Here is a 112363-nt window from a genome sequence, read left to right as displayed (position 1 = left end):
GTCAGCGCAGCGATGACGAGCGTGAAGGCGAAGGCGGTATAGGCGTAGCCGGCTTCCCAGCGCCGCGCCTCCACGAGGGTCAGCTTGCGCGTGGTGTCGCGACGCTTGAAGCCAATGATGTTGGCGATCCGCGCCATCGTCGTAACGACGCCGGCTCCCGTTAGCCACCAGAAGACCGCGTCGCCGGTCTGCACGGCCATGATCGCGGAGCCGACGATCAGCCCGGCCGCGATGCAGAGGATCTGTGGCAGGGCCGCGAAGAGACGCGAGATGATCTCGATCTCGATATCCGCGGGCAGCTGCGCGGCGCGTTTGCGGGGCCTCATCAGCAGATGCATGGGCATGGCTCTACGCGTGAGGCTCTAAGAACCTGTCAGCCCGATCCCCGGCATTTTAAGGATCAGGCGCCGATGGCCGTGGCGCCATAAAAAGAGGGGCCGGCAAAGCCAGCCCCGTTCCAGGTTGCAGATCGGGAGGTCGGGCGCGGGTCGATCAGTTGCAGCCGCAGCCGTGGCCGAGACCGCCGAGCAGTCCACCGACGATACCGTTCTTGCTGACGATCGCCTTCACCGGGGCGGCGATGCCGACCTTGTTGCCGCTGAGGACGCTGACATTGTTGAGCGCATTGATCTTGACGCCCGACACCGCCGTCGTCACCGGAACGACGATACCGCCGAGAAGAGACCCGCCCCGCCCGCCGGCCATGGCCGGGGAAACGGCGAAAACTGCAACCGTAGCGAGAACAATCGCGTATTTCATCTTGCTTCTCCCTGTCTTCGCCTCCGGTGCGGAAGCGGTAAAACACGTATAAGTTGTAACAACCGGTGCAAACAACCTTATCCCAACATTAACCATACCAGGTAAACTTAATCGACACTTCGAAGTATATTTCCGCCTTATATACAAATTCAATATTAATTTATTGAAGATAAACCCTAATCTACTTTCAACAAACCTTATAAAATTCGTAAATCATTAACCAATATATTCCATGATCCCGGAAGAATTGGTGAGATCATGGCGATATCGGCGCGCATCATCATCCTGTCGACCCTGACCCTTCACGCCTCACTCGCCTTCGCGACAGAGAAAGCCGCCGAAGAGAACGAAAATTCGATCGCCGTCATCGGGCTTCGCGGCGGCTTCGACAGCAACCCGGCGGGCATCCAGGGGGCGAATGGCACGCCCGTCGTCACAACCTATGCAACCTGGGATTATCTTCACGGCACGCTGCAGGACGGCTACGGGCTCAACTTGTCATTGGTCGAGACGCATTACGATCCGCGCGCGCTCGCCTCGGCCCGCGCCCATTCGCTGGCGCTCAAGCACGCCGTCAGCCTCGGCGATTCAACCGTGCTGCAATCCTCGGTAACAGTGAGCGGTGAGCAGAGCTGGTCGCGCCGGAAGAGCAGCTTGGCCTGGCGCGAGCGCCTCGACCACGGCATCGGACCGTTCCGCCTCTTCACCAGCGGCGAAGCGCGCATCACCGCACTGAACGAGCGCAATGTCTTCAATCTCGGCGATTTCCTGCCGCGAGACGAGAATTTCGGCACGCTCGGGCTGACGACAGGCGCGGCCTGGCGCTCGGGCGAAACCGAGATCGGCCTCTCCTTCAGCGCCTCGCGCGTCCACTATATCGAGGGCGTCGACTATCTCGGCTTCCGGCGTGACCATAACCGGCTGCAGCCGAACCTGTTCGTCTCGACGGCGCTGGGCGGCGCCACAATCGAGGGCTCGCTCTCGCCGTTCCGCGCCTATTTCCCGGAGAAGGAGTTCGATGCGGTCGAGAGCCTGCTCTACACCGCGAAGCTGCGCCTGCCCTATCAGCGCTTCACGCTCGATCTCGGCTCGACCCGCACGGTGGAAGACACCACCCTGCCCTTCTCCGTCATCAACGTCACGACGGCGCATGAGGCGAAGCTGACCGCCCGGATCGACGACAACAACGCCGTCAGCCTCATCGCCCGGCGCAAGACCGACGACTATGTCGGCCTCGACGCCCGCTCGGACCAGAAGGGCATCGGCATCGACTACCAGCGCAGCTTAAGCAAGGGCTTCACGGCCACGGCCTCCGGTGCCTGGCGCAAGACCAAGGAGACCGGGCTCACGCCCGTGACCTCGTTCAGCGTCATGCTAGGCCTGCAGAAGCAGATCGATCTGAGCCGTATCGGCAAGCCGGACAAGAGCGGCGGGTAGGGTGAGGCCTCGCACCCCCCTTGTCATTCCGGGCTTCGCATAGCGAAGGACCCGGAACCCACGACCGGGTGAGGCCCTTGCAACCCAGTCTAAAAGCTTCACCCCGTCGTGGGTTCCGGGTTCGCGCCTACGGCGCGCCCCGGAATGACAGCCATTGCGGCTGCCGGACAGTGTGCTCGGTTCGCAATCAGGCTGACCAGCTTGCTCCGCCGTTCCTTTCCGAGCCTCTTCGCCGCCTCAGCCTCCGTTCATCATGAACCCGCTAGGACAGCGACACGCCTCGCCCGGCCCGCTCGTCGGCGAGGAAACGGAAAGGAAGAACCATGCTGCGTCGCCAGCTCACGGTTTCGGCCCTCGCCTGCGCCGTCCTGCTCAGCACAATCCCGGCCCAGGCACAGTACTATGGCGGCCCTTATCGCGGTGGGCCGTCCTATGACGACGACGATGACGACGATCGCCCGCCGCCGCGGCGCTATTACCGCCGCGACTACGGCTATGAGCGCCCCTCTTACCGGCCGCGCTACGGCAATATCTGCGTGACCGGCCGGGGCGATTGCCCGACGCCGCCTCTGCCGTATGGTTCGAGCTGCGGCTGCGACATCCCCGGCTTCGGCAGCAAGCGCGGCATCGTGCAGTAGCCGCCTTCAGTACCGGCGGGCGCTCTCCGTTCCCAGATAGCAGATGCCCTCGCCGGGCTTGGCCTTGGGATTGGGGAAGATGATGAAGCCGTCGCGCGGCATCGTCACCACCGCGCCGTCGGCGCGGCGGGCGATCGGCGTGCCCTTGGCGACGCGGTCGCCGGTCTTCCAACTCCCCTCGACGCGGTCGCCCTCGGCCTCGCAGATGACAAGGTCGTCCATGTGGACGACGACGCGCTTCTCCGGCGCCGGCGGGGCCTCGTCGGTGAGCCCGAGATGGGCGAGCACGTTGCGGATCGCCTTGTAGCCGACATCGACGGAAGCCGGGTCCTCGTGGCGCCCGCATTCGAGCGTCACGCCATAGCCGCCGGCGAAGCGCATGAACTCCGTCGTGCCGAAGCCTTCGGTTACGGCAAGGCGCGGCAGGTTCAGCCGCTCGCGCGCCGCGATCAGCCGGACATAGATGTCGAGCCAGCCATGGATCATCAGGTCGACGCCAAGGCAGGCGGCGAAGGCCGCTTCCGCTGTGCCATGGCGGAAGGGCTCGAGCGTGCCGCGATTGTCGTCCGGGCCGAAGAAGACGAAGGGCACGCCTTCCCCAGTGAAGGAATGGACGTCGAGCAGCATGTCGTGCTGGCGCAAGAGGGCGGAGAGGCGGTTGCCGAGCCGGTCCTCGTTGTCGACAGGCTGCGGCCGTTCGCGCAGGTCGCGGTTGAGGTTGCGGTCGCCCTCGCGCGTGTTCTGCCTGTAGGCCTTGGGATTGGCGACGGGCAGGAAGGTGACCTCGCCGCGCTGGATCGAGACACGGCCGGCCCGGCAATCCTCGATCACGCGGGCGATGGCGTTCGGCCCACAGGTCTCGTTGCCGTGGACGGCGCCGAAGACGAGGAGCTTCGGCCCCGCCTTCAGCCCGTGGAAGCGAATGGTCTCGAGCGGCGGATCGATCAGGTCTGGCGTGGTCATAGTCTCTGCTGTCAGGCTTTGCGTAGCTGCGAATGCGGGTCGAGGATGTCGCGCAGACCGTCACCCAGCAGGTTGAGGCCGAGCACGGTCATGAAGATGGCGAGACCCGGGAAGATCGAGATCCAGGGTGCCGTGGTGATCTGGTCGCGGGCATCGGAGAGCATGCTGCCCCAGCTCGGGAAGGGCGGACGGATGCCGAGCCCCAGGAAGGAGAGCGCCGCCTCCGCCAGCACAGCGCCGCCCATGCCGAGCGTGCCAATGACAATGATCGGGCCGGCGATGTTCGGCAGGATCTGCAGCAGCATGATGCGCAAGTTGCTAGAACCGAAGGAGCGCGCCGCCTCGACATAGCCCTGCTGCTTGATCGAAAGCGTCGCGGCCCGCGACAGCCGGCATGTATAGGACCAGTTGGTCAAGCCAAGCGCGATCAGCAGGCTGGTCAGGCCCGGCTGAAGGATCGCCATGATGGCGAGTGCGAAGACAAGCGAGGGGATCGACAGCATGAGATTGGTCAGGCCGTTGACGAAATCGTCCCACCAGCCGCCGAAATACCCCGCCGACATGCCCAATGCTACACCGATCACGGTATTGATCAATTGCGAGACGATACCGACCGTCAGCGAGATGCGCGCGCCGTAGAGCACGCGACTGTAGATATCGCGGCCCTGCGCATCCGTACCGAACCAGAACTCGGCGCCGGGCGGGACCTCGGCATTCATCAGGTTGGCGTCCATGACGGGGTCGGTATGCGCCAGCCAGGGCGCCAGCGTCCCGCCGACGACGACGGCGGCGAAGAGCACGCCGCCGATCCATAGGTTAGCTCGGAATTTCATGCCCCGCCCCTAGGTATATTTGATGCGCGGATCGATCAGAGCGCAGAGCACGTCCACGATGATGTTCACGACAAGAAAGAAGAGCACGAGCAGCAGGATGCAGGCCTGGACGACGGGGATGTCGCGCAGCGACACACTGTCGACCAGGAGCGAGCCGATGCCCGGCCAGGCGAAAAGCTTCTCGATCACGACGGCGCCGCCCATGATCGAGCCGAACTGCAGGCCCAGCGTCGTCAGCACGATCACCATGGCGTTGCGCGCCACATGCCAGCGCATCACCCGAACTTCGCTGTTGCCCTTGGCGCGGGCGGTGCGGACGAAGTCGGCATTCATGACCTCAAGCACGGCGGCGCGCGTCGTGCGTGCCAGCAGCGCGAGCGGCGCCACGCCAAGTGCGACCGCCGGCAGCACGATGTAGCGCGGATTGCCGTCGCCATAACCGAAACTCGGGAACCAGCCGAGTACCAGCGCGAAAGCGTACATCAGCATCAGCCCGAGCCAGAACTGCGGCAAGGACAGACCGGACACGGCGATAAACATCGACTGCATGTCGAGCCAGCCGCCTGGCTTCAACGCCGCCAGGAAGCCGAGCGGAATGCCGAAGGCGATGGCGAAAGCCATCGCGGCAATGGCCAGCTGGAGACTGGGCCAGATGCGCTCCAGCAGTGAATTGATCACCGGCTGGCGGGTGCGGAACGAGGTGCCGAGATCGAACGTCGCAAGCTTCATCGCATAGTTCGCGAAGCGCACATGCACGGGATCATCGAGGCCGAACTGCTTGTTCATGCGCGCGACCTGCTCGGCATCGATGACCGAACGACCATCGGACATCTGGGTCGAGGCGAAATCGCCGGGAATGACGCTGAACATCACGAAGATGAGCCCAGCTACCGCAAGCAGAATCGGAATGGACTGCAGCAGGCGGCGGACGACATAGGGCAGCATGATAAACTCCTGATCGCCGCAGCGGGGCGGACTCAGGTCAAGGCTCGAAAGTCCCCGTCACCCCGGACAGACGGCATGGCCGCACCGATCCAGGATGACGGAGGTCGTCGAGCTGGCGAAAACCTCAGCGGAGGCGCTTACTTCGCTGCGGGCGAAGACGCGTCGACCCAGAGATCCTCGTAGCGCTGGAGCGCGAGCTCCGTCGCGTTCGGCTGCAGGCCGTGCAGCCAGGGCTGATAGGCCAGAACCGCCTTGTTGTAGTTGAAGAACCAGACCGGAGCCTCGTCCTGCAGCATGGCATTGGCCTTCTTCAGCAGTTCAAGCTTCTTGCCGGCGTCCTTTTCGGCCGCAGCCTCGTCGAGCAGCTTGTCATAGGCCGCGTTCTTGAAGGTGGTGTAGTTGCAGGAGGAGCGCGGCGTCGAGGAGTGGAAGCACTTCAGCGCGGTCAGCGCGTCGGGGCCGGAGGTATTCGACCAGATATAGGCCTGGAAGTCGCCCTTCGCGACGACGCCACCGAGCGCCGAGGTCTCGACCGGCTTGACCTTCACCTTGATGCCGACCTTGGCGAGCATCGGGATCGTCGCCTCGACGATCGGGATGCCCCAGCTCTCATTCGGCGTCGCGGTCCATTCGAACTCGAAACCGTCGGGATAGCCGGCCTCTACGAGGAGCTTCTTGGCCTTCTCGGGATCGAAGGCGTAGGGCTTGGCGCCCTTATCGAAGGCCGGGACCGAGCTCGGCAGCCAGCTTACAGCGCGGTAGGCCTTGTCGCGAACGAGGCGCTTGATGATGAGTTCGCTGTCGATCGCATAGTTGATCGCCTGGCGCACCCGCTTGTCGGAGAAGGGCTTGAACTCCGGATTCATGCCCATGTTGCGGGTGAAAACCTCGGCGACCTCGAGGATGCCCTTGGAGAGGTTCGGGTCGGCCTTGTAGGCGACATACTGGGTCGAACCGAGGATCGAGACGTCGATCTCCTTGTTGCGGAAGGCGACGTCGCGCGCGGCCGCCTCGCCCATCGGCGAGATCACCAGCTTGTCGGCATAGGGCTTGCCGGCCTTGTAGTACTTTTCCCAGCGATCGAAGACCATGCGCGAGCCGGGAACGTGTTCGACGAACTTGAACGGCCCCAGCCCGATCGGCTTGTTGAAGAAGTCCGGCTCCTGAGCCTCCTTGGCCGGCAGGATCGCCGTGGGCGCACTGAAGAACAGGAAGCCGGGATCGACGGAGTCGGTCATCGTCATCTCGATGGTGAAATCATCGATCTTCTTGAGGCCGGAGATCTCCTTGGCCTCGCCCTTGCGGACCTCGGCTCCGCCCTTGATGCGCGAGACGTGGCGCGCGCCGGGATAGTTCTTGGAGCCGTCGACAAGGCGATGGAACGACCAGATCACATCGTCAGCCGTCATCTTGCGGCCATTGTGGAAGAAGGCGTCGTCGCGCAGTTTCAGCGTATGCGTCAGCCCATCTGCAGAGGTGGTGAAGCTCTTGACGAGCTCGGGTTCCGGCTTGCCGGCGTTCGAATCCCAGCGGAACAGCATGCCGTGCAGCGCGTAGCCGTAGATCTCGTCCTGGATCTGGTTCGAGACGTGGCTGTCATTGCTGACGAAGGACGCACCATAGGGCGCCGTGAAGCGGATCGTTCCGCCGCGGCGTGGCTCCTGCGCCTGTGCCGAGATGGTAAAGGCCGCCAGCGTCAGCGCGGTGGCAAAGGCAAATTTCTTCAACAACACGATCAATCCTCCCGTTTTTCCATCTGTTCCGGTTGATCCGGACTTGTTTGCTTTCAAGTCGAACCATAACGGCTTTGCCGAGCTTGTCTTCCCCTGCACGGTCAAATTCCCCGAACAGCACCGCGATTCACGGTGTCGCGGAGCTGTTCGGAATTCCTGTTCGCATTTTCTTCACGCGAACCGGCCTTTTTCGCCCGAAGATGCTCTGGCTCAAGCGCCACGCTCGAAGACAACCTCGCCGCCGAGAATGGTGAGATCGCAGCGCGTATCCTTGAGGATATCGGCCGGAGCGGCGCTCAAGAGGTCGCGCGAGAACACCGCGACATCCGCCAGCAAGCCCGGCGCGAGCCGCCCCTTCACCTTCTCCTGCTTCTGCGAGAAGGCGCCGAACTCGGTATAGGCCTGCAGGGCCTCCTCGATCGAGACGCGCTGAGCAGCATCCATCACCGTGCCCTTCCAGGTCTCACGCGTCAGCATGGTGTGGAAATTCGGGAAGGGGTTGGGGTCGCAGACCGGCGCGTCGCTACCCGTCGCCGGCTTCAGGCCGAGGTCGAACCAAGTCCGGAACGGATAGCTCGGCAGCGCCCTCTCGGGTCCGAGAACCTTCACATAGGCATCGCCGAAATCATGGATGAAGACCTGCTGCGGGCAGGGATAGATGCCGGCCTTGACCATGCGCTCGTGCTGGGCCGGGGTCGAGAAGCCGCAATGCTCGATGCGGTGGCGCCGGTCCGGATCGGGGAAGGCTGCGAGCGCCTTCTCATAGGCCGTGATCAGCTGCTCGATCGCGGCGTCGCCGATGGCGTGGCAGACGAGCTGGTAGCCCTTCTTGTGGGCATCGAGCACCATGCGCTCGAGCTCGGCATCCTCCCACATCCAGACGCCGGTGGTCTTGTCATCGCCGAGATAGGGCTCGGTCATCCAGGCGGTGCGGCCGCCGGCCGAACCGTCGAGGAAGAGCTTGACGCCGCCGATCATGAGCATGTCGTCGCCGGTGCCGGAGATCAGGCCGGCGTCGTAGCATTGCGGCACGATCGAGCGGCCGTCGTCGCCGAGCAACGTCAGCCAGGTGCGGACCGGCAGGCGCCCGTCGCGCTTGGCGCGATGATAGGCCGCGATCTCGCGGAAGCCGCCCTTCTGGCCGACGGCGGCGTCCATGCAGCTGGTGATGCCGAGCGAGAGCAGATACTGCCCGCCGCGCTCGATGCCGGCGATGATATCCTCCTCGGTCGCCGCCGGGATCGCGGCCTGCACCGGAGCGCGGGCGTTCTCGGCGAGCAGGCCGGTGAGGCGGCCGTTCTGCTGCTCGATCAGGCCGCCCTGCGGCGTCGGCGACTTTTCGTCGATGCCACCGAGGCGCAGCGCCTCCGAGTTGCAGATCGCGATATGGCCGCAGGCGCGCACCAGCATCACCGGGTTGTTCGGAGCAGCGCGATCGAGCTCCTCGCGATAGGGATGGCGGCCCGTGTCGAGCTTGGTCTGGTCATAGCCGCGCGACAGGATCCATTCGCCGGGCTTCGACTGGGCGGCGCGGGCGGAGATGGCGCCAAGCAGCGCCTCCAGCGTCGGCGCGCTCTCCGGCTTGGAATCGACCCAACCCATGGTCATGCCGAGCGAGACGAGATGCAGATGCGAGTCGTTCAGGCCCGGCGTCGCCAGCCGGCCCTTGAGATCGATGACGCGGGTCTTCGGCCCGATCAGCGGCTTGATCTCGGCATCGCTGCCGGCCGCCAGCACCTTGTCGCGGAAGATTGCCAGCGCCTCGACGACGCCCTCCTCGCGCCCGCACCAGATCGGCCCGTTGCGCAATACGATATCGGCCTGAATCGCCATGGTGTTCTCCTCAAGTGCAGTCATCGCCAGCTCTCGCGAGCAGCGGTCAGATATCGTCGAGCGGGAAGATCGGACGGCGGACCTTCCTGTAGGGCCGCTCCTTGAAATTGCGGGTCGAGAGCGCGCCGGTATCGACCTCCAGCACCTCGCGCGCGATCGACTCGAAGGCGGCGCGGAAATGCTGCATCGATTTGACGATCACCGTCGACTTGCGGGTCGGGTCGACGCCGAGCGAGGTGAACTGCGCGAGGTCGGTCGCCTGGCCGTTATGGGTGATGACGATGATCTCGACATCGTCGACGCGCAGCAGGGCCGAGAGCCCGTAATTGCGCCAGACGCCGCCGGCCATCGGGCCGTGGCAAAGGAAATAGCCGTCGGTGATGGCGACGACATGGGCGTCGAGATCGAGCGGCCCGCCGCCCATGGTCGGATCGACCTTGCCGCCGAGCCTGATCCGGCCGCGCTTGCCGACGCCGATCGCCTGCGCCGCGAGCACCGCCTCGGGGTCATTGATCGCGTGAAAGCCGACATTCTTCAGTCCGGCATCGAGCACGGCGCGCAGCAGGTTGGTGGCGTCGCCATAGGCGCCGGAGCCGGGATTGTCGGAATAGTCCGAGATCACCACCGGTTTGTAGCCGGCCTTGCCGGTATCAGCCTCGCCGGCCTTGGCACGCGCCATGGCCTCGGCCAATGGCGTGAAATGGATCGAGGAGAAGCGGCGCTGCTCCCAAGCATAGTCCATCAGCTCTTCGGCGATTGTCTGAGCCCTGCCGCGATCATCGGCCGTGACCGCGATCGAAGGGCCGATATCGTGGACGTCGGCCGAGGAGAAGCCGGCCTGGACGCTGACGACGAGCGCGTCGCCGGAGGCTTCCAGCGCATCGCCCCGGCGCAGCAATTCGAGGAAAGGCGGCGAAGTCGTGCGGCCACCGTCGAGGGCATAGAGGATCGGGCGGCGGGCGAGCGCGACTTTCGGCTTGATCTCGCCCTTGATCGCGCGCTGCAGCAGTTCGGCCGCCTGCCAGGTCCGCTCGTACTGATCGATATGCGGGTAGGTCCGGTAGGAGATCAGCGCGTTGGCATTGTCGGCCATGAGCTGCGTGACCGTTGCATGGAGGTCGAGCACGGCGACGACAGGCACGTCCGGGCCGATGCGCTTGCGCAGCCGGGCGAGCAATTCGCCTTCGCCGTCATCCGAACTTTCGGTCGCCATCGCTCCATGGAGATGCAGCAGCACACCGTCGACACCCGGAGCAGCATCGACGATCTGGCCGGCGAAGAGATCGAAGGCGGCATCGGTGACCCGGCCGGACGGGTTGGCGCCGGTCACCAGCGGGTGCACGAGGCTCCAGCCGAACTTGTCGGCCGCTTCGAAGGCCGCGCCCATCGAGGTGCGCGTGCCACGGAAGGCGCCTGGGATCTCGTTGTCGCGGAAGGCGCCATGCGCCCTGAAGGTGGCCTCGTCCGTGAGCTGAACACTGAAGGTGTTCGTTTCATGCATGAACTCGGCGATCAAAACGCGCGGCACCGTCATCTCCCCAAACATATCGTTCAATTTTTTTGACAGTCTTGGCGAGACACCTGCGTTCTGGCCACTGATTTTCGCGCATGCATCCCCAGAAACCTGCGCGCTTGTCGAATTGTGGTGAATATGCTCGACTGTACGGAACCAATTGGACGATGACGCCGTTTTCGCAGCGGAACTCTGCGAGCGCCGCCCATGCCGGTTTCCCCGCACGCTAAACGCCCTGCCGCCGCAACACGACTGCGTCGCGTTTCGTCCGACGAACTCACGATCCGCCGCATCCGCCACGGCCGCTCCTTCGGCTATCGCGATGCGGAAGGCGCCAAGGTCACGGATGCTGACACGCTCGACCGCATCCGGGCTCTGGCCATCCCGCCGGCCTATGCGGATGTGCGCATCGCCGCCGATCCGCGCGCCCATCTGCAGGCGATCGGCCATGACGATGCCGGCCGCGTGCAGCATCGCTACCATCCGGATTGGGAGAAGGTGCGCGAGCGCCGCAAGCTCAAGCGGCTCGCGCGCCTGATCGAGGCTCTGCCGAAACTGCGCGCCCGCATCGCCGCCGATTTGAAGGCGCGGACGCTCTCGCGCGACAAGGCGCTGGCCTGCGCCGCGACCATCATCGATCGCGGCCACCTGCGCGTCGGCAACGAAGCCTATGCCAAAGAGAATGGCAGCCACGGCACGTCGACATTGCTCAAGCGCCACGTCACGCTGACGAGCACGCGGGTCTCGCTGCATTTCCGCGGCAAGAGTGGCAAGGAGATTTCCTGCGTGATCGATGATGCGCCGCTGGCTCGCGCGATCGGACGGATCACCACCCTCCCCGGCCGGCGCCTGCTGCAACACAAGAACAAAGACAGCTTCGTCGCACCGATCCACGCGGCCGAGATCAACGCCTATCTCAAGCGCGCCTGCGGCTTAGCCATCAGCAGCAAGGACCTGCGCATGCTCGCGGCAAACGCCGCCGCCGCGGAACTCCTGCTCGCCGGCGAGGCGGTGGCAAGTGATGCCGGGCGCAAACGGCAGCTCGCCGACATCATGCGCTCGATCTCGGAGAAGCTCGTCAACACGCCGGCCGTCGTCCGCAAGAGCTATGTCCACGCGATCGTCATCGAATCCTACGCCAGCGGGCGCTTGCAGAAGACCTATGCCAAGGCGCGCGCGAAGCCTGGCTGCTCGCGCATCGAGCGCGCGCTCGGCCTGCTGGCAGCCTGACGAAAAAAGAGGGAGTTGCGAGCGGAACCGGGAGGCCCGATTCGACGTTCCGTCGCCGCTGGATCGTCACGGCGGAGGCGGATATGGACGAAGAGCGGATCACGCGGATCGCGCGGGCAATGTGTCGGGCGGCGCGGCTCGACCCCGACAAGCCGGCCGGCAATGCCGGCCCCTACACGATGTCGATGCGCGAGCCCGGTCCTGCAACGCCGCAGCCCGCTTGGATGCTCTTCCGCCGGGAGGCGGCGCTGTTCGCCTCGCGTCATCGCGAGGTCGCCGTCCGGCTCTGACCCCCTAGCAGAAGTAGCCGCTGGCCTGCAGGCGACATCGGGTATCGCGAGCCCGCGCCCGGCGGAGGCCGGGCCCTTTATCGCTATAGCGACTTGAAGCTTGGATAGTGGCTGCGATAGCTCTTTTCGAGGATCGCGACGCCGCCGCGCTCCTTCAAGACACGCGCGACGGACAAGCCGAGCTCGCGGGCCTGCTCCGGTGTCGCGCTTTCATCGGCGACGACGCGCTCCGTGCCCTCAATCGAGGTCACCTGCGCATGCAGCGTCAGGCGACCATCCTGCCAGGTCGCGCAGGCACCCACCGGCAAGCTGCAACCGGCCCCCAGCGCATGCATCATCTCGCGCTCGGCCTCAGTCTCGGCGCGGGCCTTCGGGCACTCGATCGCCTTCAGCACCTCGATCACCGCCGTATCCTCGGCACGAGCCTCGAGTCCCAACGCACCCTGCCCGACGGCATAGGGGAACAAGCTCGGCGCAAGCACTTCCGAAGAGGCGTCGTCCAAACCGAGCCGGCGCAGGCCGGCATGGGCGAGGATCACCGCGTCGAGCGCGTCCTCTCCGCCGATCTTGGCGAGGCGCGGGCCAACATTGCCGCGGATCGGAACGACGGTGACGTCCGGTCGCAGATTGAGGATCTGGGCACGGCGGCGCAGCGAGCCCGTGCCGACGCGCGCGCCCTGGCGCAGCGAGGCCATGGTCGCGCCGCAGAGCGCATCGCGCGGATCCTCGCGCGGCGGCACCGAGGCGAGGACGAGCCCTTCATGCAAGGTGGTCGGCAGGTCCTTCAGCGAATGGACGACGAAGTCGACCTCGCGCTTGACCAGCTGCTGCTCGTGCTCGATCGCGAAGACGCCGACCATGCCGAACTGATGGAACTCGGAGACGCGGTCGCGGTCGGCGATCGTGGCGATCTGGCAGAGGGTGAACTCCGCCTGCGGGAATTTCTCCCGGATCAGGCCCATGACGTGGTTGGTCTGGGCCATCGCCAGCGGGCTGCGGCGCGTGCCGATCCTCAGATGCATGATCTCGAAACTTCCAATCCTGTCCGGCCGGGCCGGTTGTTGCCGCGGTCTATATCAGGGGGGCGCCGGGCTGACGAGTGCGGTGCAAGCCCAAGCTGCGCTGGATCAATCGTGCGCGGATGCGCCGCCCTGCTGCCGCATCGTCGCCATCGCCTGCCTGAGCACCTCGAACACGCGCGGATCACGCGACTGGGCGACGTTGAAGCGCATGAAATGGCGGGCCGTCTGGGCGACGCTGAAGACATTGCCCGGCGCCAGAACCACGCCCTGCATCACGGCCAGACGGGCCAGCTCGGCGGAATCGATGTCATCCGGTAGGCGGCACCAGAGATAGAAGCCGCCGCGCGGCATCAGCCAGGGGCGAATCCCAAGCGTTTCCAGCCGCGCCGCGACCTCGCGCCGCGCCTGGGCCAGGCGACGGTGCAATTCCTCCATATGCTTGCGATAGCTGCCGCCGGCGAGGACCCCCGCGAGCAGTTCCGTCGAAACCGGGCTGGGGCCGCCGAAATTGGTCGCGACCTGCAGGTCGACCAACCCCTCGATCCAATCGGCCCGGGCCGCGATATAGCCGCAGCGCACGGCCGCCGAGAGCGTCTTGGAGAAGCTGCCGATCCGGATGACGCGCTCCAGCCCGTCGAGCGCCGCCAGCCGTGCCGAAGGCTCCGGCTCGAAATCGGCGAAGATGTCGTCCTCGACGATGATCATATCGTTGGCCGAGGCAGCACTCAGCACACGATAGGCGGCTTGCGGCGACAGGCCGGCGCCGGTCGGGTTGTGCAATCCGGAATTGGTCAGGTAGAGGCGCGGGCGCTCGGCCGCGACCACAGCCTCGAAGGCCGCGATATCCGGCCCTGTCGACGTATAGGGTGCGCTCAGCACACGCACCTGATGCGCCCGCAGCAAAGCCTGGAAGTTGAAATAGCAGGGATCGTCGACGAGGACGGCATCGCCCGGCCGCAACAGGAAGCGGCAGATCAGGTCGAGCGCCTGCGTGCCCGAACCGGTCAGCATGAGCTGTTCGGGCGTTACCGCAAGCCCGGCCTCGGTGAAGCGTCCAAGCAGGAGGCGGCGCAGGACGGAGGCGCCGCGCGTGCCGCCGTAATCGGTGAGGATCGCGCCATCGGCCCGTGCCAGTGCCCGAAAGCCGCGGCGCAAGGCCTCGTCCGGCATCCAATCGGCCGGGAGCCAACCGCAACCCGGCTTCAATGTGCCGGGCTCGGCATCGAGCGACTGGCGCGAGACCCAGAACGGATCGACGACCAGCTCCTGCGGTGAAGCGGCCTGCGTCAGTGCCAAAGGCGGCAGGCCGCCACCGGTGACATAGAAGCCCGAGCCTTGCCGCGCGCGGATCAGCCCCTCGGCTGCGAGGCGATCGTAGGCCTCGACGACGGTGGAGGGCGAAACCTTCATCGTCGCCGCAAAGCCGCGGATCGAGGGCAAGCGGTCGCCCGGGGCGAGCGTCCGCGCCGCCAGACGGCCGCGAATCGCAGCCATCACCGCCTCCGTTCGCGTCGCTGCGGGCCCGTCCACGGTGATTGTATGCTCATTCATAGCCATACAGTTTGCCATGAATGTATCGGTCTGTCGCTGGCTTCGTCGCGCCCACACGCCTAGAGCACGGCTTCCCGCGAAAGGGCAGGACAGGTCACATGATGAAGGAATGGGGCGGTAAGGGCTGGGGCAGCGGGCTCATCGGCGTGCTGATCTTCAGCGGCTCGCTGCCGGCGACGCGCGTCGCGGTGGCCGGCTTCTCGCCGCTGTTCCTGACCGGCGCCCGGGCTGCCATCGCGGCCCTGCTCGGCGCGGCCTGCCTCATGCTGCTGCGCCAGCAATGGCCGCAGAAGGCGGATATCCGCCCGCTCGCGATCGTCGCGCTCGGTGTCGTGCTCGGCTTTCCGCTACTGACGGCGCTCGCCCTCCAGCATATTCCCTCGGCACGCTCGATCGTCTTCATCGGGCTCCTGCCGTTAGCGACCGCGCTGTTCGGCGTGCTGCGCGGTGGCGAACGGCCGAAGCCGGTGTTCTGGCTGTTCTCGGGGCTCGGCAGCGCCACCGTCGTCGGCTTCGCGCTGGCGAACAGCGACAGCGGCTCGCTGACGGGTGACCTGCTGATGGTCGCAGCCGTGCTGCTTTGCGGGCTCGGCTATGCCGAGGGCGCGAGCCTGTCGCGCCGGCTTGGCGGCTGGCAGGTGATTTCCTGGGCGCTCCTACTGTCGCTGCCGGCGATGGCCGCCGTCGCCCTGCTGTTCTGGCCCGCGACCTGGCAGGGCATCGGCACGCCAGCCTGGATAGGGCTTGCTTACGTCTCGATCTTCAGCATGCTCGTCGGCTTCGTGTTCTGGTACCGGGGGCTGGCGATCGGCGGCACGGCGACGGTCGGCCAGCTTCAACTGCTCCAGCCCTTCTTCGGCCTGATGCTGGCGGGCTGGCTGCTCGGCGAGCCGATCGCCTGGACGATGATCGCGGCGACCGTCGTAGTCGTGCTCTGCGTCGCGGGAGCAAAGCGTTTCGCCTGAGCGGAAACTCTTGGATTCCGCGCGACCCAAGGCCATCTTATCGGCCAGGGAGGTCGCGTCATGGCGAGCGGATGGGCTCCGGACGGAGCGGTTCAGGACCAGATCGACGGCTCGATCACGGACGCGGTCCGGCTCGCGCGCTCGCGACTACCGAGCGGGCCGGGCGAGATCCATTGTCAGGAATGCGGCGAGGAAATCCCCGAAGCGCGGCGCCTCGCCATGCCCGGCGCCCGGCTCTGCGTCGCCTGCCAATCCGGCCATGACAGCTCGGCGGCACAATCCAGCTACAACCGGCGCGGCAGCAAGGACAGCCAGCTGAAATGAGCCTCGCGCGCGGAAACGCGGTCGCACTGTGCTGACGGGATTCGACAATCGACAGCCATCGGAAGCGATGGTCCTGACGCGCAGCGATGTCGGGGAAGGATCGTGGTGCCGCTTGAGGGATTCGAACCCCCGACCCCCTCATTACGAATGAGGTGCTCTACCAGCTGAGCTAAAGCGGCAACGGGTGGCGCTGTACCAGCAGGCGCCGGGCTTGGCAAGCCGCAACCGTGCTGGTTTCACAGGCTTCGCCGCTTTCAATCCTTGCGCAGCTTCTCCGTCTCCGGCTTCTCCTGGCCGAGCGCGACAATGCCGCGGCGGATGGCTCGGGTGCGGGTGAAGTGCTTGTGCAAGGTCTCACCGTCGCCATAGCGAATGGCGCGGGTCAGCAAGGCGAGATCCTCGTTGAAGCGGCCTAGCATCTCAAGCACCGCTTCCTTGTTGTGCAGGAAGACGTCGCGCCACATCGTCGGATCGGAGGCCGCGATGCGGGTGAAATCACGGAAGCCGCCGGCTGAGAACTTGATCACCTCGGACTGCGTCACCGCCTCCAGATCCTCGGCCGTGCCGACGATGTTGTAGGCGATCAGATGCGGCAGGTGGCTGGTGACGGCGAGCACGAGGTCATGGTGCTGCGCGCTCATCACCTCGACCAGCGCGCCCATACCCTCCCAGAACTGGCGGGTTTTCGCGATGGCCGCAGCGTCCGTGCCGTCCGGCGGCGTCAGGATGCACCAGCGGTTGAGGAAGAGGCTCGGGAAGCCGGCATCGGGGCCGGAATTCTCCGTGCCCGCGACCGGATGGGCCGGAACGAAGGCGACGCCCTCAGGCAGATGCGGCGAGACGGCATCGACGACCGAGCCCTTGACCGAGCCGACATCCGAGACGATCGCGCCGGGCTTCAGCGAAGACGCGATCTCGGCCGCGACCGGCCCGCAGGCGCCGACCGGCACGCAGAAGATGATGTGATCGGCATCGCGGGCCGCTTCCGCCGCCGTCTCGGCGACGGCGTGGCCGAGGCCGAGTTCGCGCGCCCGCTGGCGGACGGCCTCGTCGCGATCGGCCAGCACGATCGTGCCGGCGAGGTTCAGCTCCTTCGCCGCCCGCGCGATCGAGGAGCCGATCAGCCCGATGCCGATGATGGCGAGGCGGGCGAAGACCGGCTCGGAGCGCCGCGGCGCGAAGCTTTCCGCCATCTCGGTCACGCCTTGAGGAAATCGGCGAGTGCGGCGACGACGAGGCGGTTCGCCTCCTCGCTGCCGATGGTCATGCGCAGGGCGTCCGGCAGGCCATAGCCGCCGACAGCGCGCAGGATGAGGCCGCGCTGGGTCAGGAAGGCATCGGCCTCCTTGGCGGTCTTGCCGGGTGTTTTAGTGAAATGGATCAGCACGAAATTGCCGACCGACGGGGTGACGGTCAGGCCGAGCTTCTCCAGCTCGGCCGTCGTCCAGGCCAGCCACTTCTCATTGTGCTCAAGCGCTGCTGCGACATGAGCCTCGTCAGCGACGGCAGCAGCACCGGCCTCAATCGCGGCGCCGTTGACGTTGAACGGGCCGCGGATGCGCTCCAGCGCATCGATGATATGGGCCGGCGCATAGATCCAGCCGATGCGCAGATTGGCGAGGCCGTAGATCTTCGAGAAGGTGCGGGTCATCACGACATTCTCGCTCTCGGCGACGAGCTCGATGCCGGAGGCGTAGTCGTTGCGGCGGACATATTCCGCGTAAGCCGCATCGAGCACGAGCAGGACGTCAGGCGGCAGGCCGGCCTGCAGGCGCTTGACCTCGTCGAAGGGCAGATAGGTGCCGGTCGGGTTGTTGGGATTGGCAAGGAAGACGATCTTGGTCTTCGGCGTCACCGCCGCCAGAATGCCGTCGACATCGGCCGTGTAGTTCTTCTCGGGCACGATGACCGGCTTGCCGCCCATGGCGAGGATGGCGATGCGGTAAACCAGGAAGCCGTACTGGCTGTAGATGCCCTCGTCGCCCGCGCCGAGATAGGCTTTGGTGACGAGCTCCAGCAGTTCATCCGAGCCGTTGCCGCAGATGATCCGCTGGGGGTCGAGGCCATAGCGGCCGGCAATCGCCTGCTTGAGCTTGGTCGACGTGCCGTCGGGATAAAGCTCCAGCTTGGCGGCGAGACCCTCGAAGGCGGCGATCGCCTTCGGGCTCGGGCCGAGCGGGGTTTCGTTGGAGGAGAGCTTGTGCAGCTTCACGCCGGCGGGCGCGGCGGATTTTCCGGGGACATAAGCCTCGATATCGAGGACGCCGGGACGCGGGACGGGACGGGTCGCCATGACGATTGACCTTGCAGCAGGAAGCCAGCCCGTTCAGCGGGCGGATTTGACGGAGAAACGGGCGGCGTGGCTGCCGACCTCGGCGAAGTCGCTGAGGCCCGCCGGCACGAGAGCCTGCCGGATCGCGGCCTGATCGACCTCGCCGGAGGCAGCGACGAGTAGCGACAGATGCGAGCCATCGGCGGCCGAGGCCGAGACCTCGGCCAGATGCTCGGCGAGGCCGTGTCGCAAGCCTTCAGACCAGCGCTCGACGCGGGCGGCATAGAGCACGATCTCGCGCACGGCGGCATCGGCCAGCGGCTTGGCGATGCAATAGACCGGCGTTCCCGCGGGATGGTTCGGCCGCTCGACGAAGGGCAGCCGCGCGATGATCTTCGGCGCATCGGCCCCGATCAGGTCACGCCACCAGATGCCGGCGCTGGCGCCCTGGTCCATGCGGAAGATGCCGAGATCGCCAGCCGACTCTGCCACCGCGCGAATGACCGAGCGGGCATCCTCATGCGGGATGTAGGGGACGGTGAAGCCGAAATGGAAGCGTGCGGAATCGCGCATCGCCGCATCGCCACCGGAGATGTCGGCATGGACCGAATAGTTCGCCTGCACATAGGTGAAGGTCGCGATGATGATGCGCCAGACGCTCTCGACCGTGTCGAGCGGCAGCAGGCCCTTATGGCTGAGCGCCAGACGCTTCATGATGTCGGCCTCGCGGCCGGGGCGGAAGGCGGAGCCGGAGGCTTGCGTCTTCTTGATCGAGATCAGCGTCTCGATGATCTGCGAGCGCTCCATCAGCAGCGCGTGCATCGCGCTGTCGATGCGGTCGATTTCACCGCGCAGATCGGCAAGGGAGGTCGGGGCGGCTTCGGTCATGGGCAACGCGCTTTCCGGCAAGGCCACGCTCCTTAGCGCTCCCGCAACGCCTTGGCAAAGCCGGCGGCGCAGTCCCGCGTTGACAGCGACGCGCCGACACGGCATCGCTAGAGTTCGATTTTCCGAACGCCTGGACCGGCAAGACAAATCCTACTGCCGAAGCGGACGACATGAGCGATCTCTCCCCTAGCCTGGCCGATCCGCAGAAGGAGGCGAACGAGCCCTCCAGCCCGGTCGCACGCTTCGGGCCCGATACGCCCTTGCTGATGGATTGCGGCGTCGTGCTCGACCACTGGCAGATCGCCTACCAGACCTACGGCACGCTAAACGCCGAGAAATCGAACGCGATCCTCGTCTGCCATGCCTTGACCGGCGACCAATATGTCGCGAGCCGCAACCCGATCACCGGCAAGGGCGGCTGGTGGACGGCGATGATCGGGCCGGGCAAGCCGATCGATACCGACCGCTTCTTCGTAATCTGCGCCAACGTGATCGGCGGCTGCACCGGCACGACCGGTCCGGCCTCGACCAATCCGGCGACGGGCAAGCCCTGGGGCCTGTCCTTCCCGGTCGTCACCATCCGCGACATGGTGCGGGCGCAGGCGGCACTGGTCGACTCGCTGGGCATCGAGACGCTGTTCTGCGTCGCCGGCGGCTCGATGGGCGGCATGCAGGTGCTGCAATGGGCGGCGAGCTATCCGGCCCGCGTGTTCTCGGCGCTGCCGCTCGCGACCGGGGCCAAGCATTCGGCGCAGAACATCGCCTTCCATGAGGTCGGCCGGCAGGCGGTGATGGCCGATCCCGAATGGCGACAAGGGCGCTATCTCGAAGAAGGCACGCGTCCGGCCAAGGGGCTCTCGGTGGCGCGAATGGGCGCGCATATCACCTATCTCTCGGAGCAGGCGCTGCATCGCAAGTTCGGCCGCAAGCTACAGGATCGGGAGGCACCGACCTTCTCCTTCGACGCGGATTTTCAGGTCGAGAGCTACCTACGCCATCAAGGGCTGAGCTTTGTCGAGCGCTTCGACGCCAATTCCTATCTCTACGTGACGCGGGCGATGGATTATTTCGACCTCGCCGCCGACCATGACGGCGTGCTGGCGCGGGCCTTCGTAGGCACCAAGACGCGCTTCTGCGTGGCCTCCTTCACCTCGGACTGGCTGTTCCCGACGACGGATTCGCGCGCGATCGTGCATGCGCTCAACGCAGCCGGCGCCTCTGTCTCCTTCGTCGAGCTGGAGAGCGACAAGGGCCACGACGCCTTCCTGCTGGAAGAGCCCAATCTCTTCGCCACGACGCGCGGCTTCATCGGCGCGGCGGCCCGGGCACGCGGACTTTAAACGATGGCCTTCAGCGACAACCAGACAAATCGCATCGACCTGAGGCTCGTCGCCGAGATGGTGCAGCCGGGCACGCGCGTGCTCGATGTCGGCTGCGGCGACGGTGCTCTGCTCGCGCTGCTGGCGGAGAGCCGCCAGGTCGACGCGCGCGGCATCGAACTGTCGCGCGAGGGCGTGGCCGACTGCGTGGCGCGCGGGCTCTCGGTGATCCAGGGCGACGCCGATACCGATCTCGCCGACTATCCTGACGATAGCTTCGACTACGTCATCCTCTCCCAGACGATCCAGGCAACGCGCAATCCGCGGCTCGTGCTGGAGCAGATGCTGCGCATCGGCCGGCACGCGATCGTCTCCTTCCCGAATTTCGGGCATTGGCGGATGCGTTCGCAGGTGTTCTTCCAGGGGCGGATGCCGGTGACGGATTCCCTGCCCTATGCCTGGTGGGACACGCCCAATATCCATTTCTGTACGATCCGGGATTTCGTCACGCTTTGCGACCAGATCGGCGCCCGCAAGGAGCGCGCGGTCGCGCTCGACGCAGCCGGCGGCCGGGTCGGTGTCAATGCACCCTGGTGGTTCTGGAACCTGTTCGGCGCCCAGGCCGTGTTCCTGCTGAAGCGCGGCTAGGTCGCAAAAGACAAAAAAGGGCCGCTCACGCGGCCCTTTCCTCATCGATCTACCCGGCAGATTTTAGTTCAGCGCGACGCCGGCCGGCCGCTTCTCCTTCACCGCAGGAACGGCGCCCAGCATCAGCGAGCCCGGTCCAACCGTGATCGGCACGTCCTCGCCGTCGACGATGTCGCCCGCGAGGATCGCCTCCGCCAGCGGGTCCTGCACCGACTTCTGGATCACGCGCTTGAGCGGGCGCGCGCCATAGGCCGGGTCGTAACCCTTCTCCGCCAACCACTCGCGCGCCTCCTTCGAGAGCTCGAGCGTGATCTTGCGATCGGTCAATAGCTTCGCGAGGCGAGCCATCTGGATATCGACGATCGCGCCCATGTCCTGCCGCCGCAAGCGATGGAACAGGATGATGTCGTCGATCCGGTTCAGGAATTCGGGCCGGAAGGCATGGCGAACCACGCCCATGACCTCATCGCGAACCGCATCGCTGTCCTGCCCCTCGGGCTGGTTCACCAGGAACTCCGAACCGAGGTTCGAGGTCATGATGATCAGCACGTTGCGGAAATCGACGGTGCGGCCCTGGCCATCGGTCAGGCGGCCGTCGTCGAGCACCTGCAGCAAGACGTTGAACACGTCCGGATGCGCCTTCTCGACCTCGTCGAAGAGCACGACCTGATAAGGCCGGCGCCGCACGGCCTCCGTCAGCGCTCCGCCCTCCTCATAGCCGACATAGCCGGGAGGCGCGCCGATCAACCGGGCGACCGAGTGCTTCTCCATGTACTCGGACATGTCGATGCGCACGAGCGCCGTGTCGTCGTCGAACAGGAACGAAGCGAGGGCCTTGGTCAATTCGGTCTTGCCGACGCCGGTGGGGCCGAGGAACATGAAGGAGCCGATCGGTCGGTTCGGGTCCTGCAGGCCGGCGCGAGCGCGACGGACCGCGGTCGAGACCGCCTCCACCGCCTCCTTCTGCCCGACGACGCGAGCGCCGAGAACCTCCTCCATGCGGAGCAGCTTCTCCTTCTCGCCTTCGAGCATCCGGTCGACCGGCACGCCGGTCCAGCGCGAGACGACGGCGGCCACGTGATCGGGCGTCACCGCCTCCTCGACCATGCCGGCGCTCTCGCCCTTCTCCTCGATCTCGGCCAGCTTCTTCTCCAGCTGCGGGATCTCGCCATAGGCCAGCTCGCCAGCGCGCTGGTACTCGCCCTTGCGCTGCGCCTGGGCGAGCTCGTTGCGAGCGTTGTCGAGCTTGGTCTTGATCTCCGCGGCGTGGCCGAGCTTGTCCTTCTCGGCCTTCCACTTGGCCGTGATGGTGCCGGAGCGCGTCTCCAGATCGGCGAGTTCGGATTCGAGCCGCTTCAGCCGCTCCTTCGAGCCGGCATCGCTCTCCTTCTTGAGCGCCTCCTGCTCGATCTTGAGACGGACGATCTCGCGGTCGATCGAATCCAGCTCCTCGGGCTTGGAATCGACCTGCATGCGCAGCCGAGCTCCGGCCTCGTCGACGAGGTCGATCGCCTTGTCCGGCAGGAAGCGGTCGGTGATGTAGCGGTTCGACAGGGTCGCGGCCGAGACCAGCGCCGAATCCGTGATGCGGACGCGGTGGTGCTGCTCGTATTTCTCCTTCAGGCCGCGCAGGATCGAGATGGTATCCTCGACCGTCGGCTCCTCGACGAAGACGGGCTGGAAGCGCCGCGCCAGCGCCGCGTCCTTCTCGACGTACTTGCGGTACTCGTCGAGCGTGGTCGCACCGACGCAGTGCAACTCGCCGCGCGCCAGGGCGGGCTTCAGCAGGTTGGACGCGTCCATCGCGCCGTCGGTCTTGCCGGCGCCGACCAGGGTGTGCATCTCGTCGATGAACAGGATGACGCCGCCATCCGAGGACGAGACCTCGGTCAGCACGGCCTTCAGCCGCTCCTCGAACTCGCCGCGATATTTCGCGCCGGCGATGAGCGAGCCCATGTCGAGGGCGAGCAGCTCCTTGTCCTTCAGGCTCTCGGGCACGTCGCCATTGACGATGCGCAGCGCGAGGCCCTCGGCGATCGCGGTCTTGCCGACGCCGGGCTCGCCGATCAGGACGGGATTGTTCTTGGTCCGGCGCGACAAAACCTGGATGGTGCGACGGATTTCCTCGTCGCGACCGATCACCGGGTCGAGCTTGCCCTCGCGCGCCGCGGCGGTGAGGTCGCGGGCGTATTTCTTCAGCGCATCATAGGCCTGCTCGGCCGACGCGGAATCGGCAGTGCGGCCCTTGCGGATCGCCTCGATCGCGGCGTTCAGCGCCTGCGGCGTCACGCCGGCCTTCGACAGGGCCTTGCCGGCCTCGCTGTCCTTCTCGATCGCAAGCGCCAGCAGCAACCGCTCGACCGTTACGAACGAGTCGCCGGCCTTCTCCGCCGCCTTCTCGGCGGTGTCGAAGACACGCGCCAGGCCCGGCGTCAGGTTGAGCCCACCCGAACCGCCCGAGACCTTCGGCAGCTTGGCCAGCGCCTGGTCGACAGACTGCAACGCGACGCGCGACTGGCCGCCAGCCCGGTCGATCAGACCAGCCGCCATGCCTTCATTGTCGTCGAGCAAAGCCTTCAGAAGATGCTCGGGGGTGAACTGCTGGTTCCCCTCGCGCAAGGCGATCGTCTGTGCCGCCTGGAGGAAACCCTTCGCCCGATCCGTATATTTCTCGATGTTCATTCAGCTATCTCCGCCCGCAGGCCGCGCCCCGTAGCGACGTGAACCTGCTGCCCTTTCATCAGGATGGAGCGCCGCAATGGGCCGCCCCTCGCCCTCCAAGATAGTGTGACATTGGCGCAACGGAAGAGGCCCGGCCCAGAATTGACCTGGCGCAAGCGGCAGGCGCAGATCGGGCATGGCCGGGACCAAGCGACAGCAGGCGATTCGGAAAGCCTTGAGGGCGCTGGCACCCGGCATTCCGCTGTCGGACGCCGAGGCCGTGGTCACGCTGGCGGAACGGCGCCACATGAAGGACCTGCCGCCCTCGACCGCGCTCTGGCTGGCGCTCGGTAGCCATGTCCGCCACGTCCATACCGATTACGAGCGGCTGCTGGGCGAAGGCTATGACCGCGACGCCGCCCGCTTCTTCGTCGCGGATGACACCGACGTTGTGTTGGCAGGCTGGGGCTGCCAGCGTTCGGTGAGTGACGGCGAAGATGAATGATGGGGCATTGGCTTTTCCGAAAACCGGTTCTCACTTTTCGGGCCGATGCCGAGGACTGATCGAAACAGATACAAGATTTGATCTGTCAGAGTCGGCGGACGAGGTTATGGTCCGCCCCATCTTGCCCTAGCCGGACCCGACCATGCGCATCGAAACGCTCTACCGCTATCCTGTGAAGGGCCTCTCGCCGGAGAGGCTGAAGCGGGCGGCATTGCCGGCCGGCGGCTTCTTCCCCGGCGACAGGCTCTTCGCCATCGAGAACGGGCCCTCAGGCTTCGATGCGGCCGAGCCCGTGCACCAGCCCAAGATCAAGTACCTGATGCTGATGCGCAACGAGTCCCTGGCGCGCCTGAAGACCCGATATGACGATGCCAGCGGCGATCTCGTGATCCATGAGGGCGGGCAGGAGGTGCTGCGCGCAGCGACGACAAACGACGAGGGCCATGCCGCGATTTCGCGATTCTTCTCCGGCTTCATGCCCGAGGAATTGCGCGGCGAGCCGAAGCTGCTGACAGCGCCCCCGACCTATCGCTTCATGGATTCGCGCTCCGGCTTCCTCTCGATCATCAACCTCGCCAGCGTCGCCGATCTCGAAGCGCGTCTGGGCCAGCCTGTCGATCCCTTGCGCTTCCGCGGCAACATGATGGTCAGCGGGCTCGCCCCCTGGGCCGAGAACGATCTCGTAGAGCGCGAGCTGACCGGCCCCGGCGGCCTGCGTCTGCAGGTGATCAAGCGGATCGAACGCTGCGCCGCGACCAATGTCGACCCCGAGATCGGTGCGCGCGACATGCAGATTCCGAAGGCGCTGATGAAGAACTACGGCCATGTCGATTGCGGCATCTATTGCCGCATCCTCGCGGACGGCGCCCTGGCCGAAGGCGACAGCCTGACCGTCGCGGACGCGCCCGTCGAACTCGGCATCGCCTGATCCGCGCAGATAAAGAAAAAGGGCCCGAAAGGGCCCTTTTCCATATCCAGCGCTGATCCGGGAACGGCTTACTCGGCCGAGTTATCCGTCTCCGAGCCCAGCGCGTCCATGACCTCGCGGGGCGAGCGGCGACGACGCGTGCGCTTGGGAGCAGCTTCCTCAGCAGGCTCGGCCGCGACAGCCGGCTCGGCGGCAGGGGCCTCGACCGGCTCCGGCGCGGGGACGCGCACGGGGTTGGTCAGGAAGGACGGCAGCGCGGCGGCGACGTCATCGCCCGCATCGGCCTCGACTTCGCGCTCACGACGCGGACGGCGCTCGCGCTGCGGGCGCTCGCTCCGCTCGGGGCGTTCGGCACGCTCCGGACGCTCGAAACGGCGCTGTTCACCCTGAGCCTGCTCTGGAGCCGCCTCGACGGCGCCACCTTCGCTGACCGGGATGTCCGAACGCGGCGCATCGGGGCGCGGGGCGTAGCCGCCGGGCGCGCCCTGGCCACCTTCGGCATTGCGGTCGAAGCGACGCTCGCCGCGATCCTGACGATCGAAGCGGCGCTCGTTGTTATTGTTGTTGCGGTCGTTGTTGAAACGCTCGCGACGGTTGTTGCGATCGAAGCGCTGGCCGCCCTGCTGCTGGCCCTCGCCGCCTTCGCCCTCAATGCGCTGGCCGCCACCATGGCCGTTATAGCCATTGGGATTGCCATAGCCGTTGGCGCGCATGTCCGGCTGTGGGCCGGTGCCGGGCTGGAAGGCCTGGCCGTCCTCGTCGCCCTCTTCCTCGCCCTCGTCAGCATCCTCGACGAAGGCGCGATTCGGCGGGAAGGAATGGCCGAACTGCTGAGCCATCTGCTCCTGCGCCGCGAGCAGGATGCGATAGTAGTGCTCAGCGTACTGGAAATAGCTCTCGGCAGCGACGGTATCACCCGAAGACTGGGCGTCCCGCGCAAGCTGCAGATACTTCTCGGCGACATGCTGCGCCGTACCGCGAACCTTTACGTCCGGGCCGTTGGATTCGTAGCTACGCTGCAACGGATTGGGAGATTTGCGGTTGCCGTTATTGTTGCCGCCGCCGTTATTGTTGCGGCCGCGCATACGCCGGTTCTGACCTGGTCTCATTCGCGTCTGTCTCGCGCTTCTATGTTCAAAGCAACCGTGGCGCCGTCATGCGCGTTGCGAAGCACAGCGGGTTGCGACGCTGTGTCGGACGAAGGTGACCTGAAGGGGCGATACGCCGTTCCTGGTCTTCACGCGCTCTTTTCCAAAAAGGGGGTTTCAACCCCATGAGCCGATCGGCGCCACGCGCCTTCGGGGCTCCATCCGGCTTGTCAGCTGCATCGCCTCGGGAACACGCCCGCAAACGATGCCGAACTCGAGCAAATCCTGTACGATCGGGAACTGCCCAGAGGCTCGGCTCTGACGCCACCAGCTTCGGCTGGATGCTGCATAGCTGCTTTTGGCTGCTTCTCCAAGCGAAATCGACCAAAAGCCTGTGCATTCTCAAGCGAGCGTGAAGATCAACGCCCGCTCATGCCCTCCGAGATCGTTGCGGCTGCCGCGGAATTCAAGCCCGCCGCCCCGCATCAGCGCGACGACATCCGGCCCCTGCCCCGCACCGATCTCGAAAACAATGACGCCCCCCGGCGCCAGCAGCGGCGGCAGGGCGGACGCGAAAAGGCGATAGGGTTCAAGCCCGTCGGCACCACCATCCAGCGCGAGCAAAGGATCATGCTCCCGCACCTCGACGGAGAGCGTCGCGATCTCGGTCGAGGGGATATAGGGCGGGTTCGAGACGATGAGATCGAAGCGGCCGGTCAGCCCATCGGTCCAGCTGCCCTGCCGGAAAGTCACCCGATCATCGACGCTGTTGAGGGCAGCATTCGCCGCAGCAGTCCGGCAGGCCTCTTCCGACAGGTCGATGCCGACGCCCCGGGCCCGCGACAACTCGGTGAGGAGCGCGATCAGCAGGCAACCGGTACCGGTGCCGAGATCGAGCAATTGCAGCTCTTCTTCACGGCGCCCGGCGAACTGGGCCAGGGCCGTCTCGACGATGGTTTCGCTGTCGGGGCGTGGCTCAAGCGTCGCAGGCGACAGGCGGAAGGGCAGCCCCCAGAATTCACGCTCGCCGAGAATGCGCCAGACCGGCTCGCCCGCGATGCGGCGGGCCGCGAAATCGTCCAGCCGAGCACGCGCTTCCGCCGTCAGGATGAGATCGGGGTCGGCATTTTCGACGCCAAGACTGCCTTCGACCAGCAAGCGCGCGTCGAGGCCGGGGCTGGCCGAGCCCGCGCGCATCAAGCTCTGCGCAAGAAGACGCCGCGCCTCCCTTACGGTCGGCACGGCGCCCTCCCCTCGTGCGTTTCCCGGAACGAAGACTAGTTGCCGTTCATCTTGAGATCCATGCAGGTCTTCATCTTCTTGTTGAGCGAAGCCTTGCTTTCGCGGCTGCCGCTCATCTCCATCCGGCAGGCCTTGCGCGCCTGCGCCTGGGTCATCGAGCCCTGCAGAGCCGCCGGCTGACCGGCGGTGATCTTCTTGAAAGTGCGTTCCTGAGCCTGCGAGACGCCGCTCATCGCCAGCGCCATCAGACCGGTCACCGCTATCGTCGAGAACATCTTGATCATGAGAGGGTCCCCCCTTTGCTGGTTTCGATGTCTTATCAACGCGGGGCGGAGCTTTTTGTTTCATCGCGCCCGCCTCACGCCATACCCTCGGCCGCCAGCAGCTTCGCCTGATGCTCGGCGGTCAGCGCGTCGATGATCTCATCGAGGACGAGACCCTGCATCATCTCGTCGAGCTTGTAGAGCGTCAGGTTGATGCGGTGGTCGGTCACGCGCCCCTGCGGAAAGTTGTAGGTGCGGATGCGCTCCGAGCGATCGCCAGAACCGACCTGCGAACGCCGGTCCGCCGAGCGCTCGGCATCGATGCGCAGGCGCTCCATGTCGAAGAGCTTTGCGCGCAGCAATTCATAGGCGCGCGCCTTGTTCTTGTGCTGCGAGCGCTCGTCCTGGACCAAGACGACGGTGTTGGTCGGGATATGGGTGAGGCGCACCGCCGATTCCGTCTTGTTGACGTGCTGTCCTCCGGCACCGCCCGAGCGCAGCGTGTCGGTGCGGATGTCGGCCTCGTTGAGGACAACATCGACATCGGTCGCCAGCGGCAGCGTCGCCACCGTCGCGGCGGAGGTGTGGATGCGCCCGCTCGCCTCGGTATCCGGCACGCGCTGGACGCGGTGGACACCGGATTCGAACTTAAGTCGCGCATAGACGCCGCGGCCGTTGATCTCGGCGACAACCTCCTTGTAGCCCCCCATCGTCCCCTCGCTCTCGGAGAGGATATCGACGCTCCAACCTTTCTGGGCAGCGTGGCGCTGGTACATGCGCAACAGGTCACCGGCGAAGAGCGAGGCCTCGTCGCCGCCCGTGCCCGCCCTGATTTCCAGGATGACGCCGCGCTCGTCGGCAGCATCCTTCGGCAGCAGGGCGACGAGGATCTCGCGGGCACGCGCCTCGATCTCGGCGCGGGCGCTGTCGCGCTCCTCATAGGCGAGGTCGCGGAATTCGGCGTCGGTCGCGGGATCGGCGATCAGCGCCTCGGCTTCCTCCAGCGAAATCTGCGCCTGCCGCCAGGAGGCGATGGCCGCGACCACGGGATCGAGCTCCGCCAGCTCCTTGGCGAGCTCGACCGTGCGCGCCGCCTCGGTCGCATGGTTGATCTCGTCGGTCGCGGCGGCATGGCGCGCGACGATGACGTCGAGACGATCCTGAGGAAGCTGGAGGTACATGCACGAACTCGTGAAACGAAAGGGAAAAGCGGCAGCAGGGACGCAAGCAGCGTCGCTAGACTGGGACCTTGAACTCGGTCGCGAACGCCGCGAGCTGCGAGCGCAGATTGGTGGCGCCCTCCGGCGAGGCCAGCATCCAGTCCATGCGCTCGCGCAGCTTTGCGGTATCGAGCGCGCGCAGCATCGCCTTGACCGGCCCGATCGAGGCCGCCGACATCGAGAAGCCGCGATAGCCCAGCCCGATCAGGGCCATGGTCTCCAGCGGCTTGCCGCCCATCTCGCCGCAGACCGTGACGGGACAGCCGGTCTCAGCCGCTGCTTCGACGATGCGCCTGAGCGCCCTGAGGGCACCGACGCCAAGCGGATCGAAGCGGTCGGCGACGCGCTTGTTCTCGCGATCGGCCGCGAAGAGGAACTGCATGAGATCGTTGGTGCCGATCGAGAGGAAATCGGCCTCGCGCGCGATCTCCGGCAGTTCGAAGAGGAGCGAGGGCACCTCGACCATGACGCCGACCCTGAGGTCACGCGGCGGCGTCACGCCCTGCTTCTCAAGCATGGCCTGCTCGCGGCGGATGATCATGCGGGCGCGGCGGAACTCCTCGGTGGTCGCGACCATCGGCAGCATGATCTTGAGATCGCGGCCGGCGCCGGCCCGCAGCATCGCGCGCACCTGCGCCCGCAGCAGCCGCGGCTTGTCGAGGCCGATGCGGATCGCGCGCCAGCCGAGCGCCGGATTCTCCTCCTCGACGCGCTCCATATAGGGCAGCACCTTGTCGCCGCCGATATCGAGCGTGCGGAAGGTCACCGGCAGCTCCGCCGCGGCTTCCAGCACGGCGGCATAGAGCGCCTGCTGCTCGGCGGTGGTCGGCATGTGCTGTGCCACCATGAACTGCAATTCGGTGCGGAACAGGCCGATCCCCGAGGCAGCCGTCGCCTCGATATTCGGCATGTCGACGATCAGGCCGGCATTGATCTGCAAGGTGATACCGACCCCGTCGCGGGTGATCGCCGGCAATTCCTTGAGCTTCTGGTACTGCTTCTGCTTGCGGGCGCGCAAACGCGCCTTGTCCTTGTAGGCATTCTCGACATCGGGCTGCGGGCGGATCTGCACCTCGCCGGCCTGGCCGTCGACGATGATGGCATCGCCCGCCTCGACCAGCGCCGTCGCGTTGACGACCTCGCCGACGGCGGGGATGCCGAGCGCGCGGGCGACGATGGCGATGTGGCTGGTCGGGCCGCCCTCCTCCAGCACGAGCCCGCGCAGATGGGCGCGGTCATAGTCCAAGAGTGCCGCCGGCCCCATCGAGCGGGCGACGAGAATCGCGTTCTCCGGCAGGTTCTCGCGGGCGACGCCGTTGGCCTTGCCGACCAGTGTGCGCAGCAGGCGGTTGGCGAGATCGTCGAGATCATGCAGCCGCTCGCGCAGATAGGGGTCGGTCTGGCGCAGCATCTTGGCGCGGGTATCGGACTGGACGCGCTCGACCGCCGCCTCGGCAGTGAGGCCGGTCATCACGACCTCGCGCATGCGGCGCAGCCAGCCCTGGTCATGGGCGAACATGCGGAAGGTCTCGAGCACGTCGCGATGCTCGCCGGTATGGGCGACGTCGCCGCGCTCGACCAGTTCGTCGATCGAGGCACGCATCTCGCCGATCGCAGCTTCGAGACGCCCGACCTCGGCCGCCGGATTCTCGGCGATGAGATTGGTGATCGCGACGCGCGGCTCGTGCAGCACGGCATGGCCGAGGCCGACGCCATCCGCCAGCGCCACGCCGATGCCATGGATCGGCCGGTCGAGGCCGATGGAGGCGCCCGGCGCCGCCAGCGACTTGAGGCCGCCGGCCGCGATCATCTCCGCCATCAGCATGGCGGTGGTCTGGAGGGTCTCGATCTCGTCTTCGGAATAGAGCCGCGTCGCCCGGTTCTGGATGACGAGCACGCCCATGACGGCGCCGCCGCGCAGGATCGGCACGCCGAGGAAGGAGCGATAGACCTCTTCGCCCGTCTCCGGACGGTAGGAGAAGGAGGGATGCGCCTGCGCATCCGACAGCGCCAGCGGCTCGGCCTCGCTCGCGATCAGGCCGACGAGGCCCTCTCCTGCGCGCATGGTGGTGAGGTGGACCGCCTCGCGGTTGAGGCCTTCGGTAGCGTACAATTCAAGGGAGCCGTCCTCGCGGAGGACGTAGACGGAGCAGACCTCGGCGACGAGATTGCCGGCGATCAGCACGACGAGCCGGTCCAGCCGCTCCTGCGGGCTGATCGATGCCGCCATGACCTCGCGGAGACGGCGCAACAGAACGCCCGGTCCTCCGAGAGCGCCTCGCATCGATCTCAGCCCTCCGCCCGCCTCCTCAGCCATCGACGATACGATGCCTGTCCGGACCCTGAGTCGCCCACTCCGGCCCTGCTGCCTTCTAGCGACGAAAGACCTTATTCGGCAAGGGCCGCGAACGGGGCAGGCAGCATCACCCCAAGATTTCGGTCGTTTCCCTGACCTAACTGCCAAGTCTCAAGGTCGGACAAGCGCGAGATGAGAGGCTCTCGCAGCACCTCGCTTCCCGCGCGATCCTGCCGACATCTTGCGTACACCGGCTTCGGAAGGCGCCGACGACGCGGCCGATGCCTCGCTCCGGCCGGCCCGCCGCGCCGCGGAACGCGGCTCCTTGCGATCTCCGCCGACGGCCAGCGTCTCGGCAGCTCCAGCTTCCCCTGCCAGGGCCGACAGATATTGACGCGTCCACCAGTCGATATCGGTGGCTGCGATAATGGCGTAGAGCCGCTCGAAGCGGCGGATGCGCTCCGTCTTCGGCATGGCGAGCGCCGTGCGGATCGCTTCCGCCACCTCGTGGGAATCGAAGGGATTGACGATCAGCGCCTCGCCCATCTGCTGGGCCGCGCCGGCGAAGCGCGAGAGCACGAGCACACCGGGATCGGCCGGATCCTGCGCAGCAATGTATTCCTTGGCGACGAGATTCATGCCGTCGCGCATCGGCGTGACCAGACCGACCTGGGCGCGACGGTAGAAGCCGGCCAGTGCCTTGCGTGAATAGGCCTTCTTGACGACGCGGATCGGCGTCCAGTCGAATTCGCCGAGCTGAGCGTTGAGGCGGCCGGCGACCTCGTCTGACAGGCGGTCGAGCTCGGCATATTCCGGCACGTCGCTGCGCGAGGGCGGCGCGATCTGCAACAGGCTGACCCGGCCGCGGTCCTCGGGGTGATTGCGCAGGAACTCGCCGAAGGCTTCGAGGCGCTGCACGATGCCCTTGGAATAGTCGAGCCTGTCCACGCCGATCACGAGCTTGCGCTCGCCGAGCGATTCCTGCGTGGCCCGCAGCGGCGTCGCCGCCTTGCGCACGGAAGCGGCAGCCAGTTTCCGGAAGCCCTCGACATCGATGCCGATCGGGAAGGCCTGCACCGCGGTCTCGCGCGCGCCGAGTCTGACGCGCTTGCCGTCCGAACGGGCACCGCAGAGCGACACCAACCCGCCGATCAGGTTGCGGGCATCGACCTCCGTCTGCATGCCGACGAGATCATAGGCGGCCATGGTGCGGATCAAGGTCGCGCTGAAAGGCAAGGCGCCGATGACCTCGGCTGCCGGCCAGGGAATGTGATGGAAATAGCCGATCCGGTTGGTGACACCGCGCCGGCGCAGTTCCGCCGCCAGCGGGATCAGGTGGTAATCGTGGATCCAGATGAGATCGTCAGGCTTGATCAGACCGGCGAGCGCACGGGCGAAGCGGCGATTGACGCCGAGATAGCCCATGTAGTCGCTGCGCTGGAACTCGGTCAGGCCGAGCCGGTAATGCATCAGCGGCCAGAGCGCCCGGTTCGAGAAACCGAGATAATAGCTTTGGCGCTCGGCCTCGCTGAGATCGGTGACGGCATAGGTGACGTTGCCGTGCTCGACCTGCCGCAGCTGCGTCTGGGCGCTCTCGCTGACGCCGCCGCTCCAGCCGAACCAGAGGCCGCCGCGCTGCTCCAGCGCCTCGCGCAGGGCGACGGCCAGCCCTCCCGCCATCACCTTTTCATGGCGATCGGGAATCGTGACGCGGTTCGAAACGATGACAAGACGCATGGACGAGCATTCTCCGGCAGGGGCCGCCCGCATTTCGCCATCGGCGGCAGGAACAGAACGCTTCCGAAAGCGTAATGTTTCCGTGGTGCGGACGCGGTCACATGGCAGCGCTGCGGCAGCCGTGCGGTGAAATCGCGACCGCCATGGTAGGCTTTCGACAGATCGAGGCAACCCCTCGAACCCTATTTTCGACGTGGCGGCCGCCGCGCGATAAGACAGAAAAGGATGTCTTTGGCTGCTTGGCCGCTCTTCTGCCGCCTTCTCTGCCCAGATACGAGATGATGACGACCTTGATCGAACCCGACATCGCCGCGAACCCTCACGAGATCGCTTCCGCTGATCGCGAAATCGCTCTGTTCCTCGATTTCGACGGGACGCTGGTGGAGATCGCGCCCTCGCCAGACGATGTCCGCCTGGACCGGCGGGTCGCTCCCGCGCTGACGGCGCTGCGTACGCAGCTCGGCGGAGCGCTCGCGCTGGTCTCCGGCCGGCCGATAGGCTTCCTCGACACCGTGCTGGCGCCGCACCGCTTCGACATCGCCGGGCTGCATGGCGCCCAAATCCGCGTCGACGACGAGATCCGTTCGCAGGCCGATACGCATGAAGGCATGCGTGCGGCCCTGCGCGACCTCGTTCGCTTCGCCAATAGCCATGTCGGCATCATCGTCGAGGACAAGCGCATTTCCGTCGCGCTGCACTGGCGCCTGGCGCCCGCACTGGAGGACGAAGCTCTCGCCCTGATGCGCGGCATCGCCGCGCGAATGGGGCCGGGCATGCGCCTGCAGGAGGGCAAATCCGTCGCGGAACTGGTTCCGGCCGGCGCAAGCAAGGGCAGCGCCATCGCGTGGCTGATGGCGACGCCGACCTATGCCGGGCGTCAGCCGGTCTTCATCGGTGACGACATCACCGACGAGGACGGATTCGAGGCCGTCAACGCGATGGGCGGCGTCTCCGTCCGCATCGGCGCGGACCGCGAGAGCCACGCCACCTGCCGGCTCGCCTCGCCCACCGCACTTCGGCATATCCTTCTCGAAGCCGCCGAAAGCGGCCATCTTTCCGCTGCCAGCTTCAAGCAGGACTGACCGACCATGACCGTTACGACCTCGACCGTGGGGCAGCACTCCGCCTCGCTCGACCTCGGCGTGATCGGCAATTGCTCGATCGCCGCCCTCATCGACCGCCGCGCCCGGATCGTCTGGGGCTGCTTCCCGCGCTTCGACCGCGACCCCGTCTTCTGCTCGCTGATCGACAACCAGGCCGAGGACGGCGATGCCGAGCCCGAGAAGGGCTTCTTCGGCATCGAGCTCGTCGGCATGACGCGCTGCGAGCAGGGCTATCTCGACAACACCGCGATCCTGTCCTCGGTGCTTTCCGACGATCAGGGCAATGCGATCGAGATCCTCGATTTCGCGCCGCGCTTCGTGCGCTACGAGCGCTTCTTCCGGCCGCCGCAATTGGTGCGCCGGGTCCGGCGCGTCTCCGGGCGGCCGCGCATCCGTGTCCTGGTCAAGCCTAGCCTCGGCATCGGCGAGGAGCCCGACGAGATCACACGCGGCTCCAACCATGTCCGCTATGTCGGCGCCGACCAGACGATCCGGCTCACGACCAACGCGCCGCTCTCCTATGTCGTCGAAGGCACGCCGTTTGCCGTCGACCAGGCCTATTCCTTCTTCATCGGCTCGGACGAGGCCCTGCGCGCCGAGATCGAGACGACCTCGCGCGAATTCCTCGACAAGACCACCGACTACTGGCGCGACTGGGTGCGCTCGCTGTCGATCCCCTTCGAGTACCAGAAGGAGGTGATCCGGGCCGCGATCACGCTGAAGCTCTGTTCCTTCGAGGAGACCGGCGCCATCGTCGCGGCGCTCACGACCTCGATTCCGGAGGCGCCGGGCACGCAGCGTAATTGGGACTATCGCTATTGCTGGCTGCGCGACGCGTATTTCGTCGTGCATGCGCTGAACCGGCTCGGCACGACCCGGACGATGGAGGACTATCTCGGCTTCATCACCAATATCGTCGACACCTTCTCGGAGAGCGGTGCCGAGCACCTGCCGCCGCTCTATCCGATCACGCGCGGCGGCACGCTGGTCGAGTTCGAGGCGAGCAACCTGTCAGGCTATCGCGGGCATCAGCCGGTGCGCTTCGGCAACGGCGCGGCGACGCAGATCCAGAATGATGGCTATGGCGCGGTCGTGCTGGCGGCGACGCATTCCTTCTTCGACCGCCGCCTGATCCAGCCGGGCAAGGAGGCCTTGTTCGGACAGCTCGAACGCATGGGCGAGCTCGCCATCGCCTATTTCGACAAGCCCGATGCCGGCCCCTGGGAGCTGCGCGAGAAGGAGGCGGTCCATTCCTTCTCCAGCGTGATGTGCTGGGCGGCCTGCGACCGGCTCGCCCGCATCGCCGGCACGCTCGGGCGCGCCGACCGCAAGGAATACTGGAAGGGCGAAGCCAAGCGCCTGAAGAACACCATCGCCGAGCAGATCTGGAACGAGGGCAAGGGCCATTTCGTCTCGACCTTCGGCGGCGAGGACCTGGACGCAACGTTGCTGCTGCTGGCCGAACTTGGCTTCGTCAAGCCTGACGATGCCCGCTTCGTCGCCACCGTCGAGGCGATCGGCCGCGACCTCAAGCGCGGCGACCTGCTGCTGCGCTACGCCACGCAGGACGATTTCGGCTACATGCACACCGGCTTCCTGATCTGCGCCTTCTGGTATGTCGATGCGCTGAACGCGATCGGCCGCCGGGAGGAGGCGAAGGAGCTGTTCGAGCGCGTGCTGAAGCGGCGCAACAGCTTCGGCCTGCTCTCGGAGGATGCCGATCTCAAGACCGGCGAGCTCTGGGGCAATTTCCCGCAGACTTATTCGCATGTCGGCCTGATCAACTGCGCGATGCGGTTGAGCCGCGACTGGGAAGAGGCGTTCTGAGAAGCGGGCGCCTGCCCGCTTCCCTTCCCGCATCAGACGCTACGCGCGCCGCCGGCAGGCGGCTCAAGCGCCGCCCTGCATTTTCGGCCGGTTCTCGGCGAGCCAGGAATCGTGCAGCCATTTTTCGGTCTGGCGGCGCCCCTGCAGGTTGGCCCAGACGATGTCGCGCTCGAAGACCATGGCCTGCCGATCGGCGCCGACTATGACCCAGAACCAGCGCCCATCGCTCAGATTGCGCATCTTCACCTTCATGCCTGTCAGCGTCGCCGGCTCGCCTCCGAGCTGGACCGGCTCGTCATGCGGCGCGATGAAGCTGATCTGCAGGCGCGATAGCAGGTCCGGCGCATGGCTCGACAGGAAGGCCATCGCGATGGCCCGGCTCTCGTCCTGTGACGGCAATTCACCGGATCGCAGCGAGCCGTCCATCCGGGCAAAACCCTTGAGCCGTTCTTTGCCAAGGACGAGGCTGACATGCTCTCCGCCCAGCCCGCCATTTCGGCCATCGGCCCTTTCATAGCGCACCAGTTCGGCCGCCTTGCCGTCCACGCGCACGGCCCGGGCCGACAGGCGCGCGAAGCCATCTGGAAACGGCAAACTTCGTTCAAACCCCGCATGGGTGGCCGAGGAGATGGTCATGGCTGTCCCCTGCTGCGAAAGGGCTGGCTGCAGAGCCGCGGGCGAAACAAGGACGAGAGCGGCGGCAACAAGACGTGAGGTCTTCATGAGCATTCTCCCGATCACGATTTGAGGGCGGAATGAGCCGACAGCCGCCGCGCCAGCGGAATGACGACATGCACCATGGCAAGGACCATGGGCGGCACGGCGAGCGCCGTGACGGCATAGGTCGGCCAATGCGCGGTGAGAGGCGCCAGAAGCATGAGCAGCAGGTTGAGGACGGTGTAGGCGCCCAGCATCGCCAGGAGCAGGAAACGCAACCGCGCGAGCACTGAGACGAAAGGTGATGGCAACGGCATCACGAGGATCCTTATAAGAACGATACGTTTCGTATCGAGACTTGATCTAAACGGGCCGTTTCGTTATGTCAAGGCCAGCCTGTGACACTGGAGACCGGACGCCCATGGACCCGCGCCCCAAACGCCGCGCCTCGATCGGCGCGCGTCGTAGCCCCGAGACCGAGGCGGCCGTGAAGGAAGCCGCCAGAGCCGTGCTGGCCGAGAAGGGCTATGCCGGCTTCTCGATCGAGGAGGTCGCGCGCCGTGCCGGAGCCGGCAAGCCGACGATCTATCGCTGGTGGCCGAACAAGGCCGACCTGTTCATCGCGATCTACGGAGCGAACAAGGATGCGGCCATCCCCGTGCCGGACGAGGGTTCGCTGCGCGCCGACCTGCTGCGCTATACGCGGGATCTCTGGCGCTTCTGGCGCGAGGATACGGCCGGGCGCGTCTTCAAGGGGCTGATCGCCGAAGCGCAGACCAGCGACAGCGCGCTCGCCGCGCTGCGCTTCAAGTTCATGCCGGAGCGGCTGGCAGCTCCGCGGGAGATGTTCGTGCGCGCCGCCGGGCGCGGCGAATTCGCGCCTGAGGAGATCGACGACCGGCTGGAATTCTGGGTTGCCTTCAACTGGCTGCACGCGCTGACCGACCGGCTGAGCGAGGACGAAGCCTCGCTCAGCCGCAAGATCGAGCTGCTTTGCCGTTGAAGCCAAAGCACTGTCGTGTGCTTGGAAACATGCGTCATCCCGGACGGAGCGAAGCGGAGATCCGGGATCCATTCCGGAACCTCAAACGGAGGCGTTCCGGAATGGATCCCGGGTCAAGCCCGGGATGACCCCGTGTTTCCGGACGTAACCGGTAGGCTTCATTCCACCCTGGCGGCAGCCCGCATCACGGCGAGCGCCAGCGTCTGCGCAGCCGGGACGATACTCTCGACCTCGAGGAACTCGTCCGGCGTATGGGCCATGCCGCCGATCGGGCCGACGCTGCACAGCGTCGGCGTCCCCTGCGCGGCCGTGAAGCCTGAATCGGCGCAGCCGCCGGTGAATTCCGCGGTGACGCCGATGCCGAAGGCGGCCGCCGCCTCGCGATAGGTGTCGTAGAGCGCGGCCGAGTCCGAGGAGCGCTCCAGCGGCAGGAACTCGCCCTTGATCGAGAGCACCGCGCTCGTGCCGGCAACCTCGGGCGCCTCGACGATCGCCTTGATCTTGCCGACCATCTCGTCGCGCTGGGCGGCGGTGACATAGCGCAGGTCGATCTCGCACCAGGCGCTGGGCGCGATGGTGTTGACGGTCTGGCCGCCGCCGATCAGGCCGACATTGACGGTGATGCCCTTCTCCAGATCGGTGAGCCCCTGGAGCCTCGGGATCTTGTGACCGAGATCGACGATGGCCGAGGCGCCCTTCTCGTAATTCGCGCCGGAATGGGCCGGCTTGCCGGTGAATTCGGCGCGCATGAAGACGCCGCCCTTGCGGCCGCTGGTGACCGACTGCTTCTGGTCTGTCGCGAAATCGGTGCCGGCCGGCAGGCGGCTCGGCTCGGCATTGAAGACGCAGCGCGACTCGCGGGCTGCCGCCTCGATGACCGGGCGCGAGGACGGCGAGCCGATCTCCTCGTCGCTGGTCGTCAGCATCAGGAGCGGCGCAGCTAGGCCGCCGCATTCGGCGAAGGCGGCAGCCACGAACGCCGAGATCATCACGCCCGCCTTCATGTCGGCGACGCCCGGGCCATAGGCGCGCGTGCCCTTGATGGTGAAGGGTCGGCGCGTCGGCTCGCCCTGCGGGAACACGGTATCGCGATGGCCGAGCAGCATGACCGGGCGCTGGTCGTTGGCGGTCGGGTTGGGCAGGCGCGCCCGAACAGCGTCGCCGAAGCGGCTATCCGGCACGATCTCGACCTCGAGCCCGTTCGCCCGATGGAAGCGCGCGACGACATCGCCGGCCCGGTCGACGCCCGCCTTGTCATAGGAGCCTGAGTCGGTATCGACCAATTCGCGCAGCAGCGCGACCATCCCCTCCTTGCGGCTCGCCAGCCACTCGGTGACCTTCTTCTCCTCGGGGGTCAGGGCGCTCATCGCTTCACTCGCATTCGTTCCGGATGGGACAATGCGGGTGAGCTTAGCGCCATTGCGACAACCGGCAATGGCGAGAGGCGACGGCCATGCCATTCATGCCGCGCATGACCCCGGCCCGGCGTCTATTTCGGCGCCGCCATCCGCCGGATCAGCGCGTCGCGGGCTGCGCGGGCGGCCTCGCGGGCAGCTTCATCGAGTTGACCCCGTGCCGGCTGCTCCAGTGCCTTGGCATAGTAGCCGAGCGCGAGCTGGTCCGAGGCGATCCCGGCATAGAGATCGCCAAGCCGCCTGTTGGCCTGAAGCGCAGCCTCCGGCCTTGCCGCCGCGGCCTCGAAGGCGCCGATCGCCCCGGGTACGTCACCCAGCTTGGCCTTCAGCTCCGCACGCGCCAGCAGAAGACGCGGGTCGTTTGCCCTCGCCCCAAGCGCCGTCTCGACATCGGCGAGAGCGGCCGCCGCATCACCCTGCCCGAGCCGGGCATCGCTTCGCAGCAGCAAGGCCTCGGCATCGCCGGGCGCGGTCGCGAGCCGGGCCGTCGCATCCTCCGCCGCATCGGAGAAGCGGCCGAGGCCGAGCCTCGCCTTTGCGCGCAGCAGCAGCAGGTCGGCTTCCGGCGCGGGCGCGGCGAGCGCGGCGGTGGCGAAACGTTCGGCGGCGGCGGGATCACCGGTCGCGAGATTGATCCGGGCGGCCAGCGCCTGCCAGCGCGGCTGGTCCGGCTCGATCCGCAGCGCCATCGCGATATCGGTCAGGGCTGCCGGATTGTCGGAGCGCAGGTTCAGCGCGGCGCGCTCGGCATAGGGTCGTGCCCGGTCCGGCGCCCGCTTGATCACCTCGGCGAAATCAGCGCGCGCGGCGTTGACCCGGTTCAACTGCACGCGGGCGATCCCGCGCCAGAGGAAGAGATCGGCGACATGGCCCGGCGTCATGCCGGAGGTCCGGGCCCGGAAGGGAATGGGCACGATATCGTCGATGACCTTGCTCAAATCCGTTTCCGCGTCGAGCGCATCACCCAATCGGGCGGCGGCGAGTCCGCGCACGGCCTGCGCCCCGGCGTTGAAGCGGTTGTCAGTGAGCGCCGCAGCGGCCAGCTCCCGCGCGTTCGCCACATCGCCACGGGCCAGCGCAACGCGCGCCCGCAGGGCCTGCTCGGCATAGGCGCCGGGCAAGCGGTTAGTCCGCCAGTTGTCGAGAACCGTGACGGCCTCGTCGAGCGCGCCGGTTTCGATGAGCGCGACGACGAGATCATCCTCGCCCTGCAGCCCTGCAGGCACGTCCGTCGGCAGGCGCGCCTTCTCGCGCAGGTCCTCCAGCGCCTGAATGGGCTTGCCGGCCATCAGGAAGGCGCTTGCGCGGTCGGCGCGATAGAACTGTGCCTTCGGATCGCTTGCGACGAGTTCGGTGAGGTCGGCAACCGCCGCCTCGTAGTTCCCCCTGCCCTGGGAGACAGAAGCGCGCGCCAGCATGGCCTGCGCCCAGATGCTCTTGTCCGCCCCCGAACGCCGGACGGCGCTGTCGGCATCGGCCCAGGCCCGGTCGAAAGGCGTCAGGTCCTTGCCGTAGCGGTAATCCGACAGATGGGCGTAGGCGCGAGCGAGGGTCGCGGGGAGATAATCGGGCGCAGCTGCGACGGCCAAATCGAAATCGCCGATCTGACTGTCAAAGGGCCGGGCCTTGGCGCGCTCGATCAACCGGTCGGCCTTGGCCTGCGGCGTGGTGGCCGTTTCGACGAGACGGTCGCAGCTCTGCATGCGCAGGGGATCGTCGCGGGTGGCGCAGCGCTTCTTCAGCTCGGCCTCGTCGAGATCAGCGACGACGATCGGCTTCGGCTTGTCGAATTCCGCGACACGCGCCGCATGGCGTTCCCGCGAGGCGATGTCATAGGCCATTTTCGCGTCGGTCCGCGCCGCGGAGCGGGCGAGGATGGCGCGGGCGCCGGGCTGATCGCCCGATGCGAGCAGGATGTCCGCCTTGAGCTCATAGGCGTCGAACAGGCCGGGATCGAGCTCGATCGCCTTGTCCGCATCCGCCGTGGCAGCGGCCATGTCCTTCATCGCGAGCTTGACGGCGCCGCGCGTCGCGTAAGCGCGGCCGGAGCGGGGCTCGGCCTCGGCAACCACCTCGGCATCGGCAAGCGCCTCCGGCAATTCACGGCGCGCCAGCCGGGCGCGCGCGCGGATTTCGATCAGGTCGACCTGCTTCGGGAAGGCTGCGAGCCCCTCGGTCGCCTCCTTCGCGGCAGCTTCGAACAGGCCGAGATAAAACAGGCTGCGGGCGCGGGTGATGAAGGTATCCGAGTTGCGGAAGCCGCCCTCGCGCGCCTTGTCGACATGCGCCACCGCGTCGGTGTAGCGGCCGGTGGCATAGGCAAGCAGGCCAAGGAGATAGTCGCTGCGCGGATGCTGCTTCTGCCAGAACAGGCCCTTGCGCAAATCCTCGCCCGCGCCAGCGAAATCATATTGCAGCAGCCTGAGATAGCCGCGATTGGCATGGTTGTCCGGGTCGAAAGGATCGTTCTCGATCGCGGCGGTGAAATCCGCCATCGCGCCCTCGCGATTGCCGAGCGTGAAGCGGACGCGGCCGCGGTCGCGGTAGAGCGCCGCAAAGTTTGGCGCGAGGGCCAGCGCCTCCGAGTAATCCTTCTCAGCCTCGGCCGGGCGGCCGAGCGCGAGCTGGGTATGGCCGCGCGCGACATGGGCCATCGCCTTGACCTTGCGATCGACCCTCCCCTTCAGGATGGCGTTGCAGGCGGCGAGCCCCTTCTCGGTGCGGTCATCCTTGCAGAGCGCGACGGTCCCGGCTTTCTGGGCCAGGACGGGCTTCGGGCCGAGCAGGCAGAGCAGCGGCAGCGCCAAGACCAGGAACGTCCTCCGCCAGAGCAAGCAGGCCATGCCAACCTCCCAGACACCATCCCGCACGGAACTGACGCTAGGAAAGACTAGCATGCGGTGGCTGCCGGCGTCATGCAGCCAGCGCTGCCAAACCCGGACAGGCAACTGCTGGAGCGTCCAGCTCAATCCGCCCATTCGGGATCGGTGGTGAAGGCGATGGTCAGCCAGCGGTCCGGAGTGTCGTCGCCGATTGCCTCGCCGACCTCGTCACGGATAGCATCCCATTCCTCGAGCTTCCGCGCGGGGCTGCCCTTGGGCACGATGAAATAGAGCTCGATCTGCCGGCCCCGGCCGACGCGGGCGACGTAGGAGCGGTAGGAAGCGAAGCCGTGGCGGCGGACCATCTCTTCGGCGACCGCATCGACATGGCCCTTCAGATCGGCGGGGGTCACCAGCAGGATTTCGCCCAATGACTGCTTGATCGTCCCGATCGGGATGGGAATGACGACGATGCAGACCAGCGCGAGGGCGACCGGGTCGACATAGGGCAGCATCCAGGCAAGCTTCGTTCCCTGGATCGCGTAGCCGAAAACGAAGGCGACGAGCAGGGCGCCGCTCAGGCTGCCCGACATCACCCAGGACTTGGCATCCAGCGCCACGAAAGCCGAATTGAGCGTCCGATTGGCCCGCCGGCCATAGATCGCCATGGCGAAGGCGAGCAGCATCGTCACAGCCGCGTAGACGATCGCGTAGTCGAAGGACAGCATCCGGCCGCCCGCCATGATGCTGCCGATGGCGTTGATCAGCGCGTAAATCGCGGCCCCGGTCAGGAGGATGCCGTTGAGGCCGAGCACCATCGGCTCCAGATGCCAGAAGCCCATGGTGAAATGCTTCACCAGCTTGCTGCCGGCAGCCTCGTTCGCGGTCGAGGACACGATGAGGTTCGCCACCAGCAGCGCGACGACGGTCATGGTCGCATCGGTCAGGGCGTAGATGCCGTCGAAGACGATCGCGAAGGAGCCGGAGAGCAGGCCGAAGACGATGCCCACGGCCGCCAGCAGAAAGGTCACGACGATCGAAAGACGCAGGACGCTTTGCTCGGTCTTCATCACGCCTCTCTCGCTCTACCCCGATGCGAGCCTATCTGCCCCGCTGCGGACGCGCCAATCCCGGCGGCAACAGCGCCGACCTGCCTTTTCAGGCGATGCCGGCAGACCAGGCGAGAACATAGACGAGCGTCCCGATCGCCATCGGTACGAGCGGATTGACCTTGGAACGATAGGTCACGAACGCAGTCGCAGCCGTGATTGCATAGCCGACGAGGCCGGCATCGGCAGCGAGCGTCGCGACCACGCCGCTCGCCAGCATCAGGCCGAGCGCGATCGGCACCAGCGCGAGCGTGACGATCCGGACCACGCGGCTGCCGCCGAAGCGCTGCAGGCCGCGGCTGGAGGCAAGCGCCAGCAGGCAGGACGGCAGCAGGAGTGCCGTCGTCGCCACCAGCAGACCGGCCGTACCGGCGACATGCCAGCCGATGATGCTGCCAAGCATGATGTTGGGGCCGGGCGCCGCCTGCGCGATGGCGAAGAGGCGGGCGAAGGTCGGCGCATCCATCCAGCCAAGGAGATCGACGACCTGGCGGTGGATTTCCGGCACGACCGCATTGGCGCCGCCGATCGCCATCAGCGAGATCGTGCCGAAGGTGATGATGAGCTGGAAGAAGACGCCGCGCTCCATCAGACCCGCCGCGCTCCAAGCGTCGCCGCAACCAGACCCAGCGGCACGAGCACCAGCAGGGTCGGCAACATCGGCAAACGCAGCAGACCGACGGCAATGAAGGCAGCTGCGGCCATCAGCCAGGCCCAGCGCGCGAGGCCTGCTTTCGTCAGCAGCCGCAATGCGGTGCCGAGAATGAGCCCGGCGGCGCTGGCGGCGGCGCCGGTCAGAGCGACCTGCGCGAGCGGATGGCCGGAGACCGCGTCATAGGCATTCGCGAGCGCGACGAGGCAGAGCAGCGGCATCGCCATCAGCGCGAAGACGCAGGTCAGCGCACCGATTCCGCCGCGGAAGCGATCGCCCAGCATCACCGCCGCGTTGACCGTGTTGGCGCCGGGCAGCGCCTGGCAGATGCCGATCAATTCGGCATAGCCGCGATCGTCGAGCCAGTTGCGCTCGGTGACGATGATATGGCGCGCGATCGGCCCGACCCCGCCGAAGCCCATCAGACCGATCTTGAGGAAGCCCGTGAAGAGGTCCGGCAGGCTCGGCCGGGGCGCTTCCGGTGCGGTCTCCAGGCTCGACATCCCGGTCGGTTAGCGCCGCGATTCCATCGCCATGCGCACGGCGAAGCCCGCGAGCACCGTGCCCATCAGCCAGCGCTGGACCAGCGACCAGAACGGCCGCGTCCGCAGGAACAACGCGATGCTGCCGGCGGCGGTGGCGATCAGCGCATTGACGCTGCCGCTGATCGCGATCTGGACGAAGCCGAGCACGACCGATTGGGAGAGCACGTTGCCGGCGGCCGGATCGATGAACTGCGGCAGGAGCGCGAGATAGAACATCGCGATCTTCGGATTGAGCAGGCTGGTCAGGAAGCCCATGGCGAAGAGCTTGCGCGGCCCGTCATGGGGCAAATCGCGGACATGGAAGGGCGAGCTGCCGCCCGGCCGCACCGCCTGCCAGGCGAGCCAGAGCAGATAGGCCGCGCCACCGAGCCTGAGCACGTCATAGGCATAGGGCACGGCGAAGAGCAGCGCGGTGATGCCGAAGGCGGCGCAGAACATGTAGACGAAGAAGCCGAGGATGACGCCGCCGAGCGAGATCAGGCCGGCTCCCCTGCCCTGCGCGATCGAGCGCGAGATCAGGTAGATCATGTTGGGGCCGGGCGTCAGCACCATGCCAAGCGCGATCAGCGAGAAGGTGATGAGGGTCGTCGTCTCGGGCATGCGAAGCGCTCCGGCGGAACTCAGCGCTTGGACCATGGATCGCGATAGCCGGCAATCGGCTGTGCCATGGGAGCGGCCATGCAAGCCGTCGATGCGTGACCCGGCTTCTCCCAGGCGGAACCCGCGGCTTCGCTGGAGGTTGTGGCGTGCAAGCGGATTGGGGGGAAGACATGACGCTGTTCAGTCGCGTTCTCTACACGGTCATCGCCTTTGCGTTGCTGGGCGCCTCGATCGTCCTGATCGGCGTCGCGGTCTGGCGGACGTCGCAGGGGTTCTGGACCGGCGAAGGCGCGCTCGACACGATGCTCGACGGGATCGGCCTCGTGATCATCGCGGTCGCGGTCGCCGATGTCGGCAAGTTCCTGTTCGAGGAGGAGGTCATCGCCGACCGCGAGATGCGCCACCCGGCCGAGGCGCGGGGATCGCTGACCAAGTTCATGTCGATCATGATCGTGGCGCTCTCGCTGGAATCGCTGGTGCTGATCGCCAAGACCTCGCGCGAGACGATGGGAGATGTGGTCTATCCTGCCTTGCTGATGCTGCTCGCCGTACTGGCAATGATCGGGCTCGGCCTGTTCCAGAAGCTCAGCCAGAACGCGACGGCAGCCGTGCCGCCGGATCGGGACGAGGACGACGGCAATCCTGCGAACGTTGAACCAAGACTCAAAACGCGCAGACCCAAACGCATGTCATCCCGGCCGGAGCGAAGCGAAGAGCCGGGATCCATGCCTGAGCCTACCCGTTAGAAGCTCAGGCATGGATCCCGGGCCTCCCTATGGTCGCCCGGGATGACCGCCTTGAATTGCGAGTGCCCTCACCGCAGCTCGTCGACAAGGAGCAGATCGGTATCATCCGGCTTCGCCCCCGCCGCCGTGAGCATGGCGTGAATCTGGCCGCGATGGTGGGTCTGGTGGTTGAAGAAATGCGTGAGCACGAAGGCGCGCGGCTTGCCCATCTCGCGGCCGGCGGCACCAGAATACCAGATCAGCGTACCGCGCAGCCAATCGGCCGTGATGCTCTCGGCCCAGTCGAGCAGGAACTGGTCGCGTTGCCGCCGGCGTGCAGAGAACTGCGCCCAACCCTCGAAATAGACCGCCGAATCGCGGCCCCCCACCGAGGGCTTCTCGGTGCCGATGAGGCGGCTCAGCCAGGTCTCGTCGGCCCAGAGGATGTGGTTGAAAGTGCCGTGGATCGACTTGAAGAAGGCGCCGCGATCGAGCTTGCGGGCCTCGTCGGTCAATCCGTCCGCCGCCGCCATCAGGCTGCGGTTCTGCCAGGCGTTGTAGCGGGCCATGGTCTGGACGAAAGCGGGATCGACCATGGTCTGCTCCTCCTCAGAGCCCGTTTTGAGACTTTCACCAGCCCTCATCCTGAGGAGCGGACGCAAGTCCGCGTCTCGAAGGATGTTTCAGAAGGCTCCCGAACCATCTGGACCATCCTTCGAGACGCCGCTGACGCGGCTCCTCAGGATGAGGGCTCATCGTTCCCAAAAGGCCCTCAGATGACGTTGGCCTCCTTGAGCGGCCGGTTCGCAACGATGCGCTCGTGGCCGAGATCGGCAAGGTCGAGCGAGCGATAGCGGCCATGCGCGATATGCTCGGCGAGGCCGCGGCCAACAGCCGGGGCCTGCTGCAGGCCGTGGCCGGAGAAGCCGTTGGCGAGATAGAGATTGGGCAGGCCGACCGCCGGGCCGATGATCGCGTTATGGTCGAGCCCGCACATGTCGTAGGGGCCGGCCCAGGCGCGGCCGGGCCTGATCTGCTCGAAAGCCGGGATGCGGGTGGCGAGCGAAGGCCAGACCACCTCCTCGAAGAAGCCCCAGTCGACATCCTCCGCGGCAGGATCGGTCTCGATCCATTCGACATCCTGCTCGGACGTCAAGGGTGAGCAGCTGCCAATGAAGAGCTGGCCTTCCGCCGAGCGCTTGCCCTCTTGCCGGCACCAGGCGCCGGTCGTGTCGATCAGGAGCGGGCAGCCATCGACATCGCCCTTGCAGGTGAAGGAGAAGACATAGCGCTTCATCGACTTCACGGGGATGGAAACGCCCGCCGTCGCGGCGAGCTTCGCGCCATGCGTCCCGCTGGCATTGACCACCGCGCCGCAAGCGATGCGGCTGCCATCGGCGAGCTCAACCGCGGTGACGCGGCCGCCCTCTGTAACGTAACGGGCGACCTCGCCCTGGCGGTACTCGACGCCGAGGCTACGCGCCTTCTTGCGAAAGGCCTGAAGCAGCGCCCAGCCGTCGAACCAGCCCTCGCCGCTCACGCCGAAGGTGCCACAAGCGAGATCCTCGGTGTTGAGCCAGGGGAAGCGCTGCTTCAGCGTCGCGGGATCGTAGAGGGCGATATCGGCGCCCTCAGCTGCTTGCAGCTTCTGGTTGGCTTCGAGGATCGGCGCGCCGGGCTCGCTCGCGAGATAGAGATAGCCGCCCTCATGCAGGTCGATCGCCGGAACCTCGCCGTCGACTGAGAGATGCGTCCCGATATTGCGCAGGAAATCGATGCCGAAAAGCGAGATGCGGATGTTCACCGCACTCGAAAACTGCTGGCGGATCGAGGCGGCCGAGAGCGCGGAGGCCGACAAGCGATAGGTCGGGTCCTTCTCGATCACCACGACCTTGCCGGTGAAGCCTGGATCGGCGGCGAGATGATAGGCGACGGAGGAGCCGATCGCGGCCCCCCCGCAGATCACGACATCGGCGCTTTCGGAGACGGGCGGCATGGCAGGCCTCGCGCAGCCGGCTTCGATGGAGAAGCCGGGTTGGTGAATTTCGCGCATGAATGAACGAGCGCGAGGCGCTTGTCGAGAGGCGCCTTAACTCGCTGGCGCGCATTCCCCGAGCAGCCAGTCGCGGAAGGCGATCACGGTCGGCAGATTGGCCTTCTCCTCGGGATAGACCAGATAATAGCCGTCCTTGCCGGTCACGGGCCGGTCGATCGGGATGACCAGCGCGCCCGAGCGCAACTCCTCCTCGACCAGGAAGCGCGGCACGATGGCGAGCCCGAGCCCCGCGACCGCCGCCTGCGCGATCATGGCGAACTGCTCGAAACGCGGCCCCATCAAGGCCCGCTCCGGCGCCAACCCCTGCTGCTCCAGCCAGTTCGCCCAGGCGCGCGGCCGGGTCGATTGCTGCAGCAGCGGCGCCCGCAGCATGTCGGCCGCCTCCGCGATCCCGACGCGCGCCAGCAGTGAGGGCGCTGCGACCGGAACGACCTCCTCGCCCATCAGGCGATGGAGCCGCGCACCCGGCCAGTTCTCCGCACCGAAATGCACGGCGGCATCGACCTGCTCGCGGGCGAAGTCGAAGGGCACCAGCCGCGTGGTGAAATTGATGGTGATGCCGGGATGAGCCTCGGTGAAGCGCGGCAGGCGCGGGATCAGCCAGCGCGTGCCGAAGGTCGGCAGCGTGGCCAGATTGAGCACGCCGGCCGCACCGCGAAAGGCGATGGCGGAAACCGTCGCAGCCGCGAGCCGGGACAGGCCGTCGCGGATGTCGTTGGCGTAGGCTGCGCCGGCGGCCGTCAGGCTGACGCGCTTCTTGACGCGCTCGAACAGGCTGACGCCGAGCACCTTCTCGAGATGCGCGACCTGCCGGCTGACCGCTCCCTGCGTCAGGTTCAATTCCTCCGCCGCACGCGTGAAACTGCCATGCCGGGCCGCAGCCTCGAAGGCGGCGAGCGCGGACAGCGAGGGCACCGAGAGGCGGCCGGGAACGAGCGCGTCATCCATGAGGAATACTCACCAAGTGGTGAGAACATATCGGTTGCCCAAGCAACGGGAAAGAGGGCATTCTGCCGGCCTCAAGCGCGGCGGCCTTAAGGTTCCCGCGCCTTTATGTCATGCGCCTTGGGGCATGTGCTCTTGGGCTCCCGCTCGCGACCGCTGGAAGACAAAGATGGCCACATCCCTGCCGAAAGACACGCTCGCCCTGCTCAAGCGCCTCGGCGTCGCCGACTCGGCCTATGCCGATGCCGGCCTGACGGCGGGCTCGCCGATCACCGGCGAGACCGTCGTGACGCTGCGCGAGACGTCGCCGGCCGAGGCCGAGGCTGCGATCGGCCGGGCCCAGTCCGCCTATCTCGCCTGGCGCAAGGTGCCGGCGCCGCGTCGCGGCGAGTTCGTCCGTCTGCTCGGCGAGGAATTGCGCGCCGCCAAGGCCGATCTCGGCCTGCTGGTGACGCTCGAAGCCGGCAAGGTCACCTCCGAGGGCCTCGGCGAGGTCCAGGAGATGATCGACATCTGCGACTTCGCCGTCGGCCTGTCGCGCCAGCTCTACGGCCTGACCATCGCCACCGAGCGCCCGAACCATCGCATGATGGAGACCTGGCACCCGATCGGCGTCGTGGGCGTGATCTCGGCCTTCAATTTCCCGGTCGCGGTCTGGTGCTGGAACGCGGCGCTCGCCTTCGTCTGCGGTGACAGCGTCGTCTGGAAGCCCTCCGAGAAAACCCCGCTGACCGCGCTCGCCGTGCAGGCCATCGTCGAGAAGACGATGAAGCGCTTTGGTTCGGAAGCTCCGATCGGCCTCTCCGAGGTCCTCGTCGGCGGCCGCGAGCTCGGCGACATCCTGGTCTCCGACCACCGCGTCCCGGTCGTCTCGGCCACCGGCTCGACCCGCATGGGCAAGGAAGTTGGCCAGAAGCTCGCCGCGCGCTTCGCCCGCGCCATCCTCGAGCTCGGCGGCAACAACGCCGCGATCGTCGCCCCTTCGGCCGACCTTGACATCGCGCTGCGCGGCATCGCCTTCGCGGCGATGGGCACCGCCGGCCAGCGCTGCACCACGTTGCGCCGCCTGATCGTGCATGAAAGCGTCTATGATGCGCTCGTGCCGAAGCTCGCCAAGGTCTACGGCTCGGTGAAGATCGGCGATCCCCGTGAAGCCGGCGTGCTGGTCGGCCCGCTGGTCGACGAGGCCGCCTATCAGGGCATGCAGAAGGCGCTCTCCGAGGCCAAGGCCGAGGGCGGCAAGGTCCATGGCGGCGAGAAGGTCGATGTCGGCGCGGGCGGCTTCTATGTCCGCCCGGCCCTGGTCGAGATGCCCAAGCAGTGCGGCCCGGTCGAGCGCGAGACCTTCGCCCCGATCCTCTACGTGATGAAGTACAAGTCCATCGACGAGGCGATCGCGATCCAGAACGCGGTCGGCGCCGGCCTGTCCTCCTCGATCTTCACGCTCAACATGCGCGAGGCCGAGCTCTTCGTCTCCGACGAGGGCTCCGATTGCGGCATCGCCAACGTCAATATCGGCCCCTCGGGCGCCGAGATCGGCGGCGCGTTCGGCGGCGAGAAGGAGACGGGCGGCGGCCGCGAGGCCGGCTCGGACGCCTGGAAGGCCTATATGCGCCGCGCCACCAACACGCTGAACTACGGCACCACGCTGCCGCTGGCGCAGGGCGTCAGCTTCGACGTGGATGCGTGATCACTAAGACCCGTCATTCTCGGGCGTAGCGAAGCGCAGACCCGAGAATCTCATGACCAGTAGCTGGTTTCCGAGATGGTCGGGTCAAGCCCGACCATGACGCAAACGATACGGGAGAGACAGAAAATGGCCGGCAGCCACAAGCTCGCGAAGTTCACCTGGGACGATGCCTACCTGCTCGACGAGCAGCTGAACGAGGACGAGCGGCTGATCCGCGACACGGCCCGCGCCTATGCGCAGGAGAAGCTCGCTCCGCGCATCCATGACGCCTATCTCGACGAGAAGACCGATCGCTCGATCTTCAATGAAATGGGCGAGCTCGGCCTGCTCGGCGTCACCGTTCCCGAGGAGTACGGCTGCGCCGGCGCCAATTACGTCTCCTACGGGCTCGTCGCCCGCGAGGTCGAGCGCATCGACTCGGGCTACCGCTCGATGATGTCGGTGCAGTCCTCGCTCGTGATGTTCCCGATCTACGCCTATGGCAGCGAGGAGCAGCGCAAGAAGTACCTGCCGAAGCTGGGTTCGGGCGAATGGGTCGGCTGCTTCGGCCTGACCGAGCCGGATGCCGGCTCCGATCCCGGTGGCATGAAGACCCGCGCCGAGAAGGTCGCCGACGGCTACAAGCTCACCGGCTCGAAGATGTGGATCTCGAACTCGCCGATCGCCGACGTCTTCGTCGTCTGGGCGAAATCGGCCGCGCATGACAACCAGATCCGCGGCTTCGTGCTCGAAAAGGGCATGAAGGGCCTGTCCGCGCCGAAGATCGGCGGCAAGCTCTCGCTTCGCGCCTCGATCACCGGCGAGGTCGTCATGGACGGCGTGATCGTGCCGGAAGAGAACCTGCTGCCGAACGTCTCGGGCCTGTCAGGCCCGTTCGGCTGCCTCAACCGTGCGCGCTACGGCATCTCCTGGGGCGTGATGGGCGCCGCCGAGGATTGCTTCCACCGCGCCCGCCAGTACGGGCTCGACCGCAAGCAGTTCAACAAGCCGCTGGCCCAGACGCAGCTCTACCAGAAGAAGCTGGCGGACATGCTGACCGAGATCACGCTCGGCCTGCAGGGCAGCTTGCGTGTCGGGCGTCTGCTCGACGACGGTAAGATGGCCCCGGAGATGATCTCGCTGGTCAAGCGCAACAATTGCGGCAAGGCGCTCGACATCGCCCGCCAGGCCCGCGACATGCATGGCGGCAACGGCATCCAGATCGAGTATCATGTGATGCGCCACGCCGCGAACCTCGAGACGGTGAACACCTATGAGGGCACGCATGACGTCCACGCGCTGATCCTCGGCCGCGCGATCACCGGCCTGCAGGCGTTCTTCTGAAACCCACCCGTCATCCCGGCCGCAGCGAAGCGGAGCGCCGGGATCCATCGTAGAGCGGAACGCCCTTCGATGGATCCCGGGACAAGCCCGGGATGACGGCGTTCAGGCTATCTTCATGTCCCTCCCTACGCCCTCCGCTTCCCCCCTCGCCGGCCTGCGCGTCCTCGAACTGGCGCGCATCCTCGCAGGTCCCTGGATCGGCCAGCTCCTGGCCGATCTCGGCGCCGATGTCGTCAAGGTCGAGGCGCCCGAGGGCGACGACACCCGCAAATGGGGCCCGCCCTTCGTCGAGGGCACTGGCGACGAGCATCTCTCTGCCGCCTATTTCCATGCCGCCAATCGCGGCAAGCGCTCGATCACGGCCGATTTCCGCACCGCCGAGGGACAGGCTCTGGTCAGGCGTCTCGCCGCCCATGCCGATGTCGTCATCGAGAACTTCAAGGTCGGCGGCCTCTCGAAATACGGGCTCGACGCGGCTTCGCTGCGCAAGGAGTTTCCGCGCCTCGTCTATTGTTCGGTCACCGGCTTCGGGCAGGACGGCCCCTATGCGCCGCGCGCCGGCTACGATTTCCTCGTCCAGGGCATGGGCGGAGCGATGTCGATCACCGGCGAGCCCGCGGGCGCGCCGATGAAGGCGGGCTATGCGGTCGCGGACATCTATACCGGGCTCTATGCCTCGGTCGGCATCCTCTCGGCCCTGCGTCAGCGCGATACGACGGGCGAAGGCGCGACGCTCGATCTCGCTTTGCTCGACTCGCAGGTCGCGGTGCTCGGCAACCAGGCGATGAACTACCTCGTCGGCGGCAACCCGCCGCCGCGGCTCGGCAACGCCCACCCGAATATCGTGCCCTATGACGTGTTCCCGGTCGCGGACGGCCATATCATCATCGCGACCGGCAATGACGGGCAGTGGCGCAAGCTCTGCGAGGTGCTGGGCGAGCCGGCGCTGGCCGACCACCCGGATTACGTCGACAACAAGTCGCGCGTGAAGAACCGCGTTGCGCTGACGGCCAAACTGCACCTGCTTTGCCAGCGCTACGCCAAGCTCGATCTGCTGGCGGCACTGGAGAAGGTCGGCGTGCCGGCCGGACCGATCAACGATATCGGCGAGGTCTTCGCCGATCCGCAGATCGTCGCGCGCGGCGTCAGGGTCGACCTGCCGAGCGAGGCTGCGAAAGCGGGCCACATTCCGACCGTCGCCTCGCCGATCGTGATGAACGGCGTGCGGCAAGTGGCAGGACGTCCGAGCCCACGACTCGGCGAACATGCCGACGACATCTTGAACGACCCGGCCTGGGGAGGGCCGCAGCATGGCTAATCGCACTGGCGGGCAGATCCTCGTCGACCAGCTTCTGATCCACGGCGCCACCGACGCCTTCTGCGTGCCGGGCGAGAGCTATCTCGCCGTGCTCGACGCGCTGCACGACGCCTCGATGAAGGTCACCATCTGCCGGGCCGAAGGCGGCGCCTGCATGATGGCGGAAGCCGCCGGCAAGCTCACCGGCAAGCCCGGCATCTGCTTCGTGACGCGCGGCCCCGGTGCCACCAATGCCTCGCCGGGCGTCCACATCGCCGACCAGGATTCGACGCCGCTGATCCTCTTCGTGGGCCAGATCGACGGCAGCATGCGCGAGCGCGAGGCCTTCCAGGAGCTCGACTACCGCGCCGTCTTCGGCACCATGACGAAATGGGCGACCGAGATCGACGATGCCGCGCGCATCCCGGAGATCATCAGCCGCGCCTTCCATGTCGCGACCTCCGGCCGCCCCGGCCCGGTCGTGATCGCGCTGCCCGAGGACGTGCTGACCGACCTCGCGGATGTCGCCGACGCCGAGCCCTACAACGTCACCGAGCAGCACCCTGCCCCGGCGCAGATGGACGACCTCGCCAAGCGTTTCGCTTCGGCCAAGTCGCCGATCGCGATCCTCGGCGGCTCGCGCTGGAGCCCGGAGGCGATCGCCGACTTCCAGGCCTTTGCCGAGCGTTTCGACCTGCCCGTCGCGGTCTCGTTCCGCCGGCAGATGCTGTTCCCGGCCGATCATCCGAACTTCGCCGGCGATCTCGGCATCGGCCCGAATCCGAAGCTGCTCGCCCGCATCAAGGAGAGCGACCTCGTCCTGCTGGTTGGCGGGCGCCTCTCGGAGATGCCGAGCCAGTCCTACACCCTGTTCGACATTCCCAATCCGGGCCGGCCGCTGGTCCATGTCCATGCCGACCCGGAAGAGCTCGGCCGGGTCTATCGCCCGACGCTCGCGATCAATGCCTCGCCGGCCGGCTTCTGCGCCGCGCTCAAGACGATCGAGCCGCCGAAGGCGCCGGCCTGGAAGGGCGCGGGCGCTGCCGCGCATGAAGCCTATATCGCCTGGAGCGAGCAGCCGGCGCCCGTGCCCGGCGAGTTCCACCCCGGCGAGATGGTGCGCTGGCTGCGCAGCCAGCTCCCCGAGGACGCGATCATGTGCAACGGCGCAGGCAATTACGCGACCTGGGTGCACCGCTTCCACCGCTTCAACAAGTTCGCGACGCAGCTCGCCCCGACCTGCGGCTCGATGGGCTATGGCGTGCCGGCCGCGATCGGTGCCAAGCGGATTTTCCCGGAGCGCACCGTCATCGCCTTCGCCGGCGACGGCTGCTTCCTGATGAACGGCCAGGATTTCGCGACGGCCGTGCAATACGATCTGCCCGTCATCGTCATCGTCGTCGATAACGGCATGTACGGCACGATCCGCATGCATCAGGAGCGCGAGTACCCCGGCCGCGTCTCGGCGACGACGCTGAAGAACCCGGATTTCGCCGCTTACGCCAAGGCCTTCGGCGGCCATGGCGAGCGCGTCGAGAAGACCTCGGAGTTCGCCGCGGCTTTCGAACGCGCGGTGAACAGCGGCAAGCCCGCCATCATCCACTGCCTGCTCGACCCCGAGGCGATCACCCCGGCGAAGTCGCTCTCGACGATCCGGGCCGAGGCTTTCGCGGCCCAAAGCAAAAAGTAAACGTCCCGGACGAGAATCTTAACCTCGTCCGTGAACCTGAACCGAACCTTTCGCGACCATTGAGCGTTGAGCTGGTGGTAGCGGAGGGCAAGGCGATGGCACGCAACGGGATGGCGCGGTTTGGACTCGCGGCGGCGCTCCTCGTGGCCGCCGCGCCCGCGGCGGAAGCCGCGGGCCTGTTCGACGACCTCGCCCGCGCGCTGTTCGGCGGCGGGCCTCGCCTGCGGGCCTCCCCCATCTACGAATATTATGACGACGAGCCGCGCGTGCGGGCGCCGCGCGCCCGGGCGCCAGAGGTTTCCGCGAAACCCAAGCCGCCCGTCGTCCAGCTCGATCCCCAGGCCGACAAGCACTGGTATCTCAAGGACCCGACGCTGCGCCGCGGCGACATCGTCGTGACCGCGGGCGGCGTGCTCGTCTATCAGGGCCGTGATGCCGACGCCTCGCGCCCGGCCGATTTCGTCGCGCTCGGCGGCAACGATGCCAAGGGCTGGAAGCAGCAATTGCAGTCGGCAGCAGCCGGCGGGCGCGCCCGCTTCAATGACCTCAGCACACCGGCCAAACCAGCCGTGACAGCTGAGGCCGCCGAGTAGACAGACGGGCTCAGCGCGGCTTCACGCCGTCGAATGTGGAGCGGATCGCGCGCGCCAGCGCGATCGCGGCCCAGCCCTGGAAGATCAGCTCGATCGCGAAGAAGGTGCCGAGCACCCAGAGGCTGGAGCCCGGCCATTGCGCCAGGATCATGCCACCGAGCAGCAGCGAGAGCGCGCCCGATAGTGCGAGCCATCGCCAGGCCGGCAGTTCCCGGTTCTGGAAGGCGACGACGAGGCGCAGGACGCCGGTCGCGACCAGGGCCGCGCCGGCCAGCAGCGTCAGCGAGGCCGTGGCAAGCAGCGGATTGGCGAAGGTCATCAGGCCCACCGCGATGTAAAGCGCGCCGATGAGGATGTGCAGCAGGCGGCTCTTCCAGCCCTGATGCCGGAAGGCGTCGATCAGCACGACGACGCCGCCGACGAGGATCATCGCCCCGAACCAGATCGCGCTGGCGAGGCTGAGCAGCGCGACAGCCCCAAGGCCGGCCACGCCGAGGATGATCAGCGCGATGCCCGCCGCCATCAACCAGCCGGAATTGCGCCGCAGCGGCACGAGATGCGTGGCGAGCGAGGAGCCAGTGCGAGGGGAGGATTCCGCAGGCGTGGTCATGGCCGACTCCGGTTGGGCAGGGCCGCAACAGCCAAGGCGGCCTCGTCAGGATAGGCATCCATCAGAGGCGCACGCGCGCGCTCCGTCAATGATCTGCCGCAAGGCGGCAGATCGGATCACGCGCCCGCGCGGCCGAAAATCGGCTCAGCCGAGCTTCTCGGTGACGAGCTTGCGCAGGCCGCGCAGGTCCTTGACGAAGCCGCGGATGCCTTCAGCCAGCTTCTCGGTTCCCATCGCGTCCTCGTTCATGGCGAAGCGGAAGGCCTTCTCGTCATAGCCCAGCTTCTTGCTGAAGCCCGAGGCCACCTGCGGCGAGGAGGCGGGCGAGAGCCGGCGCGGCAGGTCGCCGGTCGCGGCGGCGAGCTCGTCGAGCAGGCCCGGCCCGATGGTCAGGCGGTCGCAGCCGGCCAGCGCCTCGATCTCGCCGGTGTTGCGGAAGGAGGCGCCCATCACGACCGTCTTGATGCCGAAGGTCTTGTAATAGGCGTAGATGCTCTTGACCGAGACGACGCCGGGATCGGTCTCGGCCGTGTAGGGGCCGCCGCCGGCCTTGACGTGCCAGTCGAGGATGCGGCCGACGAAGGGCGAGATCAGGAAGGCATTGGCCTCGGCGGCCGCTACCGCCTGCGGCAAGGCGAAGAGCAGGGTCAGGTTGCAGTCGATGCCCTCGGCCTGCAGCACCTTGGCAGCCTGCAGGCCCTCCCAGGTCGAGGCGATCTTGATGAGGATGCGATCCTTCTCGACGCCGCGCTCCTTGTAGGCGGCGATGACGGCGCGCGCCTTCGCGATGGTCGCTTCCGTGTCGAAGGAGAGATCGGCGTCGACCTCGGTCGAGACGCGGCCGGGGACGATCTTGGTCAGCTCCGCGCCGAAGCTCACGGCGAGGCGGTCGCAGACCGCGTGGACCGCCTTATCGCCGCTGCCCTGCTTCTTGCCCCAGCCGATCGCCTCGTCGACGATATGGGCATAGGCCGGCGTCTCCACTGCCTTGAGGATCAGGGTCGGGTTGGTGGTGCAGTCGACGGGCTTCAGGCGACGCACGGCCTCGATGTCGCCGGTGTCGGCGACGACGGTGGTCATCTGGCGGAGCTGGTCGAGCTTGGAGGCGGTCATCGGTCTTCCTCGGCAATTCTTCTTGTCGTAACGCATTCACTGTGACGGCTGTTCGCGGCGATGGCGAGGGCAATGAAGCAATCCGGCCATGCGGCGGAATCACCCGCGCGTCATGCCCGGGCCTGACCCGGGCATCTCTGGAAGGAAGGGCGCTTTTCCCCGCCTGAGATTCTCGGGTCGAAGCTGCGCTTCGCCCGAGAATGACGGCAAGACACCAGCTTCAGCTCTTCACCGCGCCCGAGGTCAGGCCACCGACCATGTTCTTGCGGAACAGGTAATAGATCACCGCCGGCGGGATGGCATAGAGCAAGCCCGCCGCCATCAGCAGGTTCCAGGGCGCATCGTCGGCCGAGAGAAAGAGACCGAGGCCCACCGCGAGCGGCACTGCCTTCTCCGAGGAGAGCAGCAGGAAGGCGTAGAGATACTCGTTCCAGGCGAGCAGCAGCGCGTAGATGCCGATCACCACCATCGAGGGCTTCATCAGCGGCAGGTAGACCAGCCGGAAGAGCTGGATCGAGGTGGCGCCGTCCATCACCGCGGCCTCGTCGAGCTCCTTCGGCAATTTGTCGGAGGCCTGCTTCAGCACCCAGATCGCATAGGGTGAGGCGAGCGCGACCATCGCGAGGATCAGCGAGGCCTGCGTGTTGAGCAGCCCGTAGGAGCCCATCGCCTTGTACATGGGGATGGCGAGGAACGCGGCCGGGATCAGGTAGGTCGCGAGCGCGAGGTTCATCATCGTGCGCCCGCCCCTGACCTTGAGGCGCGCGATGGCGAAGGCCGCGAAGGTCGCGACGAAGAGCGTGATCAGCCCCGTCGCCACCGCGATGAAGAAGCTGTTGAACATCTGCCGCCAGAAATTATGCAGGTAATAGTGCTGCTGGGCGAAGACGATCTGGAAGTTCTGCAGCGTCGGGTTGTCCGGCCAGAGCTTGCCGGCCAGCATCGATTCCTGGTTGGAGATCGACAGCACGAAGAGGTGGTAGATCGGCAGCAGCGTCCAGACGAGGACGGGGATCGCGACCAGCAGGAGCTTGCCTTCGTCGAGGAACTTCTTCATGCGTCCGGCCCCTTCGACAGGCGCTTCACCATCACGAAGACCATCGGCAGGATCAGCGGCATGGCGACGATGATCGAGGCGATGCCGAGATCGAGATTGTTGTTGCGCATGTAGCGGATGCCGAGCGTCGCCAGCACGTGGTTGAGATCGCCCGGCCCGCCGCCGGTGAGCAGGTAGACGCTGTTGAAGTCGCCCAGCGTCCAGATCATCGAGAGCATGGTCGAGGTGACGTAGAGCGTCGCCAGTGACGGCCAGGTGATGAAGCGGAACTGCTGCCAGCGATTGGCGCCGTCGACGCTTGCGGCCTCATAGAGGTCCTGCGCAATGGCGAGCCGGCCGGTGATCAGGATCAGCGTCCAGAACGGCAGCGACTTCCAGATGTGGACGAAGATCGAGGACATGAAGGCGAGCTTGGGATCGGTGAGCCAGCCCGGCCCCTCCATGATGCCGAACCACTGGAAGAGCTGCTGGTTCAGCATGCCGTTCTCGGGGTTCAGCATCACCCGGAAGGACAGGATGGTCGGAATCGAGGGCACCGCCCAGGGCAGGATGAACAGCACCAGGACGATGCGGATCCAGGGCCGCTGCTGCACGAAGAAGCCCGACAGCATGAGCGCGATCAGGAATTTCAGGTTCACCGCCACGAACAGGAAGATGATCGTGTTGACGACGGTGCGGATGAAGATCGGATCGGCGAAGAGCGCCCGGTAGGAATTCCAGTTGAGGCCGAGCCAGAGGCCGTAAGCCACCGGATAGACCACCATGACGGCGAAGACGAGTACATAGGGCGCCAGCATGATCGCCCCCCACATCGCGCGGTCGCGCGTAAACCCCGATGCGTCATCGCGCGGCGCCGCTAGCGGCGCGGTCATGGCGGCTGTGCTCATGGACTCTCCGTCGGATTGTCATCCCGTGAAAGATACGCCGCGGCAATCCTTGCCGCGGCGGGTCGTTGACGCAAGCGCAATGAAGGCGCGTGTCAGCCGGCGATCTGCTTGATGCGGGCGATCATCTCGTCCACGGCCTGCTCGGCCGGGATCTTGTCCTGGACGACGCGGTTCACGGCCTTGGCCCAGACGTTCTCGGCGTTCACGGTCGTGAAGTTGTAGTTGTAGACGAACTGGAACGGCACCGTGCCGTCCTTGTACTGCTTGTAGACCACCGCGCGATGCGGGTCCTTGCCGTCGGACCAGAACGGCGCGTCGATCGCCTTCAGCGTCGTCGGCACCCAACGGCCGGCCGAGCCCTCGACGAAGGGACGCAGGTTTTCGTCCTTCATGAAGAAGGCCATGAACTCCTTGGCGCGCTTCTTGTTCTTGGCTTCGGCAAAGATCACCGCGGTCTTGACGGCGGCGAGGTTCGTCATCTTGCTGCCGTCCGCCTTGAGCGGGAACTCGGCGGTGCGGATGTTGTCCTCGTAGTTCTTCTTCGCCGTGGCGCGCTGCTCGGCGGTCAGCGCCTGGTTGTTCATGTCGTCCATGTGCTTGCCGGCGATCGAGATCGTGGCATTGTGCGTGGCGACGGTGGTGCGGTTGTGGAAGGCGACGTTGTTGTCAGGGTCCAGCCAGTTCACCGAAGACGGCGGGGTGCAGCCGCGCTGGAAGACGTTGGCGTAGGATTTCACCGCCTCGACCATCGCCTTCTTGTTCTCGGGCTGGTCGAGCACGATCTTGCCGTTCTCGTCGACGACCTTGGCGTTATAGGCGTTGGCGAAGGTCAGGAACGAATAGAAGGTGTCGGACGCCGCGATGCCCATCGGGTGGCCGATGCCGTAGACGCGCTTGCCCTTGGCGCGCATCGCGCCCTGGACCTTGTCGCACCAGAAGTCCCAATAGCCGTCCCAGGTCTTCGGGATGTCGGCTTCCTTGAAGCCCGCCTCCTCCAGCATGTCCTTCCAGTAGGTGATGTGCATCATCTGCTGCTCGACCGGGAAGGCATAGTATGACTTCTTGCCGGCCTTGCCGTTCATCAGGAAGGTGGTCGAGAGCGCCATCGGCTGGAACTCGCCCTTCAGCGGCTCGATCACGTCCGAGACGTCCTCGAGCTTGCCGTCATAGGCCCATTTGCCGGTGGTGCGGAAATCATAGGTGGTGCAGAAGCCGACATCCGGCGGCGTGCCGGCATCGACGGCACCGACCGACTTGGTGACGCAGTCCTCGGTCGCGTAGAGCGAGAGCTCGACCTTGACGCCCGTCGCCTTCTGGAACTTGTCGACGACGGCGAGCAGCGCGTCGTCCTCGCCCTTGTAGAAGCCCTTGGTGAACCAGGCCGTCAGCGTCTCCTGCGCCATGGCGGCGCCGGACCAGCTCGCGACCACCGTCGCGACAGCCGTTCCCATGGCAAAATGCCGTACAAGCTTCATCCGATATCCTCCCGTTTAAACCGTTTTAAAGCGACCTTATGGTCGTCTTGCCGCGACCCTAATCGAAAAGCCCTGCACGAAACAAGCCGGCGCGCTCGCCGAAAATAGTATTTCTAATTCCAGGCTGCACAACCGTTCCACTGGAGAAACATTCGGCCATTTCATGGAACTGTCATGTGGCAGGTCTACCGGCAGCGCCATCTCGCAATAGCGATCAAGAGATGGAGTTCCGACATGCAGCGCAAGGCCCTGAGCGCCTTCATTCTCGCGGCGGGCCTGGCGGCCGCGCCGCAGGTCCTCGCCACTGAGGGCAAGCTGGTGCTCTATACCAGCCAGCCCAATACCGACGCCCAGCAGACCATCGACGCCTTCAAGGCGAAGTATCCCAAGGTCGATGTCTCCTTCGTGCGCGACGGCACGCCGCGCGTCATGGCGAAGCTGAAGGCCGAGTTCGAGGCCGGTGCCCCGCAGGCCGACGTGCTGCTCATCGCCGACGCGGTGACCATGGAAGGCCTGAAGAAGGACGGGCGCCTGCTGGCCCATGACAAGGCCGATGTCGCGGCCTACCCGGCCGGCATCCACGACCCGCAGAAGATGTGGTTCGCGACCAAGCTGATCACCACCGGCATCGTCTACAACACCAAGGCCACGATGAAGCCCGCGAGCTGGACGGACCTCGTCAAGCCGGAGGCGAAGAACCAGCTGGCCATGCCGAGCCCGCTGAACTCGGGCGCCGCCCTGATCCATACGATCACGCTGACCAACAACCTCAAGGACGGTTGGGGCTTCTACGAGAAGCTCAAGGAGAACGGCACGCTGGCCGCCGGCGCCAATGGCGACATCCTGCGCCAGGTCGCCACCGGCGAGAAGCTCTACGGCATGATCGTCGACTTCATGCCGATCCGCGAGAAGGCCAAGGGCGCGCCGGTCGAGTTCGTCTTCCCGAGCGAGGGCGTCTCCGCCGTCAGCGAGCCGGTCGCGATCCTGAAGAGCAGCAAGAACCCGGAAGCCGCCAAGGCCTTCATCGACTTCCTGCTCTCCAAGGAGGGCCAGGAGCTCGCGCTGAAGCAGGGCTATGTCGCGGCGCATCCGGACGTCGCCCTGCCGGCCGGCTATCCCGCCCGCAGCGCGATCAAGCTGATGGCCTTCGACGCCGCCAAGGCGCTCGCCGACGAGACCGCCGCCCGCAAGCGCTTCGGTTCGATCTTCGAGTGATGCCGGATTTGCTGTCGCAGCGGCCGGCGCCATGACGCTGGCCCTTGCCCGAAACAGCCGGCGGGAGCCCGCGATCGCGGCCCCGCCGGTTTCGCGTCTGCGCCTGCCGGAAGGCTGGGGCCTGCCGGCGCTCGTCGTCGCAGTCGCGCTGCTGCTCGGCGGCCTGCCCTTCTTCCGGCTGGTGCTGGCTGCCTTCGCGCCCGGCTGGCAGTTCGCGCCGGGCGAGGCCTTCGCGGAGATGACGAGCCGCGCGGCCGTCACCGCGACCTGGCACACGCTGGAGACGGCCTCGCTCTCGGCGCTCGGCGCACTTCTCGTCGGTGGCATCGTCGCGCTGGCGCTCGGCGTCACCGATGTCAGGGGCAAGCGCCCGCTCGCCTTCGCCTTCGTGTTCTCGATGATGATCGCGCCGCAGGTGGCGGCGCTCGCCTTCCTCAGCCTGCTCGCACCGAACTCGCCAATCCTGTCGCTGATCGGGCTTGCGCCGCCTCCGGGCACGCCGAACCCGCTGCTCGGGCGCGGCGGCATCATCCTCGTCATGGCGCTGCATCATGCGCCGCTCGTCGCGATCACGCTCTGGACAGGGCTGCGCAGCATCCCGCAGTCGCTGGTCGAAGCCGCGCAGATGGAAGGCGCCGCGCCCGCGACCATCACCACCCGGATCGTCATTCCGGTGCTGCGGCCCCAGATCATCGCCGCCGGGCTCATCGCCTTCGTCGCGGGCGTCGGCAATTTCGGCATCCCTGCCCTGCTCGGCCTGCCCGTGAACTACCTGACGCTGCCGACCCTGATCTACCGCCGGCTGTCGAGCTTCGGTCCCTCGAGCCTCGGGGAGACGGCGGCTCTCGCCGTGCTCGTCGGCATCGTCGCGGCACTCGGCATCGTCGCTGCCGCGCTCGCCGCCCGCAATCAGCGCGGCAAGGTCGAGATCGAGCGACCGCTCGAGCCGTATTGGCTGCTCGGCCCAGCCCGCCCCTTCGTCGCCGCCGGGCTCTGGCTATTGCTCACGCTGAAACTCGGCCTGCCGCTGCTCGCCCTGTTGAGTGAAGCGCTGACGCCGGCACTCGGCGTTCAACTCTCCTGGCAGACGCTGACCGTCGACAAGTTCACGGAAGTTCTGTTCCGGCAGGCCGTGACCATGCGCGCCTTCCGCAATTCGCTGCTCTTCGCGGGCAGCGCCGCGCTGATCCTCGCCATCCTCGCGATCGTCTTCGCCTATGCGCTGGAGCGGCGGCTCGGCAAGCTCCGGCGCGGCGTCGAACTGATGATCGAACTGCCCTATGCCCTGCCCGGCATCGTGCTCGCCATCGCCTGCATCCTGATCTTCCTGAAGCCGCTGCCACTGATCGGAGCCAGCATCTACGGCACGCCCTTCATCATCCTCTTCGCCTATCTCGCCCGCTTCCTGCCGCTGGCGCTGAAGGCGCCGGTCGCGGCGATGGCGCAGATCGAGGCGCATCACGAGGATGCTGCGAAGCTCGACGGCGCCGGCCTCACGCAGATGCTGCGCTTCATCGTCGCCCCGATCCTGGCGCCGGCAGCCGCCGTCTCGGCGCTGATGGTCTTCCTCGTCGCCTTCAACGAACTCACCGTCTCGGCGCTGCTCTGGTCCTCGGGCACCGAGACGCTCGGCGTCGTGCTGTTCAGCCTGAAGGAAGCGGGTCTCGCCGGCGAGGCGGCAGCGGTCGCTATCAGCGCCTGCGCGGTCATCCTCGTGGTGATGCTGGTGCTCGACCTGATCGGCCGCAACCGGCAGCACAATATCCTGCCATGGCGGATTTGACGGGTCTCATAAGGCCTGACGGGCAGATGTGACGGAAAATTAAACTTGCGAGCGCCCTAGATGGAGCATGGGTGCCCATCAGACATTGCAGGCCAGGCCGGAGCCCGTACCGGACGATCGCCAGATCCTCGTCATCGAGGACTCGCGGACATTCTCGCTCGCGCTGCGGCAGATGCTCCAGGCCGAGACCGGATTGCCGGTCACGACCTGCGCCTCGCTCAAGGAGGTCAGCGACCTGATCGTCGCGGCGCCGGGCGCCTATGCGATCGCGGTCGTCGACCTCAACCTGCCAGACGCGCCGCGCGGCGAGGCGCTCGACTGGACCGTGACGCACGGCATCCCTTCCGTCGTCTTCACCGCGACCTTCGACCTCGCGACGCGCGGCCGGATCATGGAGCGGGAGGTCATCGACTACGTCCTGAAGGACAATGAATTCGCCCTTCCCAACCTCGTCGGCACGGTCAAGCGGGCGCTGAACAACCGCAATACCCGTATCCTCGTCGTCGACGATACCCGTACCACCCGCAAGGTGCTCGCGCGGATGCTGTCGATCCAGCAATATGCCGTGGTCGAGGCCGGCTCCGGGCAGGAAGCGCTGACGATCCTGGGAAGCAATCCCGATATCCAGCTCGTCGTCAGCGACTACTACATGCCGGACATGGACGGGTTCGAGCTGGCGCGGCGCATCCGCCGGCATCATCCGGACGTGCGCGTCCTCGGCATCTCCTCCTCCACCGACCGGCAGACTTCGGCGGGCTTCCTCAAGGCCGGCGCGCATGACTTCGTCTCGCGCCCCTTCGTGCTGGAGGAGCTGCAATGCCGCATCGCCTCCAATGTCGAAGTGCTCGACCAGCTCCGGCAGTTGCAAGATCTCGCCGCGCGCGACTTCCTCACCGGCCTGTTCAATCGCAGGCATTTCTTCGCCCGCGGCCGGCAGCTTGTCAGCGAAGCCCGCGAGATGGGCCTGCCGATCTCGGTCGCCATTCTCGACATCGATCATTTCAAGCGGCTCAACGATCGCCATGGCCATGACGGCGGCGACAAGGCGCTGACGGCTGTCGCGCGGACGCTCGGCACCATGGCCGAGCGCGGCTTCAATCTGCTCGCCCGCATCGGCGGCGAGGAGTTCGCCATCATCTTCCCAGGCGCCGATCTCACCGAGGCCGAGCGCCTGTGCGGCGACATCCGGGCAGCCATTGCCGGCTCGCCCCTCGTCATCAACGGGGAAACCCTGCCGCTCACGGTCTCGATCGGCGTCGCCGCGCTCACGCCCGATGCCATGCTCGAGACCTGTCTCGGCCAGGCGGACGAGGCGCTCTACGTCGCCAAGCAGGATGGGCGCGACAGGGTCCGCACCGCCGCCTGAGGCGCGGCAAACCGCCTCGCGACGAAGCGACTTGCCGACCGACCATTCTTCTCAGGCGACGTAGCGGGGCGCCGGCTTGCGGGTCTGCGATGCCGCGATGATGGCGCCGCGAGCCTGCTCGAAGCCGACCCAGAGCCCTTCGTCGGCGACCGACGGCCAGGTGACGGTCTCGCCTCGGTCGAGGCCGGCCAGCGCCGCATCGACGAGCTCATCCACGACCATCACCTTCTCGGGATCGAAGCTTTCCAGCGGCACGCCCGCAAGTTCCCAGATGTCGGTCGCCGTCGCCGGCGGATGCACGCTCTGGACCGTCACGCCCGTCCCCTCGACTTCCGCCTGCAGGCCGCGCGAGAAGGCCAACACGAACGCCTTGGTCGCGCTGTAGACTGCGCTATGCGGCAGCGTGTGGAGGCTGAGGATCGAGGCGATGTTGACGATCGTGCCCCGGTTGCGGGCGACGAGGCCCGGCAAGACCGCATGAGTCAGCCGGGTCAGCGCCGTGACGTTCAGCGCGATCTGCGCGATCGAATCCGCGACAGAGGCCTTCGCGATCGGCGCAAAACGGGCGATGCCGGCATTGTTGACGAACAACTCGATATCGTCCCGCGCGACGAGATTCTGCTCGACCCGTGCGAGATCGGCCTCGTCCGCGAGATCGGCGACCAGAAGCTCAACCTTGCGGGCATGGGCCGAGACGATGCGGTCAGCGACCTCCTGCAGCCGGTCGCGCCGGCGCGCGATCAGCAACAGATCATAGCCACGGGCCGCAAGCCGATCTGCGTAGACGGCACCGATGCCGGCGGAAGCACCGGTGATGACGGCGAGCTTGTGTTGGGAAAGCGTGCTCATGATGCAAACCTCATTGATTGAGCACTCAACTTTTTTGTTGAGCGCTCAATCAAATAGGGCACGCTATCCCTCTTTCAATAGTGCGGGGCTCAACTATTTTAGGATCATGGATCAGATCCCGGCCACTGAGGCGGATGATTGCGCCACTCCCGGCGTCCTTCCGGAAGCAGCCCTCGCGCTCGCCTGCACCAATACCGCCCTGCGTCGCGCGACGCGGCGCCTCGGCCAACTTTATGACGATGCCATCTCGCCGCTCGGCCTCAAGGCGACCCAGTTCGGGCTGCTCGTCGCCATCAACGGGCTCAGCGAACAAGACAAGGGGCCGACGCTCAACGAGATCGCAACACACCAGCTCGTCCAGATCTCGGCGCTGACCCATGCGTTGCGCCCGCTAGTTCGGGATGGTCTCGTCGCGCTTCAGCCCGACATGGAAGACCGGCGCAGCAAGCGGGCGACCCTCACCCCTTCCGGCCGGAGCCTCATGCAGCAGGCCATCTCACGCTGGGCCGATGCCAATGGCCGGATCGAGACGACGCTTGGCCCGACGGTTGCGGGAAACCTGCGAGCGTTGGCCGATCTGATATCGTCCGAGCGCTTCCTTGCCGCCTATCACGGCGGGCTACCGCTCAAGCCATAAGGCTTCGCCCCCGCGCTACTCGGCCGCGATGCGCGGCTCCGACCTGTGCTCGCCCATCAGCAGGGCGCGTGAGGCCTTGACCTCGCGGACGACGAAATCGACGATGGCGCGCACCCGCGCCACGTCCTTCAGGTCGGCATGGACCAGCAGCCAGAATGAGCGCGTGATCGAGACCGTCTCGGGCAGGACGGGCACGAGCCGCTTCTCCCCTTCCGCCATGAAATGATGGATCACGCCGATGCCGGCGCCCGCCGTCACGGCATTCATCTGGGCGATGACGCTCGAGCTCTGGACATGGGCGCGCAGGCCCTTGGCGACCTCGTCGAGATAGTCGAGCTCGGGCGAGAAGATGAGATCGTCGATATAGCCGATGATGCGGTGCTCGAAGAGATCCTCAGGCTTGGTCACCGGCGGCATCGAGGCCAGGTATTCCGGCGAGGCGTAGAGGCCGAGGCGATAATCCGAAAGCTTGCGGGCGACGACCTTGCCTTCCTTGGGCGGAGCGAGCGTGATCGCGACATCGGCCTCGCGCTTCGACAGCGAGAGCAGGCGCGGCATGGCGATGAGCTGGATCTCCAGCCCCGGATAGGACTTGGCGAACAGCGCCAGGCGCGGCGCCAGGAAGGAGGTGCCGAAGCCGTCGGGCGCGCCGATCCTGACCGTGCCGGACAGCGCCATGTCGGCGCCGCCGATATCGCTCTGGATCGCCAGCGCCTCGGTCTCCATGCTCTCGGCCTTGGCGAGCAGGCGCTCGCCATGGGCGGTCAACGTGTAGCCTTGAGGGCGGCGTTCGAAGAGCTTGGCCTTGAGCGCCTCCTCCAGCGAGGTGATGCGGCGCGAGACGGTGGCATGGTCGGCGCCGAGCCGGCGCGCAGCGGCCGTGAGCCTCCCCGAGCGTGCCACGGCCAGAAAGAAGCGGAGGTCGTCCCAGTCGAAGCGCTCCAAGGCTCTCTCCCATATTTGTGTTTACGCACGACCAGCGTTTCACACTCGCTATAGCCGTGCGCAAACGAGAATGGTAGGGGAGATAGCAAGATCAACACACCACCAATTCGTAGGGAGGGCGCGATGCGTCAGGTTGGGCATTTCATCGGCGGCAAGCATGTCGCGGGGACTTCAGGCCGCACGGCCGACATCTACCAGCCGATGGACGGCACGATCATCGGCAAGGTCGCCCTCGCCTCGGCCGCCGAGCTCGACGCCGCCGTGCAGAACGCCGCCGAGGCGCAGCCGAAATGGGCCGCGACCAATCCGCAGCGCCGCGCCCGCGTGCTGATGAAGTTCCTCGACCTGATCGCGCAGAACAATGACGAGCTCGCCGAGCTGCTCGCCCGCGAGCACGGCAAGACCATTCCCGACGCCAAGGGCGACATCCAGCGCGGCGTCGAGGTGATCGAGTATTCGCTCGGCGTGCCCGGCCTGATGAAGGGCGAGTACACCGACGGCGCCGGCCCCGGCATCGACATCTACTCGATGCGCCAGCCGCTCGGCGTCTGCGCCGGCATCACGCCGTTCAACTTCCCGGCGATGATCCCGCTCTGGAAGCTCGGCCCCGCGATCGCCTGCGGCAATGCCTTCATCCTGAAGCCGTCCGAGCGCGATCCGGGCGTGCCGATGCGCTTCGCCGAACTCTTCATCGAGGCCGGCGGCCCTCCCGGCATCCTCAACGTCGTCAACGGCGACAAGGAATCGGTCGACGCCATCCTCGACAATCCCGAGATCAAGGCAGTCGGCTTCGTCGGCTCGACCCCGATCGCGGAATACATCTACAGCCGCGGCTGCGCCAACGGTAAGCGCGTGCAGTGCTTCGGCGGCGCCAAGAACCACATGATCATCATGCCCGACGCCGACATGGACCAGACGGTCGACGCCCTGATCGGCGCCGGCTTCGGCTCCGCCGGCGAGCGCTGCATGGCGATCTCGGTCGCCGTCCCGGTCGGCAAGGGCACCGCCGACGAACTGGTCAAGCGCCTGATCCCGCGCGTCGAGAGCCTGAAGATCGGCCCCTCGACCGACGTCAACGCCGATTACGGCCCGGTCGTGACCAAGGCCGCGATGGAGAAGATCAAGTCCTATGTCGATGTCGGCGTCCAGGAAGGCGCCAAGCTGCTGGTCGACGGCCGCGATTTCAAGATGCAGGGCTACGAGAACGGCTTCTATGTTGGCGGCTGCCTGTTCGACAACGTCACCAAGGACATGCGCATCTACAAGGAAGAGATCTTCGGGCCGGTGCTCTCGGTGCTGCGCGCCGACACCTATGAAGAGGCGCTGAAGCTCACCAACGACCACGAATACGGCAACGGCACCGCCATCTTCACCCGCGACGGCGATGCGGCGCGCGACTTCGCCTCGAAGGTTCAGGTCGGCATGGTCGGCATCAACCTGCCGATCCCGGTTCCGCTGGCCTATTACACCTTCGGCGGCTGGAAGCGCTCCTCCTTCGGCGACCTCAACCAGCACGGGCCGGACTCGATCCGCTTCTACACCAAGACCAAGACGGTGACGGCGCGCTGGCCGAGCGGTATCAAGGACGGTGCGAGCTTCGTCATCCCGACGATGAACTGAGGCGCCACCGACGGAGGAGCCCATGGAGCGACCGCTGCGGATCATCGCATCGTCGCTCCTGCTTCTCTGCGGACCGCTGCAGGCCCGGTCGGAAAGCCCCGCGCCCGACGCCGCTCCCTCGGCCGAGGAGTTGCTCTGCGACGCGGCCGCCAACGGCACCCTCACCCTGCACGAAACGCAACTGACCCGTTGCCGCCAGCTCTGGCGCCAGCGGGTCGATGCGGCGAGGGCCCGAAGCCAGGACTATCTCGAACGGATGATCGAGGAAGGCCGGTTGCGACGGGAGTTCGAGGCGAGCCTGCCGCCGCCACGCCCGCCCGTGACGGTCGATACGTTCCTCCGCGGCGATCTCGCCTATGGCGACGTAGTGGTGACCGACAAGGGACCGCGCGTCTTCATCGGCAAGCCCGGGGAAGCCGCGACTGCCGAGGATTTCGTTGCCCTCGACTCGGCCCGGTCGCCGCATCGTGGCCGCGCCAAGGCCTATGGCGGGGCTTACCCGCAGCCGCAATCTCAGGCCGCGACGCCGCGGCCTGCCGCCCCCATCCAGCAGGAGCGCAAGCCTTGAGCCCGTTTTCCCTGACCGAGGACCAGACCGCCATCCGCGACATGGCGCAGGACTTCGCCGCCGAGACACTGGCACCCCATGCCGCACGCTGGGATGAGGAGAAGCATTTCCCGATCGCGGAGATGCGCGCCGCCGCGGCGCTCGGCATGGGCGGCATCTATATCCGCGACGATGTCGGCGGCTCCGGCCTGACGCGGCTCGACGCGGCGCTGATCTTCGAGGCGCTCTCGACCGGCTGCCCGACGGTCGCGGCCTATATCTCGATCCACAACATGTGCGCCTGGATGATCGACCGCTACGGTTCGGACGAGCAGCGCCAGCGTTTCCTGCCGAAGCTCTGCACGATGGAGCATCTGGCGAGCTACTGTCTGACCGAACCCGGCGCCGGCTCCGACGCTGCAGCTCTGAAGACCAAGGCCGTGCTGGACGGCGACCACTATGTCCTCGACGGGCAGAAGCAGTTCATCTCGGGCGCCGGCGTCTCGGACGTCTATGTCGTGATGGCGCGCACCGGCGAGGCCGGCCCCGGAGGCATCTCGACCATCGTCGTCGAGAAGGACACGCCCGGCCTCTCCTTCGGCGTCAACGAGAAAAAAATGGGCTGGAACGCCCAGCCGACGCGGGCCGTGATCTTCGAGAACTGCCGCGTGCCGGTGGCCAACCGTCTCGGCCCGGAAGGCATCGGCTTCAAGATCGCCATGGCCGGGCTCGATGGCGGGCGGCTCAATATCGGTGCCTGCTCGCTCGGCGGCGCCCAGGGCGCGCTCGACCGCTCTCTCGCCTATGCCAGGGAGCGCAAGGCTTTCGGCTCCGCCATCGCGGATTTCCAGGCGCTGCAGTTCAAGCTCGCCGACATGGCGACCGAGCTGGAAGCGGCCCGCAGCCTGCTCTGGCGCGCGGCTGCTGCCCTCGACGCCAAGACGCCGGACGCGACCAAGCTCTGCGCCATGGCCAAGCGCATCGCCACCGATACAGGCTTCGAGGTCGCCAACCACGCCCTGCAGATCCATGGCGGCTACGGCTATCTCGCCGATTACGGCATCGAGAAGATCGTCCGGGACCTGCGCGTCCACCAGATCCTCGAGGGGACCAACGAGGTGATGCGCATGATCGTCGCGCGCGGGCTGGTTGGCCGATCGAAGGGGAATTGACCGCCAAAGGCGGTCATCCCGGACGCCGAAAGGCGATCCGGGATCGCATGACGAATAGGCACCTTTTTCTGACGACGATCCCGGATCGCCTGCGGCGTCCGGGATGACACCAAGACAACATCGGGAGAAGCGCAGCATGACCAACATCGCCTTCATCGGCCTCGGCAATATGGGCGGCCCGATGGCCGGGAATCTCGTCAAGGCCGGGCATAGCGTCAAAGCCTTCGATCTCGCGCAGGCCTCGAAGGATGCCGCCGCCGAGATGGGCGTCGGCATCGCCGGCTCGGCCAAGGAGGCGGTGGCCGAGGCGGAGGTCGTCGTCACGATGCTGCCGGCCGGCAAGCATGTGCTCGCCGTCTGGGGCGACATCCTGCCGGCGGTGAAGCCCGGCACGCTGCTGATCGATTCCTCGACCATCGATGTCGAGAGCGCCCGCAAGGCCCATGCGCTTGCAACCGAGCGCGGCTGCCTCTCGCTCGATGCCCCGGTCTCGGGCGGCACCGGCGGCGCCAAGGGCGCGACGCTGACCTTCATGGTCGGCGGCAGCGACGATGCCTTCGCCAAGGGCGAGCCGATCCTCGCCAAGATGGGCCGCAAGATCGTGCATTGCGGCGGCGCCGGCAACGGCCAGGCGGCCAAGATCTGCAACAACATGATCCTGGGCATCTCGATGATCGGCGTCTCGGAGGCCTTCGTGCTCGGCGAGAAGCTCGGCCTGTCGCATCAGGCGCTGTTCGACGTCGCCTCGACCTCGTCGGGCCAGTGCTGGTCCCTGACCACCTATTGCCCGGTGCCCGGCCCGGTGCCGACCTCGCCGGCCAATAACGAGTACAAGCCGGGCTTCGCTTCGGCGCTGATGCTGAAGGACCTGAAGCTGGCGCAGGAAGCGGCGCAGGCGGCAGGCGCCTCGACCCCGCTCGGCGCGGCCGCCGCGCAGCTCTTCGGCCTGCACAATGCCTGGGGCGAAGGCGGCACGGATTTCTCCGGCATCATCCACCTCCTGCGCGGACGCGGGGAGGCGTGAGACGCGCTTGCGCGGCGAGGCGGAGCGGGTCTAGACCCGTATCATGAACGACGCCCTGCCTCGCCGCGAACGCTCCTCCCTCACAGGCTTCGCGATCAACCGGCTCGACCGGCGCGAAGACCTGCGCAACCAGCCCAATGCGGTGACGGCCTTGCGCCACCGCTCGGACACGCGGATCGCGGTCGTCGCCGGCGAGACGCCGATCCTGAAGCGCCTCGACGGCGATGCTTTCTCGGTCTGGTTCAGCCATGGCGAGGCCGAAATCCTCGGCCCGGCCACTGAGGAAATCTTCATGGGGCTCGCCGAGGACGGCACGCCCCGGTTCGGGCGCCTGCTCGACAAAGCGCTGGCCGAACCGCTGAAGGAACGGCCCGAGCTGTTCGTCACGGACCTGCGCTCGGTCGCGCTGAAGCGCATCGTGCCGGAGGACGAGGTCGGGCCGCTCGGCGAGGCCAAGGCCGTGCTCGACTGGCACGCCCGCCACCGCTTCTGTGCGCAATGCGGCGGACAGACGGTCGCCGGCGCCTCGGGCTGGCGGCGCGAATGCACATCCTGCGGCGCGATGCATTTCCCGCGCACCGACCCGGTCGTGATCATGCTGGTGACGCGCGGCGATGCCTGCCTGCTGGCGCGCCAGGCCCGGTTCGCGCCGGGCATGTATTCCTGCATCGCCGGCTTCGTCGAACCGGGCGAGACGCTCGAGGACGCGGTCAGGCGCGAGAGCTGGGAAGAGGCGGGCTTGAGGGTCGGCGCCGTACGCTATCTCGCCTCGCAGCCTTGGCCTTTCCCCTCCTCGATCATGATGGGCTGCATCGCCGAGGCGCTCGGCGACGAGATCACGCTCGACATGACCGAGCTGGAAGAAGGCCGCTGGTTCCCGCGCGAAGAGGTGCTGCAGATGCTGGAAGGCAAGCATCCCGACGGCCTCGCCTGCCCGCAGCATATCGCCATCGCCAACACGCTGGTGCGAGCCTGGGCGCTCGAAGACGAGCGCATCTAGTCCGCCCATCCTGGAGAGCCGGACATGTCCTCTGAGCAGCGTGACGTCGAGGAGCGCATCCGGTCGAGCTTCGCCAAGCAGGGCCTGATGACGACGCTGGGGGCCAGCCTCGGCACCGTCGCGCCGGGCTTCGTCGAGATCGTCCTGATACCGGGCCCGGCCGTCTCGCAGCAGCACGGCTTCGTCCATGCCGGCGCCGTCAGCGCGATCGCCGATTCGGCCGCGGGCTATGCCGGCTTGAGCCTGATGCCGCCCGGGCGCGGCGTGCTGACGACGGAGTTCAAGATCAATCTCGTCGCGCCTGCCCTGGGCGAGCGCATCATCGCGCGCGGCGAGGTCGTGAAGAGCGGCCGCACGCTGACGCTGGCTCAGGCCAAGGTGTTCGCGGAAGCCGGCGGACAAGAAAAGCTCGTCGCGCTGCTGACCGCGACATTGATGGCGATCGAGGGACAGGAAGGCGTCAGCGACTGACGTCCTTATCCACGGCACTCACACCATCGACGGAACCGCTCCGTCATCCCGGGCAAGCTGCGTAGCAGCGCAGATCCGGGATCCATCATAGGGCTCTGTGCTCTACGATGGATCCTGGGGCAAGCCCGGGATGACGGCGTGTTTCCGAGGGAACACACTGCCTGGCGGAGCGAAATACGCCGGACGCGTCTTACTCGCCGGCTTCCTCGATCGTCGAGCGGAAGTCATTGGCGGGATAGACGCCCATGATCTTCATCTCCTTCGAGAAATAGGAGAGCTCGTCGAGCGCGCGCCGCAGCGCCGGATCGTCGGGATGGCCCTCGACATCGGCATAGAACATCGTCGCCGAGAAATGTCCGTCGACCATGTAGCTTTCCAGCTTGGTCATGTTGATGCCGTTGGTGGCGAAGCCGCCCATCGCCTTGTAAAGCGCGGCCGGGATGTTGCGGACGCGGAACATCAGCGTCGTCACGGTCCGGCCCGCGCCCTGGCGGGCATATTCCGGATATTTCGAGAGCACGACGAAACGCGTGGTGTTGTGCTTCTCGTCCTCGATATCCTCCATCAGGATGTCGAGGCCATAGACCTCCGCCGCGATGCGCGGAGCGATGGCCGCGCGCGTCATGTCATTGGCCTCGGCGACCTGACGGGCGGAGCCGGCGGTGTCGGCGGCGACCTCGGCCTTGAGGCCGAGCTTGCGGATGATCTTCCGGCACTGGCCGAGCGCATGGATATGGCTCTGCACGGTCTGGATCGTCGCCAGCGTCGCGCCCTTCGCCGCCATCAGGTGGAAGCGGATCGGCAGGAAATGCTCGCCGATGATATGCAGCCCCGAGCGCGGCAGCAGATGATGGATATCGGCGACGCGGCCGGCGATCGAGTTGTCGATCGGGATCATGCCGTAGCGAGCGGTACCGTCACTGACGGCCGAGAGCGCGTCCTCGAAGGTCGCGCAGGGCAGAAGCTCGCAGTCCGGAAACACCTGGAGGGCCGCCTGCGAGGAGAAGGCTCCGGGCTCACCCTGATAAGACACGACGAAGGACATGGGACGACTTCAGGCTCCTCGGCTTCTTGTTATGACGCGGCTTGGCTGGTCCGGCCTCAGCGCGCTTTCAGGATCGCACGGGCGCGATCGAGATCGGGGGGCGTGTCGACGCCGCGCGGCACATGGTCGATGACCATGGCGTCGATGCGCATGCCATCCTCCAGCGCGCGCAGCTGTTCCAGCTTCTCGCGCAGCTCCAGCGGCGATTGCGGCAGGCTGACGAAACGGTCGAGCGCGGCGCGGCGATAGGCGTAGAGGCCGACATGGTGATAGAGCGGCCCCTCGCCGTAAGGCGCCGTGGCGCGCGTGAAATAAAGCGCGCGCATGTGGCCCGGCGCGATCTCGCTGCCGATGAGCTTCACGACGCTCGGCGCCGTCTTCTCGTCCTCGTCATCGATCACGCCGGCCAGCGTCGCGATATCCACAGCCGGATCGGCGAGCGGCTTCACCGCCGCGGCGATGGCTGAGGGCGCCAGCGTCGGGAAATCGCCCTGCACATTGACGATGATGTCGTAATGACGCTGCGGATCGAGGATGTCGGCAGCCTCCTTGATCCGGTCCGAGCCGGTCTGGTGATCCGCGCTGGTCATGACCGCCTTGCCGCCGGCCGCCTCGATCGCAGCTGCGATGTCCGGCGCATCGGTCGCCACCGCGACGTCCCCGGCCCCGGATTCGACGGCGCGGCGCCAGACATGGACGATCATCGGCTCGCCATGGATATCGGCAAGCGGCTTGCCGGGCAGGCGCGTCGCCTGCATGCGGGCCGGGATCAGGATCAGCGGATGGGCCATTTTCTGAAGCGTGCTCGGCTGGGCCACCGCCGGTGAAAACCGGTGGCGGCAAAAAGTCTCAAAGAGTGCGTGCTTATACGAGTTGCAATGAAGCGCGCAAAGCGGTTAAGCAACGGCGGAAGCTGGAGCCTTTCAAGACTCCGGCCAAGCGCTATCTCGTCTCCCGCGCCTCGGCCGCGGAAGGCTCCCAGGGTTCGGACACGATGAACATCGAAGCCAACAAGATTGCCGGCGCGGTTCTTTCCACGCTGCTCGTCGTGATGGGCCTCAACATGACGGCCGGCATCGTCTTCGCGCCGCGCAAGCCGGCCGTGTCGGGCTTCGAACTGCCGAGCGAAGAGCCCGCCGCAGCAGGCGGAGCGGCCGCTGCCGTGGCGGAAGAGCCGATCGCGGTGCGCCTCGCCAAGGCCGACATCGCCAAGGGCGAAAAGGCCACCGCCGCCTGCAAGGCCTGCCACACCTTCGACAAGGGCGGCGCCAACAAGGTCGGCCCGCATCTCTTCGGCGTCTTTGGCCGCAATGAGGGCTCGGTCGCCGGCTTCGGCTACTCGGCCGCGATGAAGGGCCGCACCGAGAAGAGCTGGGACGCCGACGCGCTCGACCATTTCCTGAAGAACCCGAAGGCCTATGTGCCCGGCACGATCATGGCCTTCGCCGGCATCGCCAAGCCCGAGACCCGCGCCGATGTCGTCGCCTACCTGAACTCGCTGGCGGATTCGCCGGTGCCGCTGCCGAAGCCCTGAGACGGCACGGCCAGCGGCTCGCCAGCGATCACGAAGCCGGGCTTTGCCCGGCTTTTTTCGTTTCCACGCCTTGCTCCCGCCCCGCGCGTGCCCGCACAATCCGCCTCCTGCCAGCCATTGCCGTAACCTTGCGCGCAGGCGACACAGGAGAACGGCGAATCAGACGGAGACGCGAAACGATGGCGATGCGCATCACACGCCGCAGATTGCTGGAAGCCACGGGTGCCGCGACCGTCGCGGGTGTCCTGCCCCAGCTTCCCCAGGCGGCGCTGGCGCAGGAAATCGAATCGCATGGGCTTTCCACCTTCGGCGAACTCGCGCTGCCCGCGGACTTCCCGCATTTCGCCTATGTGAATCCCAAGGCGCCCAAGGGCGGCTCGCTGACGATCCAGATCAAGCGGGCCGGCGGCAACCAAAGCTTCGACACCTTCAACACGCTGAACACCTTCGTGCTCCAGGGCGACGGCGCGGCCGGCATGGATGCCTGCTTCGACAGCCTGATGGCCGGCTCGGGCGACGAACCGGGCTCGCTCTACGGCTTGCTGGCCAAGAGCGTCGCGGTCTCCGCCGACAAGCTGACCTATCGCTTCCGCCTGCGGCCCGAAGCGAAGTTCCATGACGGCTCGCGGGTGACGGCGCGCGACGCCGCCTTCTCGATGAACATCCTGAAGGCGAAGGGGCACCCCTCTTACCGGCTCCTGCTCAACGAGCTCGTCTCGTCGGAAGCCGAGGGCGACGACATCCTCGTGGTGAAGCTATCGCCGAAGCGCGGGCGCGACCTGCATCTGGTCGTCGCCGGCCTGCCGGTCTTCTCCGAGAAATACTGGTCGACGCGGGATTTCGCGGCGTCGACGTTGGAGCCGCCGCTCGGTTCCGGCGCCTACAAGGTCGGGCGCTTCGAGCAGGGGCGCTTCATCGAGTTCGAGCGCGTGCCGGACTACTGGGCGAAAGACTTAGCCGTGAATATCGGCACCAATAATTTCGACCGGGTGCGCTGGGAATATTTCCGCGACCGGCAGGTGGCGTTCGAGGCGTTCAAGGGCGGCGCCATCACCTTCCAGGAAGAGTTCACCTCGCGCATCTGGGCGACGGGCTATGATTTCCCGGCCGTGCACGAGGGCAAGGTCAAGAAGGAAACCCTGCCGAAGACCGAGCCAGTCGGCTCACAGGGCTGGGTCTACAACACGAGGCGCGAGAAGTTCGCCGATCCGCGCATCCGCGAGGCGCTGGGGCTCGCCTTCGATTTCGAATGGACGCGCAAGAACATCATGTTCGGCTTCTTCGAGCGGATGACCTCCTATTTCGAGAATTCGGATTCCAAGGCCGTCGGCAAGCCCTCCGCCGAAGAGCTCAAGCTGCTGGAGCCCTGGCGCGGCAAGGTGCCGGACGAGGTCTTCGGCGAACCCTTCCTGCCGCCGGTCTCGGACGGCTCGGGCAGCGACCGCAACCTCCTGCGCAAGGCCGACGAGATGCTGCGCGCCGCCGGCTGCAAGCGCGACGGCAATGTGCTGAAGCTGCCGAACGGGCAGCCCTTCGAGATCGAGTTCCTCGATTCCAATCCGGCCCTGCAGCCGCATACGCAGCCCTTCCAGGCCAATCTGAAGCGGCTGGGCATCAACGCCACCTCCCGCCTCGTCGACCCCGCGCAGTACCAGCGCCGCCTCGACGAGTTCGATTTCGACATCATCAGCCGGGCGCTCTCGGGCGGCGCGATCCCGAGCGACACGATGCGCATCGTCTATGGCTCGGAAGCGGCGAAGACCAAGGGCTCGCGCAATGTCGGCGGCATCAGCCACCCCGCCATCGACGCGATGATCGAGGCGATCGGCCAGGCCAAGACCTATGCCGATTGCATCGTCGCCGCGAAATGCCTCGACCGCCTGCTGCGCGCCGGGCGCTACTGGATCCCGATGTGGTGGAACGACGAGGAATGGCTGGCCTATTGGGACATGTACGACCGGCCGGCGACCAAGCCGAAATTCGCCTCCGGCGCACCCGCGACCTGGTGGTTCGACGCCGAGAAGGCCAAGCGGATCGGAAAGGCGTGACCCGGGCATGCTGAGCTATATCGCCCGGCGCCTCGCGCTGATGGTGCCGACCCTGTTCGGCATCCTGCTGGTCTCCTTCGTCATCGTGCAGTTCGCGCCGGGCGGGCCGGTCGAGCGCGTGATCTCGCAGCTCCAGAACCCGAACAGCGGCGGCGCGGCCGACCGCGTCGGCGGCGGCCAGATGGGCGATGCCGGGGCGCAGAGCGACGGATCGGCCTATCGCGGCGCGCAGGGGCTCGATCCCGCCTTCATCAAGGAGCTGGAAAAGCAGTTCGGCTTCGACAAGCCGGCGCATGAGCGCTTCCTGAAGATGCTCGGCGACTATGCCCGCTTCGATTTCGGCCGCTCCTATTTTCGTGACGCGCCAGTGCTGCAGCTGATCAAGGAGAAGCTGCCGGTCTCGATCACGCTCGGCCTGTGGATGACGCTGATCTCCTATGCGATCTCGATCCCGCTCGGCATCCGCAAGGCGGTGAAGGAGGGCTCGCGCTTCGACACCTGGACGAGCGCCGTCGTCATCGTCGGCTACGCCATCCCGAGCTTCCTGTTCGCGATCCTGCTGATCGTGCTCTTCGCCGGCGGCTCATTCTGGCAGATATTCCCCTTAAGAGGCCTGACCTCCGACAACTGGGCCGAGCTCAGCCTGTTCGGCAAGGCCAAGGACTATCTCTGGCACATCACCCTGCCGGTTCTGGCCATGGCGCTCGGCGCCTTCGCGACCTCGACGCTCTTGACCAAGAACTCGTTCCTCGACGAGATCCGCAAGCAATACGTGCTGACCGCGCGGATGAAGGGCCTCAGCGAGCGCGGCGTGCTCTACGGCCATGTCTTCCGCAACGCGATGCTGATCGTCATCGCCGGCTTCCCCGGCGCCTTCGTGCATGCGCTCTTCGCGGGCTCGCTGCTGATCGAGACGATCTTCTCGCTCGACGGGCTCGGGCTTCTGTCCTTCGAGGCGATCGTCAACCGCGACTACCCCGTGGTTTTCGCCAATCTCTACATCTTCTCGCTGATCGGTCTCGTCGTGCACCTCGTCACCGACCTGACCTATAGCTGGGTCGATCCCCGCATCGATTTCGAGAGCCGGGAGGCGTGAGCATGGACACGCTGATCGACGCCCCGCCGCCCGCCCTGCGCAGCGACGTGCCCCTCGCGCCGGCCGAGGCCAAGCAGGGCTGGCTCAAGCTCTCGCCGATCAATCGGCGCAGGCTCAACAACTTCAAGGCCAACAAGCGCGGCTGGTGGTCGCTCTGGCTCTTCCTCGCCCTGTTCGTGCTGACGCTCTTCGCCGAGTTCATCGCCAACGACCGGCCGCTCGTCGTGCGCTACAAGGACGAGTGGCTGTTCCCGGTCGCGGTGAACTACCCGGAAGAGAAATTCGGCGGCTTCCTCGCCACGACCGATTACCGCGATCCCGTCATCGCCAAGGAGATCGCGGCCAACGGCTTCGCGATCTGGCCGCCGATCCGCTACAGCTATCGCACGCATAATCTCGACCTGCCGGTGCCGGCGCCTGCCCCGCCGACCTGGCTGCTCAAGGACGAGCAGTGCAAGACGATCGCCGAACGCACGGGCGGCAAGACCTGCCGCGACCTCGAATGGAACTGGCTCGGCACCGATGACCAGGGCCGCGACGTGGTCGCGCGATTGATCTACGGCTTCCGCATCTCCGTGCTGTTCGGGCTGATCCTCTGTGCCTTCTCCTCGGTGATCGGGATCACGGCCGGCGCCATCCAGGGCTATTTCGGCGGCTGGACCGACCTGATTTTCCAGCGACTGATCGAGATCTGGACCTCGATCCCGGCGCTCTACCTCTTGATCATCGTGGCGGCCATCATCACGCCCGGCTTCTTCGTGCTGCTCGGCATCCTCCTGCTGTTCTCATGGGTGGCGCTGGTCGGCGTCGTCCGCGCCGAGTTCCTGCGGGCGCGCAATTTCGAATATGTCCGCGCGGCCCGCGCGCTCGGCCTCTCCAACCGCACCATCATGATCCGGCACCTGCTGCCGAACGCGATGGTGGCGACGCTGACCTTCCTGCCCTTCATCCTGAACGGCTCGATCACCACGCTGACCTCGCTCGACTTCCTCGGCTTCGGCCTGCCGCCCGGTTCGCCCTCGCTCGGCGAATTGCTGGCTCAGGGCAAGTCGAACCTGCAGGCGCCCTGGCTCGGCCTCTCCGGCTTCATCGTGATCGCGCTGATGCTGTCGCTGCTGATCTTCATCGGCGAAGCGGTGCGCGACGCCTTCGACCCGCGGAAGACCTTCGCATGAGCGCGCCGCTTCTCTCCGTCGAAGACCTCTCCGTCGCCTTCCGCCAAGGCGGGCGCGAGACGCTTGCGGTCGACCATGTCTCCTTCTCGATCGCCAAAGGCGAGACCCTGGCGCTGGTCGGCGAGTCCGGTTCGGGCAAATCGGTCTCGGCGCTCTCGATCCTCAAGCTCCTGAACTATCCGGCAGCCCATCACCCTTCGGGCAAGGTCCTATTCAACGGGCAGGACCTGATCGCGGCCGACGAGGACGCGATGCGCAAGGTGCGCGGTAACGACATCACCATGGTGTTCCAGGAGCCGATGACCTCGCTCAACCCGCTCCATACGATCGAGCGGCAGATCGGCGAGATCCTCGAACTGCATAAAGGCCTGCGCGGCGAGAAGGCCCGTGCCCGCACGCTGGAGCTGCTCGACCTCGTCGGCATTCGTGACGCCGCGAGCCGGCTCGATGCCTATCCGCACCAGCTCTCCGGCGGACAGCGTCAGCGCGTGATGATCGCGATGGCGCTCGCCAACGAGCCCGAACTGCTGGTCGCCGACGAGCCGACCACCGCGCTCGACGTCACCGTGCAGGCGCAGATCCTGAAGCTGCTCAAGGAGCTGCAGGGCCGGCTCGGCATGGCGATGCTGTTCATCACCCATGACCTCGGCATCGTCCGGCGCATCGCCGACCGGGTCTGCGTCATGCTGAAGGGCAAAATCGTCGAGCACGGCCCCGTGGCCGAGATCTTCGCCAACCCGCAGCACGACTATACCAAGCGCCTGCTCGCCGCCGAGCCGAAGGGGCGCCCTGCTCCCGTCCCGGCGGATGCCGCGACGCTGCTGGAGGCCGGGCCGGTCAAGGTCTGGTTCCCGATCAAGTCCGGCCTGATGCGCCGCGTCAGCGGCCATGTGAAGGCGGTGGACGGTATCTCGGTCAAGGTGCGCGAGGGCGAGACGCTCGGCGTCGTCGGCGAGTCCGGCTCGGGCAAGACCACGCTCGGCCTCGCCATCCTCAGGCTGATCGCATCAGAAGGGCCGATCGTCTTCCTTGGCGACCGGATAGACGGGCTTTCCAGCAAGCAGGTCCGGCCGAAGCGGAAGGATTTGCAGGTCGTCTTCCAGGACCCCTATGGCTCGCTCTCGCCGCGCATGTCGGTGGCCGAGATCGTGGCCGAGGGCCTCGCCATCCAGCAGCCTGATCTCAGCTACCAGCGCCAGCGCGAGATCGTGGCGCAGGCGCTCGCCGATGTCGGCCTCGACCCGGCGGCGATGGACCGCTATCCGCACGAATTCTCCGGCGGCCAGCGCCAGCGCATCGCGATCGCGCGGGCCATGGCACTCAACCCGAAATTCGTCGTGCTGGACGAGCCGACCTCAGCGCTCGACATGTCCGTGCAGGCGCAGATCGTCGAGTTGCTGCGCGGCCTGCAGGCAAAGCGCAAGCTCGGCTATCTCTTCATCAGCCATGACCTCAAGGTCGTCCGGGCGCTGTCGCATCGGGTGGTGGTGATGCAGAACGGCAAGGTGGTGGAGGAAGGCCCGGCCGAGGCGATCTTCGCATCGCCGCGCGAGGCTTACACTCAGGCGCTGCTGGCAGCGGCACTCAATCTCGATACCGCCAGCTCCGCCGCAGTGAGGGATTGAGCATGACGCGCGCGCTCCTGATCGTGCTGGATTCGGTCGGCTGCGGCGGCGCGGCCGATGCAGCCGCCTATGGCGATGCCGGCTCCGATACGCTCGGCCATATCGCGGAAGCCTGTGCCGATGGGCGCGGCGACCGCGAGGGCCTGCGCAGCGGGCCGCTCAAGCTGCCCAATCTCGTCCGCCTCGGCCTCGCCCATGCCTGCGAGGCCTCGACCGGCCGGCCGCTGGCCGGTGTCGCCAAGCCGGCCAAGCCAGAGGGGCGCTGGGGCTATGGCGTCGAGATCAGCCAGGGCAAGGATACGCCATCCGGCCATTGGGAAATCGCCGGCTGCCCGGTGCCGTTCGAGTGGGGCTATTTCACCGCTCTCGAGAACTCCTTCCCGCCCGAGCTCGTCGCGGGCATCGTCAAGGAAGGAGCACTCCCCGGCATCCTCGGCAACAAGCACGCCTCAGGCACCGCGATCATCGACGAATTCGGGCCAGAGCATATCCGGACGGGCAAGCCGATCTGCTACACCTCGGTCGATTCCGTGCTGCAGATCGCGGCGCATGAGGAGCATTTCGGGCTCGATCGGCTCTATGCCCTCTGCAAGACGGTGCGCGGCCTCGTCGATCCCCTGCGGATCGGCCGCGTCATCGCACGGCCCTTCGTGGGATCGCCGGAGGAAGGCTTCACCCGCACCGGCAACCGCAAGGACTTCGCCATTCCGCCGCCGGACGAGACGATCCTCGACCGGCTGGCGGCGCAGGGACGCACGGTCGTCACCGTCGGCAAGATCGGCGACATCTTCGCCCATCGCGCCACCGGCACCGAGATCAAGCCGTTCGGCAATGCGGCGATGCTCGATGCCGCGCTGGAGGCCTGGGACGGCCTGCCGGATGGCGGGTTCTGCTTCGTCAACCTCGTCGATTTCGACACGGAGTTCGGCCACCGGCGCGACATTCCCGGCTATGCCGCGGCGCTGGAAGCCTTCGACCGTCGCCTGCCGCATATCGAAGCGGCGCTGAGGCCGGGCGACATCGCCGTGGTCACGGCCGACCATGGCAACGATCCGAGCTGGCCCGGCACCGACCATACCCGCGAGCATGTGCCGATCATCGCCTTTGGTCCCGGCATCGGCGCCAAGCCGCTCGGGCGCCGCGGCAGCTTCGCCGATATCGCCGCCAGCCTCGGCAGCTTCCTCGGCATCGGGCCGGTCGGTCCCGGCCATTCCTGGTAAAGATCAGGCCGCAGCAACCCTGCCGCAGAAGTTGGCGACGTCCTGACGGATGTCCTGCGCCTGCTGGGCAAGCGCGCTGGCGGCGCTCTGCAATTGCTGGGCAGCACCGTGGGTCTGGCGGGTCATGACCTCGAAGCCGCCGGCGACATCGGCGCTGCGCTGCGCTCCTTCGAAGGACAAACGGACCTGATGGGCGATCTCGGCGGTGGCGCGGCTCTGCTCGTCGACGGAGAGCGCGATCGCATTGGCGACACTCTCGACATCGCCGATCGCCTCGACGATGTCGCGGATCGCCTTGAGCGAGCGCTGCGAGGCCTGCTGCATCGTGCCGATCTGGTGCGAGACCTCGTCCGTCGCCTTGGCGGTCTGGGCCGAGAGCGTCTTGACCTCGCTGGCGACGACCGCGAAGCCGCGCCCCATCTCGCCGGCGCGGGCCGCCTCGATCGTGGCATTGAGCGCGAGCATGCTGGTCTGGGCGGCAATGCCGCGGATGATCTCGACGACCGCGCCGACATTCTCGCTGCTCTGGGCGAGATGCTCGATCTCGGCGCTGGCGTGCCGGGCAAGGTCCGCAGCCACCTTCGAACCATCGGCCGACTGCCCGGCATTGCGACCGATCTCGCCGATGGAGGCGACTAGCTCCGTGCTCGCGGCCGAAAGGTGATCGATGCTGTCCATCGTGCCGGCTGCGGAATCGGAGACCATCGCGGTCTGGCGCCGGACATGGTCGGAGGTTTCGGTCAGGGCTCCGGCCTCCGTGTTCATCGCGGCAGCGGAATGATCGAGCACGGCCATCGCCTGCTCCATCTGCGACCGGAAGCCGGCGACGACATCGCGCAGCATCTCGGCACGCCGGCCGAGCTCTTCGGCGAGGTTGCGCTCCTTCTCACCGGCGACGCGTTCGCGCTCAGCGACTTCCTGCGCTCGCGCCAGATTTTGCTCGTTCACGGCGAACATGCGCTGCAGCACCACGGCGAAGACGGCGAGGAACGCCGTCTCGATGATGACGATCACGGCATGGAGCAGCACGCGCAGCAGGCTGCCGCCCTGATAGAACACGGCTGCCGGCAGGGCATATTGCAGCACGAGATGGTGCACGGCCGTCAGCGCGGCGCCCATCAGGATCGGCCGCCAGTCGCAGAAGCCGGCGAGCAGCGCCAGAACGGCGAAATAGTACATGTGGATGTCAGGCTGCCAGGGATGGCCGGCAAAGCTGAACACCAAGATCGAGACCTGCCCGATCAGCATGGCGGCAATGACGAGCTGCGTCACGATGGCGGGACCGGCCAGGCGATAGCTCGCCATGGCCACGAGGACGACCAGCGCCGCCATCGCGACCGGGATCACCCCGGATGCGCCATTCACCCAGAAGCCGAGGGCGAGCAGCGGCACATGCAGCAACCCGAGGACGAGCAGGGCCTGCGTCACCCTGTGGCGTACGGCTGACAGGGTCCAGATCATGACGAGGCTTCCGTTTGGCCGGAACTGTCGAGACACCCGGCAAGGCCCGCGAGGACAAGGGAGAACCACGCGCCTTGCGGCAACGCCGGGGCCTGCCCGCTCAGCGTCGGCGCCACGACGACGATCGCAGTGAAGCGGCCGCTGCGCAGGACGCGATGACCGGCGGCGAAGCTTTGCGCGATCGCCTCCGCGCCGTTGGTCCAGGGTGGGAAGACGATGGCGACAGGGACGGTCCCGTCCGTCGCACGCGGCAGGCTCGCAAACGCCCCGAGGCTGACCAGCAAGCAGACCAGCCCGACGAGGAATCCGCCGGCAGGTGACAACCGCTCCGCGCGAGCCGCACCGGGTTCCGCAGGAGATATCGATGGCATTGGCTGGGAATCACTCGGGGCTGCTACGGCGTATCTGCGAAGCAATCCCAGCCGTGTAAAATTTTACTTAAGCCGTTCACCCGGGCTGAACCGCGATTGCTCCTCCCAGGCGGCATTTACCTTTCATCAAGGGGCGAGATTTACAACCTTTAGTTGTATCTACTTATCGAGGAACGGCCATGCTGCCTGCCCTGTCCCGCTTCTCCCGAAACCAGCGCGCGACCACCGCCATCGAGTTCGCCTTCGTCGCGCCGATCCTGCTGCTGCTGCTCGTCGGCATCATGGGATACGGCTATGTCTTCGGCATCTACCACAGCATCCAGCAGATAGCGGCCGAGGCGGCGCGCTCGTCCGTATCGGGCCTGGACGACACCGAACGTTCCAGGATCGCCCGCGACTTCATCACGGCCCATGCCGGCTCCTATGCCTTCATCGACCCGGCAAAGCTGAGAGTCCGGACCGGCCAGACCGGCCCACAGATGCAGAGCTTCGAGGTCGCGGTCGCCTACGACATGAGCGGCTCGGTCTATGACAGCCTCAGCCGAATGGTTTCTCTTCCTCAACCCATGATTGAGCGCCGGGCCATCGTCCAGCGTGGCGGATACTGAACGCATTTTCGTGGCTCGAAGCCAGGGGGGCATCCATGCTCAGGCTCAAGAACTTCGCCCGGAATCAGAAGGGCGGCGCCGCCATCCTCTTCGCGGTCTCCGCGACGGTGATGATCGGCTTCGGTGCGATGGCCGTCGATGTCGGCAATTTCTTCTACGAGAAGCGCAAGCTGCAGACCGCCAACGACCTCGCCGCCCTCGCCGCCGCCAGCGACCTGCCGCGTGCGCAGGCCGCCGCCCAGTCCAGCGCGACCCAGAACGGCTTCCCCGGGAGCGCGATCCAGGTACTGCAGACCGGCGTGTACACGCCGGACCCCAAGCAGGCGCCGGATGCACGCTTCGTCCCGAGCTCGGCCACAACGGCGAACGCCGTCAGGATCGACATGCGGACGACCGCGCCGCTGCTGCTCGGCCGGGTCCTGGCATCGTCATCCACGACGACCCCCATGCCGGGCTCCCCGCCGCGTCCCGGGGACAGCACGACCGTCGCGAGCCTCAGCAACGGCGACGTGCCGATCGGTTCCAGCGCGATCGCGTTCCAGGACGCGCAGGCCTCGTTCGCCGTCGGCTCGCGCTTGCTCAAGCTCGATGGCGGGCTGCTCAACAGCCTTCTCGGCGGCTTGCTCGGCGGCGGCGTGTCGCTGTCGGTCATGGACTATGATGCGCTGATCAAGGCGCGAGTCGACCTGTTCGACTTCTCGAAGCGCCTCGCGACCCGCCTCAATCTCACGGCAGCGACCTATGACGACGTCCTGAAGGCCGATGCCAAGCTCGGCGACGTGCTGGCCGCCGTGGTCGATGCTTCTCGCGACCACGACACCCGCAACGGCACCGCAACGGCGGCGCTCGGCCGGCTCGCTGCGGCATCGGCGAGCGGCCTGCCGGTCAAGCTGTCCTCGCTGATCTCCTTCGGCCCCGCCGGCGACAAGCCTCTCTCCGGGCCGAAGCCGCTGGCGGCCTCACTCTCGGCGCTCGACATCGTCTCGGCCGTTGCGCAGATCGCCAATGGCAGGCGCCAGATCGATGTCGGGCTCAACCTCAACTTGCCCGGCGTCGCCGCCGTCTCGCTCAAGCTCGGCATCGGCGAGCGGCCGGTCGGCACCAGCCTGATGCGGGTCGGCCGCGCCGGAGCGAGCGTCCATACGGCGCAGACACGCCTCCTGCTGACCGTCGATCTCGTCGGTTCGGGAGCCGCCTCTCTGGTCCGGCTGCCGCTCTATCTCGAGCTTGCCTCGGCAACCGCCCGCCTGACCGGCATCCAGTGCAACCCGGGCGCCGTCTCGACCTCGCGGGTCACGCTGGGCGTGACGCCGGCCCTGGTCGATGCCTGGATCGGGCAGGTCTCGATGGCGGAGTTCAACAATTTCAGCACGGCGCCGAACCCGCCCGCCGCGACGCTTCTCAACGTCGCCGGGCTCGCCAAGGTCTCGGGCCGTGCGCATGTGACGATGACCAATCTCTCGGAGGCCGCGGTCAGCTTCAGCTATCCGGAGATCCAGCGCGGCGACAAGAAGACCACCTCGACCCAGAATTTCGTCGCGACCCTACTGGGACGGCTCGTAGGCGACCTGGAGCTACGGGTGGAGGCCCTGGGGCTCGGCCTCGGCCTGCCCGGCCTGGACGGGCTCGTCAGCGGCGTGATCGCCAATGCGGCGACGCCGCTCGACCAGATCCTGAACGGCGTACTCGGCACGCTCGGCATCGGGCTCGGCCAGGCCGACAGCTGGGTCACCGGCGTGCGCTGTGGCGGGGCGGTGCTGGTGCGGTGAATTTCGTCAGCTCTGGAGACGCTGCTTGATCCGCTTGATAAGGCCGTCCCGGACATCGCGATAGGCGTCGAGCTTCTGCTCGCGCGACCCCTGGAACACGGTGGGGTCGACAGTCGGCCAGTACTCGACCTCGGCGGCATGGGTCCGCGTCAGGTCCAGCGCCTTGTGATGGGCCTCGGGCGAGAGCGTGATGATCAGGTCGAAATTGAGCCCTTCCCACTCCTCCAGCTCCTCGATCGATTTCGGCTTGTGCTTGCTCAGATCGATGCCGATCTCGTCGAGGATCGCGTGCACGAAGCCGTCCGGCTCACCTTTGCGAGCGCCGGCCGACTGGACATAGATCGACTTGCCGAAGAAATGCTTGGCCAGAGCCTCGGCCATGGGCGAGCGCACGGCGTTCATCGCGCACATGAACAGCACGCTCTGCACCTTGCGCGGGGCCTCCAAGCGCGTCAGCCCTTCCAGTGCAGGGCGTAGATCAGCGTGAAGAGGCGGCGTGCCGTGTCGAAATCGACCTCGACCTTGTTCGCCAGCCGCTCGGCCAGGATGCCGGCAGCCTCGTCATGCAGGCCGCGACGGCCCATGTCGATCGCCTCGATCTGCGTCGGCGTCGAGGTCCGGATCGCCGCGTAATAGCTGTCGCAGACCAGCTCGTAGTCCTTGATGATGCGCCGGAACGGGCTGAGCGACAGGTGATGCGTCACCACCGGCGCGCCATCGGCCTGCTTGATCTCGAAGACGAGACGCCGCTCGACCATCGCGAGATGCGCGAGATAAGGGCCGCCATCATGCTCGGGAACGACGAAGCTGTTGCGCTCGATCAGGTCATAGATGGCGACGGCGCGCTCATGCTCCTGATCGGGCGTGCCGCGGCCGAGGGAATTCTCGTCGAGGGTCAGGCCGACCAGACGCTGGTTGGTGGCAGTCGAGACGTCGGACATCGCTCCTCCGGCCATGGCACCGCCTGTCGGACGGAGCCGAAATCACTAAGCTTTAGAGCATTGCTCTTGCGAAAAACCGGTTCCCACTTTTTCGCGCAATGCTCTAGCGATTCAGTCTGATCGTCACGGATCGGCCGTGCGCCTGCAAGCCCTCTGCCTCAGCCAATTGCGTGGCGGCGGAAGCAAGCGCGCGCAGGCCCTCGGGGCCGCATTTCAGGAGCGAGGTCCGCTTCATGAAATCGCCGACGCCGAGGCCCGACGAGAAGCGCGCCGAGCGGGCCGTCGGCAGGACATGGTTGGGGCCGCCGACATAGTCGCCGATCGCCTCCGGCGTATGGCCGCCGAGGAAGATCGCGCCGGCATTGCGGATCAGGCTCGCGAGGCGGTCGGGATCGGCCGTCATGATCTCCAGATGCTCGGGCGCGAGCCGGTCGACCAGCGGCACGGCGGCTTCGAGATCGGCGACGAGCAGGATCGCGCCGAAGTCCTGCCAGCTCCTGCCAGCGATCTCGGCGCGCGGCAGCGTCGCGAGCTGCGCCGCGACCGCCTTCTCGACCTCGGCCGCCAATGCGGCATCATCGGTCATCAGGATCGACTGGGCGGAGACGTCATGCTCGGCCTGCGCCAGGAGGTCGGCCGCGATCCAGTCGGGATTGGCGCTGCGGTCGGCGATCACCAGCACTTCGGAGGGGCCGGCGATCATGTCGATGCCGACCTGACCGAAAACCCGGCGCTTGGCTGCCGCGACATAGGCATTGCCGGGGCCGACGATCTTGGCCACGGGGGCGATCGAAGCCGTGCCATAAGCCAAGGCCGCGACAGCCTGCGCGCCGCCGATGCGGTAGACCTCATCGACGCCGGCAAGCCGCGCGGCGGCGAGTACCAGCGGATTGGTTTCGCCACGCGGCGTCGGCGCGACCATGACGATGCGCGGCACGCCGGCGACCTTGGCCGGAATGGCGTTCATCAACACCGAGGAGGGATAGCTCGCGGTGCCGCCGGGCACATAGAGCCCGACCGCCTCGATCGCGGACCAGCGCCAGCCGGTGCCGACGCCAACCGCGTCCTCGACCCAGGAATCGGCCGGCTTCTGGCGACGGTGATAGGTCTCGATGCGCTCGCGCGCGGTCTCCAGCGCAGCCAGCAGTTCCGGCGAGCAGGCCGCAACGGCCGCATCGATCTCCGCTTCGGAAACACGCAGGGTCTCAGGTGTGAGGTCGAGCGCGTCGAAGCGGGAGGTGTAGGCGATCAGCGCCGCGTCGCCCTTCTCGCGGACATCGGCGATGATGTCGGCGGCGACGCGATCGACCTCCTCGGAGACCTCGCGCTTGGCGGAGAGCAAAGCCGCGAAGCCCTCGGCGAAGCGGGCATCCCTGTCGTCGAGCCTGATCGGCATCGCTGATCCTTGGATATCGTCGAGAAAGGACTGGAGGCTCAGGCGCCGTCAGGATGGCCGGGCGTCGCCACGGCTTCCCAGACCGGGCCGAGGTCCTTCATCTGGGCCTCGATGCATTCGACCGAGAGGCGGATCGCCGCACCTTCCGAGAAATGCAGCGTCACGTCGCCGGCCGGGTCCTCGCCCAGGTCGAAGGTGACGGCGAGGAGGTTCAGCACCTTGTCGGGATCGTTCTTGTCGAGCTTGGCGCTGCGCACGGACTGGACGCGGTCGAAATGCAGCGCGGTCAGGCGGCGACGGCGCTGGCCGCGCTGGGCACCTTCCCAGTCGAAGCGACGCAGCGCGAGCGCGAAGCGCTGCTCGCGCGGCAGGTAGATGAGGTCGGCAGCCTTCAGCACCGCATCCTGGAGATGGGCTGAGACAATCGCGAGATCATCGGCATCGAGTGCGATGAGCTTGAGCGGGTCGGCGGCATCGTCTGACATGGTTTTGTTCTGACGAGCCGCCCCAAGAAAATCAACAGTCGAGAATCAACTGCTGACGCGCTCCACCAGAGCGCCGCAGCGGCTGAGCTTCGCTTCCAGCGCCTCGAAGCCGCGATCGAGATGGTAGACGCGGTTGATCGTGGTGTCGCCTTCGGCGGCGAGCCCGCCGATGACCAGCGAGACCGAGGCCCGCAGGTCGGTCGCCATCACCGGCGCGCCGGTCAACTTCTCGACGCCTTTGACATGCGCGACATCGCCGTCCAGACGGATCTTCGCGCCGAGCCGGGCGAGCTCCTGCACATGCATGAAGCGGTTCTCGAAGATGGTCTCGCGGATGCGCGACGTGCCCTTCGCCCGGGTCATCAGCGCCATGAACTGAGCCTGGAGATCGGTCGGGAAGCCCGGGAAGGGATCGGTGTCGATATCGACCGCGGTCAGACCATGGCCATTGCGGCGCACGCGGATGCCCTCATTGGTCGAGTCGATATCGACGCCGGCCTTGGTGAGCACGTCGAGCGCCGACTGCAGCAGCTCCGGCCGCGCGCCTTCCAGGATCACGTCGCCGCCGGTCATCGCCACGGCCATCGCGTAGGTACCGGCCTCGATACGGTCGGGCAGTACGGCGTGATGCGCGCCGCCGAGGCGGGCCACGCCCGTCACCACGATGCGTGGGGTGCCCGCGCCCTCGATCTTGGCGCCCATCTTGATAAGGCAGGCGGCGAGGTCGGTGACCTCCGGTTCGCAGGCCGCGTTCTCGATCACGGTCGTGCCCTGGGCGAGCACGGCGGCCATCAGCGCGGTATGGGTGCCGCCGACCGTGACCTTCGGGAAGACGATCTCGGCGCCCTTGAGACCCTTGGGCGCGCGCGCCAGCGCATAGCCGTTCTCAATCACGATCTCGGCGCCGAGCTTCTCCAACGCCATCAGCAGCAGATCGACGGGGCGCGTGCCGATGGCGCAGCCGCCCGGCAGCGAGACCTTGGCCTCGCCCATGCGGGCCAGGATCGGCGCGATCACCCAGAAGCTCGCCCGCATGGTCGAGACCAGCTCATAGGGCGCGCAGGTATCGACAATCTGGCGCGCGGTCAGCGCGATGGTCTGGCCGGTCTCGGCCGACTGGCCGATGCGCTTGCCGGCGACGGTGCGATCGACGCCCTGGTTCGACAGGATGCGCGAGAGCGCCGTCACGTCCGAAAGCCGCGGCACATTGGTCAGCGTCAGCGTCTCGTCGGTCAGCAGGCTCGCGATCATCAGCGGCAAGGCGGCGTTCTTCGCGCCGGAAATCGGAATCGCGCCATTGAGGCGCTGGCCGCCGGTGATGCGGATCTTGTCCATCGTCGGGTCCTGCTCGGCCGGCCGGGCACAAGGCCGGCGGCGCATGGGAGAATAGGAAGTTCAGGTCCGGGAGGTATCGGCCTGAGAGGGCGGCTCCGGCTCACGCGCTTGCGCCTCGTCCGAGCGGCGAGCGCGAGCCTGGGCCTTGCGGCGCTTCAGGTTCTCGCGGAGCGCGGCGGCAAGGCGCGCCTGCTTCTCGTCCTCGGCTGTCTGGCGGGTCACGGCGTCAGCTCGGTCTGGGGTGTTTGAACGCGGGAACGCGGCGAATTCGCGGCGGTATCGTTAGACCCTGCGCTGCCGCTGGACAAGCGCCTGCGCGGGCTGCCGGCCGCCTGCCCCATACCGGGCCAGCATCGTGCCGGATGAAGCCAGTTTCGACCTCCGCTTTTCGCACCGGGCACAATCATTCTCCAGCAGTCGGCCAGGCGATCCATTTGCTTCGCGCTCCCGGCCCTTCACGAAATTTTCGTTCCAGCGACGGCGGCGCGGCCCTTGCTCTGCCTCGGTCCGCGGCGGTCCAGAAGGCCCCACCTGACGCTTGGTAAAGCAAAAATCCTTAATGCTATTAACCATTTCAGGGAGATTTCGTTTACACTTCATTAAGAACGTTTACGCTGCCCGACATCAAGGAATTGGTGGGGTAGCGTCATGTTGCAGTCCTTGAAGTTGGGAACAGGAAGCCTCGCGCCGACCCTGTTGGAGAGCTGCGAAGTCATCGATGCGATCCGCTACAAGGCAGGGTTCCTGCCCGAGGTGGAGATCGCCTATGAGCCGGAGATCAAGACGCTCTGGGTCACGATCCGGCCGGAGCTGAAGCCCGTCTTCACGCTCCAGCTGCTCGACAGCCTGGTGAAGATCCAGAGCGCGATCGTCACGCTATGGGGGGCTCCGGACCAGTATCACCGCGCTCCGGTGCGCTTCCTCGCCTTCCGCGGCGCGGGGCCGTTCTTCACGCTCGGCGGCGATCTCGATTTCTATCTGGACTGCCTGGCCAAGAACGACCGCGCGTCGCTGGCGGAATATGCAAGGCTCTCGGCGGAAGGCGCGATCTGGAATTCCGGCGGCCTCAACGGCCTCGTGGTGACGCTCTCGACGATCCATGCCAAGGCGATCGGCGGCGGCATCGACGCGCCGCGCTCATGCAACGTGATGATCGCCGAGGAACAGGCCTCGTTCGTCTACCCCGAGATCAAGTTCAATCACTTCCCCATCACGGCGGTGGCGATCCTGTCGCGGCGCATGGGCCAGCGCGCGGCCGAGCAGATGCTGCTTTCCGGCGAGGAGATGAGCGCGCAGGAATTCATGGCGGCCGGCGGCCTCGAAGCGGTGGTCCCGACCGGCACGGGCGAGGACTGGATCCGCAAGTACTGCGCCGACTCCCTGCCGATCCACGCGGCCAAGACCGCCCTGTTCTCGGCCTTCAACCGCCGCTCCGGCGACCTGCGCGAAGAGCTTGGCCATCTCGGCCAGATCTGGACCGACTGCATGCTGCGCCTCAGCCCGAGCGCGATCTCGAAGCTGCAGCGTATCGCCCAGACGCAGGACCGGATGCTGGCCCGCGTCTATCAACGCCACCTCGCACCGGTCTGAACACAGCAAAAAATCCTGCCCAAAGGTGCCTGCAGTATTCCGGAGGCCGTTGTCCTCCGGAAAACCACACGAAGCATTTACCTCTGCTCTCGTACAAACCTCGCATGATGCGCGACGTGCGGAATCCGCACATCGCACCGCGCGGGGCGGCAAAGGCAGGAGTAGATGGCAGGCGCTCTCAAGCGACTGATGGCGGCTGGTGAGCGCGAGCAGGGCGAGAACATCGACCTGACCGGCTATACGCTGCTGGTCAGTTCGCTGTTTTCCTCGCCGGCCTCGATCATTCCTGGCGGCATCGCCGGCATCCTGACGCCTTTCCTGTGCTGGATATCCACCGGCATGGACATCTTCATGAGCCTCACCATCCTGGTGGCGCTCATCGTTGTCCTGCGTATCGTGACGGTGATCGCCTACCGGCGGCGCAACCACGCCAATGACACCTATGCGCAGACCCGCCGCTGGGATCGCGACTACTTTCTCGGCGCCACGATGTTCAGCGCCGTGCTCGGCTACAGCTGCTATGTCGCGCTGGTCCAGACGGACGACCCTGCCGCCCATATCACCTCTGTCGCTTCGACCATCGCGCTGGCCTCGGGCTATGTCGCTCGCAATGCCGGCCGGCCGAAATTCGTGGCGGTTCAGCTCCTGACCTTCTGCATCCCGATGGCGATCGGGCTGATCGGCGCGCATAACCCATATTATCGCTATATCGGCTATTTCGCCTTCCTCTACGTGGCGGCCAATATCGCGATCACCAATTCGCTGCACCGGAACCTGCTGGCCCTGAGCGACGCCAACAAGCAGTCCAAGGCGCTGGCTTCAGCCCTTCATTCGCAGAACCTGACGCTCGACGCCGCGCTCAACACCATGATCGACGGGCTGGCGATGTTCGACCGCAGCCTCAAGCTCGCGGTCAGCAATGCGCCTCACAGCACGCTCTACGGCCTGCCCGAGACGCTCGCCCTGCCGGGCACGCCCTTGACGGCGATCGCACGCTTCCTGGTCGAACGCCAGGTGATCAGCCAGGAGCAATTGCGCGACATCCGCACGGCACTGACCGAGGTGCAGACGACCCAGCAGGCCACCAGCCGCGAAGTGGTCACCCGGGGCGGGCTCGTGCTGGTCGTGACGCTCGCGCCTGCGGCCGAAGGGGGCATCCTGATGCTCACGGAGGACGCCACCGAGCGCAAGGCGACGGAGGCGCGCATCGAGCAGATGGCGCGCTTCGACGAACTGACAGGGCTCGCGAACCGTTTCGAGTACACCACGCAGATCAACGAGACCTTCGCCAAGCTGGAGCGCACGGGCGATGGCTTCGCACTGCTCTATCTCGATCTCGACGGCTTCAAGCAGGTCAATGATAGCCTGGGCCACGATATCGGCGACCATGTGCTGATGGAGACCGCGAGCCGCCTGCGCGGCGCGATCCGCAGCAACGACATGCTCGCCCGCTTCGGTGGCGACGAATTCCTGCTGATCCTGCCCTCCGCCGACCATCTCGTCGTCACCGCCATCGCCCAGCGCATGATCGACGTGATGTCGAAGGCCTTCGATGTCGACGGCAAGACCGTCTACGTGACCGCGAGCATCGGCATCGCGATGGCGCCGCTCGACGGCGCCAATCCGGCCGACCTGCTGCGCCATGCCGATACCGCGCTCTACAAGGCCAAGTCCGCCGGCCGGAACATGCTGATGTTCTTCAACCCGGCCATGGCCGAGGAGATGATGGAGCGGCATGAGATCGAGGTCGATCTGCGCAAGGCCTGCATCGACGGTTCGCTCGAACTCTACTACCAGCCGATCATCGACCTGAAGACCCAGAAGGTCGTGTCGCGCGAGGCGCTGATGCGCTGGCGCCACCCCACCCGCGGCATGGTGCCGCCGAGCGTCTTCATCCCGATCGCCGAACAATCCGGCCTGATTGCCGGCATGGGCGACTGGGCGATCCGCCAGGCCTGCCGCGATGCCGCGAGCTGGGAGCCCGGCATCGGCGTCTCTGTCAACGTCTCGCCGCTGCAGTTCCGCGAGCCGCGCCGGATCGTCGAGACGGTCAAGGAAGCGCTTCTCGCCTCGCAGCTCGAATCGCGCCGCCTGATGCTCGAAGTCACGGAATCGCTGCTGATCGAGGACGACAAGCTGGCGCTTTCGGTGCTGGACGAATTGCGGGCGCTGGGCGTGACCTTCGCGCTGGACGATTTCGGAACCGGCTATTCCTCGCTCGCCTATCTCTCGACCTACCCGTTCGCGCAGGTGAAGATCGACCAGAGCTTCGCCCGCGAGGTCCATACCAACGAAGCCTCCAAGGCCGTCATCGAGGCCGTCTGCCAATTGGCGCGCCGGCTCCAGATGAATGTCGTGGTCGAAGGCATCGAGACCGAGCAGCAGCGCATCGCCGTCCAGCTGCTGGGCGCGCACCGTGCCCAGGGCTTCCTGTTCGGCCGCCCGGAAGCGCTGGCCAGCATCAAGGACCGCAACGGCAGCGGCAACCGCAGCGTCGCCTGAGCCGGCCAACCTTTCGCTTTAATTCGGGAACTGCGGCGCAACGGCCTTGATTCCGCCGGCCCGGCAACGCATCAGCGTTCAGGGACGACAGCGAAACGGGATATCCGGTGAGCGACGGCACGGCCAAGGCGGCGAAACCAGCCGCGTTGACACCCGATATCTGCGTCATCGGCGCGGGCGGAAACGGCAGTGCGCTGGCGATCGCCGTGGCGGCCTTCGGCGTCCCCGTCGTGCTGATCGAGCGGGACGCCGTCGGCGGCGACAAGGGCTCGCTCGCTGTCCGAGCACTGATCGAGGCCGGAGCCCGCGCGCAGGCGCTGCGCGAGGCCGAGCGGCTTGGTCTCGCGGCAACCGAGCCGCAGCCGAATCCGGCCCAGATCCACGATCATATCCAGCGGGCACTGGCGGCCGACCGGGCCAATCACACGGCCGAACGACTGGCCACGCTCGGCATCAGCGTCATCAGGGGCGAGGCTCGTTTCACCAGCCGCAGCACGGTCACCGTCGAGGGGCAGCCGATCAAGGCGCGCCGCTTCGTCATAGCCGCCGGCGCGCGCGCCGCGTCGCCCGCGATAGCGGGGCTCGATGCGGTGCCTATTCTGCGGGAGGCCGATCTTGCCGGGCTGACCCGGTTGCCGGAGCGCCCGATCGTGCTGGGCGGCGCGGGCGCTGCCCTGGCGCAAGCCCTGCGCCGGCTGGGCTGTGCCGCGACCCTCGTCGCGCCCGAAGGCTTGCTGGCGGGGCATGACGACGAAGCCGCGACGATCCTGCGCCGCCGCCTGCTGCGCGAAGGGCTAGCGTTGCACGAGAACGGCGAGCCGCTGCGGGTGGAGCGCACGCGCTCCGGCCTTCGCCTGATCGTGGCCTCGCCTTCCGGCGAAACCACGATCGAGGGCTCGCATCTCATCCTTTGCGGCCCGCGCCGGCCTGCGATCGAGGAACTCGACCTCGATCTCGGCGGCATCCGGCACGACGCCTCCGGCATCGTCGTCGACCGTAGCCTGCGGACGAGCAATCGCCGTGTACACGCGTTGGGCGCCTGTGCCGGCGGAGCGGCAACCGCTCGCGCCGACCGCACGGGCGACGACCATGTCGGGCTCGTGCTGCGCAGCATCCTGTTCCGCCAGCCGGTGAAGATCGACCCGGTCAGCGAACCGCGCGTCATCTGGAGCCGGCCGCAGGTCGCCTCGATCGGGCTTTCGGAGGCCGAGGCTCGGAACGCGGCCGGAACCATCCGCGTGCTGCGCTGGCCGTTCTCCGAGAATGCCGCAGCCCAGGCTGCCGGCGAGACCGAGGGCTTCGTCAAGGCGATCGTCGACCGCAAGGGCCGCATCCTCGGCGTCACCATCGTCGGCGAGGATGCGGGCGAGTTGATCGCGCCCTGGTGCATCGCGATGCGTAGCGGGCTCGGTGTTGGCGACCTCGCCGGGATGCCGCTGCCTGCCGGCGCCCGCTCGGATGCCTCGCGCCGCGCAGCCCTTTCCTTCCATGCGGCTTTGACGACGCGGCCGGCTTTACGTCGCCTCATCGGCTTTCTGCGTCGTTTCGGCTAAGATCACCGGCGATGCATGCACCCAAGTCAGCCTTGTCGGTCAGCCAGCCGCGCGGCCTCACCCGCCTCGGCCTTTCGGCCAAGCTGCTGCTCGTCACCGTGCTCTTCGTCATGCTGGCGGAGGTGCTGATCTATCTGCCCTCGATCGCGAATTTCCGGCGCAGCTGGCTGCATGACCGGATCGCCGCCGCGCAGGTTGCGGCGCTGGTGCTGGAAGGCGCCCCGGAGGACGGCCTGCCCGAAGGCAGCGAGAACCGTCTGCTGATGGGCGTCGGCGCCCGCGCGATCGCGGCGCGCGTCGGCGCGGCGCGGCGCCTGCTCAGCCTCGATTCGATGCCGCCGCCTGAAGTCTCGCGTTCGGTCGACCTGCGCAACCTGAGCTGGATCAATGCGATCGAGGAGGCGCTCGCCGTGCTCGTCTCGCCCGCGACCATGCCGATCCGCGTGGTCGGCGAGGCGGTCGGCGGCGCGGACTTTGTCGAGATCGTCATCGACGAGGCGCCGCTGCGCCGGGCGATGCTGAAATTCTCCTGGAGCCTGCTGCTGATCTCGCTGCTGCTCACCGGGCTCACCGCGCTCGCCGTCTATATCGCGCTCAATGCCCTGATCATCGGCCCGATCCGGCATCTGGCAGCCAATGTCATGGAGTTCGAGGCCGACCCGGAGAACCCCCGGCGGATCATCGAGCCCTCTTTGCGCGCCGACGAGATCGGCGAGGCGGAGCGCGCGCTCGCCCGCATGCAGGCGACGCTCGCCGACGAGTTGCGCACCAAGAAACATCTCGCCGAGCTCGGCCTCGCGGTGTCCAAGATCAATCACGACCTGCGCAACATGCTGGCAGCGGCGCAGCTCATGTCCGACCAACTCATCGAGACCCGCGACGCCAAGATCCGCCGCTTCGCGCCACGCCTGATCGCGACGCTCGGGCGCGCCATCGATTTCTGCCAGGCGACCCTCGCCTATGGCCGCGCCGCCGAGGCGACGCCCGCGATCCGCGACGTCGCGCTGCGCCAGCTCGTCGCCGAACAGGCGGAAATGCTCGGCCTCGGCGACGGCAAGCAGCCGCGCTTCGAGAACCGGGTGCCGCCCGAACTCTCCGCTCCCTGCGATCCCGACCAGATGGCGCGCGTGCTGACCAACCTGATGCGCAACGCGATCCAGGCGCTGACGCGGGCGGGGGCCGAAGCCGGCGACCTGCCCGTGCTGACTGTCACGGCGGGGCCTGAGAACGGCTCCGTGGCCCTGCGCGTCATCGATAACGGCCCCGGCGTGCCCGAGCGGGCGCGGGCCAACCTGTTCCAGGCCTTCCGCGGCTCGGTGACGCCGGGCGGCACCGGGCTTGGCTTGGCCGTCGCGGCCGAGCTCGTCCGGCTCCATGGCGGCTCGATCGCGCTGGAGCCCTCGACCACGGGCGCGGTCTTCGCAGTGATGCTGCCGGCGCGGCGCGCCAACGGGCACTGATCGGCGACGCGCCTACTGGCTCGCCCAGATCACCCGCGCCATGAAGGCGATCTCGGCATTGTTCAGCACGCGATCGGCATGTTCGGGATTGAGCGAGGCCAACTCGACCGTCTTGGCCGTCTGGCGCTTGAGCTGCTTGGCCAGCACCTCACCCTCCACCGTCTTGACCACGACGCGGTCGCCGCGCCGGACCGTCGCGGTCGGCGAGACGATGATGGTGTCGCCGTCACGATAGAGCGGCAGCATCGAATCGCCGGAGATTTCGAGCGCATAGGCCTTCTCGTCGGCGACGCCGGGAAAGGCGACCTCCTCCCAGCCGGTGCCAACGGGAAAGCCGCCATCGTCGAAGAAGCCGCCCGAGCCCGCCTGGGCGAAGCCGATCAAGGGAATCGTGCGGGCCGGCGCCGGCTCGCGCCGCAGCACCACGCTCATGAACTCGTCGAAGGAGGCGCCGGTCGCAACCAGGATCTTCGAGATCGATTCGGTCGAGGGCCAGCGCTCGCGCCCGTCGGGGGCGACGCGCTTCGAGCGGTTGAAGGTGGTGGCGTCGAGCCCGGCCTTGCGCGCCAGCCCCGAGGCGGTGAAGCCATAGCGCTGGGCGAGCGTATCGATCGCCCCCCAGATCTGGTCATGTGACAGCATCGCTGAGGGCCTCGCTTCGCTCTTGCCGTTCGGCGGGGATTGAAGATAGGAAATATCCCCTATCGCATAAGATTTCAATCCGAATCTCGCCACAATCGGACAACCGCTTGCGGAATCCTCCTGCCAGTGATTAAGCCGGTGCCGACAATCGCGCGCGAGACCTCCGGTGTCCCTGATCTACAAGATATGCCCTGCCGCGCTCTGGTCGGAAGCCGAGGCCAAGGGCCGCTTCGATGGCGCCCCGGTCGATCTCGCCGACGGCTATATCCATTTCTCCACAGCCGCCCAGGTCGCCGAGACCGCGGCGAAGCATTTCGCCGGGCAGGACGGGCTCCTGCTCATAGCCATCGACGACGAATGCCTCGGCCCGGCCCTGCGCTACGAGCCCTCGCGCGGCGGCGCGCTGTTCCCGCATCTCTATGCCCCGCTCGATCCGAAGGTCGTCCGCTGGATCGCCCCCATGCCGCTGAAGACCGACGGCAGCCACATTCTACCGGAGACGCTCGCATGATCGGCGGCCTGTTCAACCTCGCCCGGCCTCTGATCCACCGCATGGATGCGGAGACGGCGCATCGCCTGACGGTCACGGCGCTGGCCACGGCGCCCGCCCTGAAGCCAGGCGCGGACGACCCCTTGCTCGCGACAGAGGCGTTCGGGCTGCCCTTCTCCAACCCGGTCGGCCTTGCCGCAGGCTTCGACAAGAATGCGGAAGCCGTCGACGGCGCGTTGGGGCTCGGCTTCGGCTTCGTCGAGGTCGGCGGCGTGACGCCGCTGCCGCAGCCCGGCAACCCGCGCCCGCGCGTCTTCCGCCTGCTGGAGGACGAGGCCGTGATCAACCGCTACGGCCTCAACAGCGAGGGCATGGAGGCCGTGGCGAAGCGGCTCGAGGGCCGCTTGCGCCGCAACGGGCTCGTCGGCGTCAATCTCGGCGCCAACAAGGAATCGGCCGACCGCGCCGCCGATTATGCGACACTGGCGCGCCGGCTCGCTCCCCTCGCCGATTTCCTGACGATCAACGTCTCCTCGCCGAACACGCCCGGCTTGCGCGATCTGCAGGCGGAAAGCGCGCTCGACGATCTCGTGGCGCGGACGCTTGCGGCGCGGGACGAGGTGGCTACCGTTGGCCAGCGCACACCGATCCTGATCAAGATCGCGCCGGACCTGACGATGCCCGAGCTCGACGGCATGATCGCGGTCGCCCGCAAGCGGAATATCGACGGGCTGATCGTCTCGAACACCACGATCGCACGCCCGGACAGCCTGCGCAGCGCCAGCAAGGCCGAGACCGGCGGGCTTTCCGGCAAGCCGCTCTTCACCGCCTCGACCCGAATGCTGGCCGAGGCCTTCCTGCGCGTCGAAGGGCAATTCCCGCTGGTCGGCGTCGGCGGCGTCGATTCGGCCGAAGCCGCCTTCGCCAAGATCCGCGCCGGAGCCACGTTGGTGCAGTTCTATTCGGCGATGGTGTTCAAGGGGCCGGGACTGGCGAAGGAGATCAAGACCGGCCTCGCCACGCGGGCGCGCCGCGCCGGGCTGACGCGCCTGACCGCCCTGATCGGGCGCGACGCGGCGGCGATCGCGCGCGGCGAAAGGCTGTAAAGCTTACTTCCGCGCCGCGAAGAGCCGCATCAGCAGCCAGAGCGGCACGACGATCAGCGCGCCGGCGATGACCCATTGGCCGACCTCGCGCACCGCGCCGAAGCCGAGCCCGGTGATCGAGCGCAGGAAGCGCGCGGCCGCGTCGTAGAGGCTCTGCGGGGAGAGGCCGAGGAAGGCCATGGCCGCGCCGACCAGAAGCGAGATGAAGATCAGGCGGACGAGGACGCTGAGGGGCGAGCCGCCGAGAAACCGTTCCATGGAAGCAATGGCCATCCTGTTGCGCCCCAAGCCGATGCGGGGCGCTTCCGCGCTGTCTTAACCTGAAACCTGCTGCGCTTGAACGGGGACTGAACGGGCCGCGTCAGGCGGTCGCCGCCGCCCCAGCCGTCGCCCAGGCGGTGCCGGCGATCTTCGAAGCGGCGATAACGGCCTGCGTGCGGCTGTCGACATCGAGCTTGGTCAGGATCGCCGAGACATGCGCCTTCACGGTCGCCTCGGAGACGCCGAGCTCATAGGCGATCTGCTTGTTGAGAAGCCCTTCCGACAGCATCATCAGCACGCGCACCTGCTGCGGCGTCAACGTGGAGAGGCGGCGGACCATGTCGGCGACCTCGGCATCGACCGGCGCGGAGAGATCGACGCCGGGCGGGGTCCAGACGCCGCCGTCGAGCACGGCGCGGATCGCCTCGCCCATCTGCGCGACATCCGCCGTCTTGGGCAGGAAGCCGAGCGCGCCGAACTCGATGCAGCGGCGAATCACCGCCGGGTCGTCATTGGCGGAGACGACGATGACCGGAATCTCGGGATGGTCGGCGCGCAAGAAGAGCAGGCCGGAGAAGCCCTGCACGCCCGGCATGGTCAAATCGAGCAGGACGAGATCGGCATCGCCGCCGCTCGCCAGCGCCTCGGTCAGAGCTTCGAGCGAGCCGACCTCGCTGACCTCGGCCCCGCCGATGGCGCTCGACACCGCCTGACGCAGCGCGCCGCGAAACAACGGATGGTCATCCGCGATGACGATCCGCGTCGAAGGCTGCTTGCTCATGGCCCCACTCCCTTAAGCCTGCCCCGGCTCCGTCCGGGACGGGCCGATGCCTTGTTCGACCCGGACATTTTGCCTCAGCCCGGGCGTGCACCACAAGCACTGCAAACGCAAGGCTGCAACCCGTCACGGCTCAACCATTGGTCGGCAACAGCGCTTCCAGCACCTCGATATGGTCGGCCTCGACCGGCGGCTTGTCCCAGCGGATGCGGTTGATCCGGGGAAAACGCATGGCGAGGCCGGATTTATGCCGGGTCGAGCGCTGCAAGCCCTCGAAGGCGACCTCGAAGACGAGGCCTGATTGCGCGTCATGCGTGACCTCGCGCACCGGGCCGAAGCGGTTCAGCGTGTTCTTGCGGACATATTTGTCGATCTCGATCAGCTCCTCGTCGGTGAAGCCGAAATAAGCCTTGCCGACCGGCACCAGCTCCTGCCCGCCATCCTCGCCCACGCGCCAAACGCCGAAGGTGTAGTCGGAGTAGAAGGACGAGCGCTTGCCGTGGCCACGCTGGGCATACATCAGTACGCAGTCGACGAGCCGGGCATCGCGCTTCCATTTCCACCAATAGCCCTTGGGTCGACCGGGCAGATAGGGCGAATCGCGGCGCTTGATCATGCAGCCCTCGACCGCTTCCGCATCGGCGCCCGCCCCCGCCCCGGCCGGGTCGGCGCGAGCGGCCGTCAGCTCCTCCCAGGAGGCGAAGGGGATCAGCGGCGAGAGATCGAAGCGGGCGCTGGCAAGGCGCGACAGGAAGCCTTCGAGTCGCCGGCGCCGCTCCTCCAGCGGTAGATGCCGGATATCCTCCTCGCCGTCGACGAGCAGGTCGTAGACGCGGATATGGGCGGGGAATTCGCCCAGCATCCTGGCGGTGACGGTCTTGCGGTTGAGCCTTTGCTGGAGCGTGTTGAAGCTCTGGACCGTGCTCTCGCGCATCACCAGCAATTCGCCGTCGAGCGCGCCATCTATCGCCAGTTCCTCGACGAGGTCGGGGAAGGCGGCAGCGATGTCCTCGCCGGTGCGGGAATAGAGCCTGGTCACGCGCGAACCGTCGGCCTTGCGGCCACTGACGGCCTGGACGCGGATGCCGTCCCATTTCCATTCGGCCGCGAATTCGGCCGGGTCGAGCTTGTCGAAATCGCCATCCTCGATCGGATGCGAGAGCATGACCGGGCGGAACGGCGCGGGATCGCGCGCCTCGGGACGCGGTCCCCTGCCCTCCAACCAAGCGAAGAGCTCGGCATAGGGCGGCTCCAGCCCGTGCCACACCTGCTCGACCTCGTCGGGCGGGACGCCGCCGAGACTGGCCGCCGCCGTCTTGGCGAGGCGAGCCGAAACGCCGATGCGCAAGGCACCCGTGATGAGCTTGAGCAGGGCCCAGCGGCCGGTCTCGTCGAGCGCATCGAGCCAGCCGGCGACGAGGCGCGGCAGGTCGGTCTTGCCGGCCTCACGCAGGCTCTCGACCACCTCCGGCAGATGCGGCACCGCATTCGTGCCGTGCCGGGCCGGCCACATCAGCGCGACCGTCTCCGAGAGATCGCCGACATAGTCATAGGACAAGGCGAAGAGCACCGGGTCGGTGCGCTCGGCGATCAGGGCGCGGATCAGCCCGGCCTTGGCGTTGCGGAAGACGAGCCCACCCGTCATCGCCGCCAGCGCATAGCCGCGATCGGGATCGGGCGTGGTGCGCAAGTAATCGGCGATCAGCGCAATCTTGGCGTTGCGGCGTGGCTCATAGGCGAGACGGTCGAGCAGCCAGGCGAAGCGGTTCATGCTGTCGCTCCCGCGCCACACCGCGCCGCTTCATTCATGTTGCAGCGCATCGTTCAGATACCGTTCATGAAGCAAACCTTAACGGCAGCAGGGTAGCTAGGAGAGCCATGCCGATGCGCGCAGCGATGCGGTTTCTTGCCTTTGCCTTGCCTGCCATCGCTGCCACGTTTTCGGTCGGAGCCCCCGCGCAGGCGGCGAGCTTCTCCTGCCGCGAGACGCCTATCGTGCGCTCGAACGCCGCGCTTGCGCCACTCTCCGCCAAGGTCTCGCAGGGCAAGGCCCTGACGATCCTCGCCATCGGCTCGTCCTCGACCGAAGGCGTCGGCGCCAGCGCCAAGGACAAGACCTATCCCGCCCGCTTGCAGGCGCTGCTCGCCAAATCCTGGCCGAAGTCGCAGGTCGAGATCGTCAATGCCGGCATCGGCGGCGAGACCGCACCGCAGACGCTCGCGCGCATGAAGGCTGCGATGGCCGCGCGTCCCTACGACCTCGTGATCTGGCAGGTCGGCACCAATGACGCCGTCAGGGGCGGCGATCTCAACGCCTTCAAGGCGATGATCGGCGAAGGCATCTCGCTCGTCCGCGATGCCGGCCCGGCGCTCGCCATCCTCGACCCGCAATATTTCCCGTCCGTGCGCGATCCGCAGCGCTACGGCCAATATGTCGAGGCCGTCGGCGAGGTCGCCCGGCGCGAGGCCGTGCCGGTCTTCGGCCGCTATGATGCGATGCGCGAATGGCACCGCAGCGATGCCGAGGCCTTCAAGGCCGCACTCTGGACCGACGGCTTCCATATGAGCGATGCCGGTTATGACTGCCTCGCTCGCGACATGGCGAATGCGATGCTCGGCATGGCCGCGCCCGCGCGCCCGGTCGTCGCCGCCTCGCGCTGATCGGACGCTAGACAGAAGCCGCATCGGCCGCCTCCTCGACCGGATCGGCCTCGCCCTCGTCGCCATAGCCGACGAGATGCAGCGGCTTGGCCTTCAGCCCTGCCGTGCCGCACCAGTGGACGAGCGCATCGGCCTCGCCATGCGTGACCCAGATTTCGCCGGCCTGAACCTCGCGGATCGTCGCGAGCAGATCGTCCCAATCGGCATGGTCGGAGATGACGAGCGGCAATTCGACGCCCTTCTGGCGGGCCCGCGCCCTGATCCGCATCCAGCCCGAGGCAAAAGCCGTGACCGGGTCGGGAAAGCGGCGCGCCCACAGGTCCTGCGTCGCACTCGGCGGGCAGATGACGATCTCGCCGCCCAGCGTCTTGCGATCTGTGTCCGAGACCAGCCTGACCTCGCCGAGCGGGATGCCCTCGGCTTCGTAGAAGCTGGTGATCTTCTCGACCGCACCATGGATATAGATCGGCCGCTCGTAGCCGGCCTCGCGGATCAGAGCCATGACGCGCTGCGCCTTGCCCAGCGAATAGGCGCCGACGATATGCGTCCGCTCCGGGAAGAGCCGGACCGATTCAAGCAGCTTGGCCACCTCCCCCGCCGCCGACGGATGGCGGAAGACCGGCAGGCCGAAGGTCGCCTCAGTGATGAAGATGTCGCAGGGCAAAGGCTCGAAGCCGGCACAGGTCGGGTCGCGCTCGCGCTTGTAGTCGCCGGAGGCGACGATGCGCAGACCGCGGCTCTCGACCGCGATCTGGGCGGAGCCGAGGACATGACCGGCCGGCACGAAGGTGAAATCGACCTCACTGACGCGGATCGCCTCACCGGGCACGGCGACCTGCTGCGAGCCGGTGAAACCCTCGCCATAGCGCAGGGCCATGATCGCCAGCGTCTCGCGCGTCGCCAGCACGGCGCCATGACCGGAACGGGCATGGTCGGAATGGCCATGGGTGATCAGCGCGCGCGCCACCGGGCGGACCGGGTCGATATGGATGTCGGCCGGCGGGCAATAGAGCCCGGCCGGCGTCGGCACCAGCAATTCGGGGGGGCGCCAGCGGGCGCTTTGTCTGGCCAGCGTCACACTCCTCGGCTACATCGGTCGGTATGACCGATACAGGCTCGACCACGCATTTCGCCTCGTCCGGCGACCCCGTGCTCGACCGCCGCTATGGCTGGGCTCAGGCTGCGCTGAAGGACGGGGACGCGCAAGCGGCCGTCGAGATCCTCGACCAGACCTTGTCGCAGGCCTATCACTTCACCGCGGCCTGGCATCTCTACGGGCTGGCGCAGGAGGCGCTCGGCCACAAGGAGGACGCCGCCACCGCCTGGCGGCAATGCCTCGACCTCGATCCCAACGACCATTTCGGCGCGCGGCTCGATCTTGCCCGCATCGGCGCGCTGCCGGCCGAGCAGGCGACCTCGGAGAACTTCTCCGGCGCATTGTTCGACGCCTATGCCGACCGCTTCGACAGCCATCTCACGCAAACCCTGCAATACAACGCGCCCGACCTGCTGAAGGCGGCGCTCGTCCGCTGCTGCAGCAACGCCGGCCGGCCCTTCCGGTTCGACATCGTCTACGATCTCGGCTGCGGCACCGGATTGATGGGCGAGGCGATCCACGAGCAGAGCGGCTTCATCGCCGGCTGCGATCTCTCGCCGCGCATGATCGAACGGGCGCGGACCAAGCTCGCGCCGGACGGCACGCCGCTCTACGACAAGCTCGCCGTCGCGGGGCTCACCGCCTTCCTCGCCAGCCGGCCGGACGCCTCCGCCGATCTCGTCGTCGCGGCCGATGTCTTCGTCTATCTCGGCGAGCTCGCCCCCTGCTTCGCCCAGAGCGCGCGCGTGCTGGAGCAGGACGGGCTGCTCGCCTTCACGGTGCAGAGCCATGACGGCGAAGGCGTCGTGGTGGGCGATGACAGGCGGTTCGCGCATGCGGAGGGCTGGCTGAAGGAACGGCTCCTGGAAGCCGGGCTCACACCGATACTCGTCGAGCCCGCCAGCACGCGGCAGGATCGCGGCGCGCCCGTGCCGGGATTGCTGGTGGTGGCGGAGCGGCGCTGAAAGCCATCCACCTCGATCGCCATATAAGAGACCCGGCCGCAAAGGGGGGTTCGCGACCGGGCCAGCCCCAAGATGCGGCTTTGAGGCGGGGCCACACCTCACTGGGTGTACATTCCGACAGCGGCTTTGGATGCACGGCGGAAGCGACGCTTGGCTCTTTGAGCCAAGCGATTGAAGCGATGGCTTCATTCCCCTTTCGTTCTCCCGCGCCCCGCCTTATCTTCGGCCGGCATGGCCGCCTCCTCCCCGCTCCCTCCCGCTTTCGAGGCCTGGTTCACTGGCCGCGGCTGGAGCGTGCGGCCGCATCAGCTCGCCTTGCTGGAGGAGGCCCGCGCCGGGCGCTCGACGCTATTGGTCGCGCCGACCGGCGCCGGCAAGACGCTCGCGGGCTTCCTGCCTTCGCTCGTCGAACTGGCCGAGCGCGAGGGCAAGCATGACGGCCTGCACACCCTCTATATTTCCCCACTGAAGGCGCTTGCCGTCGATATCGCCCGCAATCTCGAAGCGCCCGTGCGCGAGATGGCGCTGCCGATCACGATCGAGACCCGCACCGGCGACACCTCCGCCGCCAAGCGCGTACGCCAGATCCAGCGCCCGCCCGACATCCTGCTGACGACGCCGGAACAGCTCGCGCTGCTCGTCTCGCATCGCGACGCCGCGCCGTTCTTCGCAAACTTGCGCCGCATCGTGCTCGACGAACTGCACGCGCTGGTCACCTCCAAGCGTGGCGACCTGCTGGCGCTCGACCTCGCGCGACTGAAGACGCTGGCGCCCCAGGTCTCGGGCGTCGGTCTCTCGGCCACGGTGCGCGAGCCTGCCGATCTCCAGCGCTATCTCGGCGGCGCCGAGACAGCGGCCGGGCTCGTCACCGTCGCGGGCGGTGCGAAGCCGCGCATCGGCATCCTCGACACCGAGCGGCGCCTGCCGATCGCCGGCCATACCACCCTGCATGCGATGGCCGAGGTCTATCAGGCCATCCGCACGCACAAGCTGACGCTGGTCTTCGTCAACACGCGCATGCAGGCGGAATTCGCCTTCCAGGCTTTGTGGAACCTCAATGACGACAACCTGCCGATCGCGCTGCATCACGGCTCGCTCGATGCCCAGCAGCGCCGCAAGGTCGAGGCGGCGATGGCGGACGGGCGCCTCAAGGCCGTGGTCTGCACCGCGACGCTCGATCTCGGCATCGACTGGGGCGATGTCGATCTCGTCGTCAATCTCGGCGCGCCGAAGGGGGCGAGCCGCCTGATCCAGCGGATCGGCCGCTCCAACCACCGCATGGACGAGCCCTCGGAGGCGCTGCTGGTGCCTTCGAACCGCTTTGAGCTGCTGGAGTGCCGCGCGGCGCTCGAAGCCGTGCACGAGGCCGCGCAGGACACGCCGCCGCCGCGCATCGGCGCGCTCGACGTGCTCGCCCAGCATGTGCTCGGCGTCGCCTGCTCGGACGGCTTTCAGGCCGACGCGCTCTATGAGGAGGTTCGCACCGCCGCTCCTTACGCCGATCTCTCCCGCGAAGACTTCGACGCCGTGGTCAATTTCGTCGCGACGGGCGGCTATGCGCTGAAGAGCTATGAGCGCTTCGCCAAGCTCAGGCAGGACAAGGCCGGTCTCTGGCGCGCCAGCAACGCCCGCGTCATCCAGCAATATCGCATGAATGTCGGCACGATCGTCGAGGCGACGATGCTGAAGGTCCGGCTCGGCCGGGCGCGTGCCGGAAAGCCCGGCCAGCCCGGTATGATCACGCGCGGCGGGCGCGTGCTCGGCGAGATCGAGGAGTATTTCGCCGAGACGATGGTACCGGGTGACACCTTCGTCTTCGCCGGCGAGGTCTTGCGCTTCGAGGGTATCATCGAGAACGAGGCAGTCTGCTCGCGCGCCTCGCCCGGCACCGATCCGAAAATCCCCTCCTATGACGGCGGCAAGTTCCCGCTCTCGACCTTCCTCGCCGCCCGCGTGCGCGCCATCCTGGCCTCACCCAGCCTCTGGAATACCCTGCCGGAGGAGGTCTCGGCCTGGCTGCACGCACAGAAGCGGATATCGCGCCTGCCGCAGCCCGGCGAATTGCTGGTCGAGACCTTCCCGCGCGGCGGGCGCTTCTATCTCGCCGCCTATCCGTTCGAGGGCCGTCTCGCCCACCAGACGCTCGGCATGCTGCTGACCCGCCGGCTGGAGCGCGCCCGGATGCGCCCGCTCGGCTTCGTCTGCAACGATTACGGCATGGCCTGCTGGACGCTCGGCGACATGACCGCCGCGATCGCGCGCGGCGCGCTCGATCTCGACGAGCTCTTCGCGCAGGACATGCTCGGCGACGACCTCGAAGACTGGATGGCGGAATCGGCGCTGATGAAGCGCACCTTCCGCTCCTGCGCCATCATCGGCGGGCTGATCGAGCGCCGCTTCCCCGGCCAGGAGAAGAGCGGCCGGCAAGTGACGATCTCGACCGATCTGGTCTATGACGTGCTGCGCCGGCACGAGCCCGACCATATCCTGCTCAAGGCGGCGCGGGCCGATGCGGCGACGGGCCTGCTCGACATTCGCCGGCTTGGTGAGATGCTGACACGGATCAGCGGCCGAATCGTGCATCAGCCGCTCGACCATGTCTCGCCGCTCGGCGTCTCCGTAATGCTCGAGATCGGGCGCGAGGCCGTTTATGGCGAGGCGGCGGACGAAATCCTGGCGGAAGCAGAGGCGATGCTGACGGAAGAGGCGATGGCGTGACGGCAGCTGCGGCAGCCTTAGCGAAGACGAGCGAGGCCTTCATGCTGGGCCGGCTCGCGCTCGTGCCCGATCTTTCCGGTGCACTCTGGCTGCCGGAGGAGCGTACGCTCGTCGTCGCCGACCTGCATCTGGAGAAGGGCTCGGCCTATGCGGCGCGCGGCGTGATGCTGCCACCCTATGATTCGACCGCGACGCTCGTGGCGCTGGGCCACGCGATCCGGCGCCATCAGCCGGCCCGGGTGATCGCGCTCGGCGATAGCTTCCATGATCGCGATGCCGAAAACCGCCTCGCACTGGAGACACGGGCCGCGCTTGTCGCGCTGCAGCAGGGCCGCGACTGGCTCTGGATCACTGGCAACCACGACCCCGCGATCAGCCGCGCCATGGGCGGCGAGAGCGCAGCCGAGGTCGTGCTTGCCGGCGTGACCTTGTGCCATGAGCCGACCGCTTTCGAGAGTGGATACGAGATCGCCGGGCATCTGCATCCGGCGGCGAAGGTCAGGATGCGCGGGCGGGCGATCCGACGGCGCTGTTTCGCTCTGTCGGCGCGGCGCTGCGTGATGCCGGCGATGGGCGCCTATGCCGGCGGCCTCAACCTGCGCGACGCGGCTTTCCGGCCGTTGTTCCGCGAAGGATTGAGCGCGCATCTGCTTGGCGACGGCCGGCTCTTCCGGATCGATCCACGGTTATTGTTGCCGGATTGATCGAGCGGGTTGCGTCCGTCACAAGGTTGTGGCATCAGGGCGCCGCTTCGGAACGACGCCAGCGCCCGCAACCGCCTTAGAGCAACCGCGAACGCCCCGGCCGCCGGACCTGCTGCGGTAGCTCAGTGGTAGAGCACTCCATTGGTAATGGAGAGGTCGAGAGTTCAATCCTCTCTCGCAGCACCAGCCATTCTCTGACAGATCTGCAAATTTCGACGGCGCGCTACGCTTTGTGAGCGCTGATGTTGGCGTTCACCGAGACGCCATCAGCAATCGGCCCGCCGCGCGCAATCAAGCGCGGGCGGGCCGACATATTCTTGAAAGGCCGCGACTGGCCGGACTGGCTCAGTTGATCTCGCCGCGCTCGATCTGGAGCGTCTCGTCGGCGATGGCGTCGAGCAGCGCCGGCGTCGATTCCGTGACGAGGATGGCGAGATCGGGCCGGTTGCGCCGGAGTTCGCCGAGCGTGCGCGCATATTCGAGCGCCAGCGCCGGGGCGAGACCCTGGAAAGGCTCGTCGAGCAGCAGCGCCGTGCGGGCGACCATCAGCGCCCGGCCCAGCGCCACCATCTTGCCCTGCCCGCCCGAGACGCCGCCGCCCGGCCGCTTGCGCATGGTCTTGAGCTGCGGCAGCAGCGCATAGACCTCGTCGAGCCGCCGCGTCCGCTCGGCTGCGGGCAGGTTGAGCGCCAGCGCCGGCAGCACGATATTGTCCTCGACGGAGAATTCGGGGACCAGCCTGCGATCCTCCGGCGCGTAGCCGATGCCCTGCGCCGCACGGCGATAGGCCGGCGTCGTGCCGATCTCCTCTCCGTCGAGCCGGACCGAGCCGCCCTGTACGGGCAGCAAGCCCATGATCGCGCGCAGCGTCGTGGTCTTGCCGGCGCCGTTGCGGCCTATCAGGATCGTCGTCCTGCCCGATGTCAGCCCGAGCGAGACCGAGCGCAGCACCTGCACGCCGGCGATCGCGGCGCTTACCCCTTCGATCCGAAGCATCACGCCACCCCCACGACGTTGCGCAGCACCCGTTCGTCCTTGAACACCTCGGAGGGTGGCCCTTCGGCCATGACGCTGCCGGAATCCCAGACGACGACGCGGTCGGCGTAGCGCTGGACCACGTCCATGTCGTGCTCGACGAAGAGCGCCGTGACCTTGGCCTGCCGCAGAGCACCCATCAGCGTCTCCATCAGGGTGAAGCGCTCGATCGTGCTGACGCCGCTGGTCGGCTCGTCGAGCAGGACGAGGCGCGGCTTCAGGGCGAGCGCGATGACGATGTCGAGCAGCTTGCGCCGTCCTTCAGGCAGCGTGCCGGCCAGCTGCCCGGCCTCGCGGTCGAGCCCGACCAGTGCCAGCAATTCCTCCGCCTCCTGGCGCCGGCCCTCGGCGCCGAGCGCCTTGAACGGCACCCAGATGCCGCGCTTGGCCGCGACCGCGATCATCAGGTTGTCGAGCACCGTCTGGTCGAGGAAGAGCTGCGGGATCTGGAAGGCGCGGGCGATGCCGCGGCGGGCGATGGTGCGCGGTGCCATCGCCGTGATCGGCTTGCCGTCGAGATAGACCTCGCCCGAGCTCGGCCGGAGATAGCCGGTGCAGAGATTGAGGAAGGTCGTCTTGCCGGAGCCGTTGGGCCCGATGATCGCGAGGAATTCGCCCTCGCGGATTTCGAGATTGACGCCGTCGGCGGCCTTAACGCCGTAGAAGGCGATGCGCAGGTCCTTGGCCTGGAGGAGAGGCGTGGTCATGCCGGTTCTCCGCTGCGGCGCCGCAGCAGGCCGTAGAGCCCGCTCGGCAGGAAGAAGATGACGCCGATGATGAGGTTCCAGGCATCGGTGACGCCGACCGCGACGGTGTGCAGCACTTCGAGGAAAAGCGAGCCGATGAAGGGGCCGGCGACGCCGCCGATGCCGCCGAGCACCGCGACCAGCACGAGATGGCCGGAGGCCGTCCAGAAGGCGAATTCCGGCAGGATATGGCCGATCGCCAGCGCCGCGATCGCACCGCCGATGCCGGCGAGCGCGGCCGAAACCGTATAGGCGATCAGCAGCACGACCCGGACGGGCACGCCAAGATATTCGAGCCGAAGCTCGTTGGTATGTACGGCCGAGAGCGCATGGCCGAGCGGGCTCGCCAGATAGCGCTGCACGCCATAGCCGACGCCGACCATCAGCACGATGCCGGCATAGTAGAGCGCGGTGTCGAAGCGCGGCTTGTCGAGCGTGATGCCGAAGAAGCTGGGCACCGCGACGCGCATGCCGTCCGTGCCGCCAGTGATGCCGTAGAGCTTCGAGATCAGCGCATAGAGCACCATCGACATGGCGAGGTTGAGCATGGCGAAGAAGATCGCGCGGTAGCGCACCAGGAAGGCGCCGACGACGAGGCCCGCGACCGCCGAGGCCAGCGTCCCGAGCAGCAGCAGCAGGACGAACTCGTTCACTCCGGCCCGCGCCAGGAAGGCGATGGCATAAGCGCTGACGGCGTAGAACATGGCATGGCCGATCGAGATCAGCCCGCCGCGCAGCAGCACGGCGACGCCGAGCGCGGCGAAGCCCTTGGCGATGGCCAGCGTCAGCACGAATTGCAGCCAGGGCGCGGCGACGGGCGCGAGCGCCAGCGCAGCCAGCGCGATGAGGAAGAGGGCAACGCGCATGGCGGTCAGATCCTCCGGGTCGCGGCCTGGCCGAACAGCCCGTAGGGGCGGATCAGCAGCACGACCAGCATGACGATGTAAGGGGCGACGGCATCGAGCGAGGGCGCGAAATAGATCGCGAGCACGCGGGCGAGGCCGACGATGATCGCTGCCAG

The 112363-nt window shown here is 66.8% G+C and carries 104 protein-coding genes and 2 tRNA genes (2 of these 106 cut by a window edge); 48 read left to right on the top strand and 58 right to left on the bottom strand.

Annotated features, from left to right (window positions below; translation table 11 throughout):
• Both AC07NY_RS13350 and AC07NY_RS13345 read right to left on the bottom strand, forming a co-directional pair.
• A protein-coding gene (locus tag AC07NY_RS13350) for a diguanylate cyclase domain-containing protein (RefSeq protein ID WP_494584236.1) crosses the window boundary here: on the bottom strand, positions 1–326 show its start. The gene continues 796 nt to the left of window position 1, outside the view; 326 of the gene's 1122 nt are visible here — the first part of the coding sequence; its start codon is at positions 324–326; its stop codon lies beyond the left edge, outside the window.
• Between the two features lie 166 nt (positions 327–492).
• Positions 493–759, bottom strand: a complete 267-nt coding sequence (locus AC07NY_RS13345) for a hypothetical protein (RefSeq protein ID WP_494584235.1) — start codon at positions 757–759, stop codon at positions 493–495.
• Positions 760–1017: 258 nt separating this feature from the next.
• Between AC07NY_RS13345 and AC07NY_RS13340 the strand changes: the two genes are divergently transcribed.
• A complete protein-coding gene (locus AC07NY_RS13340) occupies positions 1018–2196 on the top strand; it encodes a hypothetical protein (RefSeq protein WP_494584234.1) in 1179 nt (392 codons plus the stop codon).
• A 323-nt stretch (positions 2197–2519) separates the two neighbouring features.
• Positions 2520–2834, top strand: a complete 315-nt coding sequence (locus tag AC07NY_RS13335; protein ID WP_494584233.1) for a hypothetical protein — start codon at positions 2520–2522, stop codon at positions 2832–2834.
• A 6-nt stretch (positions 2835–2840) separates the two neighbouring features.
• Here AC07NY_RS13335 and AC07NY_RS13330 read toward each other — a convergent pair whose 3' ends face one another.
• From AC07NY_RS13330 to AC07NY_RS13305, 6 genes are all read right to left on the bottom strand, one after another.
• On the bottom strand, positions 2841–3797 hold the full coding sequence (locus AC07NY_RS13330) for a succinylglutamate desuccinylase/aspartoacylase family protein (RefSeq protein ID WP_494584232.1): 957 nt from the start codon (positions 3795–3797) through the stop codon (positions 2841–2843).
• Between the two features lie 11 nt (positions 3798–3808).
• Positions 3809–4630 carry an ABC transporter permease gene (locus AC07NY_RS13325; RefSeq protein ID WP_492284380.1) on the bottom strand — a complete coding sequence of 274 codons (822 nt, stop codon included), beginning with the start codon at positions 4628–4630 and terminating at the stop codon, positions 3809–3811.
• Between the two features lie 9 nt (positions 4631–4639).
• On the bottom strand, positions 4640–5575 hold the full coding sequence (locus AC07NY_RS13320; RefSeq protein ID WP_492284381.1) for an ABC transporter permease: 936 nt from the start codon (positions 5573–5575) through the stop codon (positions 4640–4642).
• A gap of 137 nt (positions 5576–5712) precedes the next feature.
• Positions 5713–7302: an ABC transporter substrate-binding protein gene (locus AC07NY_RS13315; protein WP_494584678.1), complete on the bottom strand. Its 1590-nt coding sequence runs from the start codon at positions 7300–7302 to the stop codon at positions 5713–5715.
• Positions 7303–7518: 216 nt separating this feature from the next.
• Positions 7519–9165, bottom strand: coding sequence for an amidohydrolase (locus AC07NY_RS13310; RefSeq protein ID WP_494584231.1), 1647 nt, complete (start codon positions 9163–9165; stop codon positions 7519–7521).
• Between the two features lie 22 nt (positions 9166–9187).
• Entirely contained in the window at positions 9188–10669 is a 1482-nt protein-coding gene (locus tag AC07NY_RS13305; protein WP_494584230.1) for a M81 family metallopeptidase, read from the bottom strand.
• Positions 10670–10861: 192 nt separating this feature from the next.
• Here AC07NY_RS13305 and AC07NY_RS13300 point away from each other — a divergent pair, with 192 nt between their 5' ends.
• Together AC07NY_RS13300 and AC07NY_RS13295 are read left to right on the top strand one after the other, a co-directional pair.
• A complete protein-coding gene (locus AC07NY_RS13300) occupies positions 10862–11884 on the top strand; it encodes a DNA topoisomerase IB (RefSeq protein ID WP_494584229.1) in 1023 nt (340 codons plus the stop codon).
• An 83-nt stretch (positions 11885–11967) separates the two neighbouring features.
• Positions 11968–12174, top strand: a complete 207-nt coding sequence (locus AC07NY_RS13295) for a hypothetical protein (protein ID WP_494584228.1) — start codon at positions 11968–11970, stop codon at positions 12172–12174.
• Positions 12175–12257: 83 nt separating this feature from the next.
• Here the strand turns inward: AC07NY_RS13295 and hemC are convergent, their stop codons facing one another.
• Positions 12258–13196 carry a hydroxymethylbilane synthase gene (hemC, locus tag AC07NY_RS13290; protein WP_494584227.1) on the bottom strand — a complete coding sequence of 313 codons (939 nt, stop codon included), beginning with the start codon at positions 13194–13196 and terminating at the stop codon, positions 12258–12260.
• 105 nt (positions 13197–13301) lie between these two features.
• Positions 13302–14690, bottom strand: coding sequence for an aminotransferase-like domain-containing protein (locus tag AC07NY_RS13285; protein ID WP_494584226.1), 1389 nt, complete (start codon positions 14688–14690; stop codon positions 13302–13304).
• 155 nt (positions 14691–14845) lie between these two features.
• Between AC07NY_RS13285 and AC07NY_RS13280 the strand changes: the two genes are divergently transcribed.
• Entirely contained in the window at positions 14846–15712 is an 867-nt protein-coding gene (locus AC07NY_RS13280) for a DMT family transporter (protein ID WP_494584225.1), read from the top strand.
• Positions 15713–15772: 60 nt separating this feature from the next.
• Positions 15773–16036 (top strand): DksA/TraR family C4-type zinc finger protein, encoded by a 264-nt coding sequence (locus tag AC07NY_RS13275; protein ID WP_494584224.1) that lies wholly within the window; start codon positions 15773–15775, stop codon positions 16034–16036.
• Between the two features lie 103 nt (positions 16037–16139).
• On the opposite strand, the gene AC07NY_RS13270 is transcribed toward AC07NY_RS13275, so the two are convergent.
• The 4 genes from AC07NY_RS13270 to AC07NY_RS13255 all read right to left on the bottom strand — a co-directional run bounded on the left by AC07NY_RS13270 (position 16140) and on the right by AC07NY_RS13255 (position 19196).
• Positions 16140–16215, bottom strand: a tRNA-Thr gene (locus AC07NY_RS13270).
• Between the two features lie 75 nt (positions 16216–16290).
• A complete protein-coding gene (locus tag AC07NY_RS13265; RefSeq protein WP_494584223.1) occupies positions 16291–17229 on the bottom strand; it encodes a prephenate/arogenate dehydrogenase family protein in 939 nt (312 codons plus the stop codon).
• A 5-nt stretch (positions 17230–17234) separates the two neighbouring features.
• Entirely contained in the window at positions 17235–18335 is a 1101-nt protein-coding gene (gene hisC / locus AC07NY_RS13260; protein WP_494584677.1) for a histidinol-phosphate transaminase, read from the bottom strand.
• Between the two features lie 27 nt (positions 18336–18362).
• Complete coding sequence (locus AC07NY_RS13255; RefSeq protein WP_494584222.1) at positions 18363–19196, bottom strand: chorismate mutase; 834 nt, start codon at positions 19194–19196, stop codon at positions 18363–18365.
• Between the two features lie 170 nt (positions 19197–19366).
• Between AC07NY_RS13255 and metX the strand changes: the two genes are divergently transcribed.
• The gene (gene metX, locus AC07NY_RS13250; protein ID WP_494584221.1) at positions 19367–20536 is read left to right on the top strand and encodes a homoserine O-acetyltransferase MetX; all 1170 of its coding nucleotides are present in this window, start codon (positions 19367–19369) and stop codon (positions 20534–20536) included.
• 3 nt (positions 20537–20539) lie between these two features.
• A complete protein-coding gene (gene metW / locus AC07NY_RS13245) occupies positions 20540–21163 on the top strand; it encodes a methionine biosynthesis protein MetW (protein WP_494584220.1) in 624 nt (207 codons plus the stop codon).
• A gap of 63 nt (positions 21164–21226) precedes the next feature.
• Here metW and clpB read toward each other — a convergent pair whose 3' ends face one another.
• On the bottom strand, positions 21227–23845 hold the full coding sequence (gene clpB, locus AC07NY_RS13240; protein ID WP_494584219.1) for an ATP-dependent chaperone ClpB: 2619 nt from the start codon (positions 23843–23845) through the stop codon (positions 21227–21229).
• A gap of 175 nt (positions 23846–24020) precedes the next feature.
• On the opposite strand from clpB, the gene AC07NY_RS13235 reads away from it, so the two are divergent.
• Together AC07NY_RS13235 and AC07NY_RS13230 are read left to right on the top strand one after the other, a co-directional pair.
• On the top strand, positions 24021–24329 hold the full coding sequence (locus AC07NY_RS13235) for a DUF2293 domain-containing protein (RefSeq protein WP_494584218.1): 309 nt from the start codon (positions 24021–24023) through the stop codon (positions 24327–24329).
• 142 nt (positions 24330–24471) lie between these two features.
• The gene (locus AC07NY_RS13230; RefSeq protein WP_494584217.1) at positions 24472–25257 is read left to right on the top strand and encodes an MOSC domain-containing protein; all 786 of its coding nucleotides are present in this window, start codon (positions 24472–24474) and stop codon (positions 25255–25257) included.
• A 68-nt stretch (positions 25258–25325) separates the two neighbouring features.
• On the opposite strand, the gene AC07NY_RS13225 is transcribed toward AC07NY_RS13230, so the two are convergent.
• The 6 genes from AC07NY_RS13225 to AC07NY_RS13200 form a co-directional block, all read right to left on the bottom strand.
• Complete coding sequence (locus tag AC07NY_RS13225; protein ID WP_494584216.1) at positions 25326–26342, bottom strand: DUF4167 domain-containing protein; 1017 nt, start codon at positions 26340–26342, stop codon at positions 25326–25328.
• 405 nt (positions 26343–26747) lie between these two features.
• The gene (gene prmC / locus AC07NY_RS13220) at positions 26748–27587 is read right to left on the bottom strand and encodes a peptide chain release factor N(5)-glutamine methyltransferase (protein WP_494584215.1); all 840 of its coding nucleotides are present in this window, start codon (positions 27585–27587) and stop codon (positions 26748–26750) included.
• Positions 27588–27622: 35 nt separating this feature from the next.
• Positions 27623–27871 carry a hypothetical protein gene (locus AC07NY_RS13215; RefSeq protein ID WP_257733939.1) on the bottom strand — a complete coding sequence of 83 codons (249 nt, stop codon included), beginning with the start codon at positions 27869–27871 and terminating at the stop codon, positions 27623–27625.
• 74 nt (positions 27872–27945) lie between these two features.
• The gene (gene prfA / locus AC07NY_RS13210) at positions 27946–29031 is read right to left on the bottom strand and encodes a peptide chain release factor 1 (RefSeq protein WP_494584214.1); all 1086 of its coding nucleotides are present in this window, start codon (positions 29029–29031) and stop codon (positions 27946–27948) included.
• A 55-nt stretch (positions 29032–29086) separates the two neighbouring features.
• Positions 29087–31354 carry a phosphoenolpyruvate--protein phosphotransferase gene (gene ptsP / locus AC07NY_RS13205; RefSeq protein ID WP_494584213.1) on the bottom strand — a complete coding sequence of 756 codons (2268 nt, stop codon included), beginning with the start codon at positions 31352–31354 and terminating at the stop codon, positions 29087–29089.
• 183 nt (positions 31355–31537) lie between these two features.
• Positions 31538–33103: an alpha,alpha-trehalose-phosphate synthase (UDP-forming) gene (locus AC07NY_RS13200; RefSeq protein WP_494584212.1), complete on the bottom strand. Its 1566-nt coding sequence runs from the start codon at positions 33101–33103 to the stop codon at positions 31538–31540.
• A gap of 101 nt (positions 33104–33204) precedes the next feature.
• Here AC07NY_RS13200 and otsB point away from each other — a divergent pair, with 101 nt between their 5' ends.
• Together otsB and AC07NY_RS13190 are read left to right on the top strand one after the other, a co-directional pair.
• Entirely contained in the window at positions 33205–34185 is a 981-nt protein-coding gene (gene otsB, locus AC07NY_RS13195) for a trehalose-phosphatase (RefSeq protein WP_494584211.1), read from the top strand.
• Positions 34186–34191: 6 nt separating this feature from the next.
• Positions 34192–36033 carry a glycoside hydrolase family 15 protein gene (locus AC07NY_RS13190; protein WP_494584210.1) on the top strand — a complete coding sequence of 614 codons (1842 nt, stop codon included), beginning with the start codon at positions 34192–34194 and terminating at the stop codon, positions 36031–36033.
• Between the two features lie 63 nt (positions 36034–36096).
• On the opposite strand, the gene AC07NY_RS13185 is transcribed toward AC07NY_RS13190, so the two are convergent.
• Complete coding sequence (locus AC07NY_RS13185; protein ID WP_494584209.1) at positions 36097–36669, bottom strand: hypothetical protein; 573 nt, start codon at positions 36667–36669, stop codon at positions 36097–36099.
• 101 nt (positions 36670–36770) lie between these two features.
• Positions 36771–37007 (bottom strand): hypothetical protein, encoded by a 237-nt coding sequence (locus tag AC07NY_RS13180; protein ID WP_492284417.1) that lies wholly within the window; start codon positions 37005–37007, stop codon positions 36771–36773.
• 104 nt (positions 37008–37111) lie between these two features.
• On the opposite strand from AC07NY_RS13180, the gene AC07NY_RS13175 reads away from it, so the two are divergent.
• The gene (locus tag AC07NY_RS13175; RefSeq protein ID WP_492284418.1) at positions 37112–37693 is read left to right on the top strand and encodes a TetR/AcrR family transcriptional regulator; all 582 of its coding nucleotides are present in this window, start codon (positions 37112–37114) and stop codon (positions 37691–37693) included.
• 158 nt (positions 37694–37851) lie between these two features.
• On the opposite strand, the gene AC07NY_RS13170 is transcribed toward AC07NY_RS13175, so the two are convergent.
• From AC07NY_RS13170 to AC07NY_RS13145, 6 genes are all read right to left on the bottom strand, one after another.
• Complete coding sequence (locus tag AC07NY_RS13170) at positions 37852–39060, bottom strand: M20 family metallopeptidase (RefSeq protein WP_494584208.1); 1209 nt, start codon at positions 39058–39060, stop codon at positions 37852–37854.
• 122 nt (positions 39061–39182) lie between these two features.
• Positions 39183–41951, bottom strand: a complete 2769-nt coding sequence (locus tag AC07NY_RS13165) for a tetratricopeptide repeat protein (RefSeq protein ID WP_494584207.1) — start codon at positions 41949–41951, stop codon at positions 39183–39185.
• Between the two features lie 122 nt (positions 41952–42073).
• Complete coding sequence (locus AC07NY_RS13160) at positions 42074–43000, bottom strand: cation diffusion facilitator family transporter (RefSeq protein ID WP_494584206.1); 927 nt, start codon at positions 42998–43000, stop codon at positions 42074–42076.
• Positions 43001–43088: 88 nt separating this feature from the next.
• Positions 43089–43628, bottom strand: coding sequence for a chromate transporter (locus tag AC07NY_RS13155; RefSeq protein ID WP_494584205.1), 540 nt, complete (start codon positions 43626–43628; stop codon positions 43089–43091).
• Positions 43628–44194 (bottom strand): chromate transporter, encoded by a 567-nt coding sequence (locus tag AC07NY_RS13150; RefSeq protein WP_494584204.1) that lies wholly within the window; start codon positions 44192–44194, stop codon positions 43628–43630. The genes AC07NY_RS13155 and AC07NY_RS13150 overlap by 1 nt, the downstream gene beginning before the upstream one ends.
• Before the next feature lie 9 nt (positions 44195–44203).
• The gene (locus tag AC07NY_RS13145) at positions 44204–44836 is read right to left on the bottom strand and encodes a LysE family translocator (RefSeq protein ID WP_492284424.1); all 633 of its coding nucleotides are present in this window, start codon (positions 44834–44836) and stop codon (positions 44204–44206) included.
• A gap of 170 nt (positions 44837–45006) precedes the next feature.
• Between AC07NY_RS13145 and AC07NY_RS13140 the strand changes: the two genes are divergently transcribed.
• Positions 45007–45582 (top strand): GNAT family acetyltransferase, encoded by a 576-nt coding sequence (locus AC07NY_RS13140; protein WP_494584203.1) that lies wholly within the window; start codon positions 45007–45009, stop codon positions 45580–45582.
• Between the two features lie 68 nt (positions 45583–45650).
• Here the strand turns inward: AC07NY_RS13140 and AC07NY_RS13135 are convergent, their stop codons facing one another.
• From AC07NY_RS13135 to AC07NY_RS13125, 3 genes are all read right to left on the bottom strand, one after another.
• Positions 45651–46157, bottom strand: a complete 507-nt coding sequence (locus tag AC07NY_RS13135) for a DinB family protein (protein ID WP_494584202.1) — start codon at positions 46155–46157, stop codon at positions 45651–45653.
• Between the two features lie 176 nt (positions 46158–46333).
• Positions 46334–47557 (bottom strand): NAD(P)/FAD-dependent oxidoreductase, encoded by a 1224-nt coding sequence (locus AC07NY_RS13130; RefSeq protein WP_494584201.1) that lies wholly within the window; start codon positions 47555–47557, stop codon positions 46334–46336.
• Between the two features lie 93 nt (positions 47558–47650).
• Positions 47651–48565 (bottom strand): LysR family transcriptional regulator, encoded by a 915-nt coding sequence (locus AC07NY_RS13125; protein ID WP_494584200.1) that lies wholly within the window; start codon positions 48563–48565, stop codon positions 47651–47653.
• Positions 48566–48731: 166 nt separating this feature from the next.
• Between AC07NY_RS13125 and amaB the strand changes: the two genes are divergently transcribed.
• The 5 genes from amaB (at position 48732) to AC07NY_RS13100 (ending at position 55155) form a co-directional block, all read left to right on the top strand.
• Complete coding sequence (gene amaB / locus AC07NY_RS13120; protein ID WP_494584199.1) at positions 48732–50252, top strand: L-piperidine-6-carboxylate dehydrogenase; 1521 nt, start codon at positions 48732–48734, stop codon at positions 50250–50252.
• A 126-nt stretch (positions 50253–50378) separates the two neighbouring features.
• Positions 50379–51575, top strand: coding sequence for an acyl-CoA dehydrogenase (locus AC07NY_RS13115; protein WP_494584198.1), 1197 nt, complete (start codon positions 50379–50381; stop codon positions 51573–51575).
• Positions 51576–51690: 115 nt separating this feature from the next.
• Positions 51691–52893 (top strand): CaiB/BaiF CoA transferase family protein, encoded by a 1203-nt coding sequence (locus tag AC07NY_RS13110; RefSeq protein ID WP_494584197.1) that lies wholly within the window; start codon positions 51691–51693, stop codon positions 52891–52893.
• Entirely contained in the window at positions 52886–54562 is a 1677-nt protein-coding gene (locus AC07NY_RS13105; protein ID WP_494584196.1) for a thiamine pyrophosphate-binding protein, read from the top strand. The genes AC07NY_RS13110 and AC07NY_RS13105 overlap by 8 nt, the downstream gene beginning before the upstream one ends.
• A 95-nt stretch (positions 54563–54657) precedes the next feature.
• The gene (locus AC07NY_RS13100; protein ID WP_494584195.1) at positions 54658–55155 is read left to right on the top strand and encodes a hypothetical protein; all 498 of its coding nucleotides are present in this window, start codon (positions 54658–54660) and stop codon (positions 55153–55155) included.
• A gap of 10 nt (positions 55156–55165) precedes the next feature.
• Here AC07NY_RS13100 and AC07NY_RS13095 read toward each other — a convergent pair whose 3' ends face one another.
• The 5 genes from AC07NY_RS13095 to AC07NY_RS13075 all read right to left on the bottom strand — a co-directional run bounded on the left by AC07NY_RS13095 (position 55166) and on the right by AC07NY_RS13075 (position 60297).
• Positions 55166–55765 (bottom strand): HdeD family acid-resistance protein, encoded by a 600-nt coding sequence (locus AC07NY_RS13095; protein WP_494584194.1) that lies wholly within the window; start codon positions 55763–55765, stop codon positions 55166–55168.
• 144 nt (positions 55766–55909) lie between these two features.
• Complete coding sequence (tal, locus tag AC07NY_RS13090) at positions 55910–56878, bottom strand: transaldolase (protein WP_494584193.1); 969 nt, start codon at positions 56876–56878, stop codon at positions 55910–55912.
• 220 nt (positions 56879–57098) lie between these two features.
• Positions 57099–57935: a carbohydrate ABC transporter permease gene (locus tag AC07NY_RS13085; protein ID WP_494584192.1), complete on the bottom strand. Its 837-nt coding sequence runs from the start codon at positions 57933–57935 to the stop codon at positions 57099–57101.
• Complete coding sequence (locus AC07NY_RS13080) at positions 57932–58807, bottom strand: carbohydrate ABC transporter permease (RefSeq protein WP_494584676.1); 876 nt, start codon at positions 58805–58807, stop codon at positions 57932–57934. The genes AC07NY_RS13085 and AC07NY_RS13080 overlap by 4 nt, the downstream gene beginning before the upstream one ends.
• Before the next feature lie 107 nt (positions 58808–58914).
• On the bottom strand, positions 58915–60297 hold the full coding sequence (locus tag AC07NY_RS13075) for an ABC transporter substrate-binding protein (RefSeq protein ID WP_494584191.1): 1383 nt from the start codon (positions 60295–60297) through the stop codon (positions 58915–58917).
• A 234-nt stretch (positions 60298–60531) separates the two neighbouring features.
• On the opposite strand from AC07NY_RS13075, the gene AC07NY_RS13070 reads away from it, so the two are divergent.
• The 3 genes from AC07NY_RS13070 (at position 60532) to AC07NY_RS13060 (ending at position 64661) form a co-directional block, all read left to right on the top strand.
• The gene (locus tag AC07NY_RS13070; RefSeq protein ID WP_494584190.1) at positions 60532–61512 is read left to right on the top strand and encodes an ABC transporter substrate-binding protein; all 981 of its coding nucleotides are present in this window, start codon (positions 60532–60534) and stop codon (positions 61510–61512) included.
• Between the two features lie 31 nt (positions 61513–61543).
• Complete coding sequence (locus tag AC07NY_RS13065) at positions 61544–63295, top strand: ABC transporter permease (protein ID WP_494584189.1); 1752 nt, start codon at positions 61544–61546, stop codon at positions 63293–63295.
• A 67-nt stretch (positions 63296–63362) separates the two neighbouring features.
• Positions 63363–64661 (top strand): GGDEF domain-containing response regulator, encoded by a 1299-nt coding sequence (locus tag AC07NY_RS13060; RefSeq protein ID WP_494584188.1) that lies wholly within the window; start codon positions 63363–63365, stop codon positions 64659–64661.
• Between the two features lie 51 nt (positions 64662–64712).
• On the opposite strand, the gene AC07NY_RS13055 is transcribed toward AC07NY_RS13060, so the two are convergent.
• Positions 64713–65510 carry an SDR family NAD(P)-dependent oxidoreductase gene (locus AC07NY_RS13055; RefSeq protein WP_494584187.1) on the bottom strand — a complete coding sequence of 266 codons (798 nt, stop codon included), beginning with the start codon at positions 65508–65510 and terminating at the stop codon, positions 64713–64715.
• A 106-nt stretch (positions 65511–65616) separates the two neighbouring features.
• Here AC07NY_RS13055 and AC07NY_RS13050 point away from each other — a divergent pair, with 106 nt between their 5' ends.
• Positions 65617–66147 carry a MarR family winged helix-turn-helix transcriptional regulator gene (locus AC07NY_RS13050; RefSeq protein ID WP_494584186.1) on the top strand — a complete coding sequence of 177 codons (531 nt, stop codon included), beginning with the start codon at positions 65617–65619 and terminating at the stop codon, positions 66145–66147.
• Between the two features lie 15 nt (positions 66148–66162).
• Here AC07NY_RS13050 and AC07NY_RS13045 read toward each other — a convergent pair whose 3' ends face one another.
• Complete coding sequence (locus AC07NY_RS13045; RefSeq protein ID WP_492284443.1) at positions 66163–67092, bottom strand: LysR family transcriptional regulator; 930 nt, start codon at positions 67090–67092, stop codon at positions 66163–66165.
• Positions 67093–67215: 123 nt separating this feature from the next.
• Here AC07NY_RS13045 and AC07NY_RS13040 point away from each other — a divergent pair, with 123 nt between their 5' ends.
• The 6 genes from AC07NY_RS13040 (at position 67216) to AC07NY_RS13015 (ending at position 72926) form a co-directional block, all read left to right on the top strand.
• Positions 67216–68712 carry a CoA-acylating methylmalonate-semialdehyde dehydrogenase gene (locus AC07NY_RS13040; RefSeq protein ID WP_492284444.1) on the top strand — a complete coding sequence of 499 codons (1497 nt, stop codon included), beginning with the start codon at positions 67216–67218 and terminating at the stop codon, positions 68710–68712.
• A 22-nt stretch (positions 68713–68734) separates the two neighbouring features.
• Positions 68735–69280, top strand: a complete 546-nt coding sequence (locus AC07NY_RS13035; protein ID WP_494584185.1) for a hypothetical protein — start codon at positions 68735–68737, stop codon at positions 69278–69280.
• Positions 69277–70431 (top strand): isobutyryl-CoA dehydrogenase, encoded by a 1155-nt coding sequence (locus AC07NY_RS13030; RefSeq protein ID WP_494584184.1) that lies wholly within the window; start codon positions 69277–69279, stop codon positions 70429–70431. The genes AC07NY_RS13035 and AC07NY_RS13030 overlap by 4 nt, the downstream gene beginning before the upstream one ends.
• A 136-nt stretch (positions 70432–70567) precedes the next feature.
• A complete protein-coding gene (mmsB, locus tag AC07NY_RS13025) occupies positions 70568–71455 on the top strand; it encodes a 3-hydroxyisobutyrate dehydrogenase (RefSeq protein ID WP_494584183.1) in 888 nt (295 codons plus the stop codon).
• A gap of 43 nt (positions 71456–71498) precedes the next feature.
• Positions 71499–72455: an NAD(+) diphosphatase gene (gene nudC, locus AC07NY_RS13020; RefSeq protein ID WP_494584182.1), complete on the top strand. Its 957-nt coding sequence runs from the start codon at positions 71499–71501 to the stop codon at positions 72453–72455.
• Between the two features lie 24 nt (positions 72456–72479).
• Complete coding sequence (locus tag AC07NY_RS13015) at positions 72480–72926, top strand: PaaI family thioesterase (protein ID WP_494584181.1); 447 nt, start codon at positions 72480–72482, stop codon at positions 72924–72926.
• A 190-nt stretch (positions 72927–73116) separates the two neighbouring features.
• Here the strand turns inward: AC07NY_RS13015 and AC07NY_RS13010 are convergent, their stop codons facing one another.
• Both AC07NY_RS13010 and AC07NY_RS13005 read right to left on the bottom strand, forming a co-directional pair.
• Entirely contained in the window at positions 73117–73971 is an 855-nt protein-coding gene (locus AC07NY_RS13010; protein WP_494584180.1) for a prephenate dehydratase, read from the bottom strand.
• A 56-nt stretch (positions 73972–74027) separates the two neighbouring features.
• A complete protein-coding gene (locus AC07NY_RS13005; RefSeq protein WP_494584179.1) occupies positions 74028–74762 on the bottom strand; it encodes a 3-deoxy-manno-octulosonate cytidylyltransferase in 735 nt (244 codons plus the stop codon).
• A 203-nt stretch (positions 74763–74965) separates the two neighbouring features.
• On the opposite strand from AC07NY_RS13005, the gene AC07NY_RS13000 reads away from it, so the two are divergent.
• From AC07NY_RS13000 to AC07NY_RS12975, 6 genes are all read left to right on the top strand, one after another.
• On the top strand, positions 74966–75505 hold the full coding sequence (locus AC07NY_RS13000; RefSeq protein ID WP_494584178.1) for a c-type cytochrome: 540 nt from the start codon (positions 74966–74968) through the stop codon (positions 75503–75505).
• A 179-nt stretch (positions 75506–75684) separates the two neighbouring features.
• Positions 75685–77553 carry an extracellular solute-binding protein gene (locus AC07NY_RS12995; RefSeq protein ID WP_494584177.1) on the top strand — a complete coding sequence of 623 codons (1869 nt, stop codon included), beginning with the start codon at positions 75685–75687 and terminating at the stop codon, positions 77551–77553.
• 7 nt (positions 77554–77560) lie between these two features.
• On the top strand, positions 77561–78649 hold the full coding sequence (locus AC07NY_RS12990) for a microcin C ABC transporter permease YejB (RefSeq protein ID WP_494584176.1): 1089 nt from the start codon (positions 77561–77563) through the stop codon (positions 78647–78649).
• Positions 78650–78651: 2 nt separating this feature from the next.
• Positions 78652–79824 carry an ABC transporter permease gene (locus AC07NY_RS12985; protein ID WP_494584175.1) on the top strand — a complete coding sequence of 391 codons (1173 nt, stop codon included), beginning with the start codon at positions 78652–78654 and terminating at the stop codon, positions 79822–79824.
• Positions 79821–81449, top strand: coding sequence for an ABC transporter ATP-binding protein (locus AC07NY_RS12980; protein ID WP_492284456.1), 1629 nt, complete (start codon positions 79821–79823; stop codon positions 81447–81449). Before AC07NY_RS12985 ends, AC07NY_RS12980 begins: the two co-directional genes overlap by 4 nt.
• Before the next feature lie 2 nt (positions 81450–81451).
• On the top strand, positions 81452–82669 hold the full coding sequence (locus tag AC07NY_RS12975; RefSeq protein WP_494584174.1) for a phosphopentomutase: 1218 nt from the start codon (positions 81452–81454) through the stop codon (positions 82667–82669).
• A 3-nt stretch (positions 82670–82672) separates the two neighbouring features.
• On the opposite strand, the gene AC07NY_RS12970 is transcribed toward AC07NY_RS12975, so the two are convergent.
• Both AC07NY_RS12970 and AC07NY_RS12965 read right to left on the bottom strand, forming a co-directional pair.
• Positions 82673–84130: a methyl-accepting chemotaxis protein gene (locus tag AC07NY_RS12970; RefSeq protein WP_494584173.1), complete on the bottom strand. Its 1458-nt coding sequence runs from the start codon at positions 84128–84130 to the stop codon at positions 82673–82675.
• Positions 84127–84414 (bottom strand): hypothetical protein, encoded by a 288-nt coding sequence (locus AC07NY_RS12965; RefSeq protein WP_492284459.1) that lies wholly within the window; start codon positions 84412–84414, stop codon positions 84127–84129. The genes AC07NY_RS12970 and AC07NY_RS12965 overlap by 4 nt, the downstream gene beginning before the upstream one ends.
• 266 nt (positions 84415–84680) lie before the next feature.
• Between AC07NY_RS12965 and AC07NY_RS12960 the strand changes: the two genes are divergently transcribed.
• Positions 84681–85109, top strand: a complete 429-nt coding sequence (locus AC07NY_RS12960) for a TadE/TadG family type IV pilus assembly protein (protein ID WP_494584172.1) — start codon at positions 84681–84683, stop codon at positions 85107–85109.
• Positions 85110–85144: 35 nt separating this feature from the next.
• On the top strand, positions 85145–86878 hold the full coding sequence (locus AC07NY_RS12955) for a pilus assembly protein TadG-related protein (protein WP_494584171.1): 1734 nt from the start codon (positions 85145–85147) through the stop codon (positions 86876–86878).
• A gap of 6 nt (positions 86879–86884) precedes the next feature.
• Here the strand turns inward: AC07NY_RS12955 and AC07NY_RS12950 are convergent, their stop codons facing one another.
• The 6 genes from AC07NY_RS12950 to AC07NY_RS12925 form a co-directional block, all read right to left on the bottom strand.
• A complete protein-coding gene (locus AC07NY_RS12950) occupies positions 86885–87289 on the bottom strand; it encodes an arsenate-mycothiol transferase ArsC (RefSeq protein ID WP_257733984.1) in 405 nt (134 codons plus the stop codon).
• 41 nt (positions 87290–87330) lie between these two features.
• Positions 87331–87819, bottom strand: a complete 489-nt coding sequence (locus AC07NY_RS12945; protein WP_492284462.1) for a UPF0262 family protein — start codon at positions 87817–87819, stop codon at positions 87331–87333.
• A gap of 103 nt (positions 87820–87922) precedes the next feature.
• Positions 87923–89215 (bottom strand): histidinol dehydrogenase, encoded by a 1293-nt coding sequence (gene hisD, locus AC07NY_RS12940; protein WP_494584170.1) that lies wholly within the window; start codon positions 89213–89215, stop codon positions 87923–87925.
• Between the two features lie 38 nt (positions 89216–89253).
• Complete coding sequence (locus AC07NY_RS12935) at positions 89254–89700, bottom strand: DUF2948 family protein (RefSeq protein WP_494584169.1); 447 nt, start codon at positions 89698–89700, stop codon at positions 89254–89256.
• A gap of 45 nt (positions 89701–89745) precedes the next feature.
• Positions 89746–91035, bottom strand: coding sequence for a UDP-N-acetylglucosamine 1-carboxyvinyltransferase (murA, locus tag AC07NY_RS12930; protein WP_494584168.1), 1290 nt, complete (start codon positions 91033–91035; stop codon positions 89746–89748).
• A gap of 60 nt (positions 91036–91095) precedes the next feature.
• Positions 91096–91257: a hypothetical protein gene (locus tag AC07NY_RS12925; RefSeq protein WP_197064444.1), complete on the bottom strand. Its 162-nt coding sequence runs from the start codon at positions 91255–91257 to the stop codon at positions 91096–91098.
• A gap of 426 nt (positions 91258–91683) precedes the next feature.
• Between AC07NY_RS12925 and AC07NY_RS12920 the strand changes: the two genes are divergently transcribed.
• The 4 genes from AC07NY_RS12920 to AC07NY_RS12905 all read left to right on the top strand — a co-directional run bounded on the left by AC07NY_RS12920 (position 91684) and on the right by AC07NY_RS12905 (position 98140).
• The gene (locus tag AC07NY_RS12920; protein WP_492284466.1) at positions 91684–92625 is read left to right on the top strand and encodes an enoyl-CoA hydratase-related protein; all 942 of its coding nucleotides are present in this window, start codon (positions 91684–91686) and stop codon (positions 92623–92625) included.
• Between the two features lie 165 nt (positions 92626–92790).
• A complete protein-coding gene (locus AC07NY_RS12915) occupies positions 92791–95127 on the top strand; it encodes a putative bifunctional diguanylate cyclase/phosphodiesterase (protein WP_494584167.1) in 2337 nt (778 codons plus the stop codon).
• A gap of 107 nt (positions 95128–95234) precedes the next feature.
• Positions 95235–96680 carry an FAD-dependent oxidoreductase gene (locus tag AC07NY_RS12910; protein ID WP_494584166.1) on the top strand — a complete coding sequence of 482 codons (1446 nt, stop codon included), beginning with the start codon at positions 95235–95237 and terminating at the stop codon, positions 96678–96680.
• An 11-nt stretch (positions 96681–96691) separates the two neighbouring features.
• Positions 96692–98140: a sensor histidine kinase gene (locus AC07NY_RS12905; protein ID WP_494584165.1), complete on the top strand. Its 1449-nt coding sequence runs from the start codon at positions 96692–96694 to the stop codon at positions 98138–98140.
• A 12-nt stretch (positions 98141–98152) separates the two neighbouring features.
• Here AC07NY_RS12905 and AC07NY_RS12900 read toward each other — a convergent pair whose 3' ends face one another.
• Positions 98153–98782, bottom strand: coding sequence for a S24 family peptidase (locus AC07NY_RS12900; RefSeq protein ID WP_199089264.1), 630 nt, complete (start codon positions 98780–98782; stop codon positions 98153–98155).
• 166 nt (positions 98783–98948) lie between these two features.
• On the opposite strand from AC07NY_RS12900, the gene AC07NY_RS12895 reads away from it, so the two are divergent.
• Both AC07NY_RS12895 and AC07NY_RS12890 read left to right on the top strand, forming a co-directional pair.
• A complete protein-coding gene (locus AC07NY_RS12895) occupies positions 98949–99293 on the top strand; it encodes a DUF952 domain-containing protein (RefSeq protein WP_494584164.1) in 345 nt (114 codons plus the stop codon).
• The gene (locus tag AC07NY_RS12890; protein ID WP_494584163.1) at positions 99290–100378 is read left to right on the top strand and encodes a quinone-dependent dihydroorotate dehydrogenase; all 1089 of its coding nucleotides are present in this window, start codon (positions 99290–99292) and stop codon (positions 100376–100378) included. Before AC07NY_RS12895 ends, AC07NY_RS12890 begins: the two co-directional genes overlap by 4 nt.
• A 3-nt stretch (positions 100379–100381) precedes the next feature.
• On the opposite strand, the gene AC07NY_RS12885 is transcribed toward AC07NY_RS12890, so the two are convergent.
• The 3 genes from AC07NY_RS12885 to AC07NY_RS12875 all read right to left on the bottom strand — a co-directional run bounded on the left by AC07NY_RS12885 (position 100382) and on the right by AC07NY_RS12875 (position 103188).
• Positions 100382–100636 (bottom strand): DUF6460 domain-containing protein, encoded by a 255-nt coding sequence (locus AC07NY_RS12885; RefSeq protein ID WP_492284473.1) that lies wholly within the window; start codon positions 100634–100636, stop codon positions 100382–100384.
• Between the two features lie 103 nt (positions 100637–100739).
• Complete coding sequence (locus tag AC07NY_RS12880; RefSeq protein ID WP_257733878.1) at positions 100740–101420, bottom strand: response regulator; 681 nt, start codon at positions 101418–101420, stop codon at positions 100740–100742.
• Between the two features lie 130 nt (positions 101421–101550).
• Positions 101551–103188: a cisplatin damage response ATP-dependent DNA ligase gene (locus AC07NY_RS12875; protein WP_494584162.1), complete on the bottom strand. Its 1638-nt coding sequence runs from the start codon at positions 103186–103188 to the stop codon at positions 101551–101553.
• Positions 103189–103295: 107 nt separating this feature from the next.
• On the opposite strand from AC07NY_RS12875, the gene AC07NY_RS12870 reads away from it, so the two are divergent.
• Positions 103296–104078, top strand: coding sequence for an SGNH/GDSL hydrolase family protein (locus AC07NY_RS12870; RefSeq protein ID WP_494584161.1), 783 nt, complete (start codon positions 103296–103298; stop codon positions 104076–104078).
• Positions 104079–104085: 7 nt separating this feature from the next.
• Here AC07NY_RS12870 and AC07NY_RS12865 read toward each other — a convergent pair whose 3' ends face one another.
• Complete coding sequence (locus tag AC07NY_RS12865; RefSeq protein WP_494584675.1) at positions 104086–105150, bottom strand: ligase-associated DNA damage response exonuclease; 1065 nt, start codon at positions 105148–105150, stop codon at positions 104086–104088.
• Positions 105151–105179: 29 nt separating this feature from the next.
• On the opposite strand from AC07NY_RS12865, the gene AC07NY_RS12860 reads away from it, so the two are divergent.
• The 4 genes from AC07NY_RS12860 (at position 105180) to AC07NY_RS12845 (ending at position 109747) form a co-directional block, all read left to right on the top strand.
• Positions 105180–106139: a class I SAM-dependent methyltransferase gene (locus AC07NY_RS12860; protein ID WP_494584160.1), complete on the top strand. Its 960-nt coding sequence runs from the start codon at positions 105180–105182 to the stop codon at positions 106137–106139.
• A 231-nt stretch (positions 106140–106370) separates the two neighbouring features.
• Complete coding sequence (locus AC07NY_RS12855; RefSeq protein WP_494584159.1) at positions 106371–108857, top strand: ligase-associated DNA damage response DEXH box helicase; 2487 nt, start codon at positions 106371–106373, stop codon at positions 108855–108857.
• A 41-nt stretch (positions 108858–108898) separates the two neighbouring features.
• Positions 108899–109561, top strand: coding sequence for a ligase-associated DNA damage response endonuclease PdeM (pdeM, locus tag AC07NY_RS12850; protein ID WP_494584674.1), 663 nt, complete (start codon positions 108899–108901; stop codon positions 109559–109561).
• A gap of 111 nt (positions 109562–109672) precedes the next feature.
• Positions 109673–109747, top strand: a tRNA-Thr gene (locus tag AC07NY_RS12845).
• Between the two features lie 159 nt (positions 109748–109906).
• Here AC07NY_RS12845 and AC07NY_RS12840 read toward each other — a convergent pair.
• The 4 genes in view from AC07NY_RS12840 to AC07NY_RS12825 are tightly spaced (at most 5 nt apart) and all read right to left on the bottom strand, a layout consistent with a single transcriptional unit that may run on beyond the window.
• Positions 109907–110557, bottom strand: coding sequence for an ATP-binding cassette domain-containing protein (locus tag AC07NY_RS12840; RefSeq protein WP_494584158.1), 651 nt, complete (start codon positions 110555–110557; stop codon positions 109907–109909).
• Complete coding sequence (locus tag AC07NY_RS12835; protein WP_494584157.1) at positions 110557–111303, bottom strand: ABC transporter ATP-binding protein; 747 nt, start codon at positions 111301–111303, stop codon at positions 110557–110559. The genes AC07NY_RS12840 and AC07NY_RS12835 overlap by 1 nt, the downstream gene beginning before the upstream one ends.
• Positions 111300–112208, bottom strand: coding sequence for a branched-chain amino acid ABC transporter permease (locus AC07NY_RS12830; protein WP_494584156.1), 909 nt, complete (start codon positions 112206–112208; stop codon positions 111300–111302). The genes AC07NY_RS12835 and AC07NY_RS12830 overlap by 4 nt, the downstream gene beginning before the upstream one ends.
• A gap of 5 nt (positions 112209–112213) precedes the next feature.
• Positions 112214–112363, bottom strand: partial view of a branched-chain amino acid ABC transporter permease gene (locus AC07NY_RS12825; RefSeq protein ID WP_257733868.1) — the 3' end only. Its footprint extends 750 nt past the window's final position; the window shows 150 of its 900 coding nt (coding positions 751–900); its start codon lies beyond the right edge, outside the window; it ends in the stop codon at positions 112214–112216.

The organism is Allobosea sp. GW821-FHT09G06 (genome assembly GCF_059416005.1).
This window is presented reverse-complemented; position numbering and strand designations above follow the sequence as displayed.

What these genes read in the sequence shown, in the direction of transcription:
- clpB (WP_494584219.1), bottom strand. Translation starts at nt 23,845, where the DNA reads ATGAACATCGAGAAATATACGGATCGGGCGAAGGGTTTCCTCCAGGCG.
- AC07NY_RS13300 (WP_494584229.1), top strand. Translation starts at nt 10,862, where the DNA reads ATGCCGGTTTCCCCGCACGCTAAACGCCCTGCCGCCGCAACACGACTG.
- AC07NY_RS13080 (WP_494584676.1), bottom strand. Translation starts at nt 58,807, where the DNA reads ATGACCGCGCCGCTAGCGGCGCCGCGCGATGACGCATCGGGGTTTACG.
- AC07NY_RS13275 (WP_494584224.1), top strand. Translation starts at nt 15,773, where the DNA reads ATGGCGAGCGGATGGGCTCCGGACGGAGCGGTTCAGGACCAGATCGAC.
- AC07NY_RS13340 (WP_494584234.1), top strand. Translation starts at nt 1,018, where the DNA reads ATGGCGATATCGGCGCGCATCATCATCCTGTCGACCCTGACCCTTCAC.
- AC07NY_RS12995 (WP_494584177.1), top strand. Translation starts at nt 75,685, where the DNA reads ATGGCGATGCGCATCACACGCCGCAGATTGCTGGAAGCCACGGGTGCC.
- AC07NY_RS13000 (WP_494584178.1), top strand. Translation starts at nt 74,966, where the DNA reads ATGAACATCGAAGCCAACAAGATTGCCGGCGCGGTTCTTTCCACGCTG.
- AC07NY_RS13175 (WP_492284418.1), top strand. Translation starts at nt 37,112, where the DNA reads ATGGACCCGCGCCCCAAACGCCGCGCCTCGATCGGCGCGCGTCGTAGC.
- mmsB (WP_494584183.1), top strand. Translation starts at nt 70,568, where the DNA reads ATGACCAACATCGCCTTCATCGGCCTCGGCAATATGGGCGGCCCGATG.
- AC07NY_RS13060 (WP_494584188.1), top strand. Translation starts at nt 63,363, where the DNA reads ATGGGTGCCCATCAGACATTGCAGGCCAGGCCGGAGCCCGTACCGGAC.
- AC07NY_RS13110 (WP_494584197.1), top strand. Translation starts at nt 51,691, where the DNA reads ATGTCCCTCCCTACGCCCTCCGCTTCCCCCCTCGCCGGCCTGCGCGTC.
- AC07NY_RS12830 (WP_494584156.1), bottom strand. Translation starts at nt 112,208, where the DNA reads ATGCGCGTTGCCCTCTTCCTCATCGCGCTGGCTGCGCTGGCGCTCGCG.
- AC07NY_RS13200 (WP_494584212.1), bottom strand. Translation starts at nt 33,103, where the DNA reads ATGCGTCTTGTCATCGTTTCGAACCGCGTCACGATTCCCGATCGCCAT.
- tal (WP_494584193.1), bottom strand. Translation starts at nt 56,878, where the DNA reads ATGACCGCCTCCAAGCTCGACCAGCTCCGCCAGATGACCACCGTCGTC.
- AC07NY_RS13145 (WP_492284424.1), bottom strand. Translation starts at nt 44,836, where the DNA reads ATGCCCGAGACGACGACCCTCATCACCTTCTCGCTGATCGCGCTTGGC.
- AC07NY_RS12885 (WP_492284473.1), bottom strand. Translation starts at nt 100,636, where the DNA reads ATGGAACGGTTTCTCGGCGGCTCGCCCCTCAGCGTCCTCGTCCGCCTG.
- AC07NY_RS13100 (WP_494584195.1), top strand. Translation starts at nt 54,658, where the DNA reads ATGGCACGCAACGGGATGGCGCGGTTTGGACTCGCGGCGGCGCTCCTC.
- AC07NY_RS12880 (WP_257733878.1), bottom strand. Translation starts at nt 101,420, where the DNA reads ATGAGCAAGCAGCCTTCGACGCGGATCGTCATCGCGGATGACCATCCG.
- otsB (WP_494584211.1), top strand. Translation starts at nt 33,205, where the DNA reads ATGGCAGCGCTGCGGCAGCCGTGCGGTGAAATCGCGACCGCCATGGTA.
- nudC (WP_494584182.1), top strand. Translation starts at nt 71,499, where the DNA reads ATGAACGACGCCCTGCCTCGCCGCGAACGCTCCTCCCTCACAGGCTTC.
- AC07NY_RS13310 (WP_494584231.1), bottom strand. Translation starts at nt 9,165, where the DNA reads ATGACTGCACTTGAGGAGAACACCATGGCGATTCAGGCCGATATCGTA.
- AC07NY_RS12970 (WP_494584173.1), bottom strand. Translation starts at nt 84,130, where the DNA reads ATGATCTGGACCCTGTCAGCCGTACGCCACAGGGTGACGCAGGCCCTG.
- AC07NY_RS13055 (WP_494584187.1), bottom strand. Translation starts at nt 65,510, where the DNA reads ATGAGCACGCTTTCCCAACACAAGCTCGCCGTCATCACCGGTGCTTCC.
- AC07NY_RS13160 (WP_494584206.1), bottom strand. Translation starts at nt 43,000, where the DNA reads ATGAAGACCGAGCAAAGCGTCCTGCGTCTTTCGATCGTCGTGACCTTT.
- AC07NY_RS13035 (WP_494584185.1), top strand. Translation starts at nt 68,735, where the DNA reads ATGGAGCGACCGCTGCGGATCATCGCATCGTCGCTCCTGCTTCTCTGC.
- AC07NY_RS12980 (WP_492284456.1), top strand. Translation starts at nt 79,821, where the DNA reads ATGAGCGCGCCGCTTCTCTCCGTCGAAGACCTCTCCGTCGCCTTCCGC.
- AC07NY_RS13230 (WP_494584217.1), top strand. Translation starts at nt 24,472, where the DNA reads ATGCGCATCGAAACGCTCTACCGCTATCCTGTGAAGGGCCTCTCGCCG.
- AC07NY_RS12840 (WP_494584158.1), bottom strand. Translation starts at nt 110,557, where the DNA reads ATGCTTCGGATCGAAGGGGTAAGCGCCGCGATCGCCGGCGTGCAGGTG.
- AC07NY_RS13335 (WP_494584233.1), top strand. Translation starts at nt 2,520, where the DNA reads ATGCTGCGTCGCCAGCTCACGGTTTCGGCCCTCGCCTGCGCCGTCCTG.
- AC07NY_RS12855 (WP_494584159.1), top strand. Translation starts at nt 106,371, where the DNA reads ATGGCCGCCTCCTCCCCGCTCCCTCCCGCTTTCGAGGCCTGGTTCACT.
- AC07NY_RS12935 (WP_494584169.1), bottom strand. Translation starts at nt 89,700, where the DNA reads ATGTCAGACGATGCCGCCGACCCGCTCAAGCTCATCGCACTCGATGCC.
- pdeM (WP_494584674.1), top strand. Translation starts at nt 108,899, where the DNA reads ATGCTGGGCCGGCTCGCGCTCGTGCCCGATCTTTCCGGTGCACTCTGG.
- hisD (WP_494584170.1), bottom strand. Translation starts at nt 89,215, where the DNA reads ATGCCGATCAGGCTCGACGACAGGGATGCCCGCTTCGCCGAGGGCTTC.
- metX (WP_494584221.1), top strand. Translation starts at nt 19,367, where the DNA reads ATGAGCGATCTCTCCCCTAGCCTGGCCGATCCGCAGAAGGAGGCGAAC.
- AC07NY_RS13295 (WP_494584228.1), top strand. Translation starts at nt 11,968, where the DNA reads ATGGACGAAGAGCGGATCACGCGGATCGCGCGGGCAATGTGTCGGGCG.
- AC07NY_RS13225 (WP_494584216.1), bottom strand. Translation starts at nt 26,342, where the DNA reads ATGCGCGGCCGCAACAATAACGGCGGCGGCAACAATAACGGCAACCGC.
- AC07NY_RS13095 (WP_494584194.1), bottom strand. Translation starts at nt 55,765, where the DNA reads ATGACCACGCCTGCGGAATCCTCCCCTCGCACTGGCTCCTCGCTCGCC.
- AC07NY_RS13115 (WP_494584198.1), top strand. Translation starts at nt 50,379, where the DNA reads ATGGCCGGCAGCCACAAGCTCGCGAAGTTCACCTGGGACGATGCCTAC.
- murA (WP_494584168.1), bottom strand. Translation starts at nt 91,035, where the DNA reads ATGGACAAGATCCGCATCACCGGCGGCCAGCGCCTCAATGGCGCGATT.
- AC07NY_RS13320 (WP_492284381.1), bottom strand. Translation starts at nt 5,575, where the DNA reads ATGCTGCCCTATGTCGTCCGCCGCCTGCTGCAGTCCATTCCGATTCTG.
- AC07NY_RS13010 (WP_494584180.1), bottom strand. Translation starts at nt 73,971, where the DNA reads ATGTCCTTCGTCGTGTCTTATCAGGGTGAGCCCGGAGCCTTCTCCTCG.
- AC07NY_RS13125 (WP_494584200.1), bottom strand. Translation starts at nt 48,565, where the DNA reads ATGGATGACGCGCTCGTTCCCGGCCGCCTCTCGGTGCCCTCGCTGTCC.
- hemC (WP_494584227.1), bottom strand. Translation starts at nt 13,196, where the DNA reads ATGCATCTGAGGATCGGCACGCGCCGCAGCCCGCTGGCGATGGCCCAG.
- AC07NY_RS12875 (WP_494584162.1), bottom strand. Translation starts at nt 103,188, where the DNA reads ATGAACCGCTTCGCCTGGCTGCTCGACCGTCTCGCCTATGAGCCACGC.
- AC07NY_RS12870 (WP_494584161.1), top strand. Translation starts at nt 103,296, where the DNA reads ATGCCGATGCGCGCAGCGATGCGGTTTCTTGCCTTTGCCTTGCCTGCC.
- AC07NY_RS12960 (WP_494584172.1), top strand. Translation starts at nt 84,681, where the DNA reads ATGCTGCCTGCCCTGTCCCGCTTCTCCCGAAACCAGCGCGCGACCACC.
- AC07NY_RS13330 (WP_494584232.1), bottom strand. Translation starts at nt 3,797, where the DNA reads ATGACCACGCCAGACCTGATCGATCCGCCGCTCGAGACCATTCGCTTC.
- AC07NY_RS12860 (WP_494584160.1), top strand. Translation starts at nt 105,180, where the DNA reads ATGACCGATACAGGCTCGACCACGCATTTCGCCTCGTCCGGCGACCCC.
- AC07NY_RS13040 (WP_492284444.1), top strand. Translation starts at nt 67,216, where the DNA reads ATGCGTCAGGTTGGGCATTTCATCGGCGGCAAGCATGTCGCGGGGACT.
- AC07NY_RS13280 (WP_494584225.1), top strand. Translation starts at nt 14,846, where the DNA reads ATGATGAAGGAATGGGGCGGTAAGGGCTGGGGCAGCGGGCTCATCGGC.
- prfA (WP_494584214.1), bottom strand. Translation starts at nt 29,031, where the DNA reads ATGTACCTCCAGCTTCCTCAGGATCGTCTCGACGTCATCGTCGCGCGC.
- metW (WP_494584220.1), top strand. Translation starts at nt 20,540, where the DNA reads ATGGCCTTCAGCGACAACCAGACAAATCGCATCGACCTGAGGCTCGTC.
- AC07NY_RS13065 (WP_494584189.1), top strand. Translation starts at nt 61,544, where the DNA reads ATGACGCTGGCCCTTGCCCGAAACAGCCGGCGGGAGCCCGCGATCGCG.
- AC07NY_RS12975 (WP_494584174.1), top strand. Translation starts at nt 81,452, where the DNA reads ATGACGCGCGCGCTCCTGATCGTGCTGGATTCGGTCGGCTGCGGCGGC.
- AC07NY_RS12900 (WP_199089264.1), bottom strand. Translation starts at nt 98,782, where the DNA reads ATGCTGTCACATGACCAGATCTGGGGGGCGATCGATACGCTCGCCCAG.
- AC07NY_RS13155 (WP_494584205.1), bottom strand. Translation starts at nt 43,628, where the DNA reads ATGGAGCGCGGCGTCTTCTTCCAGCTCATCATCACCTTCGGCACGATC.
- AC07NY_RS13235 (WP_494584218.1), top strand. Translation starts at nt 24,021, where the DNA reads ATGGCCGGGACCAAGCGACAGCAGGCGATTCGGAAAGCCTTGAGGGCG.
- AC07NY_RS13265 (WP_494584223.1), bottom strand. Translation starts at nt 17,229, where the DNA reads ATGGCGGAAAGCTTCGCGCCGCGGCGCTCCGAGCCGGTCTTCGCCCGC.
- AC07NY_RS12905 (WP_494584165.1), top strand. Translation starts at nt 96,692, where the DNA reads ATGCATGCACCCAAGTCAGCCTTGTCGGTCAGCCAGCCGCGCGGCCTC.
- AC07NY_RS13050 (WP_494584186.1), top strand. Translation starts at nt 65,617, where the DNA reads ATGGATCAGATCCCGGCCACTGAGGCGGATGATTGCGCCACTCCCGGC.
- AC07NY_RS13085 (WP_494584192.1), bottom strand. Translation starts at nt 57,935, where the DNA reads ATGAAGAAGTTCCTCGACGAAGGCAAGCTCCTGCTGGTCGCGATCCCC.
- AC07NY_RS12950 (WP_257733984.1), bottom strand. Translation starts at nt 87,289, where the DNA reads ATGTGCGCGATGAACGCCGTGCGCTCGCCCATGGCCGAGGCTCTGGCC.
- AC07NY_RS13075 (WP_494584191.1), bottom strand. Translation starts at nt 60,297, where the DNA reads ATGAAGCTTGTACGGCATTTTGCCATGGGAACGGCTGTCGCGACGGTG.
- ptsP (WP_494584213.1), bottom strand. Translation starts at nt 31,354, where the DNA reads ATGCGAGGCGCTCTCGGAGGACCGGGCGTTCTGTTGCGCCGTCTCCGC.
- AC07NY_RS13190 (WP_494584210.1), top strand. Translation starts at nt 34,192, where the DNA reads ATGACCGTTACGACCTCGACCGTGGGGCAGCACTCCGCCTCGCTCGAC.
- AC07NY_RS12955 (WP_494584171.1), top strand. Translation starts at nt 85,145, where the DNA reads ATGCTCAGGCTCAAGAACTTCGCCCGGAATCAGAAGGGCGGCGCCGCC.
- AC07NY_RS12990 (WP_494584176.1), top strand. Translation starts at nt 77,561, where the DNA reads ATGCTGAGCTATATCGCCCGGCGCCTCGCGCTGATGGTGCCGACCCTG.
- AC07NY_RS13255 (WP_494584222.1), bottom strand. Translation starts at nt 19,196, where the DNA reads ATGACCGAAGCCGCCCCGACCTCCCTTGCCGATCTGCGCGGTGAAATC.
- AC07NY_RS13070 (WP_494584190.1), top strand. Translation starts at nt 60,532, where the DNA reads ATGCAGCGCAAGGCCCTGAGCGCCTTCATTCTCGCGGCGGGCCTGGCG.
- AC07NY_RS13140 (WP_494584203.1), top strand. Translation starts at nt 45,007, where the DNA reads ATGACGCTGTTCAGTCGCGTTCTCTACACGGTCATCGCCTTTGCGTTG.
- AC07NY_RS13150 (WP_494584204.1), bottom strand. Translation starts at nt 44,194, where the DNA reads ATGTCGAGCCTGGAGACCGCACCGGAAGCGCCCCGGCCGAGCCTGCCG.
- AC07NY_RS13130 (WP_494584201.1), bottom strand. Translation starts at nt 47,557, where the DNA reads ATGCCGCCCGTCTCCGAAAGCGCCGATGTCGTGATCTGCGGGGGGGCC.
- AC07NY_RS12920 (WP_492284466.1), top strand. Translation starts at nt 91,684, where the DNA reads ATGTTGCAGTCCTTGAAGTTGGGAACAGGAAGCCTCGCGCCGACCCTG.
- AC07NY_RS12890 (WP_494584163.1), top strand. Translation starts at nt 99,290, where the DNA reads ATGATCGGCGGCCTGTTCAACCTCGCCCGGCCTCTGATCCACCGCATG.
- AC07NY_RS13215 (WP_257733939.1), bottom strand. Translation starts at nt 27,871, where the DNA reads ATGATCAAGATGTTCTCGACGATAGCGGTGACCGGTCTGATGGCGCTG.
- AC07NY_RS13285 (WP_494584226.1), bottom strand. Translation starts at nt 14,690, where the DNA reads ATGGCTGCGATTCGCGGCCGTCTGGCGGCGCGGACGCTCGCCCCGGGC.
- AC07NY_RS13170 (WP_494584208.1), bottom strand. Translation starts at nt 39,060, where the DNA reads ATGAGCGCCCTGACCCCCGAGGAGAAGAAGGTCACCGAGTGGCTGGCG.
- AC07NY_RS13015 (WP_494584181.1), top strand. Translation starts at nt 72,480, where the DNA reads ATGTCCTCTGAGCAGCGTGACGTCGAGGAGCGCATCCGGTCGAGCTTC.
- AC07NY_RS12835 (WP_494584157.1), bottom strand. Translation starts at nt 111,303, where the DNA reads ATGACCACGCCTCTCCTCCAGGCCAAGGACCTGCGCATCGCCTTCTAC.
- AC07NY_RS13105 (WP_494584196.1), top strand. Translation starts at nt 52,886, where the DNA reads ATGGCTAATCGCACTGGCGGGCAGATCCTCGTCGACCAGCTTCTGATC.
- AC07NY_RS13005 (WP_494584179.1), bottom strand. Translation starts at nt 74,762, where the DNA reads ATGGCCCATCCGCTGATCCTGATCCCGGCCCGCATGCAGGCGACGCGC.
- AC07NY_RS13185 (WP_494584209.1), bottom strand. Translation starts at nt 36,669, where the DNA reads ATGACCATCTCCTCGGCCACCCATGCGGGGTTTGAACGAAGTTTGCCG.
- AC07NY_RS12985 (WP_494584175.1), top strand. Translation starts at nt 78,652, where the DNA reads ATGGACACGCTGATCGACGCCCCGCCGCCCGCCCTGCGCAGCGACGTG.
- AC07NY_RS13325 (WP_492284380.1), bottom strand. Translation starts at nt 4,630, where the DNA reads ATGAAATTCCGAGCTAACCTATGGATCGGCGGCGTGCTCTTCGCCGCC.
- amaB (WP_494584199.1), top strand. Translation starts at nt 48,732, where the DNA reads ATGGCCACATCCCTGCCGAAAGACACGCTCGCCCTGCTCAAGCGCCTC.
- AC07NY_RS12945 (WP_492284462.1), bottom strand. Translation starts at nt 87,819, where the DNA reads ATGTCCGACGTCTCGACTGCCACCAACCAGCGTCTGGTCGGCCTGACC.
- AC07NY_RS13345 (WP_494584235.1), bottom strand. Translation starts at nt 759, where the DNA reads ATGAAATACGCGATTGTTCTCGCTACGGTTGCAGTTTTCGCCGTTTCC.
- AC07NY_RS13180 (WP_492284417.1), bottom strand. Translation starts at nt 37,007, where the DNA reads ATGCCGTTGCCATCACCTTTCGTCTCAGTGCTCGCGCGGTTGCGTTTC.
- AC07NY_RS13135 (WP_494584202.1), bottom strand. Translation starts at nt 46,157, where the DNA reads ATGGTCGATCCCGCTTTCGTCCAGACCATGGCCCGCTACAACGCCTGG.
- AC07NY_RS13165 (WP_494584207.1), bottom strand. Translation starts at nt 41,951, where the DNA reads ATGGCCTGCTTGCTCTGGCGGAGGACGTTCCTGGTCTTGGCGCTGCCG.
- AC07NY_RS12915 (WP_494584167.1), top strand. Translation starts at nt 92,791, where the DNA reads ATGGCAGGCGCTCTCAAGCGACTGATGGCGGCTGGTGAGCGCGAGCAG.